Here is a 115343-nt window from a genome sequence, read left to right on the forward strand (position 1 = left end):
TGGAAGCCCACGGCGCCCTCAAAACCGTGGCCGTGAGTTTGATGAAAATTGCCAACGACATCCGCATGCTCAGCTCGGGCCCGCGCGCCGGCATTGGCGAAATTGACATCCCGGACAACGAGCCCGGCTCCAGCATCATGCCCGGCAAGGTGAACCCCACCCAGTGCGAGGCCATGACGATGGTGGCGGCTCAGGTGATGGGCAACGACGTGGCCATCACCGTGGGCGGCTCCATGGGCCACTTCGAGTTGAACGTGTTCAAGCCGGTGATGATTTACAATTTCCTGCACTCGGCCCGCCTCATCGGCGACGTGTGCGTGAGCTTCACCGACAAGTGCGCCGTGGGCATTGAGCCCATCAAGGCCAACATCAAAAAGCACGTCGATTCGTCGCTGATGCTGGTGACGGCCCTCAACCCGCACATCGGCTACTACAAAGCCGCCGAAATTGCCCAAACGGCCCACAAAAACGGCTCCACGCTGAAGGAAACCGCCCTCAAGCTGGGCTACGTGACTGAGGCCGAGTTCGACGAGTGGCTGAAGCCGGAGGAGATGGTGGGCATGTAATTGCGCCGTTTGCAGCTGAATTAATAGAACGTCATGCTGAGCGTAGCCGAAGCATCTCTACCGCGCAACTAATCAGATTTAGTATTGCGGTAGAGATGCTTGGGCTGCGCTCAGCATGACGTTCTTTTTGTCTGTTAAATGCAGCACCTTTTCCCCTTTTCCCAGCATCTTTGCCGCCTCATGGATTTCTCCGCTCCCCTCGTGCTCGAAAACAGCCGCGCCCGCCTGCGCCCGCTGGAAATTGGCGACTTTGAAGCACTCAAAACCGTGGCCTTCGATGCTGACCTGTGGAAATACACCCTCACCCGGGGCGACGATGCGGTGAGCCTGGCCGCCTACATCCGGCAGGCCCTGGAGGCCCGCGCGCAGGGGCTGCGCTACCCCTTTGCCATCATCGACCGGGAAACCGGGCAGCTGGCCGGCAGCACCAGCTACTACAACGTGGTGCCCGCCGACCAGCGCCTGAGCATTGGCTACACCTGGGTGGGCACCGAGTTCCAGCGCTCCGGCCTGAACCGGGCCTGCAAGCACCTGCTGCTGTGCCACGCTTTTGGGCAGCTGGGCTACGAGCGGGTGGAATTGGAAACGGACTCCCGCAACCACAAGTCGCGCACGGCCATGGCCCGCATGGGCGCCACCGAAGAAGGCACCCTGCGCAGCCACCGCCCCACGCAGGGCGGCATCCGGCGCGACACGGTGATTTTCAGCGTCATCCGGCCCGACTGGTCGGAGCTGCGCCAAACCACTTTCCAGCAGTACGAAACCCGTGGCTGAGCCCACTGCTCCTGACCGACTGCGGCCGCCCGACGGCCTGTGGCGCCGGCGTGTGGCCAGCTTCGGCCACGCCTTTCGGGGCGTGGGGTCGGCGCTGCGCTCGGAGGTGCATCTGCGCTTTCACGCCTTCGCGACGGCGGTGGTAATTGGGCTGGGGTTTTACTACGGCATTTCACGGTTGGAGTGGGCACTGGTGGCTATTTCGGTGGCCTGCGTGTGGTCGGCTGAGCTGATGAATACCGCCATTGAGGCCCTCACCGATTTGGCCTCGCCTGAGTACCACGTGCTGGCCGGCAAGGCCAAGGACGTGGCCGCCGGGGCCGTGCTGCTGGCCGCCATTGGGGCGCTGGTGGTGGGCGCGCTGGTGTTTGGGCCGCGGATATTCGGGCATTAACCAACGCCCCGACCTGAACCATTGCCCGCGCGCGGCGTAACCATAGCGGTTTGGCCACTGTTAGCGTCAGCCGTTTATTCCCCTTCGAGCCCATGCGCCTGATTTCCTTTGCCGCTTTGCTGTTGCTAACCGCGGCCTGCGCCTCCCAGCAGGTGAGCGTGACCAACCCCACCACACCGCCCGAAAACGGCCAGGTGAGCGGCCCGGCCACGCCAGCCCCCACCAGCACCAACACCGTAGACCCCGTGCCCGCTCGCGTGGCCGAGTCGGACACCACCGCCCGGCCGCCGTGGCTGAAGGCCCGCATTGCCGAAGTGCTGGCCGAGCGCAAGCGCAACCCCATCACCCGCATCCTGCGTTACGACTACGAGGGCCGGAAGGTGTACTACATCTCGGCGCCCTGCTGCGACCAATTCTCCAACGTGTACGACACGCGCGGCAAGCTCATCTGCCAGCCCGACGGCGGCATCACGGGCAAAGGCGACGGCAAATGCCCGGATTTTGAGAAGCGAAAAACCAACGAAAAACTGGTCTGGCAAGACCCCCGGTAGAGTTAAGAGTTAGGAGCTAGGAAGCGGCTTTATTGCTGCTTGACTTCTGGCTCTTAACTCCTAACTCTTAATTATTAACTGCTCCCATGAATACTTTAGAAAAACTCGGCGCCTTCAATGTGTGGGCCAACGATACCGTCCTTGACCGCCTCGATGAGATTGCCGCTACCGGCCAGGAAATCCCCGCGGTGGTGCTGCGCCTGTTCAGCCACGTACTCAACGCCCAAACCATCTGGATATCCCGCATCAACGGCGTGCCCAGCCCGGTGAAAGTGTGGCAGGAACACGATTTGGCGACGATTCATCGCCTGCATGAGCAGTCGTCGGAGCCGCTGCACCAGCTGATGGTGCACGCCGACGAAACCGAGTTGCAGCGCCTAATTTCGTATACCAACTCGCTGGGCAACAGCTACGACAGCATGGTGCATGACATCCTGACCCACGCCGTGGTGCACGCCAGCTACCACCGCGCCCAGGTGGCCACCCGCCTGCGCGACCACGGCTTCGAGCCCGTCAATTCCGACTTCATCACCTACTGCCGCGAACTGAGCGCGGCGGCCCAGCAAACAGTGCCCAGCTTGTAGCACGCGACGGCGAATTAATTGAATCTTTTGAAAACCCTTCCGGCCCCGGGAGGGTTTTTTAGCTTCATTCATCCGCCAACTTCCTGTTTGCCATGACCGAACTACTGGCCTCTGCCGCCCCGGTGCTATCCGCTGAGCGGCTCAATCAAGCGTATTCCTACGCTGGCTACCGCCAGCTTATCGACGAGCTGATGGCCCGCAACCAAACCACCGGCACCAACCAAACCGAGCAGATTATTCAATACGCCCGCCTGAATATCAAGCGCATGCAGCGCCTCGACAAAACCATTGAGCTGCTGCCCGAACTGCAAAAAGTCCTCAACCAGCTGGACCAGGGCTACGAGTGGCTGATAATCACGGAAGGCTGGTGCGGCGACGCCGCCCAGATTGTGCCCGTGCTGGAAGCCGTAGCCCGCGCCAGCCAGGGCAAAATCAGCACCCGCTACGTGCTGCGCGACGAAAACCTCGACCTTATGGACCGCTACCTCACCAACGGCGGCCGCTCCATCCCCAAGCTCGTGGTGCTGCACACCGACACCCTGACCGAGGCCGCCACCTGGGGCCCGCGCCCGGCGCCCGCGCAGGAGTTGTTCACGCGCCTCAAGCAGGCCGAAGTCCCTTATCAGGAGTTCGTGACGGAGCTGCACGGCTGGTATGCCAAAGACCATACAATCAGCACGCAACGCGAGTTGCTGGCGCTGCTGCAAAGCCTTTAGCAGCGAAGCAGCCGCAAGTGGTCAGCCAACCGCTTGCGGCCTGACCGCCCAATGAATCAGTGTCCACGCCCGGCAGTAAAAAGCCCCAACCTCATCAGAGGCTGGGGCTTTTTGCTATTCAATTCAGGCAATAACTATTGCACGCTCACCGAGCCGAGGTCGGTAATCTGGTCGTTCGTTACGCTCACGCCGGTGCGGGTGGCGTTACGGTAAGGCAGGACCGTCTGAAACTCCACGCGGTAGGTGCCGGCGGGTACGGCGCGAATCAGGAAGCCGCCAGCGGCATCGGCGGTGGTGCTGAGCGTATCGTTGGGCGCCGCCGAGGTGCGGATGGCCAGCACCAGCGGGCGCGCCGCGGCGGGCGTCACCACGCCGCGAATGCCGCCGGCCACGGCCGTGGTCACGGTGCGGATAACGGGCTTGAGGTTGTAGCCGCCGTTGCCTTTGGCCACGATGGACTTGGCCACGTCGAAATCGAGCACGAGTTGGTAGGTCACGTCGCGCACCAGCACGGCGTCAATTTTCAGCTTCAGGCCCGAGGTCTGGCCGCTGGGCGTTTTCAGGGGTACCACCGTGCCGTCACGCAGGGTCAGGGTGTTGTTGTTGCCGAGAATGAGGCGGATTTGCGAGATTTTACCGGCCGGGAAGTCGGCGCTGGTGAGCAGGGCCGAGTTGCCGTTGGTGTAGTCCATCACGTTGTATATGCCCGGTCGGATGAGGCCCAGGTTCTGCCAGCCTTCCTCCTTGTCGTCGTCGCTCACGTGCACCTGCACTTGCTGCACATCGAGGTTTACGGCTTTGTAGTCGCCGGGCGCGTCGGTCAGGCGCACTTCAAACTTCGACATGCCGGCCGATGAATCATCCGATTTAGAGCAGCCAGCCAGGCCCAACAGGGCGGCCGCCGCGAAGGGCAATAGACGGGTAATTTTCATAGCTATGAGCAGTTAGCGTGATAATGGGGCATGAAACGGCCCGGTCAACCAAGTGGTTGCCGGGCCGTGACTCTCAACAATATTGCCAAAACCGTCCCTTATTGGCCCCGTCCAACTACTTCGTTGAATCGGCTGGTTCTATGGGTTTGGGTTTGGGCTTGGGTTTGTTGAAGAGGCTGTTGAAGCCTTTGGAGATTTGCTCTTTGGCCTTATTGGCCGCGTCGATGCGCGCCTGTTTCTTGTCCAACTCGGCTTGGGCGGCGGCTTCCTCGGCCGTCTGGCCGGCCCGGCGGATGCTGTCTTCTTTGCTCACGGCGCGGGGCTTCACGCCCAGCAGGTCAAGGGCCTTTTGCTTGGCCACGTTCTTCACCAGCGTTTTGCCCTGGTCCTTCATGCTGCCGCTGGTGAGCTTCACCACCGGCGCCTTCACGGTGCCGCCAATGTTGAGGCCCAGCGTCACGCGGTCGGTGCCCTGAATGTTTTGCACGCCGGTGAGCTGCGTCAGCTTGCTGCTCATGGCCGAGCCCAGCTTGCCGGTGGGCACGTTCAGGGCCGTGATATAGGAGAGCACACCGGTGAGGCTATTCGAGCCGCCGATGTTCATCTTCACGTCGCCAATGGTCAGGTCGAAGGGCTGCACCACCAGGTTGCCGTTCACGATGTTGGCCTGAATTTTCTTGTCTACCACCAGCAAGGTTTTCAGCTCGGGCAGGGTGGTGAGGCTGGCAATCTTGGTCATCACCTCCGACTGGTTCACGGCCGCCCGCACGATGTCAAACAGGCCTTTGCCGCTCAGCGTGGCCAGGTTGGGCATCATATCGGGGCCCATTTCGCCGCTCACGCTGAAGTTGGTGCCGAACACGCCCTCCACCTGGCTGGCCAGCGGCACCAGCGTCTTGATGGTGTTGAAGGCCGCAAAGGCTTTCTGGAAGTTCAGGTTATCGATGTTCAGCCCGAAGTTGAATTTTGGGTGTGCCAAGTCCTTGCTGCTGTAGCTGCCCGTGGTGCCAAACGAAGCCCCCAGCGTGTTGAACTTGAGGTTTTTGAGCGTGGCCGTCTGGTCGTTCACCGTCACCACGCCTTGGGCGTTGGTCAGCTTCAGGTTGTCGTAGGTCACGTTATCCACGTGGCTGTTCAGCACGAGGTCGAAGAATTTGGGAATCTGCAGCACGCCATTGGCCGCCGCGGGCGCCTTCGCGCCGGTAGCCGTGGGCTTGGCCGATACCTCGTCCACCATCCATTCGTTCACGTTGAAATTGCGCGAGTTCACGGTCATGTTCCCTTTCAGCGACTGCCCCGGCGTGAACAAATAGCCCAGGTAATTGCTGATGGTGCCCGACGCCGCGAAATCGGAGCTACCGGCCGTGCCATTCAGGCTCTGCAGCGCAATCTGGTTGTTGTTGAAGGTGGCCGTGCCGCTGCTGATTTTCACGCCCTGCGGCAAGTCCTTGCTCTTATAAGTCACGTTGTTGGCCTTCACGGTGCCGCTGGCCACCACGTTCTGGTAGCGGCCGGCTTCCACGTCGGCCATGTTGCCTTTGGCGGCAATATCGCCGGCCACGCGGCCCGTTACGGTCATACCCTGCAAGGGGAAAATCTTGGTAATCTTGGTCAAATCCACCGTGCCGCGCACGTTGGTGTCGAACACCGGCTTGTCGATGTTGTGGGCCGTCAGACGTCCTTCCAGTGGCTCGCCCTCCAGCACCATCCTGAACTGCGGCAGGTTGATTTGGGTGTCATTCACCTGGCCGGTGGTGTTCACCACCGTGCCACTCAGGTTGATATTCTCAATCGGAGCCGGGAATTTGGCCGATTTCACGTAGCCATTGGTGAGGCGAATGGCGGCATTCACCACCGGCATCTGCGTCTTCGAGTACACGCCCTTGGCCGTGCCATCCACGAAGAACTGCCCGCGCATATTCAGGTCCTTCACCGGATACACCTTCAGGGCTTCGGCCAAATTCACGTTGGCTTTCACGCGGCCGTCCACCTTCATTGGGTTCAGGCCGTCGATGGCCACGCTGCCGTCCACCGGGTCGGGCCCGAGGTCGAGGTGGAACTGTGGGATGTCCACTTTCACGTCGTTGGTCACGCCCGTGGGGTTGTCCACTTTCATTTTCAGGTTGATGTTCTTGGCCTCGCGCGGCAGGTCGGGGTACTTAAAGCGGCCGTTGCTCACCACCAGGTTCACGCCGTAGCCCGGCAGCTGAGTAGCCGTCTGGGTGCCCTTCGCGTAGCCATCGAAGGCCACCTTGCCGCTGGTTTCAATGTTCTTAAACTTCTCCGTAAATACGCCCGGCACCAGGCTGAGCAGGGTTTTGAAATCCGTTTCCAGCGCCTTGAAGGTGATGTCGTAGGTGATGTCCGTGGCATTGGGCAGCCCGATGGCGCCCGCGAAGCTGAACGGGAAGTCATTGAGCTTAATCTTGTTGTCTTTGAACGTGTAGAGGTTCTTGTTCAAATCCATGTTCAGCGTCACGTCGGCGTCGAGCTGCTTATCGGTCACGTAGGCCACGCCGCCGTAGGTCATGTCGAGGTCGGCCGCCGTGGTTTGCGACTTCATGTCGAACACGTTGCTGGCGAAGTCGCCGCTGCCGCTGTGGTTCACGCCGCGCGCCTCCATGCGGAAGGGCAGGGTCAGGTCCTCGTAGCGCAGGTGGCCGTCGGTCAGCTTCCAGCCCTTGATGGCTAGGCTCACTTGGCTCGTGTCCTGGCCCTTGGCAGCGGCGGCCGAGTCCGAAATCACTACGTCCCAGTTGGCGCGGCCGCTTTTCAGGCGGCGCAAGCTCAGGTCGGGCCGCTCCAGCTCCACGCTGTTAATCTTGATTTCCTCGCCTTTGATAACCGTCATCACATCCAGACCCACGCGCAGGTTGGGCAGGTAGGCCAGCGTGTCGCGGCTGAACGAGTCGAGCCCAATCACACGCAGGTCCTTGATGTCCAACGTCAAATCCGGGAAAGAGTGAAACACGCTCACGCCGATGTTGGCCGGGTCGTACTGCACCTGGGCACGCACACGCTGCGCTATCTGCTTGTCGGCCAAGGCCCGCAACTTGTCTTTAAACAAAAAGGGCGCCGCCACGGCCGCAACCACCAGCACAACCAAAAAAACGACTATCCCCAACAGAATTTTCCGCATGACAGATTTTATAAGTTACTGCGAGCAAAGGTAAAACGGACAGACTACTACGTTTTTTACAATCTGTCCACTACTTAAGCACTCCTCCATTTTTTAAGCCATGGAAGGCTACCGAGCAGCTTACCACTAATTCCTCAACACCCAAAACCCAACTGCAAGTGCCATAAGCCCGCTTACGTGGCTCCGAAATGTTCTGGCCAAGCTTGCGCAATGAAGCAAACCTACTTGAAAACCGCGCACAATTCTCGCCGAAAACCCCTCAATAAAACCCAATTTTATCAATGGGAAAAGTCACAAATTATTAATGATTATTACAAATTTGATTTATGAGGTATATTTGCCTTTGCTAATCCAACCTCTTGTGATGAAACTCTTTTTTACTTCGGTCTTTTTGCTTCAAATGGCCCTGGCTTCTACCGGGCAGGCCCAGGTAACCACCCTGAGTCTGATGGGCAACGTGCAGTCCGAAGACCGGCGGGCACTGTCCGGCGCGGCGGTCACGGTTGTTCACATGCCCTCCGGCGTGCGGCATGCCGCCGCTTCCGATGGCGCTGGCCGGTTCATTATTCCCAACCTTATGGTAGGGGGGCCCTACCTGATACGCGTGGGTGAGGGCGGCTACCGCTCTCAAACCGTTGAAAACATTTTTCTGGAAGCCGGCAAAACCGCAAGTTTTACAGTAGTGCTCAGCAAGATACCGAACGAGGAAAGCAAAGGCCGAAACAACCGCCCCGACGCTACCGCAAGCAACGGCACCACGATGACGCTGGCCAATGAAGCCGTGGTGGGCGGACCAGTACTGATTACGGTGGGTCCCAACAAGCCGCAGTCGGCCGGAGCCACACTCTCGTCTCGGTCAGTGCCGGCTCCCGTGCCCGCCGGTACGGCTCCTATGCTCGCCGGTGCGGCTCCAACTGCCGCCCCAAAGGCCACACCCGGCCCGGCAGCTTCCCCAGCGGCTTATTCGGCGCCGGTGGCAGCCCCCGCGCCGGCCGCTGGGCCTGCGCCCATGTCCGCCGCCGCCACGTCCGCCGCTCCTGCTTACAAGCGCCGCTATCCGGCCCGCCGCACCGGCGCCACGCGGTCCAAAGACCCCATCGTGCCAGGCCATTTCGATGCCAAGAGCGGCAACTACATCTACGAAACGGGTCCGCTCACGACCCTGAAGCTGGCTGGAGGAAAAGTTATATCCGGCGTTGGCGTCAACTCTACCGAAAACAACCTGTATCGCTTTCTGGCTAACCCTCAGATGCAAGTCGACACGATGGACCTGACCAACGGCTGGTACAACTTCGACCGGGTGTTTTTCAACCCCGGCAAGGCGACCCTCACCACTGAATCGCAGGACCAGCTCCGCAACATCGCCACCATTCTGCAGGCTTTCCCCAATGCCCGCATCAAGCTCGGCGGCTATACCGACAGTACCGGCACTTATAAAGTAAACCGCCAGCTCAGCGAGGCCCGCGCCCGCACCGCCTGGGCCAGCCTCGTCGACATGGGCATCAGCCCGAGCCGCATCGACGCCCGCGGCTACGGCCGCAACTACGCCATCGCGCCCAACACTTCTGAAGAAGGCCGTGCCCAAAACCGCCGCCTCAGCGTGAAGGTGCTGCAAAAGTGAGTGGTCGGCGGAGGTAGCCGAGCTACGGCGGGCCGTACCTTCGCCGCGACGGCCGCACTATTTCGGGGGCTGGCCGCGTTACTCCGGTTCTTATGCCCAAGCGTTTTCCTCCGTTGTTTTTGCGCCTCAAGCACTGCCTGGCCACGGGCCTGGTGCTGGGCACGGCGCTGGGCGCGCACGGGCAAGACGTTTTTTTCTCGCAGCCCTTTGCCACGCGCCTGCACACCAATCCCGCCTTCACCGGCCTGGTGGACGATTATAGCGTGACGCTCAGCTACCGCAATCAGCTGCCGCTGGTAGCGGGCTCCTTCGTCACGGCCCAGCTGGCGGCCGACCTGCGCCTCAACCAGCCGGGCCAGCACCACGCCATCGGCCTGCTCATCAACCAGGACCGCAGCGGCGCGGTGGGCTACACCCGCCTCGAAGTGGGCGGCCTCTACGCTTATCACACCCGCATCAAGGAGAAGCTGGCCCTGAGCGGCGGCCTGCGGGCCAGCTACGGCCGCCAGCGCGTCGGATATGACAATTTCGTGTTCGGCGACCAGATTCGGGAAGACGGCAGCGTGGCCGGCCCCTCGGCCGAATCCCTGGATTTTCCGCCCGTCAACTACTTCAGCGTGGGCACCGGCGCGGTGCTTTATAATGACCAGTTCTGGCTCAGCCTCGCCGGGCAGCACCTCAACCAGCCCAGCCTGGGTTTCCGGCAGCAGAGCGAGTTGCCGCTGCTGCTGAGCATGTCGGGAGGCTACAAAATTTTCAAGGTGAAGCCCGGCCCCGGCATCGCCACCCGCGAGGTGAGTTACACGCCCGTAGCCGCTTACACCCGCCAGGGTGGTTCCCAGCGCATCGAAACCGGTGTTTACTTCACGGCCTCGCCCGTGACGCTGGGGGCCGTGTACCGCAATATTTACGTACCGGGCAGCGTTGGGGCGCAGCACTTGCTGGCCGTAGTGGTGGGAGTGCAGGCCGGCGGCCTGCGCCTGGGCTACAGCTACGACGTGGGCCTCAGCCGGCTAAGCTCCGATTTGGGCGGCGCCCACGAACTAACGCTGGCCCTGCGCGCCTTTGACCGATTGGAGAATGCCCATCGCCGCCTAAAAAGAAGAGTTTACCCGGCAGCCCCTTGCCCGGCATTTTAATATTTTGTATTATTGCGTCCTAATTGTCTTAGATAACCCCTCAGCCCCATACTCATTTTAACTTTGTTATGAAATTAACCAATTATCTACGCCTATCCGTGCTTGGCCTGGTAGTGCTGGCGAGCTGCGGGAAGAAAGGCCCGCCCACGGCCCAAAAGCCGGGCAAATATTCCTCTACGACCGGTATTGAATATAATACGGAGAAGGGCATGGCGGTTGCCAACTTCAAGAAAATCCCCGAAGGCCCGGGCCTGGTGTTCATCGAAGGCGGCCGGACCGTCCTCGGTTCGCAGGAAGAAGACGTGACCATGACGCACGACAACATCGAGCGTACGGTGACCATTGCCTCGTTCTACATGGACGAAGCCGAAGTGGCCAACATTCACTGGCTGGAATACCTACACTTCATTCGCACCGACTCGGCCGAAGAGTTTTACCGCTCGGCCCTGCCCGACACCACGGTGTGGGCCCGCGACCTGTCGTTCAACGACCCTTACGTAACTTATTACCTGCGCTATCCCGGTTTCCGCTACTTCCCCGTGGTGGGCGTGAGCTGGCTGCAGGCCGATGACTATTGCTCCTGGCGTACGGCCAAGGTGAACGAGCGTCTGGCAGCGGGCGGCGACGCCAAGCCCGGCATCGGTGGCCTGTTCGGCAAGAAAAAGAAGAAAGACGGTGCGGCCGGTGAAGGCGCTGCGGGTGCTGAAGGCACGGCCGGCACCGCTGGTGCCCTGGCGACCGGCAAGAATTCGACTTCTATCGAAAACGGCAACACACTGCCCAACTACCGCCTCCCCACCGAGGCCGAATGGGAATACGCCGCGCAAGCCCTCGTGGGCACCCAGGAAGTGGGCAACGAGAACCAGGAAGAGAAGCGCATTTACCCCTGGGATGGCAAATCGACCCGCAACGCCTACGGCAAGAAGCAGGGCCAGTTCCTGGCCAACTTCAAGCGCGGCCGCGGCGACTACGCCGGTATTGCCGGCAGCCTGAACGACGGCGCCATGATTACGGAGTACATCTACTCTTACCCGCCGAACGACTACGGCCTGTATAACATGGCCGGCAACGTGAACGAGTGGGTGCAGGACGTGTACCGCCCCCTGTCGTTCCAGGACGTGGAAGACCTGAACCCCTTCCGCCGCAACGGCGTGGGTGACCCCGCCGAGAAGTACGACAAGAAAGGCTACCAGTCGCTGATTGACGACCACGTGCGCGTATACAAAGGCGGTTCGTGGCGCGATGTGGCCTACTGGCTCTCGCCCGGCACCCGCCGCTTCATGGCCGAAGATTCTTCGACGGCAACTATCGGTTTCCGTTGCGCCATGATTAACGCCGGCTCGAACAAGTAAGCCTTCGCTTTGAATAACAAAAAGGCCGCTCCTGATGCAGGAGCGGCCTTTTTGTTTAATTTAGGTATTCTGATTTTATCTGTCCGCGCAGGCAATGGCGGCAATACTGACCTCGGCCGCGCCGGCCGCCAGCAGCACCGCGCCGCAGGCTTCGAGGGTGGCGCCGGTAGTGAGCACATCATCGACGACGAGGACGCGGCGGCCGAGGATGGCGGCCGGGTTTTCCACCTCGAACACGGTGGCCACGTTTTGCCACCGCTCGGCGCGGTTCTTTTTGGTTTGGGTGTTGGTGTTGGCGGTGCGGCGCAGGGCGGTAGGGCTGGCGGGCAGCTGCATGCCGGTGGCCAAGCCGGTGGCGAAGGCGGCGGCCTGGTTGTAGCCGCGCTTGGCGAGCTTCTTGGGGTGCAGGGGCACGGGGATGATGAGGTCGAAATCGGCGGCGAGGCCAGCGGCGTGCAGCTCGGCGCCGTAGAGCTGGCCGAGGGCGGTGCCCACATCGCGCTGGCCTTGGTACTTGAGCTCGTGGAGCAGGTGCTGCACACGGCCGTGGCGCACGAAGCGCAGGTAGCTCAGGGCGTGGCGCACGGGTAGCTTGCCCCAGAAGCGGCGGCCGAGCGGGTTCTGGTCGGGCGGGAGGCGGTGGTAGTCGGTGTAGGGCAGTTCGGCGCGGCAGCCGGTGCAGAGATGGTTTTCGCCCGTCATCAGCGGCTCCTGGCAGGCCAGGCACAGGCGCGGGTAGATGAGGCCCACGAAATCGTCCCACAGGGTGCGGAGCATGGCAGAAGGGGAGGGCGAGGTTTTGGGGAGTAATTTTGGGAGAGCAATGTAGCTAGTTTTGGCTAATGTGCTCAACCAGAACGGTTGTGCTGAACGACCAGCACGGTCATGCTGAGCGGAGCCGAAGCATCTCTACCGCTTCGTTGTTATTCTATTGCTTACTGCTGCGGTAGAGATGCTTCGACTCCGCTCAGCATGACCGTTCTATTTAATTTTCTGTAAATCCATTATGTCTCAAGTAACCGAATTCAACGAGTACCGCCAGCGGATGAACGCCACCATCATGGCGGCCGATAACAAGGTCATCAAGCGGTTTTTCAACCTCGATACCAACACCTACGCGGCCGGCGCGCTCGACGTGAAAACCAAGGAAATGCTGGGCCTGGCCTGCTCCATGGTGCTGCGCTGCGACGACTGCATTAAGTACCACGTGGGCAAGTGCTTCGAGGAAAAGCTCACCGACGAGGAGATTTACGAGGTGTTTGCCATTGCCAACATCATCGGCGGCAGCATCGTCATTCCGCATTTCCGCCGCGCGGTGGAATACTGGGAAATCCTGAAATCGGAAGCCGGCAGCGGCGCCCACGACGGCGCGGCCCTGGCCGCCCACAAGGCCGAACATGACGGCCAGCCCCACGCATGAGCGACGACCTGAACCACCCCGCGCCCGCCGCGCCGCACGAGGACGAAGCCGACTTCGACGCCCGCTGGGAAACGCTGATGCTGGAAATGGAGGCTCGCTTCGGCAAGCGCCCCGACCTTAATGCCCTGCTGCTGCTCATCGGCATTCAGGAGCTCAACCAGGGCCTGACTACTTTCACCAAGGAGCAGAAGCAGGACCTGATGCACATTGCCACCTGCCGGCTTTTCAGCCTCAGTGGGCACTATGAGAAGACGCACGTGGACGAGGACGGCTGGCCGCACTACAAGCTGCTACGGCCCGTACCATTTGCCAATCTGAAAGAGCAGGAGCGCATGCTGAAATGGCACGTGCTGGAGTATTTCAACATCGATTACATGGAGTAGCCGGAGTGCCGAAGTGGCCGCCCGCTACGCTTCGTACCGCCTTCGCTGCCAGCCCCAAAGGCCGCCTCGCACCATGTGTGGGGCGGCCTTTTTTATAGCTTCTGAGCCGATAAGCAGGAAATTAAAATCGGATTAATGCCTCATTAAAAGGGCGTTAATTCGTCTTCACCTTGGTAACAAAGCGAGGGAAACGGGCATTTAAGTCCTGAATTTTGCCGTGCAATTCCTGCGCGGCTACCTGTTCAGTTTCTTTTTTACCGTTTATCAATGGCTTCATACGCTAGTACTTTGCCGCCGCCCACGCCCTGGCAACGACTGACGCGCATGCTCGACACCGAGCGCAAAACGATTCGTCACATCATCTGGTACGCCGTGGTGGCGGGCGTCGTCAGCCTGTCGCTGCCGCTGGGCACGCAGGCGGTTTTCAACCTGGTTTCGACCGGGGCCGTGTTCGGCTCTACCTACCTGCTCATTGCCGTGGTGGTGGGCGGCGTGCTGCTGGCCAGCATCTTGCTCATCGGGCAGCTCACGATGGTGGAGGCCATCGAGCAGCGCATTTTTGCCAAGGCCGCCATTGAGTTTGCCTACCGCCTGCCGCGCATCAAGCCCGAGGCACTGGAAGGTCAGAACCCGCGCGAGTTGGTGAACCGCTTTTTCGACGTCCTCACGGTGCAGAAAGGCCTTACCAAGCTGCTGATTGACCTGGTATTTGCGGGCATGCAAATCCTGTTTGGGGTGCTGGTGCTGGCGTTTTATCATCCCATTTTCATTGCCTTAGGCTTGTTCACCATCATTGCCCTTGTGCTCATTTACGCCGTGAATTACCAGCGGGCGCTGCGCACGAGCATTGCCGAATCGGCCTACAAGTACGAGCTGGTGGACTGGCTGGAGCAGGTGGCCGAGCGCCTGCCCGACATGCGCGCCGACCATACCCAGAGCGACGACGCCCTGACCCGGGCCGACGAGCTGACGGCCAACTACCTGCACGCCCGCAACGCCCACTTTCAGGTGCTAAAGACCTTCTACGGCTACGGCACGGCCTTGCGCACCCTGCTCACGGCCAGCCTGTTGATTGCGGGCACGCTGTTCGTGGTGTCGCGCCAGATGACGCTGGGCCAGTTTGTGGCCGCCGAGGTGCTCATCGTGCAAATCAGTGCTTCGATTGAGAAGCTGATGACGGGCGTGAGCACGATTTTCGATATTCTGACCGGGGTGGAAAAAATGGCCGCCGTTACCGACCTGCCCCTCGACCCTCACCACGCCGCCATCAGTCATGCTTAACCTCTCGAACCAACACGTCGCCGAGGGGGTCTGGGAAAAAGTACCCCGCAAGTCGCGCCCCGAGCTGCTGCGCATCCGGGGCAGCCAGCGGCTGGGTCGCATCCTGCTGGTGGTGGGCGTACTGTTTTTGATTGCGCTGTTTTTGCCTTGGCGGCAGACCATTGCCGGCGCGGGCACGCTCACGGCCCTCACCCCGCAGGACCGCCCCCAGACGGTGCAGAACCAGATTGCGGGCCGCATCGAGCACTGGAACGTGCGCGAGGGCCAACTGGTGCGCAAGGGCGATACGCTCCTGACCATCTCCGAAATCAAGGACGAATACTTCGACCCCAACCTGCCCGAGCGCCTGCGCGAGCAGCTGGCCGCCAAGGAGGCTACCGTGGATGCCTACGGTGCCAAAATTGCCGCCACCGACCAGCAGATTGCCGCCCTGCGCACCACCCTGGAAGTGCAGTTGGAATCGGCCCGCAACAAGGTGGAGCAAGCCGCCAACTACCTCAACATCGACCGCGCCGACCTGGTGGCGGCCCAGAACTTCTACGAAACCACCCGCGCCCGGCTGGCCCGCTACGAGGAAGGCTACAAAAACGGCCTGTTCTCGCTCACCGACATCGAAACCCGCCGCCTCAAGCTGCAGGAAGATTTGGCCAAGGTGACGTCGGCCCGCAACAAGGTGGCCAGCAGCGAGCAGGCCCTAGCCAACGCCCGCATCGAGCTGAGCAACCTGCGCGCCAAGTACGCCCAGGACCTGGCCAAGGCCAATTCCGACCGTAGCACGGCCGTGTCGAGCCGCGCCAGCTCGAAAGGGGAGGTGGCCGCCACGCGCAATAAAATCAGCAACGTGGAGGTGCGCCGCGGCCTCTACGTAGTGCGCGCGCCCCAGACGGGCTACGTGGTGCGGGCCCTCAAAGCCGGCATCGGCGAGACCATCAAGGAGGGCGAATCCATTGCCACGCTGCAACCCGAGGCGCCCTTGCTGGCCGCCGAAATCTACGTGCGGGCCATGGACGTGCCCCTCATTCAGCGCGGGCGGCAGGTGCGGCTGCAGTTCGATGGCTGGCCGGCCATCCAGTTTTCGGGCTGGCCGTCGGCGGCGGTGGGCACGTTCGGCGGCTTCGTGTCGGTGATTGACGTGGTGAGCAGCAGCGGCGGCAAGTACCGCCTGCTGGTGCGCCCCGCCCAGCCCCAGACCGGCGACAAGCCCTGGCCCAAGCAGCTCCGCTTGGGCTCTGGCGTGCAGGGCTGGGTCATTCTGGATTCGGTGCCGGTGTGGTACGAAATCTGGCGGCAGCTTAACGGCTTCCCACCCACCCTGCAAGCCGAACCGGATGACGCGCCGGTGAAGGGGAAATAAAGCGCTGGCGTGCGCCTCACCCCGGCCACTTTCCAGTGGAGAAGGGCCGGGAGTGAAGATTCCGAAAAGAGCAGGACCGGTGTCCCCTCTCCCTGAGGAGAGGGGGTCAGGGGGTGAGGCGCCACGCCCGCGCCGCATGCTAAATTAACAAGAACGACTATCCACAAGATGTCACCTATCAATATCTTAATTATCAAGCGTTTTTCTAACCGATGGCTGCTTTGGATGCTATTCGCGGCCTTCGCTCGCCCGGCCTTGGCCCAGGACCCCAACCTGCCCGCCCGCCGCTCCGGCCTCGAACGCGCCCCGCTGCAAACCACGCAGCTCGACATCATCCGGCCCGGCGACACGGCCAAAGTGTTTTCGCTGCAAAACCTGGCCGATTTGGTGTTTGCCAACCACCCCATCGTGAAGCAGGCGGCCCTGCTGTCGGACGAAGCCCGCAGCCAGGTGCTACAGGCCCGCGGCGGCTTCGACCCCAAGCTGGCCGCCGATTTTAACCGCAAGCAGTTTGGCGGCACCGACTACTACAACGTGTGGGAAAACGAGCTGAAAATCCCCATCTGGCTGGGTGGCATCGACCTCAAAGCCCTTTACGACCGCAACGTGGGCACCTACGTGAATCCCGAGCACCGCACGCCCGTGAACGGCCTGGCCGGCGTGGGCATTTCCGTGCCCATCGGGGCGGGGCTGCTGATTGATGCTCGCCGTAGCACCCTGCGCCAAGCCAAAGCCCTGCAAAACGCCGCCGAGGCCGACCGCGTGAAGCAAATCAACGAAGTATGGCTGCAGGCCGCCAAGGACTACTGGAACTGGTACTACGCCTTCCAGCAGGCCGCCCTCATCCAGGAAGGCGTGGCGCTGGCTGACCGCCGCTTCCAGGGCGCCGCCCGCCGCGCCCAGTTGGGCGACCAGGCCCCCATCGACTCGGTGGAGGCCCAAATCACGGTGCAGGACCGCCAGGTGCAGGCCGAGCAGCTGCGCGTGGACCTGCAAAACGCCCGCCTCATGCTCTCCAACCACCTCTGGACCAAAGACGGCCAACCCACCGAGCTGCCCACCTACGCCGCCCCGCAAGCCCCCGCCCGCGACAGCGTGAGCCGCGAGGAACTGCGCCGCCTCGTTGATTTCGCGGGCACCCAGCACCCCACGCTGCGCAAGCTCGAAGCCAAGCTCCAGCAGCTGAGTATTGAGGAGCGGTACCGCCGCGAGATGCTCAAGCCCAAAGTCAACGTGAGTGGCGCGCTCATCAGCCAGGGCAATTTTTACCGCTCCGAAGTGCCGACTTACTATAATTTCGGGATGGACAACTACAAGGTGGGCGTCGATTTTGCCTTCCCGCTATTTCTACGGGCTGAGCGGGGCAAGCTGCAATACGCCCGCGTTCAGGTGCAGGAAACCACCCTGGAGCGCCAGCAAAGCCAGCGCACCATCGTGACGCAGGTGAATGCCGTGTACAACTCCCTGCAGGCCTACGAGCGCCAGCTGGCCCTGCAGGCCCAAACCATTGCCAACCAGCGGCGCCTACTGCAAGCCGAGCTGCAAAAATTCGAGCTGGGCGAAAGCACCATCTTTCTCATCAACGCCCGCGAAACCAAGCTCATCGACCTGCGCATCAAGCAGGAAAGCCTGCGCGCCAGCTACGAGAAGTCGCGTGCCGAGCTATACTACTACGCCGGCACGCAGGCCGTGGCAGTGACGCGCTAGGGGAGACGCAGAGGTTAAAAAACGAAAACGGGTAAGCAAGAACGTCATGCTTCGGCTGCGCTCAGCATGACGTTCTGCTTTTCATCCGGTTAATTTCGCAGCATGAAAATCGTTTCTTACAACGTCAACGGCCTGCGCTCGGCCATAAGCAAGGGCCTGCTGGACTGGGTGGCCGAAGCCGCACCCGACGTGCTCTGCCTGCAGGAAATCAAAGCCAGCCGTGAGGCCATGGACGTGTCGGGTTTCGAGAAGCTGGGCTACCAGGCCTACCTGCACCCCGCCCAGAAGCCGGGCTACAGCGGCGTAGCCACCTTCACGAAGGTGACGCCGAAGGCCGTCATCCACGGCTGCGGCCAGAGCTGCTACGATGATGAAGGCCGCGTGCTACGGCTCGATTTTGAGGACGTGTCGGTGCTGAACACTTACATGCCCTCGGGCACGAGCGGACCGGAGCGGCAGGCCTTCAAGATTGAGTGGCTGCATTTTTTCCGGGATTACGTGGCCCAGCTGCGAGCCGATGGCAAAACCCCGCCGCTACTCATCGGCGGCGACTTCAACTGCTGCCAGACGGCCATCGACCTGCACAACCCCAAGGCCAACCAGAACAGCCCCGGCTACACGCCCGAGGAGCGGCAGTGGTTCCAAGATTTCCTGAGTGACGGGCTGGTGGATACCTTCCGCCATCACCACGGCGAGGCCACGGGCCATTACTCCTGGTGGAGCTACCGCGCCGGCTCGCGCGGCCGCAACGTGGGCTGGCGCCTCGACCACTGGCTGGCCGATGCGGCCCTGCAACCCCGCCTGACCGGCGCAGGTCTATTGCCCGACGTTGTGCATTCGGACCACTGCCCGGCCTGGGTGGAAGTAATGTAACGCGGACTTTTAGTCCGCGAGTAAGTCGCCTTACAAGGAACTTCGGCTCGCGGACTAAGAGTCCGCGCTACATCATCCGAACCAAGCGCCGCGTCCTGATGTATCTTTCCCGACTAAGACCTGATTTATGGCGGTGATGATAGAGCAAGGCGCTGCGGCGGCCGAGTACCCCGCATTGGCGCGGGTGCGGACGGAGCTGGAGGCCTTCAAACGTAAATTTTACCTCAACCTGCTGGTGCGGGGTGGGCTGGTAGCCGGTGGGATACTGCTGAGCTTTTTCGTGGTATTCAATGGCCTCGAATACTTCCTGTACCTGCCTACGGTGGTGCGGGCAGGGTTGCTGTTCGGCTTCATCGGCCTCACCATCTACAGCTTCATTCGCTGGATTTGGACGCCGCTGGCCGCCCTCACCAACCTGCGCCGGCTGCTAAGCGACGAGCAGGCCGCCCGCCGGGTAGGGGAGCTGTTTCCCGAAGTGCAGGACCGCCTGCTGAACGCCCTGCAGCTGCAAGGTCAGGCCCGTGACAACGCCCTCATCGCCGCCAGCCTAGAGCAGCGCGCCGCCCAAATGGGTGACATTTCCTTCGCCAAAGGCATCGACATTCAGCAGCAGAGCAAGCCGCTGTGGAAGTACGCGGCCATTCCGGCGGCCGTGCTGCTGCTGTTGCTGGCCTTTTATCCCAGCTTTCTGGTGCAGGGCACGGAGCGCATCTGGCACTACAAGCGGGCGTATTCGCCGCCGGCACCGTTTCAGTTTCTGATTAAAAACCCCAAGCTGACAGCTTTCAAAGGCGAAGATTTCACACTGGATGTGGGCGTAGCAGGCAACGCCTTGCCGGCCGATGTGAGCATTGCCTTCGACGAAGGCGAGCGCAAGCTGAGCAAGGTGGCAGGCCGGGGCGACCAGTTCCGATACACCTTCGAGCAGCCGCAGGGCGACGTGACCTTCCAGTTGAAGGGCGCTGGTTTTGCCTCGCCCGAATACCAGCTCACGGTGCTGGAGCGGCCTAATCTGCGCGATTTCAAGGTCAACGTCACCTATCCCGCCTACACGGGCAAGCCGGCCGAAACTATCGAAAACGGTGGTAACCTGACGGTGCCCGAAGGCAGCACGGTGCGCTGGGAATTCGCCACGGCCGCCACTGATGAGCTGTCGCTGGTATTTCAGAACCCGGATGAGACCCTGGCCGCCACCGGCGACGACGGCACCTTCACCGCCACGAGGCGCGTCATGCGTTCGCAGCCCTACCTGCTACGCCTGAAAAACCCGGCCAGCCTCAACCGCGACCCCATTTCCTACCAGCTCACGGCCGTGCCCGACTTGGCCCCCACGCTCACGCTGGAAGCCTTTGCTGATACCGTGACGCGGCGCTATCTGGCGCTGGGCGGCACCGTGCGCGACGACTATGGTTTGACGCGCTTGTCGCTGCACTACGCTCTGCGCCGCGCCGGTCAGGGGCCGAATGCCACACCTGCCCGCCAGGGCAGCACCGCGCTGGGCCTGCCCCGCGAAAGCTCCGGCACCTACGCCTACACCTGGAACCTGAACCCGCTGAACCTGCAGCCTGGCGACCGCCTCGAATACTACGTGGAGGCCTGGGACAACGACGGCGTGCACGGCCCCAAGGCCACCCGCACCCGCCCGGCCGAGTTCCGCCTGCCCAGCCGGCGTGAGCTGAAACAGGAGCTGCAGGCTCAGGCCCAATCCGTGGCCAGCCAGATGAGCCAAGCCGCCAAGCAGAGCGAGAAGCTGGAACGCGAGCTGGCCAAAACCCAGGACAAGCTCAAAACCAAGCGCGACCTAAGCTTCCAGGACCGCAAGCAGCTGGAAAACATGCTGGACCAGAAAAACCAAATGAACCAGCAGATGGAGCAGATGCAGAAGATGTTCGAGCAGCTGCAGCAGAAGCAGGACCAGGCCAACCCTAAAAGCGAGGAGCTGGCCAAGAAAGCCGAGGAGCTGAAAAAGCTGATGGCCGACCTGCTCGACCCTGAAACCAAGAAGCTCTACGACAAACTGAAAAAGCTGCTGGAAGAGCAGAAACAGCCCGACGCCGAGATGCAAAAGCTACTCCAGCAACTCGAAAACAAGGAAGACACCCTGCAAAAGGAGCTTGACCGCGCCCTCGAAATGTTCAAGCAGATGCAGCTGGAACAGAAGGCCGAGGAAACCGCCAATAAGCTGGAGGAACTGGCCAAAGATGAGGAAAAGCTGGCCGAAAAAACTGCCCAAAACGATAAGGAGAACCCCGACAACAAGCTCTCGAACCAAGAGCAAAAGGCCAAGCAGGAGCAGCTGAAGCAGGAGCAGGCCGAAAACCAGAAGGAGTTCGAAGACCTGAAAAAGGACTTGCAGGACCTGAAGCAGATGGACAAGGAGCTCGACAACCAAAACGGCATGGACGAGCAGAAGCCCGAGCAGGAGCAGACCGACCAAGACATGCAGGAAAGCCAGCAGCAGCTCGGCAAAAACCAAAACTCTAAGGCCTCGGCCAAGCAGAAAAGCGCCGCCCAGCGCATGAAAAAGATGGCGCAGAAAATGCGCGACCAGATGAGCGAGGAAGAAAGCGACCAAGCCCAGCAGAACATCGACGACCTGCGCGACATCCTCGAAAACCTACTGACGCTCAGCTTCGACCAGGAAAACCTGATGAAGGATTTCCGCAAGGTCGACCAGTCCGACCCACGCTTCGTGCAACTGGGGCAGACCCAGCGCAAGCTGCGCGACGACGCCAAAATCATCCAGGATTCGCTGTATGCGCTGGCCAAGAAGGAGCCCAAAATCCAGAGCTTCGTGACGCGCGAAGTGGGCGAGATGAACGGCCGCATGGACGAGTCGCTCACCCACATCCAACAGCGCGACTTGGGCCGCGCCACCGCCACCGAGCAGCAGGCCATGACCAGCATGAACAACCTGGCCCTGATGCTGCAGGGCTCCTTGCAACAAATGCAGCAGGAGCAGCAGGCCGGCAAAGGCAACCCCCAGCCGGGCGACGGCAAGCCCGGCAAGGGCAAGAAAAAAGGCAAAGGCCAGGGCCAAGGGCAGGGCAGCAAGCCGGGCCCCGGCAGCATGGGCAAGATGCAGCAGCAGCTCAACGAACAGATTCAGAAGCTTTCGCAGAGCGGCAAGCAGGGCCGGGCCATGAGCGAAGAACTGGCCAAGCTGGCCGCCCAGCAGCAGATGCTACGCCAGGCCATGCAGCAGCTCGACAAGCTGCAACAGGGCCAGGGCAAGCCCGGCGGCGCCCAGCAGGGCCAAGGGGGCCAGGGCGGGCAAGGTCAGCCCGGTCAAAGCCAGAGCAAGAACGGAAAGGACGGCAAAGAAGGCGGCGACCCCACCGGCCAGAACGGCAAAGGCAAGGGCGACCAGGGCGGGGGCGGCACCGGCGAGCTCAAGAAAATGATGGAGCAAACCGAAACTGACCTCGTGAACAAGCGCCTCACCGAAGAAACCATCCTGCGCCAGCAGCAAATCCTTACCCGCCTGCTGGAAGTAGAAAAATCGGCCCGCGAGCGTGACCAGGACACCAAGCGCGAGGCCCAGGCGGCTCAGTATAAACCCCCGGTTTTTCCGCCGGCTTTCGATAAATACAAGGGTACCAAGGAACGCCAGACCGAATTACTACGTAGTACCCCCCCGAACCTAACTCCGTATTACCAGCGCGAGGTGGGTGAGTATTTCCAAAAAATCAAGTAACTGCGCCGTCCAATCCATCCAAAACGGCCGCTGTCTCGTTAACTGTTTAGCAATCTGCCGAAACCCGGTGGTGGCGCCCGGCATAAATTCTTGTGGCGCTTTGCCATTTAAACGACTATTTTTGCCGCCCGCTTAACTTGCCGCCGCTCTTCCTAGTAAACCGCCTTATGAAGCAGGTAAAAATTCAGATTCCGTCGCTCGTCGAAAACATCCGCGTGGTCGAAAGTTTCATCGATAACTCGAAGGATACCTTTCAGATTGAGGACGATATCTACGGCAACATCATGGTGGCCGTGACCGAAGCGGTGAACAACGCCATTCGCCACGGCAACAAGTTCGACAAGGACAAGAACGTCTATCTGTCGCTCTACGTGGAGCCCCAGCAGCTCAAATTCGAAATCGAAGACGAGGGCACGGGCTTTAATTATGACAACCTCGACGACCCCACGGCGCCCGAAAACCTGGAAAATCCCGGTGGCCGCGGCATCTTCCTTATCCGCCACCTGGCCGATGAGGTGGAGTTCAGTAAAGAAGGCCGCCGCGTGCTGCTGACGTTCCAGCTGGCCCCCGCGCCCGCCGACGAACCCTCGACCGCCGACCAAATTGCCGCCTAAAGCTGCCTGACGCCGCATGATGAGCACCCCGCCGGTGGGCCCGCCCCACCACGAAAGTTTCCCCCCCGGCGAGCTCCACCACGAAGCCCCCGGCATCGAATTCATGGTGGAGGACGTGCCCGAGTTCGAGCTGTCCGACGCCGAGGAGCTAATTGGCTGGATTGAGCGCGTAGCGCGGGTGCACGAGCACCGCATCGTGCAGCTCACCTACATCTTTTGCTCCGATGACTACCTGCACCGGCTTAACGTGGAGTACCTCGACCACGACACGCTGACCGACGTCATCACCTTCGATAATTCGGACGACGCCGACATTCTCGAAGGCGACATCTTCATCAGCGTGGAGCGGGTGCGCGAAAATGCCCAGGACCTCGGCATCACCTTCCGTGACGAGTTGCACCGCGTCATGATTCACGGCGTGCTGCACCTCCTCGGCTACCACGACAAAGACCTGCTGAGCCAAACGGCCATGCGCAAAAAAGAAGACGACTGCCTGTCGCTGCGCACTTTTTAGCCCGGCTGTTGTTTGATGATTGAACCACCCGACGCCCGCCTCTAGCGGGCGTTTGGCATATAGGGCTGTAGAGACGCGACACTTCGCGTCTCTTCGTTGTTTCATCTGCGCCGGTTTATTTCGTTCACGCGCCGAGACGCGAAGTGTCGCGTCTCTACATCGTTCTGTCGTCTCCTAGACAACATTTTTCCATGTCTGCTTCCCCTTCCGGCCTGCCCATCATTCGGGGCGATGCCCTGGATTTCTACCTCGCCCAGGGCTACTACCGCATGCAGCAGGAGCTGTTCACCTGCCACTTCGTGCCCTTCGGCAAGCACCTCTACACCGCCCACTGGCTGCGGCTGGACTTGAGTCGCGTGGAGTGGGGCCCGGAGCAGCGCCGGCTGCTGCGCCGCAACGCCCGGTTCGCGGCCACCGTCCGCCAGTTCCGCCTCACCGAGGAATACGAGGAGCTTTACGCCCGCTACCACGCCTCTATCACCTTCGATGCCGCCCCCACCATTGAGGCCGTGCTGCTCGGCGGCGAAGCCCACAATGCCTTCAACACCCAGGTCATCGAACTGCGAGACGGCGACCGCCTGATTGCCGCCGGCATCTTCGACCGCGGCGAGCGCACCCTGGCCGGCATCCTCAATTTCTACGACCCCGAATACCGCCAGTTCAGCCTCGGCAAGTGCCTGCTGCTGCTGAAAACCGACCACGCCCGCCGCCTAGGCCTCGATTACTATTACCCCGGCTACCTGGTGCACGGCTACCCCAAATTCGACTACAAGCTGTTTGCCTGCGCGGCGGCCACCGAGGTTTTTGATAACGTGCGGGGCTACTGGCTGCCGTTTTCCTGGGAGGTTGTCAACGCCCATTCGGCCGAATTGCTGGACGAATGGCTGCCCGAAGACCTGCGCGGCATGGTCGACAAAGTGTAAACAGTTCTGTTTAATCTGAATTTTTAAACCCGCAAGCCGTTTCACGTGAAACTGGCTGCGGGTTTTTGATTTCGTATTTTTGCACCCGATACGGCTGGAACGCTCTGCAGCGCCTTCAGCGTTGAACTGTTTCTATTTCCGCTCATTAAGGCGGCCCCTTATCCTGAATGCACCTTGGCGGGTGCTCCAATTATGTTTCAGCAAGAAGAATACGACGTCATTGTAGTGGGCGCGGGCCACGCCGGCTGCGAAGCCGCCGCCGCCGCCGCCAACCTCGGCTCGAAAGTGCTGCTGGTGACGATGAACATGAACACCATCGCCCAGATGTCGTGCAACCCAGCCATGGGCGGCGTGGCCAAGGGCCAGATTGTGCGCGAAATTGACGCGCTGGGTGGCCAGTCGGGCCTCATCACCGACCAGACCATGATTCAGTTTCGGATGCTGAATCGCTCGAAAGGCCCCGCCATGTGGAGCCCGCGTGCCCAAAGCGACCGCATGCGCTTCGCCGAAGCCTGGCGCCTGACCCTGGAAGGCATCGCCAACGTGGACTTCTGGCAGGAAGCCGTGACCGGCATCGTGGTAGAAAACGACACGGCGGTGGGCGTGAAAACGGCCCTAGGCATCGAGTTCCGGGGCAAGTCAGTGGTGCTGACGAATGGCACGTTCCTGAATGGTCTCATCCACATCGGCGAGAAGAATTTCGGCGGTGGCCGGGCGGCCGAAAAGGGCAGCCGGGGCATCACCGAGCAGTTGGTGGAGCTGGGCTTCGAGGCCGGGCGCATGAAAACCGGCACCCCGCCCCGCGTGGACGGCCGCAGCCTCGACTACTCGAAAATGGAAGCGCAGGGCGGCGACGAGGTGCCCAGCAAATTCTCCTACCTCGACACGCCGCGCCTCACCCAGCAACGTCCCTGCTACATCACCTACACCAACGAGCGGGTACACGACATCCTGCGCGAGGGCTTCGAGAAGTCGCCCATGTTCCAGGGCCGCATTAAGGGCCTGGGGCCGCGCTACTGCCCGAGCGTGGAGGACAAAATCAACCGCTTTGCCGACAAGGACCGCCACCAGATTTTTGTAGAACCGGAAGGTTGGAGCACCGTGGAATGCTACATCAACGGCTTCAGTAGCTCGCTGCCGGAGGATGTGCAGTACCGCGCCCTGCGCGAAATTGCGGGCTTTGAGAACGCCAAGATGTTCCGCCCCGGTTACGCCATCGAGTACGACTTCTTCCCGCCGACCCAGCTTGCGCTCACCCTCGAAACCAAGCTGATTGCGGGGCTGTATTTCGCGGGCCAGATTAACGGCACTACGGGCTACGAGGAAGCCGCCTGCCAGGGCCTGATGGCCGGTATCAACGCGCACAACAAGGTGCACGGCAAGGCGCCTTTCATTCTCAAAAGGAGTGAAGCCTATATCGGCGTGCTCATCGACGACCTGGTGAACAAAGGCACGGACGAGCCCTACCGTATGTTCACGAGTCGCGCCGAGCACCGCATTCTGCTGCGCCAGGATAACGCCGACCTGCGCCTCACGCCGCTGGGCCACGAGCTGGGCCTGGCTTCAGACGAGCGGCTGGAGCGCGTGCGGATGAAGGAAGCCCAGACCGCCGAAATCGGCACGCTGTTCCAGAAATTCGCCATTGAGCCGGCTGAAATCAACCCGCTCATGGTGGAGTTGGGCTCGGCCGAAATCCATGAGAAAACCCGCGCCGTGAACCTGCTGCGCCGCCCCAACGTGGAGCTAGTCGACCTGCGCCGCGCCCTGCCCGCGCTAAATGAAGCCTTGGCCGCTTACGACGCTGAGGCGTTGGAGCAGGCCATTATCAATATCAAGTACGAAACCTACCTGCAGAAGGAGCAGCAGCAGGCCGAGCGCATGCAGGAGCTGGAAAACTTCGTGATTCAGGGCCGGCTCGACTACCGCGCCATGCCGGCCCTCAGCCACGAGGCCCGCGAAAAGCTCCTCAAGATTCAGCCCGAAACCATTGGGCAGGCTTCGCGCATCAGCGGCATCTCGCCGGCCGATGTGTCGGTGCTCATGGTGTATCTGGGACGCTAGGTTGGCTTTCCGAACATCATGCTGAGCGCAGCCGAAGCATCTCTACCGCAACAGTAAATGAATTACGTTGCGCGGTAGAGATGCTTCGGCTGCGCTCAGCTTGACGTTCTTTTTTGCGCTGAAAACAGTCCGTTCCGTTCCCGCCAAAATCTTGCGAACTTTGCCGGGCTACCCCATACGCTGCGCCGCGCTTGTGCCGGCCGGCTTTGCCTTTAGAAGTATCCGTGTCCTACGAACGTTTAGATAATTGCCCGGTTTGCGGCAAAACCGAATTCCGTAACAAACTGGTGGTGGAAGACCGCACGGTAAGCCACGAAAGTTTCGCTATTGTGCAGTGCGCAGGCTGCGGCTTCCAGTTCACCAACCCGCGGCCGAACGAGGCCGAAATCGGCAAATACTACGAGTCGGATGCCTACGTGTCGCACAACAGTGCCGCCCAGGGCTTCGTGAACCAGGCTTACCGGGTGGCGCGGTTTTTCACCATGCGCCGCAAGGTGAGCTTGCTGAACAAGCTGGCCCCGCGCCGGGGCAAGATGCTGGATTACGGCTGCGGCACGGGGCATTTCCTGGCTGCCGCCAAGGCCGCACGCTGGCAGGTGGCCGGCCTGGAACCCAACGCCCGCGCCCGCGAGGAAGCCAGCCAGCGCCTCGGCCAGCCCATCGGGCAGGAGAGCTTGGCGCAGTTTCAGCCCGGCACTTTTGATGCGATTACGCTCTGGCACGTGCTGGAGCACATCCATACCCTGAATGAGACGCTGGCTCAGCTGGTGGCTTTGCTGAAGCCTGACGGCGTGCTGCTCATTGCCGTGCCCAACGTGGAAAGCCTCGACGCCCAGCACTACCGCGAGCTGTGGGCGGCCTATGACGTGCCGCGCCACCTCTACCACTTCGCGCCCAAAACCATGGCCCAGCTGCTCAAGAAGCACAAGCTGACCATCCGCCAGACGCTGCCCATGCCGCTCGATGCTTACTACGTGAGCATGCTCAGCGAGAAGCACAAGGCCGAGCGCGCCGGCGGCCTGCTCACGGTGCTCAAGGCCGGCTACAAGTCGAATGTGTACGCCGAGGAACACGAGGGCCAGTATTCGAGCTTGCTCTACGTGGCCGGGCGGCGCACCCCGGCCGGCGCCTGATGCATCGGGCGGCGCGCCGGTGGGGGAGGGGCGTGGCGCTGGCCGCGTGCCTGCTGCCGGCCGCCCACGCCCAAACGGTGCCCGCGCCGCCACCCGCGCCCATCGCTTCGCCGCGGCCCGACTCGGTAAAAACTCCGGCGCCGACCTTTGTGGCCGATACCGCCCGCACGGTTACCGTCGTTACCACCGAGCCGAGCGATGCCGTCACGCGCCGCCTGGCCTGGCGCATCGGGGCGGCCATTGTTGTTCTCACGCTTTCCACGCTGCTTCTCTATAATGTCCGTTCGCGTTGAACTGCTGGCTTTGCTGGCGCTGGTTGCCTTGCTTGAAAGCTGCGCCGCCGTGGCCCCGCCCCTGGGCGGCCCGCGCGACCGAATTGCGCCGCGCCGCATTGCCAGCTCGCCCGACAGCGCGGCCCGCAACGTGAAGCAGCAGTTCGTGCGCCTGGAGTTTTCGGAGCCCGTCATCACCAAAGAGCTGAGCAAAAACCTGCTCATCACGCCCCAGCTGGCCGAAGACAACCCCTACAAGCTGCGCGAAGACCGCAACTCCGTGACGCTGCTTTTCGACAAGCCGCTGGACCCGAACACCACCTACAGCTTCAATTTCCGCGAGGGCATCGTGGACATCACTGAAGGCCTGCCGGCCAAAAACGCGGTGGTCAACTTCAGCACCGGCGCCGTTCTCGATTCGGGCCGCGTGACGGGCACCGTCACCGACCTGCTCACCGCCAAGCCCGTGGGCGATGCCAGCATCGGCCTCTACCGCACCATCGACACGGCCGGCGTGCGCCGTGGCCGGCCCTACTACACCGCCCTCACCGACAAGGAAGGCAGATTCAGCCTGGGCTTTTTGAAGGACGGCACTTACAAAATTTACGCCATCGGCGATAAGAACAACAACGGCCGCTACGACGACGGCGAGAAAATTGCCTACCTGCCCGCGCCCATCACCATTGCTGGCCGCACCGGCCAGCCCGTGGCCCTGGTGCTCACCCAGCCCGACCGCCGCCCGCCGCTGCTCACCACCCGCACGCCCAGCCCTACGCAGCTACGCCTGGGGTTCAACGAAGCCCTGCGCACCGCCACGCTGACTTCGCTGGGCGCTGGCCCCAGGCCCGAGGCCTTGGCCGAAGCCACTCAGCTCACCGACCGGGGCCGCACCCTGGTGCTCTTCAAAACGCCGGACGTGGGCGATGGCCGCTACCTCCTCAACATGGCCGACAGCACCGGCAACGTGGGCCACGACACCCTGCAAGTGAAGTTCCCGGTGCCGCCCGCCACGGCCAAAAAAGTAGCCCTGACTGCTCTATACAACGTGGAAGGAAGCCCGCGCAAAGTGTATCCCGAGGGCCAGGTGCGCTTCCAGTTTCTGGTGCCGGTGCGCGTGGCCAGCGACAAGCCGTTCGGCACGCTCATCGAAGATTCGACCAAGCGCCGCCCCCTCCGCCTACCCGCCGACGGCACTCTCAACGCCGACCGCACCGAGCTGACCGTGCGCTTCAACAGCAAGGCCAAAACCCGGCTCGAAATCGTGCTCGACAGCACGGCCATCACCGCCGTCACGGGCCAGAACCTCCGTTTGCGGCCCCTGCGCCTGGGCATCAGCGAGCAGGATGTGTCGACCAGCCTGTCGGGCACCATCACCACAAAGGAGAAGAATTTCGAGCTGCAGCTCCTCGATTCCAAGCTGCAAGTGGTGGCCAGCCTGGCCTCGCCCAAAGGCAAATACCTTTTTTCCGACATCGCGCCCGGCACCTACCGCCTGCGCGTGCTGATTGATGCCGACGGCGACGGCCGCTGGCGCGGCGGCGACCCCAACCTGCTGCTCCCGCCCGAGCCCGTGTACCTCGACCCCAAGCTCCAGCAGGTACGGGCCGGGTTTGATATCGAGGAGCCGCTTTCGTTCTAGCTGCGCCTTTAACTATTTTTTCGAGCCCCGGCCGGGCGGTACCTCTTTGGTTGAGGGCCGCTTGGCCGGGGCTCTGGCGTTGTACCCGTTTCGTGGCAGTTTGCTGATTGGGGCTTGTGCTGGGATTATGCCCGTTTCGAAGTGCTTTTTAAGACTAGGCGAACAGATGTAGAGACGCGACACTTCGCGTCTCGGCGTTGCACTATGCACTGAAGGCACGATTCTGAAGACGCGAAGTGTCGCGTCTCTACATCCCTTCCGTGATATTGCGCCCAAGGCTTTCCCTATCGAATCCACACCTGCCGACAGGCTTTCGTGGATAGCCAAAGCTTGATTCCAGTTACTGAGGGCATTTTTAGGCAATAATCCACCGGTTTTCCACGGGCTTTTCCACAGCGTTTTGGGCTTGTGGGAAATTTCGGGGATAACCTGGGGGAAACATGGGGAGAAGCGGGGGATAAGTGGGGCACAAGTTTTTTTGGTGCTTTCAGCGCCCGCACAGGGCATTTTCCCCGTGGATAACCGTGGATAACTTCCCCAGCCCAGCAGCCCTTCCCACACCACCGTTTTTGGTGGGGATAGCAAAATGTGGAAACCCGGTGGAGATGTTGAAAATTAATCCAACCATCAGTTAATGAGTACTTTATTTTCCACAATGCCGGTGGATATTGCGTGGATAAGGCTCGTGTTTCCCCCATGTTATCCACGCTGGGGATAACCTTCAAGGCTTATCCACTTATCAACGGACCTAATGAGTGGAAACAAAAAGAGTTTTTTAGAAAAAAATTTAATTAAAAAGTAAGATTGGGGAAAAACGCGAGTCAAGCGTTTTTTGGCTCAGGGGCTTTTTCCATTTCAAGTGTTCGTTCCAGCTTGAGGGCTGAGCTTCTAAAAAGCCTGCTTCAAAAAAAAGCTGCCCCGCCGCCGGACTTTAAAAAAGGCGGCTCACGGTTTTTGCGCGAATCCGTATGGGTTATGCACAACGCCCCAACACTTGTCCCCATGCCGTTCGATTACACCCTCGATTTCCATACCGTCGACTTCCGTCAGCACCCCGAACTCTATCGCGTGGGCCGGGGCGAGCAGGGCGTGCTGCTGGTGCAGCCCTACAAGGGCGAAATTTTGCCGCACTGGCGCTTCAAAGACGCTGCCGCGGCTCGGGAGTCGTCGGAGACGATTTACGGCCTGTTTGAAGCTTATTTAAAGGCCCACGATTTTGTGGGAGCCGACATGGCCCGCAAATTCATCCAGATGGGTTTCACCCGGGCCCGGCGCTACGCCAACCACAAAGGCGGCAAGAAATACGATGGCCCCGTGCCCGACGACAAAAAAGGCCAGAGCGGCGCTCACGGCCGCGCCGAGTTGCCCCGCACCACTCACCCCGATGTGGACAAGGTGGAAGCCGCCGCCATATTCAAGCGCAAGTGGGACGAGGCCAAGGCCAACCCGGAATACATCCGACAAAAAGAAGCTTTTGTGGAAAAGTATGGCAAGTAGCCGATTAGTTGTTCGTTGCTAGTTGGCCATTGTCAGAACTTCAAATACCCTGACAACGGCCAACTAGCAACGAACAACTAATCGGCTGCCTACCTTTGCTTACTACCCTTCACCCCAACCGCATGAGCACCACGCAACCCTCCAGCATCGAGGAAAACGAAATTATACTGGGCACCGGCATGGGCCCCCTACGCTTCGGCGCCACCATGGACGAAGTGCGCACCCTGGTGGGCGAGCCCGAGGAAATCGAGGAGTCGGACGACGACGACGATTTCGAGCACCAGGCCTGGAACTACCACGAGGAAGACTACCTGCTGTCGCTCTACTTCGACCGCGAAGACGACTTCCGCCTGAGCTGCATCGAAACCGACAACCCCAGCATGCGCCTCTTCGGCGAAGCCATTTTCGGCCAGAGCCTGGAGCAGGTGAAGGCCCTGATGGCTCGCCACAACCAGCCCACCCCCGAAGTGGAAACCATGGACGAAGGCGCCGTGCGCCTGTCCTACGAAAAGTCGATGATTGACCTGTACTTTGAAGAAGGCGAGCTGCAGTTTGTCAATTTCGGCGTCTTCATCAACGACGATATGGAGGTACAGTGGCCCAAGTAGTAGCGTACTTATCCACATTTATCCGGTTTTTTACTGTGGATAAGTGGACAAGTCACTAAAAACACTAGGGTTATCCCCCAAACTTGGCCTTTTTGTAGCAAGCCCCGGCTTTGCTAAAATGCCGAGCACGAAAAAGGCTGCCCCGTTGAAGGGCAGCCTTTTTCGTGTTTTAGCGAGTAAGGTTCAGCTAGTCCAGCACCGCGCGGAACAGCAGAAAAAGCAGGCCCGAGAGTACCATCGTGACGGGCAGCGTGAGCACCCAGGCCAGGGCGATGTTGCGCACCATGCCGGGGTTGATGTTCTTCACGCCGCGGCTGGCCACCATGCTGCCCGCGATGCTGGAGGTGAGCACGTGCGTAGTGGAGGAAGGCAGGCCGAACTGCGTGCTCACGCCAATCATGGCGGCGGCCACCAGCTCGGAGCTGGCGCCCTGGGCATAACTCAGGTGCTCCTTGCCGATGCGCTCGCCGATGGTTTTCACGATGCGCTGCCAGCCAATCATGGTGCCCACGGCCAGCGAAAGGCTCACCATCAGCAGCACCCACCAGGGGGCGTAGTCGGTGAAGGTTTTCATTTGCTTGGTGGCATCGTCGTAGGTTTTGCGGTCGGCGGTGCTCAGGCTCACTTTCTCGGAGCCGAGGAGCTTTTTGGCGCGGTTGGTGAGCAGCAGCACATCGCGGCGGATTTCGAAGCGCGTTTGCTGCGGCAGCTGCTTGATGTCGGTTTTGCCTTCGAAAATCCGGTCGAGGTCGGCGGTTTCGGCTTGGATTTCGGCCAGGTTTTTTTGGTCGTCGGGGCTGAGCTCGGCGGGGTTGACGCGGCTCATTACGTACTCTACTTTGGTGAGGGACTCGCGCAGGTCGAGCGGGTTTTTGGTTTCATCGAGCGCGAAGCGGAAGGGCACGATGCCAATCAGAATCAGCATTACGAGGCCCACCCCCTTCTGCCCGTCGTTCGAGCCGTGAAAGAAGCTCACCAGCGTGCAGGTGGTGATGAGCAGCAAGCGAATCCAGAGAGGCGGGGGCTTGCGCTTGTGCGGCTCCTTGAAGATGGCCTTGCTAGGCGAAAAGCGCTTGAACAGGAACATCATGCCAATGGTGAGGGCGAAACCCAGCAGCGGGCCCACCAGCAGGGCAATGCCCGTTTCGCCGGCTTTGCTCCAGTTCACGGCCGCCCCGCGCGAACCCGGCAGCAGCGAAAACGCAATGCCCACGCCCAGAATTGACCCAATGAGGGCGTGCGAGCTCGACGCCGGAATGCCGTAGTACCAGGTGCCCACGTTCCAGATAATGGCGGCCAGAATGAGCGCGCCCACCATGGCGATACCGTGGTACACGTTCTGGTCGACCAGCGTTTCGACGGGCAGCAGGTAGATGATGCCCATGGCCACGCCAATACCGCCGGCAAATACGCCGATGAAGTTCCAGAACGCCGACCAGATAACCGCTACCCACGGCCGCAGCGCATTGGTGTAGATAACGGTGGCCACGGCATTGGCCGTGTCGTGAAAGCCATTCACGAACTCAAACGCGCAGGCGGCCAGCAGGCACAGGCCGAGAAGCAGAAGTACGTGAGGTTCTAAACCAAACATAAAAGGCGGTTTTGTGGGAAATTGATTGTAATCATGGGTCAAAGGTAGGGAGGTAGCTTACAGACGCTATGTTACCGAATTGTGACGTGAGCAGTAAGCAGCGTTGAACTGAAACGTCAAGCTGAGCGCAGCCGAAGCATCTCTACCGCAGTAGTAAACCAATCGAATGAAATACGTTGTGCGGTAGAGATGCTTCGGCTGCGCTCAGCTTGACGTTCTTTTACTTGCTTGGTAAAGTGCCGGATTTCGCGCCTTGTACGCGCAAGTTTCGGCTTCCGCCGGACCGGCCTACTTTTGTGGGTATGAACCCAGCATCTGAACCCGCGCAACTCAAGGACATTGTGGCCCACGCCAAGGAATACGGCTTCGTGTTCCAGTCATCGGAAATCTACGACGGCCTGGCCGCCGTGTACGACTACGGCCCCAACGGCGTGGAGCTGAAAAACAACCTCAAGCGCCTCTGGTGGGACGCCATGACCCAACTGCACGGCAACGTGGTAGGCATCGACGCGGCCATTTTCATGGACCCGCGCACTTGGGAAGCCAGCGGCCACATCGCCGGTTTCAACGACCCGCTCATCGATAACCTCGACAGCAAAAAGCGCTACCGCGCCGACGTGTTGCTCGAAGAAAAAGCCGCCGAATACGAAAACGCCGGCAACCCCGCCCGCGGCGCTGCCCTCACCGCCGAGATGGGCCGCCTGCTCACGGCCAACGACCTGGCCGGCGTGCGCCAGCTCATCCTCGACGAGAAAATCGTCTGCCCCATCTCGAAAACCGGCAACTGGACCGAGGTGCGCCAGTTCAACCTGATGTTCTCGACCCAAGGTTCGGCCGTGGACTCGGAAGCGCCGCCCGTGTACCTGCGCCCCGAAACGGCCCAGGGCATTTTTGTCAACTTTCTGAACGTGCAGAAATCGGCCCGCATGAAGATTCCCTTCGGCATTGCCCAAATCGGCAAAGCCTTCCGGAACGAGATTGTGGCCCGGCAGTTCATCTTCCGGATGCGGGAGTTTGAGCAGATGGAGATGCAATTCTTCGTGCGCCCCGGCACCGAAGGCGAGTGGTACGACACCTGGAAAGCCTCGCGCCGCAAGTTCCACGAGGCGCTGGGCCTGCCGGCCGCCAAGCTGCGCTACCACGACCACGACAAGCTGGCCCACTACGCCAAGGCGGCTGTGGATATCGAATACGAATTTCCTTTCGGCTTCAAGGAAATGGAGGGCATCCACTCGCGCGGCGACTTCGACCTGACCCAGCACCAGAACCTGAGCCGCAAAAAGCAGCAGTACTTCGACGCCGACATTGACCCCACCACCGGCAAGGCCTACGGCAACTACGTGCCCTTCGTGGTGGAAACTTCGGTGGGCGCCGACCGCCTGTTCCTGGCCACGCTCTGCAACGCCTACCAGGAAGAAACCATCACGGAAGGCGAGGGCGACACCCAGACCACCAAAACGCGCACCGTGCTGAAGCTGCACCCCGCCGTGGCCCCGGTGAAAGCCGCCATTTTCCCGCTGGTGCGCAAAGACGGCATGCCTGAGAAGGCCCAGGAAATCTTCGACGCGCTGAAGTTCGACTTCCGCCTCGTGCTGGAGGAGCGCGACGCCATCGGCAAGCGCTACACCCGCCAGGACCTCATCGGCACGCCCTTCTGCATCGTGGTGGATGGCCAGACGCTGGAAGACGAAACCGTGACCGTGCGCCACCGCGACTCCCGTGAGCAAACCCGCATGCCCATTTCGGAGCTGCGCAGCTACATCGGCGAGGCGGTGAGCTTCCGCCGGATTTTTGAGCAGCTATAGGCCGTACGGTAGCTAACGCCAGCGAAAAGCCCCGGTCCCGAAGAAATTCGGGGCCGGGGCTTTTTTGTGAGCAGCAATGGCGCAGTATTTGATGAACGTTTGGTGAAGAATAAATCGGGAATAATGGCCCTTAACAGGCAATCCAGCGCCGGATTGCCTGCGAAAGTCATTAGCTACCTCCTTCAATAATCCACACTCCATTTATTTTTTTACTGCATGTCCAAATCTACTTTGGTTGGGCTCCGCATCCGCGGAGCTTTGTTTTTGATGGGAATCGGCGGCCTGGCTCAGGCCGCATCCCGGCCGGCCACCGAGCCGGTAGCGGCTCATCCGCAAACGGTATCGGCCACGCAGGAGCCCGGCGGCCAATTTGTGCAAAACCGCAAGCAGTGGCCCGACCAGGTGCTTTATGCCGTGGACGTGCCCATGGGTAAGCTGTTTTTGGGCAAAAACAAGCTGACCCACGCCCTCTACGACGTGCACCAGGCCGATGAGTTTCAGCACCACGGCGCGCCCGCCAATGCCCGGCTCAAAGCCCACGCCTACTCCGTCACCTTCGACCGGGCCAACCCGAACCCGACCATCGAAACCAGCGGCAAGGTGCCCACGGAGCGCAACTATTTCCTCGGCAACGACCCCAAGCTGTGGGCCACGCACGTGCCCGCCTTCGCGGAGGTGCGCTACGGCCAGCTTTACCCCGGCACCGACCTGCGGGTGTACAGCCAGAAAAACTCGCTGGAATACGACTTTGAGCTGGCGCCCCAGGCCGACCCCGCCCGCATCCGGCTGCGCTACGATGGCGCCGACCGCCTGCGCTTGGCCGAGGATGGCGCCCTGCGCATCACCACTTCGGTGGGCGAGGTGATGGAGCAGCGCCCCTACGCCTACCAGGTGGTGAACGGCCAGCGCAAAGCCGTGCCCTGCCATTTCCAGCTGAAAGGCCAGGTGGTGACCTTTGCGCTGCCCGCGGGCTACGACCACGACCAGCCGTTGGTTATCGACCCGGTGCTGGTGTATTCCACCTACTCGGGCTCGACGGCCAGCAACTACGGCTACACGGCCACCTACGACTCGGTGGGCAATCTGTACGCGGGCGGCGTGGTATTCGCCCAGGGCTTCCCGGTGACCACCGGGGCTTATGACGTGAGTTTCTCGAGCCTTCGCGATATGGGCATTCTCAAGTTTAACCCGACTGCCGCGACGCCCGCCGCCTCGCTGCTGTATGCTACCTACATCGGGGGCACGGGCACCGACCACCCCCACAGCATGATTGTGGACCACGCCGGCAACCTGGTCATTCTGGGCTCTACGGATGCCAATTCGTTTCCTACCACCAGCGGCGCCTACGACGTTTCTCACAACGGCGGGACCGATATTGTGCTCTGCAAGCTCAACAACAGCGGCAGTACCCTAATGGCTTCCACATTCATCGGCGGCAGCGCTGGCGATGGCCAAACCATTGGCACGCTGCAAAAAAACTACGGCGACAACTACCGGGGCGACGTGCAGGTCGACGCCCAAAACAACGTGTATTTCACGTCCGTGACCCAATCCAGCACCTTTCCGGTGGTGGGGGGCTTCCAAACCACGTTTGGGGGCGCCAGCGATGCCGTGGTGGGCAAGCTGAACACCACGCTCAGCACTTTGCAGTGGAGCTCGTTTCTGGGCGGCACGGGCGATGAGTCGGGCTTTTCGCTGCAGGTCGACAGCGTGCGTAATGTGTTTGTGAGCGGCGGCAGCACCAGCACCACCCTGTCCGGCACGGTCGGCAGCGCCGGACCCAGCACCCACGGCGGCACCGAAGGCTTTGTGGCCTACATTGCGGCCAGCGGCAACACGCTGCGGCGCACGGCCTATCTGGGCACGTCGGGCTACGACCAGGCGTATTTCGTGCAAATTGACCGCGCCGGCGCCGTTTATGTCCTGGGCCAAACCGATGGCACCTACCCGGTGACTGCCGGCAAGTATTCGGTCACGAATTCGCGCCTGTTTATTCACAAGCTGAACCACGACCTGACCACCTCGCTGTTTTCGACGCGGGTGGGGGCACCGGCTACCACTGGCGTCAATTTTTCGCCCACGGCTTTTCTGGTCGATAACTGCGGCCAGCTACTGTTGTCGGCCTGGGGCGGCTCGTTCAGTCTGGGGTCCATTACGGGGGCACCCACTACGCCCGGCGCCATTCTGTCCACGCCCACGGGCGGGTCGTTCTACCTCATGCAGCTGGCCGCCGATGCCACCAGCCTGGTGTACGGGTCGTATTTCGGCACCAGCTCCCCCCACGTTGATGGCGGCACTTCGCGCTTCGACAAGCGCGGCATCATCTACCAGTCGATGTGCGTGAACGGCGGCCTCACCACCACGCCCAACGCGTATTCGGCCACCAACCGCGGCGGCTACAACAACGCGGCCTTCAAGATGGATATTCTGCAGCTGCAGGCCTCTTTTGTGCAGTCGACCACGCCTACCGGACCGAATATTCGCCGGGGCTGTGCGCCCCTGCTGGTGTATTTCCGCCCGGCCAGCCAGGCCGGCACCAACCTCAACTGGCAGTTCGGCGACGGCGGCACTTCTACCCAAACCACCGGGGTGAGCCACCTCTACAGCACGCCGGGCCGCTACGTGGTGCACCTCACGGTGCTGGACCCCAACGCTTGCCTGCAAAACCGCACCGCCACCGACACCGTCGAGGTATACGCCGTGCCCACCTTTCAGCCCAGCGCCGACCGCACCATATGCCGGGGCACCTCGACTACGCTCACGGCCGGCCCATCCGTGGCGGGCATCACCTACGCCTGGAGCCCGGCTACGGGCCTAAGCAGCGCCACTGGCGCCACCGTCACGGCCACGCCCACCGCTACCACAACATATTACCTGACAGCTACTTCGCTAGGTGGCTGCTCGGTGCGCGATACGGTGGTGGTGCGGGTGCGTCCGGACCTGCAGGTGGCCTTCACGCCGCTGGCCACGGCTACGGGCACGGCGGCCGTGCGCGCGGGCTGCGCGCCGCTGAACCTATTCTTCCGCCGCGACACGCCGCAGGCCGGCACCAGCCTGCAGTGGAACTTCGGCGACGGCACCACCTCGGCCCAGGCCGGCGTGGTGAGCCACGTCTTTGCCAACCCCGGCCGCTACGCCGTGCGCCTGACCGTGAACGACACTTCGGCCTGCCCCGTCACCCGCACCGTGACCGACACTGTGACGGTATATGCCGTGCCGACTGCTCTGGCTGGCGTCAACCGCACCATTTGCGAAGGCACCTCCACTACACTCACGGCTGGCAATGCCGGAGTGGCGGGTACCACTTTCCGGTGGGCTCCGGCCACAGGCCTGAGCAGCGCCAGCGGCGCCACCGTCACGGCCACGCCGACCGTTACTACTACCTACACGCTCACGGCCACCGGGCCCGGTGGTTGCACCAGCCAGTCGACGGTGCTGGTGCGGGTGCGCCCGGCCTTGCAGGTGGCCTTCACGCCGCTGGCCACGGCTACGGGCACGGCGGCCGTGCGCGCGGGCTGCGCGCCGCTGAACCTATTCTTCCGCCGCGACACGCCGCAGGCCGGCACCAGCCTGCAGTGGAGCTTCGGCGACGGCACCACCTCGGCCCAGGCCGGCGTGGTGAGCCACGTCTTTGCCAACCCCGGCCGCTACGCCGTGCGCCTGACCGTGAACGACACTTCGGCCTGCCCCGTCACCCGTACCGTGATTGATACGGTGACCGTGTACGCCGTGCCAGTGGCCCTGGCCGGCGCCAACCAGGCCATCTGTTTGGGAGCATCGGCGCAGCTGGCCGCTGGCAATGCCGGAGTGCCGGGCACTACGTTCCGCTGGTCGCCAGCCGCGGGCCTGAGCACCACCACCGGGGCCCGCGTCACGGCCACGCCGGTCAGCACCACCACCTACACGCTCACGGCCACCGGGCCCGGCGGTTGCACCAGCCAGTCGTCGGTGGTGGTGCAGGTGAATCCGCAGCCTGTGGCCGCGCCGGGAGCTGATGTGCGGGAGGTCTTTACGGGGACGCCCCTAGCCTTTACCAACGCCAGCACCAGCGCCACCGATTACCTATGGAGCTTCGGCGATGGGCAAACGAGCACCGCCGCCACGCCTACGCATGCCTACGAGCAGCCCGGCGATTATCAGGTGCGGCTGTTGGCCAAAGCCGGCACCACCGGCTGCACCGATGAGAAAACGCTGACCATTGTGGCTCGGAAATATGAGCTGCCCAACGTCATTACCCCCAACAATGACGGCAAAAACGACACATTCAAGCCTTTCGTGAGCTTCGCTCCGGTTGATGTGAAAATCTACAACCGTTGGGGCCGGCAGGTGTACGAAAAGACCAATTACGTGAATGGCTGGGGCGACGAAAACACCCCCAACGGCATTTACTATTTCCTGCTGAGCGGTGCCAACGGCGCGCAGTGGAAAGGCTGGCTGGAAGTCGTGCATTAGCCTTGAATTGCCGAACCGCTTCGGCGCAGAAAAGTGAAAAACCTCCCGGCCAGCGCCGGGAGGTTTTTTTGTAAATCCGCGCCCGCGCCGCCCTTGCGTAACTTTGCCTCTTAAGCAGGATTTTATGTGGGAAAAGCTCGCCGTCTTCATCATCCGTTTCCGTCTCTCGCTGGTCGCAATACTAGCCGTCATCACCGTCTTCATGGCCTACAAAGCCAAGGACGTGGAAATGACCTACGACTTCGCCCAGGTGGTGAGCGAGAAGGACCCGGACATGCTCTATTTCAAGCAGTTCAAGCGGACCTTCGGGGAAGACGGCAACGTGCTGGTTATCGGCCTGCAGGACAGCTCCATCTACAAGCTGGGTAATTTCAACGAGTTCCGGCAGCTGACCGATACCCTGGCCAAAGTGCAGGGCGTGAACGGCGTGCTCAGCGTGAGCAAGCTACTCAACATCACGAAGGACACGGCCAGCAACAGCTTTAAAGCGGCTCCCATTTTCAAGAACCCACCGCGCAGCCAAAAAGAACTCGACAGCCTGATGCGCGTGGTAAACAGCGTGGAGTTTTACAAAGGCCAGCTCATCAGCCCGAATACTGGGGCTACGCTGCTGGCCCTCACGATGGACCCGAAATTCCTGAATTCATCGAAGAGGCAGGCGGTGATGAACAACATTCTGGGCTTTGCGGCGCAGTTTGAGAAGAAAACGAGCATTAAGCTGCACTACGCCGGCCTGCCCTACGTGCGCTCCACGATGACGAGCAAGGTGGCCGGGGAGATGAAATTCTTCACCATCTTGGCCATGATTGTGACCGGGATTACGCTGCTGGTGTTCTTCCGGACGTGGTCGGCGGTGGTATTTCCGCTCATTGTGGTGGGCGTTACCGTTATCTGGTGCATCGGCTCGATTGTGCTGCTGGGCTTTAAAATCAACTTGTTGACTGGTCTGATTCCTAGCATCATTATCGTCATCGGCATTCCGAACTGCACCTACCTGCTCTCGCGCTACCACTACGACTACCGAAAATCGGGCAATCAGATGCTGGCCATGACGCGGGTCATCCGCAAAATCGGCCTCGTGACTTTGATGAACAACACGACCACCGCAGTGGGCTTCATCGTGTTTGCCTTCACGGATATCGCCATTCTCTACCAGTTTGGTCTGGTAGCGACTATTAACATTTTTGCGGCCTTCATCATCAGCTTCATCCTGATTCCGGCCGCCTTCACCTACCTGCCGCCACCCACGCCCAAGCAGCTGGAGCACCTTGATGCCGCGCCCCTCACCAAGCTGCTGGAGTTCTTCGACCACCTCGTGCTCGACCGTCGGCCCACCGTCTATATCGCCGCGTTGGTGCTGGTAGCGGGCGCCGCCATCGGCATCTCGCGCATCGAAGCCGTGTCGTACATGGTGGATGACTTGCCCAAGAAAAGCTCCGTAAACTCCGACCTGGCCTTTTTCGAAAGCCACTTCAACGGCGTAATGCCGCTGGAATTCGAAGTTGATACCCACAAGAAAAAGGGCCTATTCAAACTGAAAAACCTGGAGAAAATCGACCAGTTCGAGAAGTACCTGCGGACGCAGCCGGAACTGTCGCCGCCCGTCAGCCTCGTTACCTTCCTCAAGGCCAGCACTCAGGCATTCTACAACGGCAACCCGTCGTTTTACCGCCTGCCCGATAATTCGGAAAAGAACTTCATTCTGAGTGCCTTGGCTAACTCGGGCGGCTCCGCTGGCGGGGCGGGCATGAACAGCAAGCTGCTACATTCCTTCATGGACAGCACCAGCCAGAAGGCCCGTATCAGCCTGAAAATCGCTGACATCGGCTCCCAGAACCTGGACACGCTGATGAACACGAAAATCATCCCGGAGATGAATCGCATCTTCAAAGGCACGGGCATGGACATTCGCCCCACGGGCACGACCATTATCTTCACCAAGGGCAACGAATACGTCATTCACACCCTTCGCGACAGCCTTTTTATGGCCTTCGGGTTGGTGGGTCTGGTGGTACTCATCCTGTTCCGTTCGTTCAAAACGGTGCTTTTTGCGCTTATCCCCAATGCTGTCACGCTGATTCTCACGGCCGGCATCATGGGCTATTTCAACATCGCGCTCAAGCCCAGCACGGCCCTGATTTTCGTGATTGCGCTGGGGATTGATGGGGATAACTCCATCCATCTGCTGGCCAAATTCCGCCAGGAAATGGCGCTGAACGGCGGCCGGGTGCGCGAAGCCGTATCCGTGACGCTGAGCGAGGCGGGTACTAGCATGATATACACGAGCATCGTGTTGTTCGTGGGTTTCAGCATCTTCGCCTTCAGCGAATTTGGCGGTACCAAGGCACTGGGAATGCTAATGTCGGCGTCGCTGTTGATAACCAACTTCTCCAACCTGATACTGCTGCCTTCGCTGCTCGTGACATTTGAGCACGGCAAGGGCGACACGGATACCAACGCCCTCATCCGCCACTACGACGAGTCGTATCACGAGGAGGACGATGATGCCGACCTGAACCTGAAAGAAATGCACAAAGCCTCTGACTACGAAGGCGATTACTCGATTTAACTCAACTAGCGGACTCCTAAAGAACGTCAAATAAGGAACGTCATGCTGAGCGGAGCCGAAGCATCTCTACCGCGCAACTAATCCCGACGAGTGGGTTTACTATTGCGGTAGAGATGCTTCGGCTACGCTCAGCATGACGTTCTAAAGAATTGATAATAACCCAATTCATGAAATACCCCGAATACAAGCAGCCGCTCAACTACGGCCAGCTCGGCGAGGACATCCTCGCTTGGTGGAAGGAGCACGGCATCTTTGAAAAGAGCGTGAGCAGCCGGGAAGGCCAGCCCACGTTCGTGTTTTACGAAGGCCCCCCGTCGGCCAACGGCGCGCCCGGCATCCACCACGTGATGGCGCGCACGGTGAAGGACATTTTCGGCCGCTATCAGACGCTGCTGGGCAAGCAAGTGCCCCGCAAAGGCGGCTGGGACACCCACGGCCTGCCCATCGAGCTGCAGGTGGAGAAGGAGCTGGGCATCACGAAGGAGGACATCGGCAAGAAAATCAGCGTGGAGGACTACAACCAGCGCTGCAAGGAAACCGTCATGCGCTTCAAGGCGCAGTGGGACGACCTGACCGAGAAAATGGGCTACTGGGTCGACCTCAACGACCCCTACGTGACCTTCGAGCCGGAGTACATCGAAAGCTGCTGGGCGCTGCTCAAGAAGCTCTACGACAAAGGCTTGCTCTACAAGGGATACACCATCCAGCCGTACTCGCCGGCCGCTGGCACCGGCCTCTCGTCGCACGAGCTGAACCAGCCTGGCACCTACAAGGACGTGAAGGACACGACTGTGGTGGCGCAGTTCAAGGTGAAGCGGGATGAGAAGTCGGAGAAGCTTTTTGCCGGAATCACTGAACCTATTGGGGCTGAAGTTCCAATGGGCAGCTATGAAGTTAGAAATGCCGATGGCACCACAACCAAGACCGATACCACTGGAATTGGCTCAACAGGTGTTTACATCCTAGCTTGGACAACTACGCCTTGGACTCTGCCCGCTAATACTGGATTAGCAGTAGGCAAGAATATTCCCTACGTTGTTGTTGATACTTACAATCAATACACTAACCTGCCAGTTCGGGTGGTATTGGCGAAGGCGCTGCTGAGTAAATACTTCAGTGCGGTTATGCCACTTGACCAGATTACAGCTGGTAGCAAAGGCCCTATCGTAACCAGTGGGCCGATGGGTCAAACAGACAAAAAAGGTCTGCTTATCTGGTGGGAGGTTGTTGCCGAATTCACCGGCGCTGACCTCATCGACATCAAGTACGAGCGGCTGTTCGATTTCACGCCGTTTGAAGGCGAGGAGCGGGCTTTCCGCGTCATCAATGGCGATTTCGTGACCACGGAGGACGGCACGGGCATCGTGCACATCTCGCCCACGTTTGGCGCCGATGACTTCCGGGCCGCGCAGCTGGCCGACATCCCGGCGCTGATGGTGCCGGATGCCGAAGGCACGCTCGGCCCCATCGTGGACCGGACGGGCCGCTACGTGCCCCAAATGGGCGAATTTGCGGGCCGCTGGGTGAAAAACTACGACGGCCACGACGAAACCGGCGCCGACTATAAAACGCTGGACGAGAGCATCGTTATCAAGATGAAGGGCGACGGCACGGCCTTCAAAGTGGAGAAGTACGAGCACACCTACCCGCACTGCTGGCGCACCGACAAGCCCGTGCTCTACTACCCGCTCGATTCCTGGTTCATCAAGACCACGGCGGTGAAGGACCGGCTCATCGAGCTCAACAAAACCATCAACTGGAAGCCCGAAAGCACCGGCACCGGCCGCTTCGGCAACTGGCTGGAGAACCTGGTAGACTGGAACTTAAGCCGCTCGCGCTACTGGGGCACGCCGCTGCCCATCTGGCGCACCCAGGACCGCACGGAGGAAATCTGCATCGGCAGCATCGCCGAGCTGAAGGCGGAGATTGACAAGGCCGTGGCGGCCGAAATCATGACCCACAACCCCTACGCCAACGGCGAAAAAGTGGACCTGCACCGGCCCTACGTCGACGATATTTTCCTTGTCTCGCCCACCGGCCAGCCCATGTACCGCGAGCCCGACCTCATCGACGTGTGGTTCGACAGCGGCGCCATGCCCTACGCGCAGTGGCACTATCCGCTTGAAAACGAGGGCCAATTCCACAAGAATTTCCCCGCCGATTTCATTGCCGAAGGCGTAGACCAAACGCGCGGCTGGTTCTTCACGCTGCACGCCCTGGCCGTGATGCTGGAAGATTCGGTGGCCTTCAAAAACGTGATTGCCAACGGCTTGGTGCTCGCCAAAGACGGCCAGAAGATGAGCAAGCGCCTCGGCAACGCGGTCGACCCGTTTGCCACCATCAAGCAGTTCGGCCCAGATGCCACCCGCTGGTACCTCATCGCCAACGCGCCACCGTGGGACAACCTCAAGTTTGACCCGGCAGGAGTGACCGAAGTGCAGCGCCGCTTCTTCGGCACGCTCTTCAATACGTACTCGTTCTATGCGCTTTACGCGAATCTGGACGAGTTTCAGACCAGCGAATTCGACCGCGTGCCGCACGCCGAATTGAGCGAGCTGGACCGCTGGGTGCTGAGCAAATTGCAGTCGCTGATTGTGGAAGCGCGCGGGCACCTCGACAATTACGACCCCACGAAGGCCGCCCGCGCCATCCAGGATTTCGTGACCGACCAGCTCTCGAACTGGTACGTGCGCCTCTCGCGCCGCCGTTTCTGGAAAGGCGAACTCACTCAGGATAAGCGCGCTGCCTTCGAGACCCTGCAGGAATGCCTGGTGGTGGTGGCGCAGCTGATGTCGCCCATCGCGCCCTTCTTCGGCGAGTGGCTGTATAAGAACATGACCGACGGCATGCGCGCCGAGGCCGTGGCCAAAAACACGCCCCTGGCTCCCGAATCGGTGCACCTCACGCTGCTGGTGGAAGCCGACACGGCCCGCATCGACCCGAAGCTGGAGGAGCGCATGGAGCTGGCCCAGCGCATCAGCTCGCTGGCCCACTCGCTGCGCAAAAAGTCGGTGCTGAAGGTGCGCCAGCCCCTGCAGCGCATCCTGGTGCCGGTGCTGAACGACTCGACCAAGGAGCAAGTCGGCCTCGTGGAGGACCTGATTTGCGCCGAAATCAACGTGAAGCACATCGAATTTCTCGACGACGAGAGCGAAAGCGGCGTGCTGGTGAAGTCGGTGAAGCCCAATTTCAAGCGTCTCGGCCAGCAATACGGCCCGCGCCTGAAGGCCGTGGGCGCCCGCATTCAGCAGATGACGGCGGCCGAAATCTCGAAGCTGGAGAAGGAGGGAAGCCTCGCCGTGGAGGTCGATGGCCAGCCCATCACCCTGGCCCCCGACGATGTGGAAATCCGCACCGACGACCTGCCCGGCTGGCTCGTGGCCACCGACGGCCCCCTCACCGTGGCCCTCGACGTGACCCTGACCGACGAGCTGCGCCAGGAAGGCCTCGCCCGCGAGCTGGTGAACCGCCTCCAGAACCTGCGCAAAGACTCGGGCCTGGAAGTGCAGGACAAAATCCGCGTCACTTTGGCAGATGCACAGCCCGAGCTCACGGCCGCCGTGGCCGCGTTCGGCGACTACATCCGCACCGAAACGCAAGCCCTCACGCTCGACTTCGCGGCCGATGTGAACGGCGGCTCGGTGCTCGAATTTGATGACTACTCCGTGCCGGTGCATTTGGAAGTCGCAACTAGCTGATGCTGAAGGACTCGCCGGGAGGTGAAATCCCCGGCGAGTCCTCGGCCGCACAAACACTCAATAAGCTCGTCTTTGGTCGTACAAAACCTCAGACAATCAGTTGTAAAAGGTACAAAAGGACGGTAATAAAACAGGCCGTCGCTCCCGCCACTTTTGGCCCCGTCTGAATGCATCCAACGCTCACCACTCGCCAGCAAAACGCGGCTAAATTCTTCCTGCTGGCGCTGTTCGTCATTGCCATCGACCAACTCTCGAAGTGGGCCGTGCATACCTACATGCAGCCCGGCATGGCGGGCGAAATCCCGCTCATCGGCCACTGGGCCAAGCTGCACTACACGCTGAACCCCGGCATGGCCTTCGGCGCCGAGCTGCCCGCGCCGTATGGGAAGCTGGTGCTCAGCGGGTTTCGTCTGCTGGCCGTGTTTGGCCTGAGCTACTACATTATCCGCCTCTGCAAGCAGCGCGCCGCCGGCGGCTACATCGCCTGCATGGCCCTCATCCTCGGCGGCGCCGTGGGCAACCTGATTGACTCGGTTTTCTACGGCGTCATCTACGACAACGCGCCGTTTGGCTCGCCCACGCGCTGGTTCTACGGCCAGGTCATCGACATGCTCTACGTCGACATCTACGAAGGCTTCCTGCCCCAAAACTGGCCGCTGCTAGGAGGGAAGTACGTCTCGCTCTGGCCCATTTTCAACATCGCCGATTCCTCCATTTTCATCGGCGTAGCGTTGATTCTGCTCAATCAGAGCCGTTTTTTCAAGCAGGAAGAGCCCGTGGCTGTGACTGAGAAACACAGCGAGCCGCTGGTAGCTCCTGACTCGGAGAACCTGGGGTAGCGGCGCATCCTTGCACGAAAAGGAACGTCATGCAGAGCGCAGCGAAGCATCTCGCGTGTGGTAGTAACTCAATCGAATGGATTACTTCGGCACGCGAGATGCTTCGCTACGCTCTGCATGACGTTCTTTTGTGTTCTTTTTGCCCGCCAATCCCGCCCCCGGGCACCCTTCTAAATGCACCCAACGCTCACCACCCGCCAGCATTCTGCGGCTAAATTCTTCCTGCTGGCCCTGTTCATCATCGCCATCGACCAACTCTCGAAGTATTTGGTGCACAGCTACATGCAGCTCGGTTCGGCCGGCGAAATCCCGATTTTCGGCCAGTGGGCCAAACTCACTTACACGCTGAACCCCGGCATGGCCTTCGGGGCCGAACTGCCCGCGCCTTACGGCAAGCTGGTGCTCACCGGCTTCCGCATGCTGGCCGTGGGCGGGCTGATTTACTACATTATTCGCCTCTGCCGCCAGCGCGTGGCGGCCGGCTACATCGCCTGCATGGCCCTCATCCTCGGCGGCGCGGTCGGCAACCTGATTGACTCGATTTTTTACGGAATTATCTACAATAATGCCCCTGTAGGCTCGCCCACGCGCTGGTTTTACGGCCAGGTCATCGACATGATTTTCGTGCCGCTGTACGTGGGTTATTTCCCCAAATCCTGGCCCCTCATCGGCGGCTCGTACAGCAACGGTTTTCCCATCTTCAACATCGCCGACTCGTCCATCTTCATCGGCGTCGCCTTGATTCTGCTCAACCAAAGCCGCTTTTTCAACGAATCGCAGCCCGCAGCCGCTCCCAACGAGCCCCAGCCCCCAGTCGCTGCCGATGCTGAGAAGCTGGTGTAGTAGGGGAGAGGCCGGGGTATTGGCCGGTAATCGTAGAACGGTCATGCTGAGCGAAGTCGAAGCATCTCTACCGCTTCGCTGAGCTTTTACGCGTTATTATGGAACATCTACAAGCCTTCATCGAGTCATTTATTGCCAAGCGCTACAGAGACAAGTGGCTGCATAATGTTGCGCGTGCCAAGCCAAAGGATAACCTAGTCCGTGGCATGGATGCGCTTTACCGCGAACTAGACGAACGATATTGCGAGCAATTACCCAAGGGCAATCAGCAGCAGGAGATTTCATTCGTGCTGAAAGCTATTGCTGAATACAAACTGACGACGTGCTACGTATTGTCGTCCTACGAACCATTCAACCAGAAAACGATGCCCATTGGTGAGGCTCTGAGTGAAATCGTTGGCAGTAGCAGCACGACTATTATCTCGTTCCTGCCTGGTAAAGTGGCGTACTTTGAGGGCCACTCGATTGGTGACCGATACTTGTGCATCAAAAAGACGCCTAGCTACTAAATCAATTCCAGTATCATTTCTAGCCCCGTGCCCAACCCGCTGCTCACCGTTTCCAACCTCACCATTGACTTCTCCAGCCACCGCGGCGACGTGCGGGCCGTGGACAACGTGTCGTTTGAGCTGCACCGGGGCGAAACGCTGGCCATTGTGGGCGAGTCCGGCTCGGGCAAATCCGTGACGTCGCTGGCGCTGCTGGGGCTGATTCCTATGCCGCCCGGCCGCATTGCCAGCGGCCAGGCCATCTTCCAGTCCGAAAAGCTGGGCCAGACCGACCTGCTGAAGCTCTCCGAAACCGACCTGCGCCAGGTGCGCGGCAATGACATCGGCATGATTTTCCAGGAGCCGATGACCTCGCTGAACCCCGTGTACACCTGCGGCAGCCAAGTGGTGGAAGCCCTGCGCCTCCACACCGACCTCAATGAAGCCGCCGCCAAGGCCCGCACCATCGAGCTGTTCACCGAGGCCCAGCTTCCGCGCCCCGAAGCCATTTTCGGCAGCTACCCGCACGAAATCTCGGGCGGCCAGAAGCAGCGCGTCATGATTGCCATGGCCATGGCCTGCCGTCCGGCCCTGCTCATCGCCGACGAGCCCACCACGGCCCTCGACGTGACGGTGCAGGCCCGCATGCTGCGCCTGATTGACGACCTGCGCCGGCAGCACAACACCGCCGTGCTCTTCATCACCCACGACCTCGGCGTGGTGGCCGAAATTGCCGACCGCATTCTGGTCATGTACCGGGGCAAGGTCGTGGAACAGGGGAGGGTGCTGGATATTTTTTCAAATCCACAACATCCGTACACAAAAGGCCTTTTGGCGTGCCGTCCGCGCCTCTCGGTGGGCAAAAAACGCCTCCCCGTGGTGGCCGATTTCATGCGGGAAGACGCCAGCGGGCAACTTTTGGCCCAGACCGCGCCCGTGCTTCCGCTGCCAGATGAGGCACTTGCAGAATCTTCGCCCGAAGTGGAGGCCCAGCAGTTACACGATAAAATCGAAACCGCCAAAACGTTCCCCGTGGAACATGGCGTTTTGGGGGATGTTCCACGCCCTGCCGAGCTTACTTCGGCGCCCGTTGCCGCGCCCGTCGTGGCCGCCGCGCCCAACGATTCGGAACCTCTTCTCCAGGTTCAGAACCTCCAGGTCTACTTCCCGCTCCGCAAGGGCTTCTTCCGCCGCGCCACCGATTACGTGCGGGCCGTCGACAACGTCAGCTTCACGCTCTACCCCGGCGAAACCATCGGCCTCGTGGGCGAGTCGGGCTGCGGCAAGACCACGCTGGGCCGTGCGCTGCTCCGCCTCACGGAACCAACAGCGGGCAGCATCCTGTTTGAAGGGACCGATTTGGCGAAGCTGTCGAGCGGTGACTTGCGCCGCCGTCGGCGCGATTTGCAGCTGGTGTTCCAGGACCCCTACGCGGCCCTCAACCCGATGCTGACCGTGGGCGAGGCCATCTGGGAGCCGATGCGGGTGCACAACGTGGGCGGCACCCGCCAGCAGCAAAAGGCGAAAGTGCTGGAGCTGCTGCGCACCGTGGGGCTGCGCGATGAGCATTTCCAGCGCTACCCGCACGAGTTCAGCGGCGGGCAGCGGCAGCGCATCTGCATTGCCCGGGCGCTGGCCTTGCAGCCCAAATTGATTGTCTGCGACGAGTCGGTTTCGGCCCTCGACGTCTCGGTACAGGCGCAGGTCCTGAACCTGCTCAACGACCTCAAACGCGAGTTCGGCATCACCTATCTTTTCATCACGCACGACCTGTCCGTGGCCCGGTTTATGAGCGACCGGCTGCTGGTCATGCACCAGGGCCGCATCGTGGAAAGCGGCCCGGCGGCGGCCATCTACGCCGCTCCCCAACACGAATACACCCAAGGCCTGCTAGCCGCCATCCCAAAGGACAGCCTGGCCGACATCGAAGCCGCCGTAGCTAGCCGGGCGTAAGCCGTGCTGTAGCGTGGACTTTTAGTCCGCGCCGAAACGACACTTTGTGCTCTCAGGCTCGGAGTTAGTTTCTGGAATTTTATGTTCTAGCATTGCTGACTCGCGGACTAAAAGTCCGCGCTACTCCGCGCTTGCCTCAATACCTTGCGCCGCCAGACGCTACTTAAGCAGCGCTGACGAAGCTCCAGATTCTGGCAACTACTGCGTCAATCCCAACCCCGCGCGGACTCGCAGAGTCCACGCTACAACCTCCCGGCCCGGCCCGCGTTTCATGAAGCGGCGCGGCCCAGCCAGCCACTCATTTTTCCGCTCTCGCCGCCTGCGACCAAACCACTTTTCGGCGGCCACTTTTTACCCAAATGAATACCCCCGAAAACTCCCGGGCTCCCCGCGCCAAGCGCGAAAAGCCCGAACCCGCGGCCATCACCCAAGACCAAGTCCTGCGCGTCTTCGCCGACAACCCCACCAAAGTCCTCGCCTATCGCCAGCTCTCGCGCCGCCTCGGCGTCACGACCAAGGGCCAGCGCGAGGAGATTTTTGCCCACATCAAGGTGCTGCGCAAAAACGGCCTCATTACGCTGCTCCAAAACGACGAATACCGCCTCGCCGATGCGGACGCCGTGGCAGCGGCCTTGATGCCGTCCAGCGCCAAAAAATCAACCAAAAAAGGCGACTCGCCCATCGCCCCGCCCCGCAACCGTTCGGTGCAGGCCGAGTTCGGCCAGGACCCCATTGTGCACCGCCGCCGCTCGGCCGGCTTCGACTACGTGGACGGCGACGACCGCCCCGAGCGCGCCCCGTCGAACACCGTCATCGGCACCGTCGATTTGGCCACGCCCAACTTCGCCTTCGTGGTGCCGGAGGGCACGGGCGAGCACGACGACATCCGCGTGTTCACCGACCAGCTCAAGTTTGCCTTGCAGGGCGACGTGGTGCGGGTGCGCCTGCGCAGCGGCTCGCGCGACGGCCGGCCGATGGGCGACGTGGTAGAAGTGCTCAAACGCGTGCGCCCCGAAATCGTGGGCCGCATCCAGATTCAGGGCACGCTCGGCTTCGTGAAGCCCGACAACCGCAAGGTCTATTTCGATGTGTTTGTGCCGCCACATTTGCTGCACGAGTCGCGCAACGGCGACAAGGTGCTGGTGCGCATCAACGAGTTTCCGGAGGACAGCAGCCGGCAGCCGGTGGGCGAGGTCATCCGCAACTTCGGCGCGGCCGGCGGCAACGAGGCCGAGATAAACGCCATCATGGCCGAGTTCGGCTTGCCCTTCGAATTCCCCTCGGAAGTGGAGGAGGAATCGGAAGGCATCAGCGAGGTGATTGCGGAGGATGAAATTGCCCGCCGCCGCGACTTCCGCAACATTACCACCTTCACCATCGACCCCGCCGACGCCAAGGATTTCGATGATGCCCTGAGCATTCAGAAGCTGGAAAACGGCCATTGGGAAATCGGCGTGCACATCGCCGACGTCACCCACTACGTGCGCCCCGGCACCGAACTGGAGCGCGAGGGCAAGCACCGCGCCACCTCGGTTTACCTGGTCGACCGCGTGATTCCGATGCTGCCCGAGCGCCTCTCGAACGGCCTCTGCTCGCTGCGCCCGCACGAGGACAAGCTGACCTTTTCGGCCGTGTTCGAGCTCGATGAAAACGGCAAGCTCTACGAGTCGTGGTTCGGCAAAACCATCATTCACTCCGACCGCCGCTTCAGCTACGAGGAGGCCCAGGAGCGCATCGAAAGCAAGGAGGGCGACTACACCGAGGAGATAAATCTGATGAACGGCATCGCGCATAAGCTGTGTGCGCTGCGCTTCAAGCAGGGCGCCATCACCTTCGAAACCCAGGAGGTGAAGTTCCGGCTCGACGAAAACGGCAAGCCCCTCGGCGTGTATGTGAAGGAGCGGAAGGACGCCCACAAGATGATTGAGGAGTTCATGCTGCTGGCCAATCGCAAGGTGGCCGAGTTCGTGTTCAACCTCAAAAAGACCAAGCCGCGCTTCACCATGGTGTACCGCACCCACGACGCACCCGAGCCCGAACGCCTCCAAACCTTCGCCCTCTTCGCCCAGAAATTCGGCTACAAGCTCAAGCTCGAAAACCCGAAAAAAATCAGCACCGAACTCAACAACCTCAGTTCCGAGGTGATGGGCAAGCCCGAGCAAAACGTGCTGCAGGGCCTGGCCATTCGCACCATGAGCAAGGCCATCTACACCACCGAGCCGCTCGGCCACTTCGGCCTAGCATTCGACCATTACTCGCACTTCACCTCGCCCATCCGCCGCTACCCCGACATGATGGCCCACCGCCTACTGGAGCACTACCTCCTCGGCGGCAAGAACGTGGCCGTCGAGCCCGTGGAAGAAGAGTGCAAGCACTCCTCGGCTCGCGAAAAACTGGCGGCCAACGCCGAGCGCGCCAGCATCAAATTCAAGCAGGTCGAGTTCATGGCCGATGAAATCGGCAACGTCTTCAAGGGCGTGGTGTCGGGCCTGACGGAGCGCGGCATGTACATCGAAATCGAGGAGAACAAGTGCGAGGGCATGGTCCGCATCAGCGACATTCCCGGCGACGAGTACGAGCTCGACAAGGACAACTACCGCATCGTGGGCCGCCGCAACAAGCGCATCATCCAGTTCGGCGACGAGATGATGGTGGTCGTAAAATCCGCCAACCTGCTCGACCGCACCATCGACTTCGAGCTGGTCGACGACCGCCCCGACCATGTGAAAAAGCGCGAAGCCGACGAGCGCAAGCAGCGCGGCAGCGAGCCTCGCGGCTACCGCGACCATAGTGGCGGGAAGGGTGGAAGTAAGGGTGGCCACAAGGGCGGCAAGCGCCGCTAGCCGTCGCCTGTCATTGCGAGGGGAGCGCAGCGGACCGCAGCAATCCGTTCTCCCAATGCGACCAACATTGAGATGTGATTCTTTTGAACAAGCAACAACTTCTGACATGAGCGAGATACCAGAAGGGTGGACAGATGATATGACGGTTCCACTTCCTCCAAATCAGACAGTGGAAGCCATAGCCGATTTTGTGATTCAGCAGGCGCTTCAAGGCACTCCCGATGATGAAAACGAGAGCGAATTGATTTCTACATTCGGCTTCTCTTCGGACGATGCAGCGTTAATAAGAGACCGGGTGTTCGGTGGAATTATGCGAGCTGCGACGGGCAATGAAGCCAACCGACCTGATTCGGAAAAAGACCCTTTTGCTCACACCAGTTTTGAACTGGCCTTGCAAAACCCGGCCATAGTTGCGGGCATATATCCTCAATTCGCACCAAAGCCGAATCGGCATTGATGTAAAATCTGGTAGCTTTTTCAAATCCAACCAAGCCCCGGTTCTAACCAGAGTCGGGGCTTGTCGCTTTATCAGGCATCTGGCATTGAAAGGAAGGATTGCCGCAGTCCGCTGCGCTTCACTCGCAATGACAGATGCCCCCGTTCTTTGCACCACCTATGACCCCAGCCGACTTCCCCGCTAACATCACCGCCGCCCTGGCGCAGCTCAGCTACGGTGAGCAGCCCGATACCCTCTACGCCCCCATCCGCTACATCATGGGCCTGGGCGGCAAACGCATCCGCCCGCTGCTCACGCTGCTCGGCGCTCACCTCTTCACCGACGACCTCAGCGGCATCATCAAGCCTGCGCTGGCCACCGAAGTCTTTCACAACTTCACCCTCCTCCACGACGACCTGATGGACCAGGCACCCCTGCGCCGCGGCCAGGCCACCGTGCACGAAAAGTGGAACCCCAACGTCGCCATCCTCTCCGGCGACGTGATGCTGGTGAGGGCCTACGAGCTGTTCCTGGAGGTGCAGCCGGAGCTGCTCCCGCGCATCCTCGCCCGCTTCAGCCAGACGGCCGCCGAGGTCTGCGAAGGCCAGCAGTGGGACATGAATTTCGAGACCGAACCCCAGGTCAGCATTGCCCAATACCTGGATATGATTCGCCTGAAAACGGCCGTCCTCCTCGGCTTCTGCCTGGAACTGGGCGCCCGCCTGGCCGGCGCTTCGGAGGACGATGCCGAGCACCTGCGCCAGTTCGGCACCGACATCGGCCTGGCCTTCCAACTGCGCGACGACCTGCTCGACGTGTATGGCGACGCCGCGACCTTCGGCAAGCGCGTGGGCGGCGACATCATCTCCGATAAGAAGACTTTCCTCCTGCTATCCGCCCAGGCCCAGGCCAGCCCCGCCCAGCAAGCCATCCTGGCCCAGCACATCGGCCAGCCTGTGGCCGATGCCGAAGCCAAAGTGCAAGCCGTGCGCACCATCTACGACGAACTCGGAATTCGTCCGCAGTCGGAGGTTCTTATCAACGGCTACTTCCAGGATGCGCTACAGCATTTGGAGCGCGTAGCCGCGCCAAAAGAGCGTAAGCAGCCCCTGCATCAGCTCGCACTCCAGCTCATGGACCGCGAAAGCTAAGCCCTTTATTAACTCGTAGCACAAGCTTTCGCCAGTGCTCGTCCTCACCGTGCATAGGCGAAAGCTTGTGCTGCAATCCCATACCCTGTGTTCAATCCCATCCTCATTCTTATCGGCCTCACGGTCGCCATTTCCGTCTATGCCTGGTCGAAACAGGAGCTAATGGATTCCTGGATAATGCAGCCCTACCTCATGGCGCGTTCCTCGGGCCAGTGGTACCGGCTGCTCACCTCCGGCTTCCTGCACGCCGACTGGGCTCACCTCCTGTTCAACATGTTTGCCTTCTATTCCTTCGGCCCGGTGGTGCTCCGAGCGCTGGTCGAAGGCTACGGCCCGTTGCCCGGCATTGGCCTTTTTCTGGTGCTTTACCTCGGCGGCATCATCCTCTCCGATTTGCCTTCCTACTTCCAGCACCGCGACGACCGGGGCTACCGCAGCCTTGGCGCTTCGGGCGGCGTGGCATCGGTGCTGTTTGCCAGCATCCTGTTATTCCCAGTCAACAACAACGGCGGCGGCATCATCATCTTTCCCATTCCTTTTCCCATCCAGCCGTTCTTGTTTGGCTTCCTCTACCTCGCCTATTCCTACTACATGGCCCGCCGCCGGGCCGACAACGTGAACCACGACGCCCACTTCTACGGCGCGCTCTATGGCGTCGTGCTATTTCTTCTCCTGATGCCGGCCGCCGGACCCGCCTTTATTGAGCAAATCTCCTTGTTTATTAAGTCAAAATTCTGATTGTCAAGTAATTATAATCATAAATCTTGATTTTTATATCTATTTGAGGAACGTTGCGTAATGATGGGGCAAGTACATTCTTTCACTTTCCCTTCTCTCACAATGAACACCCTTCGCCACTTCGCTTCCCGCCTGCCCCTCACGGCCCTGTTGCTTCCGCTGATGCTGCTGGCCACTTCCTGCAGCCGCTACAACGACAACGGCAGCCTTTCCATCGCCGGCGTCATCTACCTCATCCTCGCCATTGCGGCCGTCATCAGCCTGTTGAAGCAAGACTGGAGCCTGGGCAAGAAACTCATTTGGGGCGTCGTCATCTGGTTCTTCCCCATTGGTGGTTCCATCATCTATTTCCTCTTCTCTGGTCGTAAGTAATGCCTGCGATTCGTTTCCAAACAAAAAGCCCCGACCATCCGGCCGGGGCTTTTTGTTTGGAAACGAATCGATGATTCAAACCATCTGGAAAGAACTATTGGTTGAGCAGCCTTTTCTTCTCCAGTTGTGCCACGCCCCGCAGCAACTCACCGCTGTTCGTAATCTGCGTCATCTGCCAGTGGTCGCCTTGGCGGCGCATCTTCACTTCCACCACCATGGTGGTGTCGTATTTGGGCTGAGTCACCTCCAAACCCACGAAGGCATTGTCGCCCTCCTCGCGGGTATACTTGATGCCTTTAAACTCGCTTTCCGGGCTCACCACTCGGCCGGCCAACCCCGTCAGCGAGATGTTCACCAAACGCTTCGGTGCGGCTGCCGCAGCCGCCTCCAACGAACCCGTTTCTACGTAGCGCTGTACTTCCTGCCGGGCGGCCTTGGCCAGTGCGGGCTTCAGCATGCGCATAGCGCCACCCATCATCAAGCTGCCGCCTGGGAGCAGCGACGTCAGCGCCCCCCCCTGCTGGGCCACGTCATCCACCAGGTGGCCGGTCACGCTACTCACGTCCACATACTTTTCAAAGGCTGCCATGTCATGGCTTTGCACGGCTGCCGCCGCCGATACCAGCGCCCCCTTGGGCCCATTCTTCAAGTTTTGGAAATAATAATATCCTCCCCCTACCAAGGCCAATAGCAGTACGAGTATTAACAGTCTTTTCATGTAAGCTTCGCTGTGAATGATGAGCTGCAAAAATACCCGCAATCCGCGGCTTTGCGACGATTAACGTATCCATCCGCAGCATACAATGCCCATTCGCTCATTCACCCATGTCTCCGCTAAAAACTCCCGAAATACACGGCCACCGCGGCTGTCGTGGCCTCCGTCCCGAAAATACCTTGCCCGCCTTCCTACACGCCCTGGAACTTGGCGTTGATGTACTGGAAATGGACGTGGTCATCTCTGCCGACCATCAAGTAGTGGTGTCCCATGAGCCGTGGTTCAATCCACTCTTTTGCCGCGACTCCGCTGGGCAACCCATTGCCCCCGGTAGTGCCCGGCTCCACAACCTGTTTGAGCTCGACTACGCCGCCATTCGGCAATATGATTGCGGCTCCGGGCCGCACCCCGGCTTTCCTCAACAGGTATCCCAGCCATGCTACAAGCCGCTGCTGCGTGAGGTGCTCAGCTCCATCGAAGCTGCCGCAGTGCAGCTGGGCCGTCCGCCCGTCGGCTATTCTATTGAGATAAAAAGCAGCCCCGGCGGAGACAACATCTTTCATCCGGCCCCCGAGGTATTTCTGTCGCTTGTGCTTGCCGACCTCTCCGCTGGCGGGGTCATGTCCCGTACTACGCTGCTCTGTTTCGACCAACGGATTCTACAATTGGCTCACCAGCAAAACCCGGGTTTATCGACGTGTCTTTTAGTCGAAGACCAACGCCCATGGACTACCAGCATCAACGAACTGGGATTTGTGCCCACCACCTTCGGCCCGGATTTTACCTCTGTCACAGCAGAAGCTGTTCGGCTGTTACGCAAGAATTTCTCCCATTTACGGCTGGTACCCTGGACCGTGAATGAGATTTCAGATATGTGTACAATGCTTGAACTGCGCGTCGATGGTATCACTACCGATTACCCAAACCGTGCGCTTCAGCTTTTTGCCGCATTGCCAGTATAAAAAGAGTTGCGTACCACCAGCAGCCTGTATTCTGACCCTTTATTTAAACAGCTATTTGTATAGAGTGTATCATTTTTGGTGTAACACATTTTTGTATTGTAACAAAATTAATTACACTGTAATGCTCGTTTCAATGTGTAAGGTGCGTTGTAATTTTGTTCATTTTACATTCTAAACGTAACTTTTATTATGAAACAAGTTTGTTTAATTGAATTACGTATTACATATTTGCACAAGCGTTACGCAACACCCTAAATATGCCACATCAAGGCGAAATCCTGCAGGATGCCATCAAAAACAGCGGTATTTCCATCACGCGTATCGTGGATGAGATGGGAATTACACGTCCTACTATTTACCGTAAATTCAAAGAGGAAACAGTTGATTACAGTTTCGTAAAAAGAATTGGTGATATAATTAATCACGATTTTTCAAATGACTTTACATCTGTTCAACAGTCTGCTTTGTCATTTGTAACGCCTGTACAAAAATCATCTGTTACAAATAGTGTTACAAACAATGTTACACCTCGTGTGGCGCAGATACAATCTGTTGATTCTGACCCATCCAAGCAGCTTTTAATACTTCAAGCAAAGTATATCGCGCTGCTGGAGGCATACAACGAGCTTTTGCTGAAAGTGTACGGGCCAAAGTGACAAAAATGTTCCACGTGAAACATTTTTGTTCGTCGGCTCTCTAGCCACGAAATGTGAAATAGAAATGCCAATACGTGCCCGCTTAGGTATCAAAACCAAGGTCTAGAAAAAACAGCCTAAATGCCCACCTGTATATTGGGATTGCAGACGCACCATTGTAGCCGAAAGGAGTGACGGAATAATGGAAGTCAGCAGGCGAAAATCGGTTCGCTCAAAGGAAGATTACTTCCTTAATAACCGTCTCCCCAACCTCGGCATTGATGAGCTCTGCTACCCGGGTTTTCGCCATGAGGAGTTCGTGCTTAAGAGGGGCGGAGGTGAGCCGAACAAAGAGCCGACCCTGGTTAACATAAACCTCCTTGGTTTTTAACGCGACGGCCTTTCCCATCACTCGTTCCCAGCTCGACACTACCGTTACCTCGTTGAGCTTGCCCTGCAAGCGGTAGGCTTTGACCAACGCTTCGATTCCTTCCTTGAGGGAGATGTCACCGGAACGAGAAGGAGAGGAGGGCTTTTTCACTGAGCTGTGGGGGCAAACCGAAAGCGCTATTTTGCATGCTTTCGGGCGGCCACAAAGGTACCGTCGGCAAGCTAGACTGGCGCAACAGTGCCCTGCTGAACGCGGAAGCGCAGGATGGGAATAGTGACGCGTGCCAGGGCTTGGTCGGTGCGTTCAAGATTGGTGTCGGTAAGGAAAACCTGGCCAAACGTCTCGTCGGCCACGAGCTCCAGTAAGCGGGCAATGCGCTTGTCATCGAGGCGGTCAAAGATGTCGTCGAGCAGAAGCAGGGGCTTGTGTTGTTGCTTGGCGGCGAGCATCTCAAACTGCGCCAGCTTGAGGGCAATAGCAAATGACTTTTGCTGGCCTTGGGAAGCGTGACTTTTTACCGGCATGTCTTCCATAAGGAAAACGAAATCGTCGCGGTGCGAACCAGTAGTGCTGCGTTGCAGCACGAAGTCCCGTCGCTCGTTTTGCCGGAGCAGTTGCCCAAAGTCGGCCCCTAGCAACTGGCTCTTATAAGTGAGCGTGACAACTTCTCGGCCATCTGCCAACTGCTGGTAGTGGCGCTGGAAGATGGGCACATACTCGGCCAGGAAAGCTTCACGGAGTTGCGTAAGCTGCTGGCCCAGGGGTGCCAACTGCTCATCGAGAGCCAGCAGGTAGTCGCGGTCGAAGCCATGGGAGGGCCGGTCACCTTGCTTGAGGACAGCGTTGCGCTGACGGAGCAGGGCATTGTAAGCAATGAGCATTTCGAGGAACTCGTGGTCGAGCTGAGCCATGAGGCTGTCGAAATACTTGCGGCGCTCCTCACTGCCTTGCCGAATGAGGTCGGTATCGTAGGGTGAAATGAGGACTGCAGGGTAACGGCCAATGTGGTCGGCCATGCGCTCATAGGCTTGCTTATTGTGCGTAAGCGTCTTTTTCTGGCCCTGGCGCAAACTCACCTGAATAGTTTCGGGGCTGGTGGGTAGTTCAGATGAAAAAACACCCTTAACTACAAAGAAATCAGCACCTTGCTTGATGCAGAGGGCATCTGAAGAGGTTATTGCACTCTTAGTCAGCGACAAATAGTGAATGGCGTCTAGGAGGTTGGTTTTCCCGCTACCATTGTCACCAATGAAGCAATTGAGGCCGGGGGAGAGGCGCAGGGCCGCGTCGTCGTAGTTCTTAAAAAAGAGCAACTGCAGGGAATCGAGGGTCATAAGGTTCGGTATTGCCAGCTCTTTTACGTAATTTCGCCCTCCCAACGCGAAATATTCTTTTCCTCAAACGTGCTATGGCGGATACGAAAGTAAAAGCTGCTTCTAAGAAAACGACGGCAACCAATGGCACAGCAGCCAAAGGCAACAGCAAAGCCGCTTCCACCAAAGCCCAGCCCGACCCGGTGATGCCGGGCACCGATGCGCCGACCCTGGCCGCATCGGGCACGGACCTTTCCAAGCAGGCGAAAGCCGGGACCAACTTCCCGAAGGAAACCTACTTGCAGTGGTACGAGCAGATGCAGCTCATGCGCAAGTTTGAGGACAAGGCCGGCCAGCTCTACGGCCAGCAAAAAATCAAAGGCTTCTGCCACCTCTACATCGGCCAGGAGGCCTGCGTGGCAGGCGCGGTATCGGCGCTGGAAAAGGGTGATAAGTACATTACCGCTTACCGCGACCACGCCCACCCGCTGGCGCTAGGCACCTCGCCCAATGCCGTGATGGCCGAGCTGTTTGCCAAAGCCACCGGTTGCTCGAAAGGCAAGGGCGGCTCGATGCACATGTTCGACAAGGAAGTGGGTTTCATGGGCGGCCACGGCATCGTGGGCGGCCAGGTGCCGATGGGCGCGGGCATTGCCTTCGCTGAGAAGTATAACAAGACGGGCAAGCTTTGCATTTGCTACATGGGCGACGGCGCCGTGCGCCAGGGCGCCCTGCACGAAGCCTTCAACATGGCCATGCTATGGAAGCTGCCGGTCATCTTCGTGATTGAAAACAACGGCTACGCCATGGGCACGTCGGTGCAGCGCACCTCGAACGTGACCGACCTCTACAAGATTGGTTTGAGCTACGACATGCCCTCGGAGCCGGTGAACGGCATGCGCGTGGAAGACGTGCACGCGGCCGTGGCCCGTGCCGCCGAGCGCGCCCGTGCCGGCGAAGGCCCCACGCTGCTCGAGTTCAAGACCTACCGCTACAAGGGCCACTCGATGAGCGACCCGGCCAAGTACCGCACCAAAGAAGAACTGGAAGACTACCGCCACCGCGACGCCATTGAGGGCGTACGGCACACCATCCTGAGCCAGAACATGGCCACGGAGGCCGACCTCGAAGCCATTGATGAGAAAATTAAAGGCCAGGTGCAGGAGTCGGTTGACTTTGCTGAGACTTCGCCTTTCCCCACGCCGGATGAGCTCTATAAGGACGTATACGTGCAGGCCGACTATCCCTACATTCACGACTAAACGGGCAAATCTGTCGGCTACTGGCAATTAGCTGTTAACTTTGACGGATTCCGACCATTCTGATTTTAAATAAAAGGCTAGCAGCTGAGAGCTAATAGCTAGCAGCTTCTCTTATATGTCGAAGATTCCTTACACTGGCAAAAGCCAGCAGGCCCAGCAGGGCCGCCAGGGGCAGCAAGTAACCCAGAACGTGCCGGTGGACCCGCTGGCGCCGGCCGAGAACCTTGCCCCCGAAAACCCGCTGCTGGAAGACCCGGACGCCTTGGCGGCCCGATTGGCCGAGTCGGAAGACTTCGTGCGCAACAATCGCAACGTGCTGCTGACCATTCTGGCCGTAGTAGTGCTGGCGGTGGTGGGCGGCTTCGGCTACTACACTTGGCGCAACCAGCAGGACGACAAGGCGCAGGCCATGATGTTCCGGGCGGTGAGCAACTGGGAAACCGATTCGCTGAGCAAAGCCGTGAAAGGCGATGGCAAAGCACCCGGCCTGGTGACCGTAGCCAACGAGTATGGCAGCACCAAAGCCGGCAACCTGGCCAATTTCTATGCCGGGGTGGCTTCGCTGAAGCAGGGCAAGTTCAAGGAAGCCCTCGACTATTTAGAGGATTTCAGCTCCGACGACTATCTGGTGCAGAGCCGCGCTTACGCACTGATGGGTGATGCCCAGCTGGAGCTGAACAAGCCCAAAGAAGCCGCCGACCTCTACGCCAAAGCCGCCGACCATAACGCCAACGAGTACTTCTCGCCCGGCTACCTGCTGAAGGAAGGCACCGCTCGTGAAATTGCTGGTGATAACGACGGTGCCGTTAAGGCTTACGACCGCATCATTACCGAGTACCCCACGGCCCAGGAAGTAGCCGAAGCCCGCCAGTACAAAGCCAAGCTGGACAAGTAGGCTCCTGCTGAGCCCGAATGAAAAGCACCGAATTGCGCTTCCTCACGGGTGGGGAAGCGCAATTTTTTTATTGAGTGGCGCCAAACCTTTGGGATGGCCGGCCTTTTTTAGGCACGGACGAACCAAAAAATCTATTACCCAGAACAACGACACGACATGGCAACTGCTTTGCAAAACCTGAGCGACTATGACGCTTCCACCTTTATTGACATCAGCGAAAAGCGGTTTGGGCTGGTGGTGGCCGACTGGAACCGCGAGATAACCGACATCCTGGGCGCAGGTGCTCACGAGACGCTGCTCAAGCACGGCGCCAAGGCCGAGAACATCTTCCGCAACGCCGTGCCCGGCAGCTTCGAGCTGACCTTGGGGGCCCAGTTCCTGGCCCAGCACGAGGAAATCGACGCGGTGATTTGTCTTGGGGTAGTGATTCAGGGCGAAACCAAGCACGACGACTACATTTGCCACGCCGTGGCGCAAGGCATCACGCAGGTGGGGCTGAAGTTCAACAAGCCGGTTATTTTCGGACTTGTCACGACCAATACCCTGGAGCAGGCCTGGGACCGGGCCGGCGGCAAGCACGGCAACAAGGGCGTGGAAGCCGCCGTGGCGGCCATCCAAATGCTGGGTTTTTAGCCAAACGAGGAAAAGCGCCCCAAATGGCGTAACTTTGCACCCGCAAAATGAGGCCTGCAACGGCTTTAAGCCAAGGGAGTAGGCATTTTCAAATGCTACTAAACCATTTAGCTTCCCGCAGCGTTGCCGCTACACCGTAGGTGGCAATTTCTTAATATACTTCGCAGTCTTTTTTACCCATTCGATGAACGACGACAACATTCGCTATTCCCGGGAGGACTTGAACGAGTTCGACCAGATTATTCAGGAAAAACTGACGGCGGCCCGCAAGGAGTTGTCGTTCATTAAGGAAACCCTGAACCGCAGCAACGACTCCGGCACCGATACCACGGCCTCTTCGGCCAAGGTACTGGAGGACGGCGCCGACACGGCCGAGAAAGAAAGCATGAACCAGCTGGCTTCGCGCCAGATGAAGTTCATCCAGCAGCTCGAAAACGCCCAGGTCCGCATCAAGAACGGTACCTATGGCGTGTGCATCGGCACGGGCAAGCTCATCCCCAAGGAGCGCCTGCGGGCCGTGCCCCACACCCAGCACTCGATTGAAGCCAAGATGGCGCGACGCGACTAGTCGGCCAATTTTTTGGAAGTCGGTACGGCATAGCCGGCAGTTAGAATTTTATTCGGGTTGATGACGTTGACCCGCTTCTGACTGCCGGCTACTTCGTGCCGACTCCTTTTTTTAACCTGTACCGTAGCGATACGGCACGCAAATTTTTCTCCCCATGGGCAAGAAACATTTCTCTGATAACAACAGCAACAAGGCGGACCGTCGCGGCGGCCGCCCCAACACGGGTGGCCCCGGCGGCTTCGGCAACAGCGCCGGCCGCAGCAACGAGCGCGGCGGCTACGGCGCTGACCGTGGCAACAGCCGCGGCGGTGAGCGCCCGGCCTATGGCAACGGCCGACCGGCCAGCAACGGTGCCTTTGGGCGCCCTGCTACCAATGGCGCCTTTGGCCGCCCATCGGGCGGGGCCTTTGGTGGAGGCAAGAAGTTCGAGGGCGGCGAGAAGCGCCCCTATGGCAGCAGCTACGGCGGCGGCCAGCGCGAAGGCGGCTTCGGTGGCAAGAGCTTTGGCAATGACCGGCCCTTCGAGCGCCGCGACAACCGGCCCAGCGTGGGCAAGGAGCAGCGCACCGGCACCAGCTACGGCCGCACCGCTGCCCCGCGCCCCGAGCGCGGCGGCTTTGGCGGCGACCGTGACGAGCGCCGCGGCCCAGCCGCCGAATCGCGCCCTATCCGCGAGTACCAGCCCAAAGAGAACTGGAGCGGCCAACCCTACCGCCGCGACGGCGAGAAGGCTGTGCCCCGTGGCTTGCCCGGCGAGCGCAACCGCAAGTTCCAAAAGCAAAACCCCAACGAGCCGCAGGAGTACGGCGCTCCCCGTAGCGGTGGCAGCTTTGGCCGTAGCACGCCCCGGGAGCCCGAGAATTTTGACCGCAACGCCGAGCGCGGCGAGGAGCGGGGCCCGAACCGGCCCATCCGCGCCGCCCGTCCGTTTGTGGCCGAGCCGCCCCAGCCCCGCGAGGAACGCTACGACCGCCGCGACGCCAACATCGAGCGCGCCAACGCCGACGATGCCGACTACCGCGCCGACCAGGCCGCCTTTGGCCGGAAATTTACGCCCGGCGCCTTTGGCCGCCGCGATGGTGCGCCCGGCACGGGCCGTAGCACTGGCGAACGCTCCGGTGCCTACGAAAAGCGCGGCCCCAAAGAGAAGTGGGCGCCCGCACCCGGCAGTTTTGCCGAGCGCCGCGAGGCCCTGAAAGCAGCTGAGCGCAGCGTGCGCCGCTCGGGCACCGGCTACGGCGCCAGTGTCGACAAGCCGCGTGCGGCCCGCCCAATCATTCAGGAAAACCGCGCCGACAAGCCCAAGTACGGCGAAAAGCCCGGCGAAGCGCCCGACTACAAAAACCTGAAGCACTACGAAGCCGATAAAACCCGTGGCAACAAGCGTCGCCGCGAGGAACTCGAAGACTTCGGCACCGACGAAACGCGCCTGAACCGCTACATCGCCAACGCGGGCATCTGCTCGCGCCGGGAGGCCGACACGCTGATTGCGGCCGGCGAAATCCGGGTGAACGGCGAAGTGGTGACAGAAATGGGCTACAAAGTGCAGCCCGAAGACACCGTGCAGTATGGCAAAACCAACCTCAACCGCGAGAAGTCGGTGTATGTACTGCTAAATAAGCCCAAGGACTTCATCACGACCACCGAAGACCCCGAAGGCCGCCGCACGGTGATGGACCTGGTGGCCGGCGCGTCGAAGGAGCGCATCTTCCCGGTGGGCCGCCTCGACCGCAACACTACCGGCCTGCTGCTCTTCACCAACGACGGCGAAGTGGCGCAGAAGCTCTCGCACCCCTCGCACAAGAACAAGAAAATCTACCAAGTCGAACTTAGCCAGCCGCTGACGGAGGACGACCTGCGCAAGATTTCGGAAGGCCTGGAATTGGAAGACGGCAAAGCCGTGGTGGACGATGTGGCCGTGGTGGCTGGCAACGCGCACTTCGTGGGCATCGAAATCCACATTGGTCGCAACCGCATTGTGCGCCGCATTTTCGAGCACCTCGGCTACGAAGTGGTGGCCCTGGACCGGGTGCAGTACGCCGGCCTCACCAAGAAAGACCTGCCCCGCGGCAAGTGGCGCTTCCTGAGCGAGCAGGAGGTCATTCGGATGAAGTACTTCCTGTAAGTTCTTTGTTAAGGAAAATACCTAGAACGTCATGCTGAGCGTAGTCGAAGCATCTCTACCTCAATACTAAATCCTGTCGATTGGATTAGTTGCGCGGTAGAGATGCTTCGGCTGCGCTCAGCATGACGTTCTTTTTTGTGTCTTTTAAAACTATGCACACTCTTGCCCTCGACATCGGCAACACGGCCGTGAAAGCCGGCTGCTTCGATGGCCCGGCCTTGCGTGAGATGGCCGTCGGCCTCACGCCGGCCGCCGTGCGGGAACTGGTGAAGCGCTGGCAGCCGCAACACGTCATTGTGGCTTCGGTGGCGGAGGCGGCGGTGCTGGCCGTGGAAGAGTTGCAGGATTTGGTGCCGGGCCGCGTGCTGGGTTTTGGCCCGGGCACCACGCCGGTGCCCTTGCGCAATGCCTACGCCACGCCGCACACGCTGGGCGCCGACCGGCTGGCTGCTGCCGTGGGTGCCGCCGCCCTGCGGCCGGGGCAAGACACGCTCATCATCGATGCGGGCACGGCGCTGAAGTTCGACCTTGTGACGGCCGACGGGACCTACCACGGCGGCAGCATCGGGCCCGGGCTGCAGATGCGGCTGCGGGCGCTGCACACCTTCACGGGGCGGCTGCCGCTGCTGGATTTGCCGGCCCCCGATGCAACGATTCCGCTGGTGGGCGACTCCACTACCGGGAGCCTGCTGAGCGGGGTAGTGAACGGGGCCGTGGCCGAAATCACGGGTCTGCTCGCCCAATACCACGCGCAGCACCCCGGCTTGGGCGTGCTCCTGACCGGGGGCGACGCCGCTTTTCTGGCGGCCCGGCTCCCGGCTCGTATCTTTGTTGTGCCTGAGCTGGTGCTGCTCGGCCTAAATCGGATTTTAGCTTATCATGTTGAAGAATAAAGTGATGGGGTGCAAGGGCGCAAGCCTGGCGTTGGCAGGGATGATGGTGCTTGGGGCAGCCGGCGCGCAGGCGCAGGGCCTCGGCAATTCGCCGTATTCTCGCATTGGCCTCGGTGATTTCAATGCCAACACCGGCGGCGTGCGCCAAATGGGCATGGGCGGCGTAGGCCTGGCCGCACCCAACAGCGTCAATATAAACGAGTTGAATCCGGCTTTGCTGTACTACACCGGCCGCACCACGTTTGAGGCGGGCTTCAACGGCCAGTATAAGACGGTAAAGAACGCCGCGGCTTCGAATCGCAGCGGCAATGGCAACCTGGGCTATCTGGCGCTATCGGTGCCGCTGAGTACCAAGTGGGGCGCCGCCGTGGGCCTGAAGCCGCTCAGCACGGTCGATTACGAATCAAACATTTTGCAGGATGTGACCGGCACGGCGTCGGCGCAGGTATTGAAGCAGTACAAAGGCACGGGCGCCATTTCGGAGGCCTACCTGGGCCAGGGGGTCCGCATCAGCAAAGCGCTGACGTTGGGCTTCACGGCCTCTTATGTGTTTGGAACGGTCGATGAAACGACCGGCACCACGGTCATTATCAACAATAGCACGGCCACGCTGGAGCGCTCGGTAGAGCGGCAGCACGTGCGCTATTCCGACTTTGGTTTCCGGGCCGGGGCGCACTACCGCCAGAAACTGGGCAAGGAGCTCAACATGAACCTGGGCGGGGTGTACAGCTTCGGCTACAACCTCAACGGCCAACAAACCAACACCCAGGAGCGGCAGGATGTCACTTCGGGGGCGCAGCTCATCCCGGCTACCATTGTGAGCGACACGCGCGGCAGCAGCTACGTACCGGCCCTGGCGCAGGTAGGGGTGAGCTTCGACAACGACAAAAACTGGAGCCTCAACTTGGACGTGGCCCAGCAGCAGTGGTCGAAGTTCCGGAGCTTCAACTCGACGGGACCGGCCCTGAACAACACCCTGCGCTTTGGCCTGGGCGGCGAGCTGACGCCCGACCCGGGCTCGGTGGAGCACTATTTTCAGCGCGTGTCCTACCGCGCCGGCATCAGCCTGGCGCAGATGCCCTACCAGCCGAGCGGCAAAGCCCTCTACGACCGGTCGGTGAGCTGGGGCTTTGGCTTCCCGCTGCCCACGGCCACGGCCCTGGATGCCACCACCATCAGCCTGGCCTTCACCTACGGCGTGCGCGGCAACACCGACGTGCTGAACTCGACGCTGGGCACCAGCAACGTGCAGGAAAGCTACATCCGTGGCCAGCTCGGCATCACGCTCAACAACCGCTGGTTTATCAAGCGCCGCCTGCAATAACCGGTTTTCCAACCCTACAACAGTGCACGCATTCGCAAAATTGGCAGGGGGCCTGACGGTGGTGGCCGCGGCGGCGCTGGCCGGCTGCGACAAGCAGAAGATGAGCGGCCCGCTCGCCGTATATACGGGCCCGCTGATGGAAACCACCAACGTGCTGACCCTGATTAGCGACTCGGCCAAGCTCAAGTTTCAGCTCACGGCCCCGCTGGAGCAGCAGTTCGAAAACGGCGACGTCATCTACCCCAAAGGCATGGTGGTCACGTTCTACTCGGCCGATGGCAAGAAAACCGTCATCAACACCCTCACGGCCAAATACGGCAAGGTAGACAAGGCCAAGAACCTCTACACCATGCGCGGCAAGGTGCAGGTGGTGAACGTGCTCAAAGAGCAGCGCATGGACACCGAAGAGCTGTTTTACGACAAAAATAAGCAGGTGATTTATACTGATTCGGCCATGGCGGTGCGCATGGAAACGCCCACCGAAATCCTGTCCGGCAACGGCCTGTGGGCCAAGCAGGACCTGAACCCTTACCGCATCTACCACCCCACCGGCATCATCGACAAGGTGGGCACGGGCTTGTAGACATTCGCCCCGAGGCGTTCCTTTCCTTATGAAATTTGACAAATCCCTGTTGCGCACCGTTCTCTTCGCCGTGGGCGTGGTGGCCATGGTCATCGGCATCTACCAGACGATTTATTACAACGACCTGGGCCGCAACTACTGGATTTTCATGGTCTCGATGACGTGCTGGATGCCGCTGCTTTACTGGCGACAACAGGAGCGGCTAGAGGCGAAAGTGGCCGAACAAAAAGCCAAGCTGGCCCAGCAGGCCCGCTCCAAAACGCCGGCCAAATCGACCAAAAAACGCTGCTAGAACCCTTCGGGGCTGCTAATGAACTCGCACCCAACGCATGAGCAGCGGGAACGATTGGGCGGTTTTTCGGGCTGGTTGCGGCACTTAAAATTGGGTAAAACTTTGATTCCCGGTCAAATTCTGGTTATTTTGCGCCTCTTTTGACCAACACGACTTCGATTCTTTTGACAAGTAAATGGCTTTAATTAACACGATTCGGGAAAAATCTGGCTGGGCGGTAGGCACCGTGGCCGTCGGGATGCTGCTCTTCATTGTGGGCGGCGACCTGGTGGGCGGCAAAAACCGCCTCTTCAACCGCAACGACTCTGTGGTGGGCGAAGTGGCCGGCCAAAAGGTGGAGCTCAACGACTACAACAACGCGCTGGAGCAAGCCAAGCAGGCCTTCGTGGCCCAGCAGCAGCGCCAGCCCGACGAGCAAGCCCTCGGCTACCTGCGCGACCAGGCCTGGAACCAGACCATTTACAACCTGGCTTTCCAGCCCGAGTACGACAAGCTGGGCCTGAAAGTATCGGACGACGAGCTGGTGGACATGGTGCAGGGCGACAACATCAGCCCCGGCATCAAGCAAGCTTTCACGGACCAGAAAACGGGCCAGTTCGACAAGGCGCGCCTGATTGACTACCTGAAAAACCTCGACAAGCTGCCGCCCGAAAACCAGCTGGCCTGGCACAATTTCGAAGCCAACCTGCCCATCGAGCGTCTGCGCAACAAGTACAACGCCCTGCTGAAAAACTCGGTGTACGTGACCTCGGCCGAAGCCAAGCGCTTCGACGCCAACCAGAACGCCAAGGCCACGGTGAAGTACCTGTTTGTGCCCTACGGCAGCATTTCCGACTCTGCCGTGAAGGTGACCGATGCCGAGCTGCAGGCTTACCTCGACAAGAACAAGGGCAAGTACAAGGTGGAAGACGGCCGCTCGGTGGAGTACATCAGCATTCCGGTGGTGGCGTCGAAAGAAGACAGCACCAGCGTGAAAGCCACGATTGCCGACCTGGCCACCCAGTTCGCCTCGGCCCCGGTCGATTCGCTGTTTGTGTCGGCCAACTCGGAGCAGCCCTACAACAAGGCCTTCCGCAGCCCTGCCGACCTGCCCGAAGAGCTGCGCAAGCAGCTGCCCCTGACCCAAGGCAAAATCTACGGCCCCTACGCCGAGAACGGTACCTACTCGCTGTATAAGGTGAGCGGCGTTGGCACCGGCAAGCAGGCCGCCGCCCGCGCCAGCCACATCCTCATCAAGGCCGACGGCACCACGCCCGAAGCCAAAGCCGCCGCGAAAGCCAAGGCCCAAGACATCCTGAATAAAATCAAAGCAGGCGCTGACTTCGGCGCCATGGCCCGCCAGTTCGGCACCGACGGCACCAAAGACCAGGGCGGCGACCTCGGCTGGTTCGGCCAGGGCCGCATGGTACCCGAGTTCGAGAAAGCCATTTTTGGCGCTACCAGCACCGGCCTGCTGCCGAATGTGGTGGAAACGTCGTTTGGCTACCACGTCATCAAAATCACGGCCGTGCCCACCAAGCAGACCTATCAGGTGGCCGAGGTGAAGAAAACCATCGCCCCGAGCGATGCCACCCGCGAAGCCGCCTATGCCAAAGCCCAGGAGTTGAAAGGCCAAGCCACGGACCTGGCCAGCTTCCGCGCCCTGACCACTAAGGACAAGACGCTGGTGAAGCAGGAAGCCAAGAACCTTGACCGCGGCGCCCGCAGCGTGAACAACCTGCAGAACGCCCGCGAAATGGTGCGCTGGGCTTTTGGCTTCAACCCGAACGGCTCGGAAACCAAGGTAGGCGATATCTCGGAAGTGTATGAGATGGGCGACCAGTACGTCATTGCCGCCCTCACCGACGAGCGCGCCAAAGGCACCGCCACCATCGAAAGCCTGCGCCCCGAACTGACCGCTCTGGTGCGCAACGAGAAAAAAGCCGCGCAAATCATCGGCAAGTTGGGTTCCGGCGGCACGCTGGAGGAAATGGCCGCCAAATACGGCCCCACCGCCCAGGTAGGCACCGCACCCAACGTGGTGCTGGGCCAGGGCAGCCTCGCCAACGTGGGCTTCGAGCCGCTGGCCGTGGGCAAAGCCTTCGCTTTGAAGCCGGGCCAGCACTCGGCCCCTATTCAGGGCGAGCAGGGCGTGGTGGTGGTGCAGCCGGAGAGCGTGACGCCCGCTCCGGCCCCCGCCAACCTGAAGGCGGTGCAAACGCAGCTGGCGCAGCAGCGCGCCCAGCAGCAGGACGGCAAGATTTACGAGGCCATCAAGGCCCACGCCAACGTGAAAGACAACCGCACCAAGTTTTTCTAGGTCGTCCATCCGTGAGTTTGAAAAGGGCCGTACCTTCGGGGACGGCCCTTTTTTGTTGCCGCTGGTTGGGGGCGTTGCCTGGCCACCGGGCATTGAACGAACCAACCGCAGCCCGGCGTTTAAGCCTGAGCCTGATTACTTCGACTGCTATCCCTTGCTTGCTATGCGTCCGTATTCTTTTCTAATTGCTGCTTCTTTGCTGATTGCTGCTTCTTTGCTGACGGTTGCCCCAGCGCTGGCCCAGCAGCCCACCAAAAGCTGGGTGCCCATGAGCAGCACGGCCCTGGCCCAGGACTACGCTAGTCGCGGCGAGCACGAAAAGGTGGTGTTTCTGTTTGAAAAGCTTTCGGCAGAAGAGCAGGCCAGCCTGGCCGTGTTTCCGGTGTACCTGAATTCTTTGCAAGCCCTGAAGCGCTACAAAGAGGCCGAGAAAATAGCCAAAAAAGCGGTGAAGCTGCGCCCGGAGGATGCTACGCTGGGTGTGGCGCTGGGCGGAGTGTACGCCGCCGCGGGCGACAAACCAGCGGCCGACAAGCAGTGGCAGAAAGTGCTGACGCAGCTCACTACCGCTCAGGTGGTGCCCGTGGCCACCGAGTTTGGCCGTCGCGAGCTGCCTGAATGGACAGAGCGCACCTACCTGCGCGGCCGGGCCCTGGCCAAAAACGACACCGAGTACGCGCCCCAGCTCATCCAGCTCTACACGCAAACCCAGAACCAGCCCCAGGTGCTGGCCGAAACCCTGCACCTCGTAGCCCAGGACGAGAAGCAGCTGCCTTTCGTGCGCAACATGCTGCAAAACGCCCTGCGCGAGGAAAAGGACTTCGATGCCCTGGAAAAACTGCTTCTCACCGCCACCCAGGAGCACCCCGACCAGTCGGCCTACAGCGAGCTGCTGCTGTGGCTGCAGGTGCAGCGCAAGGACTTCAGCGGGGCCTTGGTGCAGGCGCGGGCCCTGGACCGCCGCAGCCAAAGCGCCGGGGTGCAGGTGATGGGAGTGGCCGCCATCGCGCAGCAAAACAAGGATTACGAAAGCGCCATCGACGGTTTTGCGTATGTGGCCAAAGAATACCGCAGCGGCCCCTACGGCAACCTGGCCCGTCAGCGCCTGCTGCAAGCCCGCGAGGCCCAGGTGAGTACCACTTACCCCGTCGATTTGACCAAAGTACGGGCCCTGGTAACAGAATACGAGCAACTGCTGGCCGAACTGGGCCGCACGCCTGACACGGCGCCCGTGCTGCGCAACTTGGCCAACCTGTACGCTTTTCAGCTCAACGACCGGCCCAAGGCGATGACTTTGTTGCAGCAGGTCATCGACATGCCCCGGGCCAGCGACGAGGTGATTGACGAGGCGAAAGTCACGCAGGGCGACTTGTACCTGCTGAAAGGGGAGCCCTGGGAAGCCACGCTGCTGTATTCGCAGGTGGAGAAGTCGCACAAGGATTCGCCGCTGGGCTACGAGGCCAAGCTGCGCAACGCCCGCCTAAGCTACTACGCCGGCGATTTCAAGCTGGCCCAGAGCCACCTCGACATTCTGAAAGAAGCCACCACCCGCGAAATCGCCAACGACGCCATGCAGCTTTCGCTGCTGATTCAGGACAACACCGTGGAGGACACGCTGGGCCTCGGCCTGAAGGCGTATGCGGCCGTGGAGCAGCTAGTGTTCCAGAACAAAATTCCGGAAGCCATCAAGGGCCTCGATGCGCTGCTGGAAAAGTTTCCCGGCCACTCGCTCTCCGACGATACCTACTACCTCAAGGCCCAGCTGCAGCGGCGCACCGGCGACTTCCCCGGCGCCATCGCCACGCTGGAGCGCATCACCAACAACCCCAAATACGACGTGCTGAGCGACGACGCGCTGTTTCTGTTGGCCCGCATTCAGGAGGAAGATTTGAAGGACAAAGGCAAGGCCCAGGAGCTCTACAATCAGGTGATTGTGAAATACCCCGGCAGCATCTACGTGGCCGAGGCCCGCAAGCGCTTCCGCCGGCTGCGGGGCGATGGGGTGTAGGTCGTTCGCCTATTGTCTTACCTAAAAAACACGAACATCAGGGCCAGCACCAGAATGAACGTGCCGTACATCAGCACGTCAGTACCAATATACTGGCGGTATTTGCGGTAAAAGTCTTGCAGCTTGCGCATTGGGCGGGGCGGAAGGAAGAGGCCGCCCGCAAAGATAAAGCCGGCCGGGGCGGGGCCGGGTTTGGTCGTACTTTTAGGGCCATTTTGACGAAGTATCCAATGTCCATATCCGCTGGTAAGCGCTGGAATTATATCCCCGAAACCGACCCTGCCGTCGCCCACCGCTTAGCGCAGGCCTTGTTCATCGCTCCTGAAATAGCCGCCCTGCTGGTGCAGCGTGGCCTCGACACGCCCGAAGCCGCCGCCGCCTTTTTCCACCCCGACCTACGCCAGCTGCCCAGTCCGTTGCTGATGCGCGACATGGACCGCGCCGTGGCCCGCCTGGCCCGCGCCCTGCAAAGCGGCGAGAAAGTGCTGGTGCTGGGCGACTACGACGTGGACGGCATCACTTCCGTGGCCACGGTCATCAGCTACCTCACGCCCCTGTTTGGGGCCGAGCGGCTGCGCGACTACATCCCCGACCGCTACACCGAAGGCTATGGCATCTCGCAGAAAGCCATCGACTTTGCGGCTGACAACAGCTTCGCGCTAGTGGTGGCCCTCGATTGCGGCATCAAGGCCGTGGAGCAGGTGGCCTATGCCAGCAGCCGCGGCGTCGATTTCATCATCTGCGACCACCACCTGCCCGGTGAGGAGCTGCCGGCCGCCGTGGCCGTCCTCGACCCCAAGCGTGCCGACTGCCCTTATCCCTACAAAGAGCTATCGGGCTGCGGCGTGGGCTTCAAGCTGATGCAGGCGCTGGGTGAGCACCTGGGCCTGCCCCCCGAGCCGCTGCACGATTTGTTGGATTTGGTGACGGTGAGCATTGCGGCCGACATCGTGCCCATCACCGGCGAAAACCGGATTCTGGCGTCCTACGGCCTGCGCCGCTTCAACGAAGACGCTCATTTGCTGCGCCCCGGCCTGGCTGCCCTGCGCGAGCTAGCCACCCTGCGCGAGGGGCCGCTGGGCATCAGCAGCCTGATATTTGGCTTCGCGCCGCGCATCAACGCGGCCGGGCGCATGGGCGACGCCCGCCGCGCCGTGGCCATGCTGCTGGCCCCCGACCAGCAGGAGGCCCGCTACACTGCCGAAGTGGTGGACCAGATGAACCAGCAGCGCCGCGGCTCCGACCAACACACCACCCAGGAGGCCCTCGACATGATTGCGGGCAGCCCCACGCTGCAGAACGCCCGCGCCACCGTGCTCTACAAGGCCGACTGGCACCAGGGCGTGCTCGGCATCGTGGCCTCGCGCTGCCTGGACCAATACTACCGTCCCACCGTCATTCTTACGCAGCGCGACGGCAAGGCCACCGGCTCGGCCCGCTCCGTGGCCGGGTTCGACGTGCACGAGGCCCTGGAAGCCTGCGCCCCGCTGCTCGACCAGTTTGGCGGGCACCGCGCCGCCGCCGGCCTCACCCTGAAGGTGGAAAATGTGCCCGCCTTCCAGCGCCGCTTTGAGGAAGTGGTAGCCGACACCCTCACCACTGAGCACCTCGTGCGGCCCGTGGAAGTGGCCGCCGTGCTGCCCATCGGCCGCATCACCGAAGAATTCTTTGGTGAGCTGCGCCGCATGGAGCCTTTTGGTCCCGGCAACCCAAACCCGGTGTTTGCCTCGCAGCGCCTTATTGCCGTGCCCCACAGCGCCCGCGTGGTGGGCCAGGGCCACCTCAAGCTGCGCCTGGCCTCGGCCGACGCCCAGGGCCCGGCCGTGGACGCCATCGGCTTCGGCCTGGCCGACTACCTGCCCCAGATTGAGGAAGGCCACCCCTTCAGCGCCTGCTACACCGTGGAGCTGAACGAGTACCGTGGCCAGCGCAGCGTGCAGCTCCGGTTGCTGGACGTGCGCTGGGAGTAGCGGCGGCGGGGCGGGCGGTTATTCCGCGGCGGGCAGGGTTTGGAAGTAGTAGAAGGTCTTTTTGGTGGCAAGGGCCAGTGTGCGTTGGGCCGAATGCATCAAATAGCCTCCGTGCACCATGAGCCAGCGCGAGTTGGGCCGGTTGAACCCTTCGGCGTACTCCAGCAGCTCCAGGCGCGTGAGGATGTGGTCTTCGCGTCGCTCGGTCAATATTTTGCGGCCCTTGGCGTCGTAAAATGCCACCCGCTCCAGCTCCACGCCGAAGCGGTGCTTGACGGTTATCTTTTCGACAAGGCCAATGCCGGCGGGGGTGGCCACGCCTGCGTAGTCCACTTTTGCTCCTTTGTTGCTGGCATAGCCCAGCACCCGGCGATGCACGCTGCCAAAAGACCCCTGCGAGGTTTTGAAGAACGCCAGACGGCCTTCTGCTTCGCGGCGAACGTTGGCGGCCAAACGCATCAGCGTATCGTGCGCGGCAGCGTAGCGCGCCGACTGATTCGCGGCGCTTACGGGCGGGGCAGCGGGCGCTTGGGCAGCGGCGGTAGGAGCGTGGGTCAGGGAGATGCCCGTGAGCGCCAGCAGGCTCAGGAGCTTTCGGTGGGGTATTGTCATGAGAGGCGGGGTAGAAAACGGCCGCAAAGTAGGTCGAAGGGTTACTTCCGCCTCACTCGCCACACCCACCACAGCAGCGGCAGTTGCAGCGGCAGCCGGCCCCAGGCCACCCACCCGGGAATGCCCAACTGCTCGTGAATGAGCGCCATGTACACATTGGCCGGAAACACGGCCAGCAGCAGCGCCAGCAGGCCCCAGCCGGCCAGCCGCCGCGTGGACCCAAACAGCAGTCCCAGCCCGCCCAGGATTTCAAAAACGCCGCTTAGGTACACCAGCGCCAGCGGCTGGGGCAGTTGCGGGGGCATGATGGCTAGGTACGTGGCCGGATGCACAAAGTGCCAGAGGCCGGCCAGCCCGAAAAGCAGGGCCAGCGCATAGCGGCTGAAGCGGAGGAGCATGGGGCGTAAAAGTCGCACAGAAAACCTGATGAAAGCATGCGGCGTTTGTGTGGTAGGAAAGCACGGTGGCGGAGGAATCTTTTGTGGCTCAGCGGTTGTCATTGACGCCCGGCTGGCGCTTAAGCTCCACCTTGCCTAACGCCCGTTAGCAACGTACTTTTGTCCCATCAACTCATCACTCCCACCGCCCCATGCAAACCGCCACATCCTCTAGTATTTATCAGTTGACCGAAGAACAACTCGCCGTCCGCGACGCGGCCCGCGACTTTGCCCAGAGCGAACTGTGGGCCGGCGTGATTGAGCGCGACGAGCACCAGAAGTTCCCCGCCGAGCAGGTGAAGAAAATGGGTGAGCTCGGCTTCATGGGCATGATGGTGAGCCCCGAGTACGGCGGCTCCGGCCTCGACACCGTGAGCTACGTGCTGGCCATGGAGGAAATTTCGAAGGTTGATGCCTCCTGCTCGGTCATCATGAGCGTGAACAACTCGCTGGTGTGCTGGGGCCTGGAGAAATACGGTACCGAGGAGCAGAAGCGCAAGTACCTGCCCCGCCTGTGCTCCGGCGAAATCATCGGCGCCTTTGCCCTCTCGGAGCCTGAAGCCGGCTCCGACGCCACCAGCCAGCGCACCACCGCCGAAGATAAAGGCGACCACTACCTGCTGAACGGCACCAAAAACTGGATTACCAACGGCACCACCGCCTCGGTCTACCTCGTCATCGCCCAAACCCACCCCGAGCTGAAGTCGCGCGGCATCAACGTCCTCATCGTCGATAAGGACATGCCCGGCTTCATCCAGGGCCCCAAAGAGAACAAGCTCGGCATCCGCGGCTCCGACACCTGCTCGCTCATGTTCACCGACGTGAAGGTGCCCAAGGAAAATCGCATTGGCGACGACGGCTTCGGTTTCAAATTCGCCATGCAGGTGCTAGCCGGCGGCCGCATCGGCATCGCCTCGCAGGCCTTGGGCATTGCCTCCGGCTCGCTGGAGCTGAGCTTGAAGTACGCCAAGGAGCGCAAGGCTTTCGGCGTAGAAATCGCCAAGCACCAGGCCATCCAGTTTAAGCTGGCCGACATGGCCACCAACGTGGACGCCGCTCGCCTACTCTGCCTGCAAGCCGCCGCCGACAAAGATGCTGGCCAAGACTACGGCAAGTCGGGCGCCATGGCCAAGCTCTTCGCCTCGAAAGTGGCCATGGACTCGGCCGTGGAAGCCGTGCAGATACATGGCGGCTACGGCTTTGTGAAAGAGTACCACGTAGAGCGCTTCATGCGCGACGCCAAGATTACCCAGATTTACGAGGGTACTTCTGAAATTCAGAAAATTGTGATTTCGCGGGATATCCTCAAGTAAGCCCCGAATTGCCTAAAATTCAGATTCATTGCACAAAACCCAGCCACTTTTTGGCTGGGTTTTTAGTTTTTGTGAATTTCAAGGTGTTATCTTGCACTGCGATTTGTACGCATCCGTGTAAATCGTATCGCTAAAAGGCCGCATTGGCACCTCGAATTATGGAAGATTACAATAAAGTCATTGAATCGTTGGGCGTCCGCTACATCAAAGCGAAGAACCTGGTGCTGCACCAGCCCTTCACGGTGCGCAATTCCTACGACGTCGGCAATAACCTGATTCTGTTACACAAAGGCCACCTCACTTTCGGCGAAGAAGCCATGGTGGTAGAGGAAGGCGAAATGCTGTTTATTCCCGGCGGCCGGCCCACCCGCGTGGCCTACGGCGAAGACCTGAAAAACCGCGTCATCACCAACGACGACCTGATTACCAACAAAGACAAGTTTTTCCACTCCAACGACAACCTCGACCTCATCGGCGAAGCCGAGGAAAGCCACAGCTTCGTGAGCTTCGAGGCCAAGGTGTTCGACTCGGTGAATTTCTTCGCCTCACTCGACGTGCCGGCTTTCCTCATTTCGGGGCAGCCCAAGCTGGCCAACCTCGTGATTAAGGTGGTGGAAGAGAGCATTCAGGACCTGCCCGGCCGCGAGCGCCTCATCAACATCTACACCGAAAACATCGTGGTGGAAGTGGTGCGCTACGTGCTGCGCAACAACATGTTTGTGGAGCAATTGGCCACCAATAGCACCTACTTCAAAGACCCGCGCCTGATTGACCTATTCAACTACATCAAGGAAAACCTGGGCGGCGACCTGTCGAACAAGGTGCTCTCGGGCGTGGCCAACGTGAGCGAGGACTACGTGGGCCAGTATTTCAAGATGCTGACCAACATCAACCCGCAGGACTACATCGAGTACCAGCGCATGGAGCGCGCCGTGTTCCTGCTGCGCACCACCAAGAAAAGCATCCGCGACATCGGCAAGGAAGTGGGCTACAAAGACACCGCCTATTTCTGCCGCCGCTTCAAGATGATGTTCGGCATTCCGGCCGGCAAAATGCGCCGCCGCGAGTCGGCTATGAACATCTAGCCTTTCGGCGACGTCGGAACCCACAAAAAAGCCCCGCTTCATAATTGAAGCGGGGCTTTTTTGTGAGCTTATAGCAGCTTATTCGATGCTGCGAAAGCCGTCATCCTTGCTGCGGTGGCTGCTTTCCGAGGTGCGGGCACCGTGGTCGGTGGAAGCCGAGGCTCCCGTGCTGGTTTCGGGGCGGCCACTGCCCGAATGGATGCCGGTATTGCCGGAGCCGCTAGTGTAGCTGCTGCCGCTGCCGTAGCTGGCGCCGCTGCCGCCGTAGCGGCTGCCACTGTTGCCATAGGGCGAGCCGCTATCGGTGCGGCTGCTGGCCCCGGAAGCCGATTTGCGGCTCGTAGAAGCGTCGGGAGCTTGGTAGCCGTAGCTGCGGCGGCCGTAGCTGCCGGTATCGCGCTGCTTGCCGTAGTTGTAGCTGGCGCTGTCCGACGAAGACGACTTGCCTTTGCGCAGGGCCAGCCAGCCCAAGCCGGCAGCCAGAATGGCGCCGCCTACTACTTTCTGAGTGGTGCTGAGGTCATTCACGCGGGCTACGGCGCGGTTGCCGAGGTCTTTCAGGCTCTGGGGCAGCTGGTTCACGCTGTCGAGCACGCCGGAGTCTTCAATCCATTTTTTGCCGCTGTTCAGAGCCGTATCGAGCAGGGTGCCCTCCTGGGCGTTGGTCTGCTGGCCTTCGCCTTGGCGGTCCGCGCCGGCATTGGCGGTAGTCTGGCTGGTGGCATCCGGAGTAGCGGCCGTGCTTTGGGCGGTAGGGTTAGGTGCCGACTTGCGCGAAGCGGCCGAAGCGCCGCTGGCCGTAGCGGCAGGGTTTTGCGAGGTGCGGCCGGCATCGGTGGGGTTCGGCGTACCGAACTGGTCTTGCTGGTTATCCATGATAATGAGACGGGAGGGAATGTGGAAAGAAAGGAAGAAGGTGCTTCCGCCGTAGCGGACAAGCGTGGGTTTTATTCGTAATCGACGGCCGGGAAGTTGCATAAAGCAGGCTTTATTTTGGCGAGGGCCCAAATTCCATTGGCCCAAAAAAAGCCTTCCCTATTTTGTGGGAAGGCTTTCTAAATGAATTGATAGCGCAATTGTGCGCTAGGAGGGAAGGGCGTGGCGCGGCAGGGGGCGCAACACGTGCTCAGGGTTGGCCAGCACCACGCGGCGAGCTTCTTCGCGGGCTTCCACTTCATACTTGTTGAGGTAGTAGCCCACGCGGGCCGACTCGACCAGGTATTTCCAGAGGAAGGGCAGCAGGCCGTGCTCGCGGTACTGGCGCAGGTGCACGGCTTCGTGAGCCACCCATTCGGCATCGGCCAGGAAATCTTCGCGGGTGGTGCCACTCAGGTGCACCGTCTGGCCCACCACCATGGCCACGCGCGGGGCTTTCAGCACCATGCGGGCAATGCGCGCCAGGGGAGAGCCGGTCCAGGTTCGGGGAGTTTGCATAAAGCAAGATAGCGAAATAGTTGAGCCGCGCTATTACGACAAAATTCCAAGCATGGTTGCAAGGACAAAGAATATTATTGGGTGAATTTGTTGTGTTTAATAAAGAATATTTGAATTTTTTTCATAAAAATTGATGAGCTTATGAAAAGTTTGGGCTAGCTTTACCCAACGACCTATTGCAATGGGAATATGAATTTCCCGGTCCGACCTCTTTTCTACTTCTTTTCCCCCGGCCCCACACGGCTTCGCCTATCGCCTAAGAAATCTACTAGCCCGGCTCTTTTTGCGCCTCTGCCAAAACCCGGATTTGTGCCCCAACCCCTAACGACGGACAATGAAAAATACGATTCTGTATTGCCTCGCCGCTGGCTCCCTTGCTCTCTCCTTCTTCTTTGAACGCGCCCCCGATGCTTCGGCGACGGCCCGTGCCATGGCGGCACCGGTCGCGGCCGAAGCATCGCTGCTTCCGGCCCTGACGATGGAAGAGCCCACCCTGGTAGCCAACCACGGCGGCGGTACGCCGGTCGAAAAGCCCGCCGCGCCCACCGCTGCCGAACTGGCCGCCTCGCGCGACTCGCTCACCTACCACTACTACGCGCAGACTCTGGGCCTGCACCTGGCCTTCAACGAGAACAAGGACTTGCTCCGCACCGTGACCGACTGGATTGGGGCGCCTTATTCCTACGGCAGCAACTCGCGCCGCGGCACCGATTGCTCGGGCTTCGTGACCCGCGTGTTCCGTGAGGTGTACGGCATCAACCTGATTCACTCGTCGCGGGCCATGTTCAGCACCACCAAGCGCGTGGCCAAGAGCGAGATGGAAACCGGCGACCTGGTGTTTTTCCGCCGGGGCAAGGGTCCGATTTACCACGTGGGCATCTACCTGAAGGACGGCAAGTTTGCCCACTCGGCCACCAACGGCGGCGTAATGGTAAGCTCGCTGAACCAGCCTTACTACCACCGCAACTTCTACGCTGCTGGCCGCGTGCGCGCCGCTAAAGCTGCCGATGAAGCGCTGGTAGCCGCCGTAGCCGTTCCCAAGGAGGACTAGGTTTCGTTTGCTACACTGCAAGGCAATGCGCCCGGCCCCATCGGCCGGGCGTTTTTTTTGGCCCGTTCACCAAGTAATTGGCGCCGTTGGCGGGTAAATTCATCTTAGTCCCATTAAGAAAGCGGCATATTGTCATTAAACCTTAGGGAGTCTTCCGAGTCTAGGGTAAACCGTTGGCTCAGAAGGAAAAGACGGTAGGTCGGGGTAGGGGGTTTCGGTTTAAATTTTTATGCGCTTGCTTATGAATCGTAGACATTTCCTCCATCGCAACGCCGCCGTACTGAGCGCCCCGGCCACGGCCGGCTGGGCGGCGCCCGCTGCCACCACGCAGCAGGACCCGCCCGAAACCGTGAGCCGCTACGCCAACAAAGTGCTGCCCACGTTTTCGTCGCGCCTCACAAGCACCCTCACGCCTTACACCGGCACCTGGGGCGAAGCGCAGGCCGCGCACCTGCTGCGGCGCTGCCTGTTTGGGCCTACGCGCACCGAAATCCAGACGGCCGCCGCCTCCACGCTCACGGCCGTGATTAACGGTCTGCTCACGGCCTCCGCCACCGCGCCCGACCCGCCCCTGAACGTGAGCACCACCGACACCAGCGTAGCTATCGGCACCACCTGGACGGCACAGGTCTTCGACCAGAATTTTGAGGGCGTGCGGCGCACGTCGCTGCGCGACTGGTGGCTGGGCCAGCTGCTGACGCAGAACACCTCGCTGGCGGAGAAGATGACGCTGTTCTGGCACAACCACTTCGTGGTCGAGTTTGGCGACATCAACGATGCTCGCATGGGCTACGAGTACTGCCGTCTGCTGCGCCAGTATGCCCTCGGCAACGTGAAACAACTGGCCAAGGACGTGACCGTGACGCCGGCTATGCTGCGCTATCTTAATGGCAACCAAAGCATTGTGGGTGCCCCCAACGAGAACTACGGCCGCGAACTGCTGGAGCTGTTCACCGTAGGCAAGGGCCCATTGATTGCGGCCGGCAACTATACCAACTACACCGAGGCCGACGTGCAGGCCGCCGCCAAGGTCCTCACCGGCTGGCGCGACCAGGCCGCGCCGGTGGGCAGCTACTTCACGGCCAGCCGCCACGATACGACGACAAAGACGTTCTCCTCGGCCTTCGGCAACGCCACCATTGCCAGCAGCGGCGCCACCGAGTACCAGAGCCTCATCAACCTGATTTTTCAGCAGGCCGAAACGGCGCGCTTTATCGTGCGCAAGCTCTACCGCTGGTTTGTGTACTATGTGATTGATGCGCAGGTCGAAACCGACATCATTCAGCCGCTGGCCACGCTGCTTATTTCCAACAATTTTGAGGTGGTGCCGGTGCTGCGCACACTGCTCAGCTCGGAGCATTTCTTCGATGCGCAAAACCAAGGTTGCCTCATCAAGAACCCGCTCGATTTCACGGTGGGGCTGTGCCGGCAGATGCAGGTGGCGTTTCCACCGGCCACCGGCCCGGTGGCACAATACGGCATGTGGAACTACCTGAATGCGGTAACGTCACTGCAGCAGCAGGTTATCGGCGACCCGCCGAACGTGGCGGGCTGGGCGGCTTACTACCAGTCGCCGCAGTTTCACGAGTTGTGGATAAACGCCGTGACGCTGCCGCGCCGCAACCAGATTACGGACCTGCTCATCGGCTCGGGCTACACGCGCAACGGCGTCAAGATTGTGATTGACGTGCTGGCGCTCACGCAGTCGTTTCCGGCCGCCACGGCGTCGGATTGCAACCTGCTCATTGCCGAGTATGTGAAGCTGATGGTGCCCATCACGCTCACGGCCAACCAGCTGGCTTTCCTGAAAACGGCGCTGCTGCCGGGCCTGCCCGACTTTGAATGGACCGTGGAGTGGCAGCAGTACTTGGCCGCGCCCACCAACACGGCCAAGAAAGCGGCCGTCACCACCAAGCTCCAAGCTATGCTGCGCGCCCTGATGGGCCTGGCGGAATACCACCTTTCTTAAGCCGTTAGCTGACGGCTGTTAGCTGTTAGCTCTCGCAAACATCCATTCGTCAATTGAAGCTGCTGGCTAATAGCTGACAGCTAAAAGCTAACGGCTTAATTATGAAACGTCGCGAATTTCTACAGACTACGGCCGCGGCCACCGCCGGCACGGCTTTCCTGAGCGGCTTGCCGGTGGGCGCCTACGGGTACTCGCCCGAATTGGCGGCCCTTACCAATGCCACCACGCAGTCGGATAAAGTACTGGTCATCATTCAGCTGCAGGGCGGCAATGACGGCCTGAACATGATTATCCCGCTCGACCAGTACTCGGCCCTGATGGTGGCGCGGCCCAATATTGCGCTGCCCCAGAGCCAGGTGCTGCCGCTCACCACGGCCACAGGCATTCACCCGGCCATGGCCTCGCTCCAGAACCTGTACCAGAACGGCAAGCTGGGCGTGGTGCAGAGCGTGGGCTACCCCAGCCCCAACTTCTCGCACTTCCGGGCTACTGATATCTGGACGTCAGGTTCCGACTCGAACGTGACCTGGAACACCGGCTGGGCCGGCCGCTACCTCGACGGCGAGTACCCCGGCTTCCCCACCGGCTACCCCAACACCCAGAACCCCGACCCGCTGGCCATCAGCATTGGCTCGGTGGTGAGCAACTGCGTGCAGGGCCCCAGCGTGAACATGGGCATGGCCATTGCTAGCACCTCGTCTTTCTATCAATTACTGAGCGGTGGCGTGGACGCGGCCCCGAACACGCCGGCAGGCCACGAACTGACCTTCATCCGGCAGGTGGTGAGCCAGACGCAGGTGTACACCACGGCCATTCAGGCGGCGGCCGGGCGGGCCCAGAACCTCTCGCCGCTCTACCCCGCCGCCGGCCAGAACTCGCTGGCCGACCAACTCAAGATAGTGGCTCAGCTGGTAGCTGGCGGCTTGCAGACGCGCATCTACGTGTGCACGCTGGGCGGCTTCGACACGCACACGCTGCAGGTGCCCGCCACGGGCAGTACCACCACGGGCACCCACGCCACGCTGTTGGGCAAGATTGCCGAGGCCGTGAACGCCTTCCAGGACGACCTGCGGCGGCTGGCAGTGCAAGACCGGGTGGTGGGCATGACGTTCTCGGAGTTTGGCCGGCGCATCAAGGCCAATTCGGGCCTGGGCACCGACCACGGGGCCGCCGCGCCGCTGTTCGTTTTTGGCACCAAAGTCAACCCCATCGTGCACGGCGCCAACCCCACGCTGCCCGCCAACGCCGGCGTGAACGACAACATCCCGATGCTCTACGATTTCCGCAGCATCTACACCAGCATCCTGCAGGACTGGTTCCGGGTGACGCCGGCCACGCTCACGCAGCTTTTCGGGCGCAGCTTCCCCTACGTGCCCGTGCTACGGCCCGGCGCCCTGGCCACCACCAAAACCGCCGAAGTGGCCGACTTTACCGTGTACCCCAACCCCGTGGCGCGCGACGGTCGCACCACCGTGGCCTACGACAGCGCTGGCGGCCACGTGCAGGTGGTGCTGCTCGATGCACTGGGCCGCGAAGTGCGCCGGGCCGTGGACCGCGTGCTGGCCAGCGGCCCGCAATTCCTGCCCCTCGATTTGAGTGGCCTGGCCCCGGGCGCCTACTACTGCCAGGTGCGCGAAGCCCAGCGTACGGGCTCGCGCATTGTGGTGGTGGAGTAGCAGAGGGAAGGGAAGCATCAGGAAATAACTGACAATGGATTTGGATGACCGCCAAATGGTTATCCAAATCCATTGTCAGTTATTTTAAAGGAATATACTGAAAAAGGTAGACGGCAGCCGAGGTTTTGCGTAGAGGATTTTCCGGGGCAGGCGCCCCGTTTCCCTTCATTACTTCCTTCAACAATTCCTCCTTCTATGGAAGCGCAAATCGAACAACAACTCGAAAAAATTCTGCCCGAAGACCTCGCCCGCACCTTTGAGAGCGCCTACCACGTATTTCAGGGCAACCACGAGCACATGGACGACCTGCTGAAAAACGGCGGCGTGCTCCTGCGCAAAGCCACCCGAAACTTCACGCCCACCCAAATGATTCTCGGCATTGCGGCCCTGGCCGCTGTGGCCGTGGTGCTCATTAACCGAGCCGGCGACGACAACCACGAAGGCGAAGCCCACGACGTGAGCAAAGACGACAAGCGTCAGATTGGCGATAAAGACAAGGAAAAGAAATAGGTTCGACCTCGAACCCTGGAAAGCGGTACCTACCCAGGCGCCGCTTTTTTTGTGCCCAACCGGTGCTCGATTGCTCCTGCCTGCTTAACGGATGTCGACGACGACCGGCACGACCAGCCGCACGGCCACGGGCTGCCCGCGCAGCCGGCCGGCCTCGAAACGGGGCAGGCGCAGCGCCGCCGCCATCACCGCCTGGTCGACGGGAATACTGATGCTTTTGAGCATGACGGGCCGGGTCACGCGGCCGTCGGGCTCCACCACGAAGCTGACCTGGCCGTCGCCGTTGGTGACGTGTTCGGGGTAGGCGATGAGTTCCTGCAGTACTGACTGCACAGCTTCGGGGCCCGGGCGGCCGGGGAGGGCGGGCATCTGCTCAACTTGGCTATAGATTTGGTTTTCGGGCACAGGCGGCGCCGTGCCCGCGGGCGGGGCCGGCGGCCGAAACCAGATGTTGAGCGTTTGGTACACGGCCACGGGTTGGTCGTCGTAGCCCAGGGCGGGCTGCCAGCGGGGCATGGCGCGCACGAGGCGCAGGGCCTCGTCGTCGCAGCTAGGACAGAGGGAGTTCTGGACTTCGCAGGCGCCCAGGCGGCCGTCGGCCCTGAGCACCGCCCGCACGGCCACCCGGCCCTGCAAGTCGCGCTGGCGGACTTCGGCCGGCGTGGTCAGGTTCTTCGCAATGTATTGTTCCAGCGCTGCTTCGCCGCCGGGAAACTGCGCCTGGCTGGCCACCTCATTGGGCGTAAATACGTGGCGCGGGGAGAGAAACAGCACCGGTAGCGTGAGCAGGGTGGCCACGGGCTGGTTGTAGTAGCGGCCGGGCACGAGGCGCGGCAGGCGTTTCACGGCGGCCAGCGCGGCGGCGTCGCAGGCGGGGTTGAGTGACTGCACCACGGTGGCCTGCCGGCCCACGCCGCTCACGCCGATGACGACGCGCACGAACACGCGGCCCTCGGTGCGGCCCTCGCGCACCTCAGCAGGCAGCTGCACGAGCTTCTGCACGGCTTTCACCAAGGCAACGTTGCCGCCGCCGCCGGGTAGGGCGGGCATCTGCTCTACCTGGCTGAAAACCTGCGTAGTATCGACGGTGTATTGGCCGTACTGCTGCGCTGTGGCGCTGTGCGAAACAGCCGTGAAGAGCACCATTGCTACCAGCCAAAGCGGAAGCCGGCGGCTTGGCATGTGCAGAAGTGACTTTAACCAAAAAGCGGGGGAGGGCATGCCGCAAATTTATGGCAAGGCCGAGTGCCGATAAAACCGCTCGGCAAGCTAGGGAGCAGGCGTTGGCGCCGGTGGCAGTATAGGGAAGGTGATGGGCAGCCGCATTTGCACGGGCACACGCTGGCCCTGCTGCCGGCCTGGGAGCAAGCGCGGCATTTTGTTTATGGCGGCTAGTACCGCGCCATCGGGCCCGCTGCCGATGCCGGTATCGATATAACCGTCCTTGAAAAGGCCGTCGGCACCAATGGTGAAGGCCACTATCACCCGGCCTTTAGCGCTTTTGGCAACGCCGGGGTTGGTTCGCAGTATCGAGCGTTGGATGCCCTCGATGAGGGCCTTGCTGCCGCCCCCGGTGGGCAACTGCGGCATCTGCTCCACATTGGTGTAGACCTTGGAAGGCTCGGTAGAGGCGCTGGAAGTAGGCGTGCCTTGGGCGGCCACGGAAGCGGGAGCCGTCAGCACCGCGCCGCTGAGCAGCAGGAACAAAGCCGAGGCGTTCGTTTTCATCATAGTGTTTGGCAGCGGTTTACTTGGCTTGCAAGGTCCAGGCGGTGGCTACGCGCGGGTGGGACTCCTGGGCCGAGCGCAGAAACACCAATTCATCGAGCTGGCCAACGCGCCAGGTTTCCAGCATATTGTTGTAGAAGGGCGAGCCGGGGTTGCCGCTCTGCCCGCCGGGGTACACGCCGTAGGCGCGTACCTGCGGGCCCAGCGCCACCACCATGCGCCAGCTGGGGCCGTTGCGTTCCGAGGTGGCGTTTACAATGCCTGCCCCGCCGCCGCAGTCCACGTCCATCTGCCCGAAGCCGGGAAGCTGAAGCAGGTGCAGAATGTCGGTGCTTTTCTGGCTGGCCCAGCGCCACTTGGGCGAGAGCGGGCCGAACTTGCGGGTGAGCGAATCGGTGGCGAAGTGCAGGCTTTGCCGCGCCAGTTCCGGCAGTGTTTCCTTGGCCGGTGTGCGCCGGTCATCAATCCATGGTGAAGCCGGCTCCGTCAGAATCAGGTTGTTGGTGCGGTCGCGGGCGGGGTAACGATAGGCCGGGCCTTTGGGGTCGGTGGGGAAGTCGTCGTCCCAGAGCCGCTTCACCAAGTCATTGTACCACAGATTGAACACGCTGGGGCCGATGGCATCGGCGGTGTATTGGTAGCGCCAGCGGCGCATTTCGGCCAGCACCTGGCCTTCGGGCGAGTTGGCGGCGGGCGGTGCGGTGCCGGCCGCCGGCTCACTCACCAGCGCCAGCAGGCGCGGCAGCATGAGCTGGGCGTTGAGGTCGAGTACGTCGTTCTGGAGCTGGCGGAGGCTGTCGGGCGTCACCTGCGTCATGGCGGCCAGGCGCTCGTTGATGCGGTGGCCGCGCTCGTAGCTGCCGTAAGTCCAGTTCAGGTAATACGGGTAGTCGGGGCCGGCCGAAAACTGGTTGGCCGAGCTCACGAAGCCGCGCGCTGGGTTCTTCACGTGCGGATTCTGGGCCGCCGGAATCCAGCCTTGCCAGTCGTAGGCCGGGTCGGTCCCATCGAGGATGAACTTGCCCTGGTCGCGCCACTTCAGCGGAAACCGGCCGTTGGGCCAGATGGCAATATCTTTCTCATTATCCGCAAAAATGAAGTTCTGGGCTGGCGAGCCGTAGTTCATTAGCGCGGACGTGTAGTCGGCATAGGAGCGGGCCCGGTTCAGCTGGTAGAAGGTCAGCACTTCGTTGGCCCCGTCGTGGGCGGTCCAGCGCATGGCGTGGGCAATGGGCGTCTGGTTCAGGAAGGGCTTTTCGTTTTTATCGTACACCACCGGGCCGTGGTGGGTGTAGAGCACGGTGTCGAGCCGGTCGGGCTGCCCGCGCACCTTGATGCGCTCCACCACGCGGCGCACGGGTTTCCAGCGGCCGTCGTGCCAGTACTCGCGCTGGGTTTTATCCTTGAATTTCAGCTGATAAAAGTCCAGTACATCGGCCGCCACGTTGGTCACGCCCCAAGTCGCCTGCTCGTTGAAGCCGATGATGACCGTGGGCGCGCCCGGAATGGTGACGCCGTACACGTTCACGCCCGGCGCATTCAACTGAATCTGGTACCAGATGCTGGGTAGGTTGAGCTGCAGGTGCGGGTCGTTGGCCAGCAGCGGGTAGCCCGAGGTCGACTTCTCACCGCTCACCGCCCAGTTGTTGGAGCCCAGCTCGGCATCGGGCTCGTCGCGCAACTGGTTGGCCGCATAGGCTGCCTCGAACGACTTCGGCACCGGCGGCGCGGGCAGCGGCTTGAAATCCAGCGTCGTGCCCACCGGCACGATGGGGTCTTCGCGCGTGGGGTAGTCCGGAAACAGGTCCTTGGTCACGGCCGGGCCGTACTTGCGCAGGATGTTGCTCATGCGCAAGTCGTCGGTGCGCCCGCTCAAATCCCAGGCCATGTACTTGAGCAGCAGCGCGCACTTCAGCGGCTCCCAGGGCTCGGGCTGGTAGTCGAGCAGCTTGTATTCGAAGGGCAGCGACTTGGGCGTAAGCTGGCCGATGTAGGCGTTCACGCCGGCCGTGTAGGAGTCCAGCACCACGCGGGTGGTGGGGTTGGCCATCATCACCTTCAAGGAGTTAGCCGCGCCAAAGGGCAGGCCCATGCGCCGGAAAAACCGGTCGGTTTCGAGCCGGGCCGGCCCCACGATTTCGGCCAGCCGCCCGGCGGCCACGTGGGTCACAAAATCCATCTGCCAGAGCCGGTCGCGGGCCGTGAGGTAGCCCTGGGCGAAGTACAGGTCATGGTCGTTCTGGGCGAAAACGTGCGGCACGCGGCGGTCGTCGTAGCGCACGGTCACGGGCGCCTGCAGGCCGGGCAGCGCCAGCGTCTGCTGGGCCGGGAAGTCGCCGGCCGCCTCGCCGTTCTGCCAGAAGCCGCGGTAAGGGCTCAGCAGCTTGCCAAACGGCGGCACATCGCCATGTTTGGTATTCAGCGCCCAAATGAGCGCGAGGCTGGCGGCGAGGGCCAACAGAGCTTTAATCATACTAATTGTCAGTTGCTTGTTGTAGGTTGTCTGGGCCTTAAGCAAAAGCAAAGGCCAATTAACGACAATGTCGCCAATTGGCCTTCACAGATTGAGTTACAGGCAGCTTTCGAACAGCTTTTCAAGCAAGCCGCCCAACAACTGACCACTAATAACGAACAACTATAATCACCGCAGCGCCACTTCGCGCACCAACCCGCCGATGCCCCACAAGAGCAGCTGCTGGCGCATGGCTTCGGCCTCAGGCTTCTCGCCGAAGTGGCCCACGAGCACGCGGCTGCGCTGGCGGCCGTCGAGCAGTTCTTGCGCAATTTCTACTTTTAGTTCCGGAAGCAGGGCCTTGATGCGGGCCTGCACGGCCGTGGCGTTGGCCACATCCACGAAGGAGCCGGCCTGGATGCAGAAGCCCGTTGGGCAATTCACAACTTCGGCGTTGGTTACCACCTGGCCTTTGGTGAGTATGGACGCGGCGATGAGGGCGCCGTGCGCGTCCACCGAGGCCGAATCAGATACCACGGCCAGGCCAGTCGGAATCGAGTAGGTGGTGAAGGCGGCGTCGGGGTTGGGGTCGGCGGCGAAGAGAGCGGCTAGGTTTTCGGGGGTGGTGGCGGGGCCCAGGGGCGTTTCGTCGGCTACTACTTCGGCCACCACGGTGGCGGCGCCGCACTCGGTGATGCCCAGCGGGCGGGCGGCAATTTCGGAAAGGTCCAGGATGCGCTGGTGGCGGAAGGGGCCGCGGTCGGAGACGCGCACCACCACCGATTTGCCGTTTTTTACATTCGTCACCCGCAGCCGGGTGCCGAAAGGCAGGGTTTTGTGAGCGCAGGTGTACTTAAAGCGGCTGTAACGCTCGCCGCTGGTCGTTTTCCGTCCCTGAAACTGACTGCCGTACCAGGAGGCCCGGCCGCGCAGCACGGTGGTGCGGGCGCTGGGGGCGGATGCGACTGCGATTTTGCGGGTGCCACGGCTAGTGGCGTGCGCCGGAGCGCTCAGCAAAGACAGCAACAGAAAGAAGCAACTGGAAAGGACGAGTAGAGTAGAGCGACGAAATAAAATCATGCGTTTTGCAGATGGTGAGCAAAACAAACATAGGGCCACCCGCCGGGGCAATTGCTAAATTTCCCATCCGGCTACTAACGGAATTGGGTTAAAAATTGTCCTTTTTTCAGAAAACTTGCATTTAATTAATCTTCATGTTGGTTCAAAAAATAGCCGTGAAGTTGCCTCAAACTATATTTTGCCGAAACCAGCTCCATCCATTGCACAGATACAAAAATTAGATTATGCGACGGGTATAAAATTTGGGCATTGGCTGCCCGGCTATCTTCGAAACCCGGTTGCAGAAGTCCGGTTTTTTTCGTAAGAGCAGTACCGGCCCGCCGTGGCCCGAACTGTACCTTTGCCCCATGGATTTTGGCCGCCTGCCCGACCTGCGCTACGTTGATTTTCGGCTGCCGCCCGACCACCCCGAAACGGCCCGCGTGCTGGCTAAGGCCCGCCCTGCGCAGCCCGCGCCCGCCCGGCTGCACGTGGGCTGCCCCATCTGGACCAACAAGGAGTGGCTGGGCAGCTACTTTCCGGCCGGCATCAAGGAGCCCGACTACCTGCACTACTATGCCCAGCAGTTCAACAGCATCGAGCTAAATACCACGCACTACCGCATTCCGGACGCGGCAACGGTGCGGCGCTGGCGCGAGGCTGTGGGGCCGGGTTTCAAGTTTTGCCCCAAGCTGCCGCGCAGCATCAGCCACGAGCGGGAACTGTTTCAGGCCGACGATTTGGTGGTGACCACGGCGCGGGCGTTCGAGGGGCTGGGCGAGAACCTGGGCTGGGCTTTTCTGCAACTGCCGCCGCATTTCGGCCCCGAGCACCTGCCGCGGCTGGAGCGTTTTCTCCTCGATTTCCCCGAAACCGTGCCGCTGGCCGTGGAGTTGCGCCATCCGCGCTGGTACGCCGACCGCGGCTTGTCCGACGCCGTATTTGCCACCTTCGAAGCCCTGAATAAAACGCTAGTGATAACCGACGTGGCCGGCCGGCGCGATGTGCTGCCCATGCGCCTGACCACGCCCGTGGCCTTCATCCGCTTCAACGGCCACGGCCTGCACAGCACCGACTACCAGCGCGCCGATGCCTGGGCCGAACGCCTAGCCGCCTGGGTGGCCCAGGGCATCCATGATATCTACTTCTTTATTCACCAGAAGGACGTGCGCCACGCCCCGGTGTTTGCCCAATACCTGCTGGAAAAGGTGCGTTTGCTCACGGGAATCGTGGTGCCGCCGCCGTTCATCATTCCGCAGCCGGTGCAGGGGAATCTGTTTGGGTTTTGAGAGGGGCTTTCCTATTCGCCTGTCATCCTGAGCGTAGCGAAGGACCTTATCACACCCGAACAAATCGTTCGACCGTGACAAGGTCCTTCGCTGCGCTCAGGATGACAGGTGATTAGAGGTTACAAAACCGGCTGGGTTTGCAGCAACGGGCCCAGCACCTGCCACACGTTCTCGGCCAGAAATTTCTGGCCGGCGGGGTTGGGGTGCACGCCGTCGGGCAGGTTGAGCTCACGGCGGCCGAGCACGCCTTGCAGCAGAAAAGGCACAAAGGCCAGGCTGTTTTTATCGGCTAAGGCGCGAAACAGGGCTTTGAACTCGGTGGCGTAGTGGGCTAGGCGGTGGCCACCGAGGGGGCCGAGGTCGAAGGGGAATTCCAGGCCGGCCAGCACAATCTGGGCCTGCGGGTACTGCCGCCGCACGGCGTCAATAATGAACTGCAGGTTCTGGGTGGTTTCGCGCACCGGGATGCCGCGGATGCCATCGTTGGCCCCGAGGGCCAGCACAAACACGTCGACCGGGTGCCGGGCCAGCACCGAGGCCAGGCGCTGCCGCCCGCCGGCGCTGGTTTCGCCGCTCACGCCGTAGTTATAGGCTTTATAAGAAAGGTTTTGCTCGTCGAGGCGCTGCTGGAGCAACGCGGGAAAGCTTTCGGAAGCGCGCAGGCCGTGGCCCGCGGTGAGGCTGTCGCCAAAGAAGATGATGTTTTTCATACCGTGCTTTTTAACAGCACGGAGGCCGTTTTCGTGCCCGGCAGGAGGGTAGTTTGGAAAGGTGAAAAGAACGTCATGCAGAGCGCAGCGAAGCATCTTTACCGCACAACGTAATCAATTGGATTAGTGACTGCGGGCAAGATGCTTCGCTGCGCTCTGCATGACGTTCTAACGAAGCGTTAGGCGCCCAAGCCTACTCCACCACTTCCAGTATGGTGCGGAACGACACGTACTTACCCGCGAAATGCTTTTCCATATCGGCCCGCAGGGCCGGGGCGCAGATGTTCTGGTAGTCTTCAAGTTGCTCCAGGCCAATGCAGTAGTACTGCGCGGCGTAGGTGATGCCGCCTTCTTCCTCGTTGAGCAGGCGCAGGAGCTGGCTTTTCAGGAAAAAGCCTGTTTCCATCACCTCGGGCATGTGGGTGGTGCGCATGTAGTCCAGCCATTCCTCGGCGGCGCTGGGCTCGATGCTGCTGGTGACGTTGTAGAGAATCATGGGTGAATTGGTGAATGGTTGAATGGGCAGATGGTTGAATTGATGAGCGCAGGCAGGAGCAATGGGTCGGTACCTACGCGGCCATTCGTCCATTTAACAATCTGCCCATTCAGCCATTCACCCATCAAAATCAGACGCGCATGGCGTCGAACTGAAAATCGGTGATACGGGCCTGTATGTCTTTAGGCGAAAGCTTTTCCGAAGCAGCGGCCTGAGCCAGGGCAGGCAACTCCGCGTCGCCGGCCAGGCGCAGGCTCAGGATTTGGCTGAGGCTGAGCTGCTTTTCAAGGAGCGCGAAGCGTTGGCCGCTTACTTCAAAATACCGCTGCCGTACTTCGAGCCGGCAGATACGGTCTTGCAATTGCAGGGCGTAGTGCTGGCGCAGCATCACGAGCACGCCCAATCCGATGACGGCTAGCGCGGCCACTGTGAACCAGAGCCGGGCAATTTGGTCGTCGTCGCCGGCCACTTTGGTATAGCGCAGCACGGCATAGCCGGCCATGAGCAGGGCCAGCGGCAGCAGCACAAAATGGTGCCACGGGTAGTACATGGTGGTGTTTTTGGTGGGCGTGGCCATGCGGAATGGAGCGTTTGAGGCGGGCGAAAGTAGGGGAGAAGGGCGGAAAGCCGGACAATAAAAAACTCCAGCCGGAGCCGGAGTCTTTCAGTAGATACGACGCGGAAGGGGCGCGGTTACTTCATTTCCTTGGCGCGCTGCTTTTCGGCTTTGGCCATGTCGCGGGCGGCGCGCTCCTGCTTCTTGGCCTCGGAGGCGGCGGCGCGCTGCTCTTTGAGCTGAGATTTCTGGGCTTTTTCCTGCTTGCGCTGCTCGCGGAGCTGGCTTTTCAGGTCACTCTGCTGGTTGGCGTTGTCCTTGAGCTGATTGCGGGTGTCGCGGGCGGCCTGGTCGGAGTTGCTGGTTTGCTGCTTCTGGGCCTCGTAGGTGGCCTTGGCATCGGCGGCGCGTTGCTGCTGCTGTTCGGGGGTGAGAGGCGTGGCCATGGCCGGGTCGGGGGTGGCCGGCGTGGTTTGGGCGCTGGCAACGGTGGCGGTGGCCAGGGCGGCGAAGAGGGCTGCGCCGAAAAGGAGATTTTTCATGGGAAGGGGTTAGCGCTGGCCAACGGCCGGCTGCTTCCTCAAACGCAGGCCCCGGGTGGAAGTTGGTTTTTATTGATTTTCAAGTATTTTATTCTTCCACGTAGTTCAGGTCCTTGCCGTAGCTCTCGGGCAGGGTGCTCACGGCCCAAAATGCCACCACCAGCGTGAGCCCGCCCAGCACGGCCGCACCCGGAATGAAGCCTAGCGCGCCGCTCAAAGCCTTGAAGGCGGGCACCAGGCCCACCACGGCGCCGCGCGCGAAGTTGGGCGCGGTGGTGGCCACGGTGGCCCGCAGGTTGGTACCAAATTGCTCGGCCGCCACCGTCACAAACAGCGCCCAGAAGCCCACCGATACGCCCAGCACAAAGCACACGGTATAGAACGTGGCGGGCGAGGCGCCCTTCACCCCAAACAAATACACGGCCACCAGCGTGGCACAGAAGCCCAGAAACACCTTCAGTGCCTTGTTGCGCGAGTGCCAGAGCTGGCTGAGTGCGCCGCTGGCAAAGTCGCCAAACACCAGCCCGAAGTAGCACCAAAACACCGCCAGCCCGGCCTCTACCTCGCCCGTGAGGCCCAACGCCTTGCCAAACTCCGGCGCCAGCGTGACGAGGATGCCCACCACAAACCACAGCGGCACCCCAATCAGGAGCACGCGCAGGTACTTGCCCAGCCGCTCGGCGTCGGTGAAGAGGCTGAGGAAATTGCCGCGCGCCACTTCCGCCTGGGCCTGCACCTGCTGGAACATGCCCGACTCGAACACGCTCACGCGCAGCACCAGCAGGGCCAGGCCCAGCCCGCCGCCCACGAAGTAGGCGTTGCGCCAGCCAAATTTGTCGCCCACCCAGTAGCCCAGCATGGCGCCGCTCACGCCCACGGTGGCCACTATCATGGTGCCGTAGCCGCGCTTTTCCTTGGGCAGGCTTTCGCTCACAAGGGTGATGCCGGCGCCCAGCTCGCCGGCCAGCCCCACGCCGGCAATGAGCCGCAGCCAGGCGTATTGGTCGATAGAGGTGACGAAGCCGTTGGCGATGTTGGCCAGCGAATAGAGCAGAATCGAGCCGAAAAGCACCGAAAGGCGCCCGCGCTTGTCGCCCAAAATGCCCCAAAGCAGGCCGCCAAGCAGCATCCCGCCCATCTGCATGTTGATAAGAAACAGGCCCTGGTTAGTCATTTCGGGCGTGCCCGGCGTCACGCCCAGCTCGGTGAGGCTTTTGACGCGGACGATGCTGAAGAGAATCAGGTCGTAGATGTCGACGAAGTAGCCGAGGGCGGCCACGATGACGACGGCACTAAACAGGGTGGCTTTTGGGATGGGGTGAGACGGTTGCATGGCGAAATGTACTGCCGGCCACAAGAACGTCATGCTGAGCGCAGCCGAAGCATCTCTACTGCGCAACTAAATCAAGTTTAGTTGTGCAGTAGAGATGCTTCGGCTGCGCTCAGCATGACGTTACTAGAAACAGTTAGGCGTGGGCAGTAACCGCTGCTTCCGGCAGCGCGCAGCCGCTGTGGCAGCCGCCGGGCGTGGGGCCGTCTTCCACCTGCACGGTGGTATGGTGGATGTGAAATTCGCTTTCTAGGCCCTTCGATAGCGCGGCCAGCCAGGCGGCATCGGCGCCGCCGGGGCGCACGAGGTGGGCCATGAGGGCCGCGTCGTGGCCCGAGCTGCTGAGGCTCCAGATGTGCAGGTCGTGCACGGACTGGACTTCGGGCTGCTGCAACAAATAAGCGCGCACGGCTTCGGGGTCGATGCCGTCGGGCACGGCTTGGAGGCCCAGGCGGAGGCTATCGCGCAGCAGGCCCCAGGAGCTGTAGGCGATGATGCCGAGAATGATGAAGCCGATGACGGGGTCGAGCCAAACCCAACCGGTGAGTAACACGAGGCCGCCGCCGGCTACCACGCCCACGCTCACCAGCGCATCGGTGAGCATGTGCAGGTAGGCGCCGCGCACGTTCACGTCGCCCTTCTGCCCGCTGCGAAAGAGCAGGGCGGTAACACCATTGACCAAAATACCGATGCCGGCCAGCGCCATCACCCAGCGGCCGTTCACGGGCTCGGGGTGGCGCAGGTGGTCGATGGTTTCCCAGAGGATGAAGCCCAGCGCGGCGTAGAGCAGGGCCGTGTTGAGCAGCGCGGCCTGAATGGTGGCCCCGCGGTAGCCGAATGTATAGCGCTGCGTAGCCGGCCGGCCCGCCAGCCAGGCGGCGCCCCAGGCCAAGGCCAGGCTGAGGACGTCGCTCAGGTTGTGGCCGGCGTCGGAGAGCAGGGCAGCTGAGTTGGCCCAAAAGCCGCCAATGGTTTCGGCCACCACAAAGGCCAGGTTGAGGCCAATGCCAATGGCGAAGGCGGCACTGAAGGCGCCGCCGGGCGGTGGCGCAGCGTGCTGGTGGCCGGCATGGTCGGAATGGTTGTGGGGCATTTGTGGCTAAACGATGAATCGAAAACAGGGTTCGGCGGCTACTGCACCACCACCCAGCGGCTGAGGGTGCCCGTGGCGCACTCCACTTGAAGCACATACACACCCGGGCGCAACGGCCCGGTAGCGAGGCTGAGTTCCGCCGTGGGCGGCATCGGCTGGGCAAGTACCGGCTGGGTGAGCACCGGCCGGCCCAACACATCAAGCAGCACCAGCCGCTGGGGCCGGGCTGCAGCTTCTAGCCGAACGTGCAGCTGGTCGTGCGCGGGGTTGGGATATAAGACCAAGGCTTCGGCCGCCGCTGCCGAATGGCTAGCTAGCGCCCCGGGGGCCAGCAGGCGGGCCAGGCCGGAGCGCCGTTGCCCGGCTATGCGCGGGAAGGCGCCGGCTACCAGCAGGTTGCCGTTAGGCTGGGCCACCAAGGCATACACGGTCGAAAAGGGAGGGCTAAACTGCGCCGGGTCGAGGTAGTCGGGGTCGGGCGAGCCGTTGGGCAGTAGGCCGCGCAGGGCAAAAGCCCCGGTCGCACCGCCAATGATGACCTTGCCCGTGGGCAGCGCCACCACGGCGTTGAGCGGAGTGGCGGGCATCACATTGGGCAGCGGCGAAGTGAAAGTAGGGTCCAGGGTGCCGTCGTTGAGGAAGCGCGCCACGCTGGCCCGCGTTTGGTTGCCCACGCTGATGAAGGCACCGGCCAGCACAAACCCGTTGGCCGTGTTGGCCATCGAAAGCCCGATGCCGGCCACGGTCTGGTTGGCGGGCACCGTGGTAAAGGCGGGGTCGAGGCTACCGTTGGGCAGCAGGCGCCGCACCAGTTCCAGGAAGGAGCCGTACATGTTGCCGGCCACCAGCAGCTTGCCCGACGGCTGCAGCAGCAGGGCATTCACCTGGCCCGAATACGGCACGGCCGGCACAAAGCTGGCATCGGGCTGGCCGCTGGGCAGCACCCGCAGCACGTTAGGTACCGCGCTGCCGCCCGCTCCCGCCGCCACGAAGTAGCCGCCCAGCACAATGTTGCCATCGGGCTGCACCAGCACCGCCCGCACCTGGGGCGTAAGGCTAGAGCTGGGGGCGCGCATGTTGGGGTTGAAAGTGGCATCGAGCGCGCCGGTGGTTGAGAGCCGGGCCACACCCGTGCGGGACTGCCCGCCCACGCTCGTGAACTCGCCCACGGCCAGCACGCGGCCCTGCGCATCGGCAGCCAGGGCCAGAATCTGTCCGCCCGCAAACGCTGGCGCTACAAACGTGGTGTCCACCCGGCCGTCGGGCCACAGCCGCACGAGATTGGCCACGGCCCGGTTGTTAAACATGGCGAAGTCGCCGGCCACCAGCAGGCGGCCGTCGGCCTGCTCCACCAGCGCCCGCATGGTGGCCGGCTGCTGGGTGGCCGTGAAGGCCACCGTGGGCTCAAATGCCGGGTCCAGGGTTTGGGCCAGCAGGGGGCAATAGACTGCGGCGGCCAGCACCAACACCAGCAGCATCCGCAACGGAGTAGAAAATGACATGGATTAAGAGGAGCGAGGAAGATGCCTAAATATAAGGCGCCCCCCCGGCCCCGCCCAGCTCAGGCAGAAAGGCGCGTCAGTACTTCGTCAATCAGGCCGTATTCCTTCGCCTCATCTGCCCGCATCCAGTAGTCACGGTCCGAGTCGTCGTGGATTTGCTGGTAGGTTTTGCCGGTGCGCTCGGCGTAGATTTGGTACAGCTCCTGGCGCAGCTTCACCACCTCGCGGGCCGTGATTTCGATATCGGCCGACGGCCCTTGCACCCCGCCGCTGGGCTGGTGAATCATGACGCGGGCGTGGGGCAGGGCCGAGCGTTTGCCGATGGCGCCGCCGCAGAGCAGGAAGGCGCCCATGCTGGCCGCCAACCCGGTGCAAATGGTGGCCACATCGGGCTGCACGTACTGCATGGTGTCATAAATGCCGAAGCCGGCGTACACGGAGCCGCCCGGCGAGTTGATGTAAAGTAGGATGTCCTTGCGGGCATCGGCCGATTCCAGAAAAAGCAGCTGGGCGTTGATGATGTTGGCGATGTTGTCATCGACGGCCTGGCCGAGGAAGATAATGCGGTCCATCATCAAGCGCGAAAACACGTCGATTTCGCGGAAATTATGCGGCCGCTCCTCGATGACGGAACGGGTCATGTTGGTAATGTAAGGCCGGGCCCGGCCTTCGGCGTGGGCCGTGTATTGGTCTACGCGCAGGCCGTTGAGGCCCTGGCCGTGGACGGCAAATTTTCGAAATTCTTGTTTGTTCAACATGAGAATAAGAGATGATTGAGCGAAAAAAAGAGGCATGAGCAGCCCAGCCCCGCCGGAAATAGCGGAGGGCATTGCAGGCCCAGACGAGGGTTTTCATTCGATAATAGCCTGATTCAGCGGCTGGCTACCACGGCTTCAGCTGCTGCCAGAGCCGGGCCCATGGGTTGGTCGGCAGCCCATACAGCCGCTCATGAATCGTGCGGAGCTCCCGCCGCAGCTGGCGCCGCCCGGCCAGGCGCAGGCCCTGGTACAGCCGCTGCTGGGCGTCCGTGTCGGCCGCCAGCTCGCCATCGAGCAAGTGGCGCAACTGCCAGTCCTCGGCCGACAGCGCGGCGGGGCCATTCAGCAACTGCTCTTCAATCAGGCGCAGGCGTTCGAGCTCGGTTCGCATGGCTAGTATTCAATGGTTTCGGCTCGAAAGACCGCGCGCACCGACTCGCGCAGCCGCTCCAAGCATTTGAACTTCTGCACCGTAGCCGAGCGCACGGAGCGGTAGTCGTGGTCGGCCGCAATCTGCGTCAGGGGCTGCTGGAAGTAGTAGAAGGCCAGCAGCAGGCTTTTGCAGCGGACGCCCAGCCGCTCCACGTAGTCGAGCACGGCGAAGCTGGTTTCCTCGGTTTCGGGTGCGGCTTCGGCGGCCAGCGGGCCGGGGTCGTCGGGCAGGGCCTCGTGGGGCAGGCGGGCGCGGCGGCGCAGCTCATGCCGCCACAGGTTGCGGCTGATGCCCATAAGGTAGGTACTGGGCGCGGCCGTGAGCGTTAGGGTTTCGCCTACTGCCTGCTCGTAGAAAACGACCAGGGCATCCTGGAATACGTCCTGCGCGTCCTCGGCCGAGCCGCCGTGACGCAGAACGTGACGGCTTACCGAAGGGAAAGCCCGGCGGTAAAGCTGCGTGAGCGCCTGCTCCCGGTGGATGAGCAAGGCGTGGCGGAGGGAGGCGGCGGGCGAAGTATCGGATGGAGCAGTCATGACGGAAGACGTGGTACCAATTAATCCATTTCCGGCCCAACTATCACCGGGGTACTTAAAAAAAGATGGCCTGCATCCACAAAAGACGCAAGCCACCAAAATAGTGCGGGCAATGGCCGCGTGGCCAACGATATACGGCCACCCAAACGCGGCTATTCAATCACCACGCGGCGGGTAACCGGCCCCCCCGCATAGTCCACCCGCAGCAAGTAGGTGCCGGGCGACAAATGGCTGGTGGTTAGTCGCATTTCGGGGTTCACAACCGCCTGCGTAAGCACTGGCCGGCCGAGCGCATCGAGCAGCGTCACGGCGCGGGGGCTGGCCGTGGCATCAAGCTGAAGCATAAGCTCGGCGTGCGCCGGGTTGGGATAGGCGGCCAGGACGGCGGCCGAACGGGTAGCCACCACGGCCAGCGGCTGCGCCGCCTTGTACGATACGAAGCTCAGCTGCTGGGTGAGGGGAGCGTTAAAGTAGAAAAAACTTCCCCCCACCATGACGCGGCCACTGCTGGTGCACAGCACCGCTGACACCGCGCCGGCTCCCGACGCGGGCACAAACCCGGGGTCTGGCGTACCACTCAGCAGCAACTGATAGAGCCCGATGGTGGGGGCTGCGGACGCGCCGTAGTTCAGAAAAAAACCGCCCACGAGCAGCCGTCCATCCGGTTGATAGGCCAGGTTTTTTGCCCAGAAAACACTGCGGTCTAATGGGTCCGTGAACGTGCTGTCGCGCCGGCCGTTGGCCAACAGGCGGATGATGGAAGCCCGCTGCCCCGCGACGGCCCCCGGCATTTGCCCACACAGCGTGATGCGGCCGTTGGGTTGCAGCACCACATCGGTGGTGAGGCCGCTGCCGTAGTTGCGCACCGCGGTGGGCACAAAGCTGGGGTCGAACTGGCCAGTGGCTTGCACCCGCACCGCCGTGGGGCCGTCCAGTAGCAGCACCCGGCCGTCGGGCTGCACCAGCGCTTGCGACGCGTTGGTGAGGCGCAGGCTTTGCGATACCACAAAAGAAGGGTCGAAATCACCGTTGGCCAGGAAACGGGCCGCGTCCAGGTAGGCGAATGAATACGCAAATGGCCCGGTCATGACAAACCGGCCATCGGCCTGTACCGCCAGCCCCGCCACCGAGTAATTGGGCAGGTAGGAGCGAAACAACGGGTCGAGCTGCCCGGCTGGATTGAGCCGCAGCACCCCGCCCCGGCTCACCCCGTTTACCGTCGAAAACCCACTCACCAACAGCTGATTGTTGGGAGGCTGCACGAGTACCCGGTCCAGCGCATCGGTGAGCGGCACCCGGTTGCTGAAGGCCGTATCGACCTCGGCCAGGCCCGGCCGCAGGCGGGCCAGGTTGGGCGAAGGGTAGCCGTTCACCAGGTCGAAGCGGCCGGCCAGCACCACGCCCAGGCCGGGGTGTTCCGCCATGCGCCGCACGGCCCCCGGCTCGTAAAGCTGCGGCCGAAAAGCCGGGTCGAGCGGCCCGGCCGGCTGCATCCGATACAGGCTGCCGGGGCTGGTGCGCGTCCGGTGCAGAAACCGGCCGCCCAGCACCAGCGCGCCGGCCGTGTCGAGGGTGGCTACCCGCAGCTGCACGGGCCATTGGGCAAAGCCGGTGAAAGCCGGGTCGGGCTGGCCGGAGGCCAGCAGGCGCACCGCCGTGGCCGTGGCCGGCGTGGTGGGCAGCACCAGCAGGTTGCCGTTGCGCAAGAGGTGCACGCGGCGGCCGTCGCCGGTTTTCACGAAACCGTAAGTAGCGGGCGCCTGAAAGGCAGGGTCGAGGCTGCCGGTGGGCAGCAGCTGGTGCAAGCCGCCCGCCCGGCCCTGCACCGTGAGCGTGGGCCGGCCCGCCACGAGAATCTGGCCGCCGGGCCGCAACAGAATTTCCTGCACATCGCCGCCGCTGGTCACGTTGGCCTGAAACGTGAGGTCGCGCTGGCCATTGGGCAGCAGCCGAATCAGAGCCGGCGCGGGCGACACGAAGTAGCCGCCCACCAAAATTTTGCCATCGGGCTGCACGGCCAGGGCCGTCACGTAGTCGCTGGTTCGCCCCCCCAGCACGGCCGAAAACCCGGTGTCCAGCGTACCGTTGGCATTCAGCCGGATGAGCAGGCTCACCCCGGAAGCCGTATTGCCGCTGCCCGCCAACAAGATTTTGCCGTCGGGCTGAATGGCCATGATGCGCAGCGTGGGCACAAAAAAAGTGGCCGGCATCTGAAACGAGTAGTCGAACGCGCCGTTGGCCAGCAGGCGGATGACCGTGGCCGAAAGCTGCGGCGCCAGGGTCGAGGCTACGGCGCCGGGGCTGGCCAGCAGCAGCCGGCCATCGGGGTAAAAGCGGGCTAAGGCCGGCAGCGTTTCCGATGCCCCGTTTGTGTCAATAACCCCCGCATGTTGGTGGAAAGCCGCATCAACCTGACCCCGCGCATCGAAAACAGTCAATTTGCCCAACAACTGGCCATCGGTGTAAGCCTGCTGGCCGATTACCGCGACCTTGCCTTGGGGTGAGGTGTCGGCCGATTGCAATTCCGAATACTGCTGAACGTCAACGGCAAAGGTAGAATCAGGCCGTTGGGCCTGGCTATTAAAAGCCAGCCAGGCCCAGGCCCAGCTCAGCAGCACTGCGCGGTAGATAAATTTCATTGGAGAATGTATTTTCTCCAAAGGTACCTACTTGAACGCCAGCGGTACCACCAGCCGCACACTCACGTTGCGCCCTTGGTTGAACACGCCGGTGCGCCCGTTTGAGGCGTTGTAGTCGGCGTATTTCAGGCGGCTGAGGTGGCTTTGGTAGCCCACGTCGAACAGGTTGTTGGCCGTGACGAAGAGCGAGAAGAGCGTGCGACCCTGGGCGTCGGCCACGTCGGTGCCCAGGCCGGCGTTGAATAAGGTGTAGCCCGGCGTGGCCGTTTCGGTATCAAACGCCGAGAAGTAGCGGTTCTGGGCGAAGGTGCGCTCCATCTGGAACCGCGCGTAGGGGTTGGTGATGCGCTTGCCTTGGCGGCGGAAGTTGGCCCGCAGCTCCGACTGCAGCCGGTCGGCCGGGATGAAGGGCAGGTATTGCTGGTTGGCTTCCACGTTCAGCTGCCGGGCGCGCACCATCGAGAACGAGTTTTCGAAGTGCAGCCAGTCGAGCGGGTGGGGGTGAAAGTCGAGGCTCACCTCGCCGCCGTAGAGGCGGGCCTGGCCCTGCTCGTACTTATAGGCGCCGGTGCCGTTGCGCAACGAGTCGGCCCCGCTGGCGGTCAGCAATCGACGCGTGAAAATGTAGTTGCTGATGCTGTTTTCGAACGCATCGACGCTGAAGCGCACGTGGTCCGTCACGTAGCTCACGCCGGCATCTACCTGCAGGCTGGTTTCGGCGGCCAGGTTTTCGTTGCCGATTTCGTAGCGAATAGTGCCCTCGTGCTGGCCATTCGAGCCCAGCTCGGCAATGTTGGGCGCCCGGAAGCCGCGGGCCAGGTTGGCCTTCACCGTCAGGCGCTCGCTCAGGCTATATGCCAGTCCCAGGCTGCCGCTGTAGTTGTGAAAGTTGCTCGAAAAGCCCGGAAACTTGGTTTCGGCCGTGGGGGCGGTACTGGGCCGCTCGTTGGCGTCGAGCAGCAGGCGGTCGGCCGAAATCTGGCGCACGTCATACCGCAGCCCACCGCTGATATCGAGCGCGCCGATGGTTTTCTTGGCCACCCCAAACACGCCGCCCTCGTTCACGCGGTAAGCCGGAATCAGAAATTCCACGCCCAGGTTGCGGTTTTGCTGGTGCAGGCCGGTGCTGCCCAGGGTCAGGTTCCAGCCATTTTTTTCGGGCAGGAAGTAGCGCAGCGCGTAGTCCACGGTGCGCAACTGGAAGTAGAGCGAGGTTTCCGCCGGGTCGAGCACGTTGCCGTACTCGCGCCGCAGGTTTTGCTGGTAGCTCACCTGCAGCGTCAGGCGCCCGCCCTGGTCGCCCAGAATGAAATTGTTGTCGGTGCCGATGCGCAGGTGGTTGATTTGCTGCTGGGGCACGGCCAGCCCGTAACCGCGCAGGTCGGCGTCGGTCACGGGCACGCTCCGCGTCGAGTCGCCGCTGGGCACGTCCTTGGTGAAGCGGCCGCTGGCATCGCGGGCGCCTTCGGTCAGCCCCAGTCGCTGGTTGAAGCTGCTGAACGTGAGGTGCGAATAGCCCCAGCTCTTGTTCACGCCCACGTAGCCGTTGGCGTCCCACTCATTGAAGCCGGAGTTGTACACGCGGCTGTCGTAGCGGTTCTGGTAGTCGCCGGCCACTTTGCGGGTGCCGCGCACCAGCCAGTTCAGGCCGTTGAGGTTGCCCGCGTTCAGCAGGGAGTAGCCTTGCTGGTGGTTGTTGGTCTGGTAGCTGCCCGTGGCCGCCCCCATGATGCGGCCCTCGGCCACCGGGTCGGGCGCCACAAAGTTGATGACGCCGGCCATGGCATCGGACCCGTACAGCAGCGAGCCCGGCCCCTTGATAATCTCGGCCCGGTCCACGCTAAACTCGTCAATCTCAATGCCGTGCTCGTCGCCCCACTGCTGGCCTTCCTGCTTCGAGCCGTTGTTGAGCGTCACCACGCGGTTGTAGCCCAGCCCGCGCACAACAGGCTTGCTGATGGCCGCGCCGGTGGTAATCTGGGCCACGCCGGGCGTGTGGGCAATGGCATCCACTAGGTTAGAGGCCGAGGTTTGATTCAGCCGCGTGCGGTCGACTACCGACGTGGGCACCGGGGAGCGCCGCAACTGCGTGGCCTGCGACACACCCGTGACCACCACCTGGCCGATTTCAGTGGCCGCCGCCGTCAACTTGATTTCCAGCGGCTGGCTGGCGCCCGTGTCTACAGTTTGCGTCACGGTGTTATAACCCAACGAGCGCACCTGCATGGTGAAGCGCCCGCGCGGCAGGTTGGCAAACGAAAAGCTGCCATCGGGCCCGGTGGCGGCGCCCTGTTTCAAATCATCAAACAACACGGTGGAGCCTGGCAGGACCTCCCCGGTGGCAGCATCCAGCACGCGGCCGGTGAGGGGCGGCGCCACGGTCCGGCCGCGGGTGGCCGCCGGGGCGGGACCCGCAGCATTCTGCCCATTTTGGGCAAAGGCTGGGGTGATTGAGCTACCGAGTAAGCCCAACAGAGTGAGCGCAGTGGGGCGGATTTCTAAGAAATTAGATTTCAATAAGAATGCAAACATGAAACAAAAAGGAAGGCCGCGCCAAGGCGGCATAAGCGCAGGCGCCGGCCCCCGGACCGCGGCGCAGTCGGGGCAGGGCGTAGCTTAAAATCAACAGAAGCCGGGGTGCCGCTTAGGCGGCGGGCGGCCCGCGCAGTTGGGCGGGCCGCCGCGCAATCCAGGGCGCCGTGGCCACGGTGGGCACGGGCGCGGTGGCAAAGCACGGACGGGCCACCGGCAGCGGCATCACCACGGGCGCACTCGGCAGAAAGGGCACATTATAAAGCTCTTCGACCGGGCAATGCTTGTGCTGCTTGCCGATGAGGGCTTTGCCCTTGTGACGGAAGGCCAGCGCGTGGGCCGGCTCGTCGGTGGTGTGCTCGTGGGGGTGCAAGGCCAGAATCCACGCCTCGGGCAGCAGCGTCCGCACCAGGCAGAGCAGCAGCAGGAAGGCGAGGTGGGAACGTAGGGCTTGCACGGTGCAAAGATGGGCGGAAACAACAAAAGCTGCCCGCAGAAAAAAAAGTTGCCGAAATTTGGACCTCAGTAAATCCGAAGTACCGGTCTATTACGTACGGCCCTCGGTTCCCAAATTGGAACCGCTTGTTCCCAAGTTTTTTCGTGATTATTACCTCCATCCCGGACCTGTCGCTGCAGTACGACGAAGCCTTGAGCGTGTTGCGCGTGGAATGGGCGGCGGGCGAGGACATGCGCTCTTTCCGCAACAGCGCCGAGCAGCTGCTGAAGCTGGTGAATCAGCACAGCATTCGCAATATGTTGCTGGAAATGAACACGTTTCCGGATATTTCGGTGTATGACCAGGTGTGGCTCGGTGTGAGCTGGATGCCCGTGCTGGTGAAGCTGCCCCTCGAACGCGTGGTGCTGGCCATCAACCGCCGACGCGTCCACAACCAATTGGCCATCGATTCGCTGATTGCCTTGTTTCGGCCGTTTATCAAGTTCGACATCCAGTTTTTCTCTACGGCCACGCCCGGCCTGCATTGGCTCAGCGACTACTCGGACCGCATGCCCGGCCTGTTGGCCGAGTGGGACGCCGTGCACGGCCCAGCCGCTTCCAGCCATTTGGCTAAGCAGCCTCATCGGTCACAGCCCTAGGCTCAGCGAGTTAATGCTGCGGTTTAGCTAATAGCTGACTGCCAGCGCAGTGCGTTGTCGTAGCTTTCGGTTGCTATGATACTTCCGCTGTCGCACAACTTTCAAGTCCAGCACGACCCCGAACTTCGCCTGATGCGTTTTCAGTGGGTGGGTGGGCCCAATTCCCGGGGTTTGCGCGCGGGCATGCGCTACAGCCGCGACTTGGTAGAGAAGCTGCATCCCCATTTTGTATTGGTTGATTTCGCGGGCATGCCGCCCGTGGAGATGCGCGACGAGCTGTGGATGTCGCTGCACTGGTTTCCGCGCGTGTCGCGCCGGCCGCTGCGCGGCGTGGCCGTTATGTATCCGCCCACCCAGCTGCACAACCAGATGGCCGTAGAGGCCATGCTTTGGGTAGGTCGGCGTTTCATGCAATACCAGTTGCAGGTGTTTAAAAGCGTGCCGGCCGCCTACGACTGGTTCACCGGTGGGGATACCGCCGCCGGGCTACGGCTGGAGGCCGAATGGGAAGCCGCAAAGGCGCCGCTCCTGCTGTCAATCTGACAGCGCCTTAACCCTTGGAACGCCCTTTGAAAGCTACGCGAACCGTGGCCGGTGGCTCTGTGCCCGGCCATTCCGTCTGACTTTCATTTTTTCTGATAGCCTAATTTATCATGCAAGAAACCGGCTCCATCTCCATCCACACCGAGAACATCTTCCCGATTATTAAGAAGTTCTTGTATTCCGACCACGAGATTTTCCTGCGGGAACTGGTCAGCAACGCCGTTGATGCCACCCAGAAGCTGAAAAGCCTGGCCCAACTGGGCGAGTACCAGGGTGACTTGGGCGAGCTGAAAGTGCGCGTGACCGTGGACAAGGCAGCCCGCAAAATCACGATTTCCGACCACGGCCTGGGCATGACGGCCGAGGAAATCAAGAAATACATCAACCAGATTGCCTTCTCTGGCGCCACCGAGTTTGTGGAGCAGTACAAGGAGAAGGACGCCAACGCCAAAGACCAGATTATCGGGCAGTTTGGCCTGGGATTCTACTCGGCCTTCATGGTGGCGAAGGAGGTCGAAATCTGGTCGAAGTCGTACAAGGACGACACCCTGACGGCCCACTGGATTTGCGACGGCAGCACGCAGTTCACCCTCGACGAGCCCACCGGCGAGCACGCCAAGGCCGAGCGCGGCACCGACGTGGTGCTGCATGTGGCCGAAGACTCGGACGAGTTTCTGGAGGAGGCCCGTCTGCGCACCATCCTCACCAAGTACTGCAAGTTCCTGCCCATTCCGATTGAGTTCGAGGGCGAGGTTATCAACCAAACGACCCCAATTTGGACCAAGCAGCCCTCGGAACTGACCGACGAGGACTACAAGAAATTCTACCAGGAGCTGTACCCCATGAGCATGGACGAGCCCCTGTTCTGGATTCATCTGAACGTGGACTACCCGTTCAATCTCACTGGTATTCTGTACTTCCCGAAAGTGAAGGACGAGCTGCAGTTCTCGCGCAACAAGATTCAGCTCTACTCGCGCCAGGTGTTCATCACCGACGAGGTAAAGGACGTGGTGCCCGAGTTCCTGATGCTGCTGCACGGCGTCATCGACTCGCCCGATATTCCGCTAAACGTGTCGCGCAGCTTCCTGCAGGCCGACGCGGCGGTGCGCAAAATCAACACCTACATCACCAAGAAGGTGGCCGATAAGCTGAGCAGCCTGTTCAAGCAGGACCGCGCCGGCTACGAGGAGAAGTGGGGCGACATCGGCCTGTTTGTGAAGTACGGCATGCTCTCGGATGAGAAGTTTTACGAGAAGGCCAAGGACTTCGTGCTGCTCAAGAATGTGGATGGCAAGCTGTTCACCATCAACGAGTACACCGAGCACATCCAGGCCAACCAACAGGACAAGAACGGTAACACCGTGGTGCTCTACACCAACGACGCCGAGGCGCAGCACAGCTTCGTGGCGGCTGCTCAGGAGCGCGGCTACGATGTGCTGAACTTCGACCACATCCTCGACCCGCACTTCGTGGGCCAGTTGGAGCAGAAGCTGGAGAAAACCAGCTTCAAGCGCGTCGACGCCGACACGCTGAGCAAGCTCATCGAGAAGGACGACACCACCGAAAGCGTGCTGACCGAGGACGACACCAAGAAGCTGGAAGAAACCTTCACCACGGCCATTGCCAACCCGGCCATGCACGTGAAAGTGGCCGCCCTCAGCCCGCAGGACGCCCCGGTGGTCATCACCCAAAACGAGTTTATGCGCCGCATGAAGGACATGCAGCGCACCGGCGGCGGGGGCGGCATGCAGATGTTCGGCGCCTTCCCCGAGTCGTACGACGTGACCGTGAACGCCAACCATCCGTTGGTAACCAAGGTGCTGGCCGACGGCGGCGACAAGCTCGCCAAGCAGGCGTTTGATTTGGCGCTGCTGGCCCAGGGCCTGCTGAAAGGCGAGGCCCTGACGGCCTTCGTGAAGCGCAGCACCGAGCTGTTGTAAGCGTGCGTTGAAATGTAGTGTAGAAGCCCCGTTGCCTACCCGGCGACGGGGCTTTTCGTTTGGTGTACTTGGCCGTGCGTAGTTTGCTGGCGAAAGGCGATACAGTCATTCATCAGCATACCTTGTCCTTTTGCTATGAGAATTTTTTGCGTCATTGCCTTGCTGACGGTTTTGCCATTATCGGGTATCAAAGCGCAGTTTGCTGAAGAAGAATCAGCGGTTTCGATGGGAGTGGTGGCAGTAAAAGACGGGAAACTGTCGGCAGAAGTGATATCGGGCGGCATCCGCGCCTTCAAAGGCATTCCTTATGCGGCGGCGCCGGTGGGCGAGTTGCGATGGCAGGCCCCGCAACCCGCAATTCCGTGGAAGCACGTGCGGTCGGCCACCAAGTTTGGCCCCCGCGCCATGCAGCAGCCCATTTTTGGCGATATGAATTTCCGCTCCAACGGCGTGAGCGAAGATTGCCTATACCTGAATGTGTGGACGGCCGCGAAATCACCGCAGGAGCGGCGGCCGGTGCTGGTGTATTTCTACGGCGGCGGCTTCATGGCCGGCGATGGCTCCGAGCCGCGCTACGACGGCGAAAGCATGGCCCGCCAGGGCATCGTGGCCGTCACGGTGAATTACCGGCTGGGGGTGTTCGGCTTCCTGGCCCACCCGGAGCTCACCAAAGAATCGCCTAACCATGCCTCGGGCAACTACGGCTTGCTCGACCAAGCCGCCGCGCTGAAATGGGTGAAGACCAACATTGCCGCTTTCGGTGGCGACCCGCAGCACGTCACCATCGGTGGCGAGTCGGCCGGTTCCTTCTCGGTCAGTGCCCAGATGGTCTCGCCGCTGGCGAAGGATTTGATGGTGGGCGCCATTGGCGAAAGCGGCTCGCTGCTAGGCTTGCAGCCGCTGCCCACGCTGGCCCAGGCCGAGCAAACCGGTACGGCCTTCGCTGCCTCAGTGGGGGCCAGTTCGCTGGCCGCCTTACGGGCCCTGCCGGCCCAGCAGCTGTTGGAAGCCGCGGGCAAGCCGGGCGCCCCGCGCTTTTCGGCCATTGTGGATGGCTACTTTCTGCCCCGGTCGCCGGCCGAGATTTACGCGGCTAGCCAGCAGGCCAAAGTGCCGCTGTTGGTGGGCTGGAATTCGCAGGAAATGGGCCACCAGGCACTGCTGGGCCAGGCGCCGCCCACGGCCGACAACTTCCGCGCCGCCGTGCAGAAGCTCTACGCCAACCGCCTCGCCGAGGTCCTGCGGCTCTACCCCGCCGCTACTGATGCCGAAGCGGAGCAGTCGGCCACCGACCTGGCCAGCGACCGGTTCATCGGCTACAGCACCTGGAAATGGGCCGATGTGCAAACCCAAACCGGCGGCAAGCCCGTGTACCGCTACCTCTACGCCCGCCCCCGCCCGGCCATGACGCCCGGTATGGGCAATGCTACCACCGGCCTGGCCGGCGGCGTGGTGAAGGGCGATGCCGCCGCGCCACCCGCGCCGCCCGCCCGCGGGGCCGTGCATTCGGCCGAGATAGAATACGCGCTGGGCAACCTGGCCGCCAATAAGGTTTTTGCCTGGACGGCTGATGATTACCAAGTGTCGAAAACCATGCAGGCATATTTCGCCAACTTCATCAAAACCGGCAACCCCAACGGTGCGGGCCTGCCCGCCTGGCCCGCTGCTACCGCCGGTGCCGGTGGGCAAGTGCTGCGCTTAGACGTACAAACGCGCGTCGAGCCCGACCAAACCCGGCCGCGCTACCTGTTTCTGGAGCAGAAGTAGCCGGTCTTACTTCACGTTCCGCGCCACCACAAACATCCGGTCGCCAAACCGGCCCGTCAGCTTGTTGAGGTAGTAGGTGGGGTACTGGCCCGCCAGCTTGCTCACCTTTTCCATCACGCTGCCGCCGAGGCGAATGTTCTTGGGCGGCTTCACCGGGTTCAGCAGCTCCACCACTTCAAAACCCTGCTTCTTCAGCATTTTGGTAATGGTGGTGGGCGTGAACTCGAACAGGTGGTAGGGCGGAATGTCCATCTTGCGCTCCTTGCCCAGCGCGCCATAGGCCGCGAAGCCCAGCCGCACGGCGGGCAGGTTGAGGGTGGCCGGCAGGGCCAACACCAGCAACCCACCCGGCTCCAGCATGCGGTGGAACTTGGCCAGCGTGGCGCTGGGCGAAAGCAGGTGCTCCAGCACATCACCCATGTAGGCGAGGTCGAACTGGTTTTCGTGGAAGTCCTCGGTGGTTTCGATGTTGCCCGTCACCACGGGCAGGTGCAGCTCGCGGCGGGCAAAGTCGGCGGCGTGCTCCGATATTTCCAGGCCGTGGGCTTCCCAGCCCAGCCGTTCGAGGCTTTTGAGGGTGTAGCCGGGGCCGCAGCCTACGTCGAGGTAGCGGAACTTGCGGCCGGGATACTTGGCCAGGATGTAGTTGGTGAACTTGTCGGGCCGAACCTGGTTTAGAGCATCCTGCTTCTGGCCTTCCTCGATAAACACGACCTCCTGCTGGGTCCGGTCGTAGTTGGGGCGCTCGGTGAAGTAGTCCTTGCCGTAGAGCCGTTCCAGCTGCGCGGGCGTGGGCTGCGGGTCCAGAAACATCAGGGCGCAGCTGCGGCACTGGGTGCCCTGCAGCCGCTGGCCTTCAAATTCGTAATAGAAAGGCAGCTTCTTAAAATCAGTGCTGCCGCACAAGTCGCAGGTACGCATGGAAGTAGCGCGAACTTTGTAGTTCGCGTTGCCGCACGGTCATTTTCGTAACAACAACGCGAGGACGCGAACTACAAAGTTCGCGCTACTTCGCCCAACATTCACATGCTCGACGTTCTCATCATCGGGGCCGGCCCCGTGGGCCTCGCCTGCGCCCTCGAATGCCAGCGCAAGGGCCTCAGCTCCACCATCGTGGAGAAAGGCGCGCTGGTCAATTCCATCGTGGGCTACCCCACCAACATGGAGTTCTTCTCCACCCCCGACCTGCTCGAAATCGGCGGCTACCCTTTCCCCACGGCCCACTATAAGCCCCTGCGCGAAGACGCTCTCGACTACTACCAGCGCGTGGCCCGAAGCGAAAAGCTCGACATCCGCCTGCACGAAAAAGTGCTGAAGCTCGACGGCGAGCAGGGCGATTTCACCGTCAGCACCGACAAAGGCGAAATCCGGACCCGAAACGTCGTTGTGGCCACTGGTTTCTACGACCTGCCCAATCTGCTGGGCGTGCCCGGTGAAGACCTGCCGCACGTAAGTCATTATTACAAAGAGCCCTATCAGCACGTGCTGCAGCACGTCGTCGTCATCGGGGCCAAAAATTCCTCGGCCAAAGCCGCCCTGCAGATGACCCGCGCCGGTGCCAAAGTCACGCTCATCGCGCGCGGCCCGGAGGTGAGCAATTCCGTCAAATACTGGATTCGTCCCGACCTCGTCAACCGCATTGCCGAGGGCCGCATCACCGCGCATTTCAACACCGCCGTCACCGCCATCCGGCCCGAGGCTATCGAAGTCCTCACGCCCGACGGCCCGCTCACCATCCCCACCGATTTCGTGTACGCCCTCACCGGCTATCTCCCCGACGAGGCCCTGCTCAGCCGCCTCGGCGTGCAGCCCAACCCCGCCGACGAGGCCCGCGCCCCGCTCTTCGACCCCGCCACCCACGAAACCACCCGGCCCGGCCTGTTCGTGGCCGGTACCGTGTGCGGCGGCCGCGCCACCAGCCGCTGGTTCATTGAGAATGGCCGGCACCACGCGCAGCTCATCGCCGCGTACCTGGCCAAGTAAGGCTTTCCAAATAGCTCAACAAAAAAGGCCTTCCCGCGCGGGAAGGCCTTTTTTATTGCCTGCGAAACGGCTGCTTATGGGAACAGCACGCCGCGGTAGTCGTTGGGGGCTACCGTCGGCACATTCGAGCCGTAGTAGGCGTTGATGTTGCGGATGAACTCGTTGGCCACCACGGCGTAGCCGCGGGGCGTGGGGTGCACGCCATCGAGGCTGAAAATGTTGCCCGAGGCAAACGTAGCCGTGTTGTTCACCGCGTTGGTCACGATGCCCTGGGCCGCAACGCTGTTGAAGAACGTGAACATATCGGCCAGCGCCAGCTTGTTCTGCCGGGCCGTTTTGGCGATGATGGCGTTAAGCTGGTTGGTGCGGTTCAGCACGGTGGTGATTTCGGCCGCGTCCAGCACGTACTGGTTCGGAATCGGGTTATTGGGCAACGAACCGGCGCCGGTGGCAACCACGCCCTGCGCGGTCAGCGTCAGCAAATCGGCCGAGGTAGCCAGGCGCACTACCGGCGCTGCCGCCGTGCCCGTGGTGATGAAGACGCCCGGCGAAGCCGCGTTGGCTGCTTTGAAGGCGGCGGCTACTGCCGTCACCGTCACCGTGTTGAAGTACGGAATGGCCGTCACGTTGGGGATGGTGGCGCACACGCCCTTCACCGTGCCGTTCTTGGAAATAGCGTTAATGATGTTGCGGTAGCCCTTGCCGAAGCTGGTGGTGTCCGTCAGCCCGCTGAAGGGGTTGGTGGGCGAAGCCACGGCGCCGGCCACGGCGTAGGTCAGCACGTCGTTGCTGCCCATCCAGCACGAGAAGAACGTGGGCGTCTTCTGCCCAATGTAGGTCACGTAGTCTTTCGTGGTGCGGTCGGCCGCCGGCAGCAGGCGCTGGTAGAAGTTGTTAATGGAGCCATACTGCGCGGCCGCACCCCGCGTAGTAGCATCCACCACGGCGTTGCCAGTGGAAGAAGCGGTTTTGTCGGCGCTCAGCACCGAGATGCCGGGCACGCCCAAGTTGTCGGGCTGCGCGCCGGTGTAGGCTTCCAGCTCGTTGGGAAGCAGCGGGTTATTGCTGGTGTAGGCCACCTGCTCGCCCAGAAAGTTGTTGGCGGCCGAAGGCTGAATGGGCGCGGCCACACCGTTCACCAACTGCAGCTTGATGTAGCCCGAACCGTCCTTTTTAGCAGCCGAGAAAGCGGGCTGCACGAAGCTGGCGGGGCCTTTGCCGGTTTTGGCAAACTGCTGGGCCAGAATGGCGGGGTACGAAACGGCCTGCACCTCGTTGTAGAGGCCGCCGTCGGAGTAGCCCGCGGTGAGGGAGTTGCCCACGGCCACGTAGCTGCTGAAATTCAGCTGGCCGGCGTCGGCGGCGGGGCGGTTGTCGTCCAGCTGGGGCTGGCAGCTGCCCAGCGTCAGGCCCAGCAGGGCCAGGGCGGGCAAAGAATGTTTAGCGGAAAAAGTCATGGTTGTGCGTCAGTCAGGAAGCCGGTGGGAATTAGAATTTAACGTACAGCCCCACGCCGGGAACGGCGATGGTCGTTTTGTAGGTGCCGGCCACGCGGTCGGTGGTGCCGTTGTTCAGCAGGTCGCTCTGGCTCTGGCTACGCTTGAGGAAGTCCTCAAATAGGAACGAGGCATCGATGCCGAAGCGCTTGCCGAACTCGTAGGAAGCGCCGGCCGTCAGGCCAATGCGGTCGGCATCGGGCGTTTCGGGGCTGATGTAGCCGTCCTTCACGGCCGCCATGTCATAGAAGCCGCCGGCGCGCACCGTCAGGCCTTCGGTCACCTTGTACTGGCCGCCGAGACGGAACGCCAGCGCGTCCTGGTAGTAGCGCTTGGCCGACGACGTGGTGCTGCCGCCCAGCAGGCCGGGCGTGCCCACCACGGCGGGCGTGGTGGCGGTAGCGGCGCGGTCGCCGTAGCCGTTGTTGCCGCTGAAGGTGAAGTCCAGCGTCCGGTAGGCGCTCCAGAACACCAGGTTGGCGTCGGCCGAAATCGTCAGCTTGTCGTTGGGCATGATGGCCACGCCCACGCTGGCGGTGGCCGGCAGGGGCAGGGTGGCCGAGAAGTTGGTGGCCGTGAAGTTGCCGCCGGTCGAGTAAATCACGTCGCGCAGGCGCACGTCGCCGTTCTCAATCTTGGCGTCCACCTGCGAGCGGTAGCTCACGCCCACGCTCACCTTGTCGCTGGGCTTGAAGTAGATACCGGCGTTGTAGCCGAAGCTCTGCTTGGCCTTGCCGTTGAGGGTGACGTGGGGCGTGGGGGCGCCGGTCTGGGCCGTGAGGGGCACGTCTTTCTGCAAGTCCACGTCGCCGTAGGCCAGCATCACCAGGCCCGCGCCGATGCTCAGCTGCGGCGTGATGGCGTAGGAAGCCGTAACCTGGGCAAAGATGGAGCGCAGGTTGATGTCGGTCAGGCTGTAGCGGCCTTCCCAGTTCTTGTTGTAGTGCAGCTCGCTGCCGAAGGGCGTGTAGGCGCCGATGCCGATTTTCCACTTGCCTTCCTTCGGGCCGAAGCCGGCGTAGAAGTTGAAGGGCGTCACGAGCTTGTTGTCGAGCGTGCTTTGGCCGCCGCCGCTTTCGGGGATGAAGGCGTTGCGGGCCAGGGCGGCGTTGACGCCCACCTGCACGCCGTTGTCGCGCACCATGGCCAGGGCGCCGGGGTTGTAGAACATGGCGGCCTGGTCCAGCGTCAGGGCTACTCCGACGCCGCCCATGCCGATGTTTTTCTGCCCGCCGAGGTTCACCTGAAAGCCGCTGGCCGATGCTGCCGACGCGCTGACCAGCAGCGTGCCCCCCGCAAGGAGTAGTGTTTTAACCGTCATATAAAGTAAAGATTTGGGGTGGGTGTGGTTATGGGGGTTAAAAGTAGCGGAAAAAATCAACCCAAATGTTAGGCTTGCCGAATATTTTGTGGGTTTCAATCGTTTGGAACCAATTATTCTTCCCTTCGTCCCAGCCCGTACCTTTGCCCGCATGATTCTTCGCGCCGACCACCTGGTTAAAAAATACAAAGCCCGCACCGTCGTCAACGACATGTCGGTGACCGTGGAGCAGGGCGAAATCGTGGGCCTGCTTGGGCCCAACGGCGCCGGCAAAACCACCTGCTTCTACATGATGGTGGGCATGGTGAAGCCCAACTCCGGCCGCATCTTCCTGGATACCACCGAAATCACCACCATGCCCATCTACCAGCGGGCGCGGCTGGGCGTGGGCTATCTGGCCCAGGAAGCCAGCGTGTTTCGCGACCTGAGCGTGGAGGAAAACATCATGGCTGTGCTCGAAATGACCAGCATGAAGAAGGACGCCCGCCAAGCCAAGGTGGAGGAAATGCTCGAAGAGTTCAGCCTGACCCACGTGCGCAAAAACCTGGGCAAGGTGCTGAGCGGCGGCGAGCGGCGGCGCACCGAAATTGCCCGCGCCCTGGCCGTCGACCCCAAGTTCGTGCTCCTCGACGAGCCCTTCGCCGGCGTCGACCCCATTGCCACCGAAGAAATCCAGGGCATCGTGGCCAAGCTCAAGCACCGCGGCATCGGCGTGCTCATCACCGACCACGACGTGAACTCCACCCTCAGCATCGTTGACCGCGCCTACCTTTTGTTCGAAGGCAAGCTGCTGAAAGCCGGCACCGCCGAAGAGCTGGCCAGCGACGAAACCGTGCGCCGCGTGTATCTGGGCAAGAATTTCGAGCTCAAGCGCAACGTGTAGAAAAGGGTAGAGAACGAGCGAAAGAATGTCATGCTGAGCGCAGCCGAAGCATCTCTACCGCCGGAGTAATCCAATCGAAAGGATTTACTATTGTGGTAGAGATGCTTCGGCTGCGCTCAGCATGACGGTCCTCTCGCTTTCCCAAATCACACCCTAACGCATGCTCGACCAGCTCCTCGCCCG

General features: G+C 61.3%; 97 protein-coding genes (2 of these 97 only partly in view). 66 read left to right on the forward strand and 31 right to left on the reverse strand.

Going from position 1 to position 115343, the window contains the following annotated elements; all coding sequences use genetic code 11:
* From fumC to Q4S41_RS04455, 6 genes are all read left to right on the forward strand, one after another.
* Positions 1–566, forward strand: partial view of a class II fumarate hydratase gene (fumC, locus tag Q4S41_RS04430; protein ID WP_305029903.1) — the final stretch only. The gene continues 829 nt to the left of window position 1, outside the view; 566 of the gene's 1395 nt are visible here — the last part of the coding sequence; its start codon lies off the left edge, out of view; it ends in the stop codon at positions 564–566.
* 180 nt (positions 567–746) lie between these two features.
* Positions 747–1340 carry a GNAT family N-acetyltransferase gene (locus Q4S41_RS04435; RefSeq protein WP_305029904.1) on the forward strand — a complete coding sequence of 198 codons (594 nt, stop codon included), beginning with the start codon at positions 747–749 and terminating at the stop codon, positions 1338–1340.
* Complete coding sequence (locus tag Q4S41_RS04440) at positions 1333–1734, forward strand: diacylglycerol kinase family protein (RefSeq protein WP_305029905.1); 402 nt, start codon at positions 1333–1335, stop codon at positions 1732–1734. Before Q4S41_RS04435 ends, Q4S41_RS04440 begins: the two co-directional genes overlap by 8 nt.
* 92 nt (positions 1735–1826) lie before the next feature.
* The gene (locus Q4S41_RS04445) at positions 1827–2285 is read left to right on the forward strand and encodes a DUF6970 domain-containing protein (protein WP_305029906.1); all 459 of its coding nucleotides are present in this window, start codon (positions 1827–1829) and stop codon (positions 2283–2285) included.
* An 86-nt stretch (positions 2286–2371) separates the two neighbouring features.
* Complete coding sequence (locus Q4S41_RS04450) at positions 2372–2869, forward strand: DinB family protein (RefSeq protein WP_305029907.1); 498 nt, start codon at positions 2372–2374, stop codon at positions 2867–2869.
* 92 nt (positions 2870–2961) lie between these two features.
* Positions 2962–3585, forward strand: coding sequence for a thioredoxin family protein (locus tag Q4S41_RS04455; RefSeq protein ID WP_305029908.1), 624 nt, complete (start codon positions 2962–2964; stop codon positions 3583–3585).
* 134 nt (positions 3586–3719) lie between these two features.
* On the opposite strand, the gene Q4S41_RS04460 is transcribed toward Q4S41_RS04455, so the two are convergent.
* Both Q4S41_RS04460 and Q4S41_RS04465 read right to left on the reverse strand, forming a co-directional pair.
* Entirely contained in the window at positions 3720–4517 is a 798-nt protein-coding gene (locus tag Q4S41_RS04460) for a DUF4382 domain-containing protein (protein ID WP_305029909.1), read from the reverse strand.
* 115 nt (positions 4518–4632) lie between these two features.
* Positions 4633–7656: an AsmA family protein gene (locus tag Q4S41_RS04465; RefSeq protein WP_305029910.1), complete on the reverse strand. Its 3024-nt coding sequence runs from the start codon at positions 7654–7656 to the stop codon at positions 4633–4635.
* 364 nt (positions 7657–8020) lie between these two features.
* On the opposite strand from Q4S41_RS04465, the gene Q4S41_RS04470 reads away from it, so the two are divergent.
* The 3 genes from Q4S41_RS04470 (at position 8021) to Q4S41_RS04480 (ending at position 11768) form a co-directional block, all read left to right on the forward strand.
* A complete protein-coding gene (locus tag Q4S41_RS04470) occupies positions 8021–9277 on the forward strand; it encodes an OmpA family protein (RefSeq protein ID WP_305029911.1) in 1257 nt (418 codons plus the stop codon).
* 92 nt (positions 9278–9369) lie between these two features.
* The gene (locus Q4S41_RS04475) at positions 9370–10416 is read left to right on the forward strand and encodes a PorP/SprF family type IX secretion system membrane protein (protein ID WP_305029912.1); all 1047 of its coding nucleotides are present in this window, start codon (positions 9370–9372) and stop codon (positions 10414–10416) included.
* A 68-nt stretch (positions 10417–10484) separates the two neighbouring features.
* On the forward strand, positions 10485–11768 hold the full coding sequence (locus Q4S41_RS04480; RefSeq protein WP_305029913.1) for an SUMF1/EgtB/PvdO family nonheme iron enzyme: 1284 nt from the start codon (positions 10485–10487) through the stop codon (positions 11766–11768).
* Between the two features lie 75 nt (positions 11769–11843).
* Here the strand turns inward: Q4S41_RS04480 and Q4S41_RS04485 are convergent, their stop codons facing one another.
* Positions 11844–12545, reverse strand: coding sequence for a ComF family protein (locus tag Q4S41_RS04485; RefSeq protein WP_305029914.1), 702 nt, complete (start codon positions 12543–12545; stop codon positions 11844–11846).
* Positions 12546–12774: 229 nt separating this feature from the next.
* On the opposite strand from Q4S41_RS04485, the gene Q4S41_RS04490 reads away from it, so the two are divergent.
* The 16 genes from Q4S41_RS04490 to Q4S41_RS04565 all read left to right on the forward strand — a co-directional run bounded on the left by Q4S41_RS04490 (position 12775) and on the right by Q4S41_RS04565 (position 31744).
* On the forward strand, positions 12775–13188 hold the full coding sequence (locus Q4S41_RS04490; protein ID WP_305029915.1) for a carboxymuconolactone decarboxylase family protein: 414 nt from the start codon (positions 12775–12777) through the stop codon (positions 13186–13188).
* Complete coding sequence (locus Q4S41_RS04495) at positions 13185–13571, forward strand: hypothetical protein (RefSeq protein WP_305029916.1); 387 nt, start codon at positions 13185–13187, stop codon at positions 13569–13571. The genes Q4S41_RS04490 and Q4S41_RS04495 overlap by 4 nt, the downstream gene beginning before the upstream one ends.
* A gap of 267 nt (positions 13572–13838) precedes the next feature.
* Positions 13839–14852 carry an ABC transporter ATP-binding protein gene (locus Q4S41_RS04500; protein WP_305029917.1) on the forward strand — a complete coding sequence of 338 codons (1014 nt, stop codon included), beginning with the start codon at positions 13839–13841 and terminating at the stop codon, positions 14850–14852.
* Positions 14845–16206, forward strand: coding sequence for an HlyD family secretion protein (locus Q4S41_RS04505; RefSeq protein ID WP_305029918.1), 1362 nt, complete (start codon positions 14845–14847; stop codon positions 16204–16206). The genes Q4S41_RS04500 and Q4S41_RS04505 overlap by 8 nt, the downstream gene beginning before the upstream one ends.
* Positions 16207–16431: 225 nt before the next feature.
* Positions 16432–17913, forward strand: coding sequence for a TolC family protein (locus Q4S41_RS04510; RefSeq protein WP_305029919.1), 1482 nt, complete (start codon positions 16432–16434; stop codon positions 17911–17913).
* 102 nt (positions 17914–18015) lie between these two features.
* Positions 18016–18786 carry an exodeoxyribonuclease III gene (locus Q4S41_RS04515; protein WP_305029920.1) on the forward strand — a complete coding sequence of 257 codons (771 nt, stop codon included), beginning with the start codon at positions 18016–18018 and terminating at the stop codon, positions 18784–18786.
* A gap of 136 nt (positions 18787–18922) precedes the next feature.
* Complete coding sequence (locus Q4S41_RS04520) at positions 18923–22483, forward strand: DUF4175 family protein (protein WP_305029921.1); 3561 nt, start codon at positions 18923–18925, stop codon at positions 22481–22483.
* A gap of 167 nt (positions 22484–22650) precedes the next feature.
* Entirely contained in the window at positions 22651–23097 is a 447-nt protein-coding gene (locus Q4S41_RS04525) for an ATP-binding protein (protein WP_305013533.1), read from the forward strand.
* A gap of 16 nt (positions 23098–23113) precedes the next feature.
* A complete protein-coding gene (gene ybeY / locus Q4S41_RS04530) occupies positions 23114–23611 on the forward strand; it encodes an rRNA maturation RNase YbeY (RefSeq protein ID WP_369811242.1) in 498 nt (165 codons plus the stop codon).
* Between the two features lie 191 nt (positions 23612–23802).
* Positions 23803–24534 carry a GNAT family N-acetyltransferase gene (locus Q4S41_RS04535; protein WP_305029922.1) on the forward strand — a complete coding sequence of 244 codons (732 nt, stop codon included), beginning with the start codon at positions 23803–23805 and terminating at the stop codon, positions 24532–24534.
* A 192-nt stretch (positions 24535–24726) separates the two neighbouring features.
* The gene (gene mnmG, locus Q4S41_RS04540; protein ID WP_305029923.1) at positions 24727–26595 is read left to right on the forward strand and encodes a tRNA uridine-5-carboxymethylaminomethyl(34) synthesis enzyme MnmG; all 1869 of its coding nucleotides are present in this window, start codon (positions 24727–24729) and stop codon (positions 26593–26595) included.
* Between the two features lie 224 nt (positions 26596–26819).
* The gene (locus Q4S41_RS04545) at positions 26820–27728 is read left to right on the forward strand and encodes a class I SAM-dependent methyltransferase (RefSeq protein WP_305029924.1); all 909 of its coding nucleotides are present in this window, start codon (positions 26820–26822) and stop codon (positions 27726–27728) included.
* A complete protein-coding gene (locus Q4S41_RS04550) occupies positions 27728–28021 on the forward strand; it encodes a hypothetical protein (RefSeq protein WP_305029925.1) in 294 nt (97 codons plus the stop codon). Before Q4S41_RS04545 ends, Q4S41_RS04550 begins: the two co-directional genes overlap by 1 nt.
* On the forward strand, positions 28005–29639 hold the full coding sequence (locus Q4S41_RS04555) for an Ig-like domain-containing protein (protein ID WP_305029926.1): 1635 nt from the start codon (positions 28005–28007) through the stop codon (positions 29637–29639). Before Q4S41_RS04550 ends, Q4S41_RS04555 begins: the two co-directional genes overlap by 17 nt.
* Before the next feature lie 1002 nt (positions 29640–30641).
* Positions 30642–31136, forward strand: a complete 495-nt coding sequence (locus tag Q4S41_RS04560; protein ID WP_305029927.1) for a DUF4385 domain-containing protein — start codon at positions 30642–30644, stop codon at positions 31134–31136.
* 122 nt (positions 31137–31258) lie between these two features.
* Positions 31259–31744, forward strand: coding sequence for a hypothetical protein (locus Q4S41_RS04565; protein WP_305029928.1), 486 nt, complete (start codon positions 31259–31261; stop codon positions 31742–31744).
* Between the two features lie 187 nt (positions 31745–31931).
* On the opposite strand, the gene Q4S41_RS04570 is transcribed toward Q4S41_RS04565, so the two are convergent.
* The gene (locus Q4S41_RS04570) at positions 31932–33335 is read right to left on the reverse strand and encodes an inorganic phosphate transporter (RefSeq protein WP_305029929.1); all 1404 of its coding nucleotides are present in this window, start codon (positions 33333–33335) and stop codon (positions 31932–31934) included.
* A 302-nt stretch (positions 33336–33637) separates the two neighbouring features.
* Here Q4S41_RS04570 and Q4S41_RS04575 point away from each other — a divergent pair, with 302 nt between their 5' ends.
* The 13 genes from Q4S41_RS04575 (at position 33638) to Q4S41_RS04635 (ending at position 55522) form a co-directional block, all read left to right on the forward strand.
* On the forward strand, positions 33638–35140 hold the full coding sequence (locus Q4S41_RS04575) for a glycine--tRNA ligase (RefSeq protein WP_305029930.1): 1503 nt from the start codon (positions 33638–33640) through the stop codon (positions 35138–35140).
* A gap of 216 nt (positions 35141–35356) precedes the next feature.
* Positions 35357–39592, forward strand: a complete 4236-nt coding sequence (locus Q4S41_RS04580; protein WP_305029931.1) for a DUF7948 domain-containing protein — start codon at positions 35357–35359, stop codon at positions 39590–39592.
* A 124-nt stretch (positions 39593–39716) separates the two neighbouring features.
* Positions 39717–42161, forward strand: a complete 2445-nt coding sequence (locus Q4S41_RS04585; protein ID WP_305029932.1) for an efflux RND transporter permease subunit — start codon at positions 39717–39719, stop codon at positions 42159–42161.
* Between the two features lie 167 nt (positions 42162–42328).
* Positions 42329–45859 carry an isoleucine--tRNA ligase gene (gene ileS, locus Q4S41_RS04590; RefSeq protein WP_305029933.1) on the forward strand — a complete coding sequence of 1177 codons (3531 nt, stop codon included), beginning with the start codon at positions 42329–42331 and terminating at the stop codon, positions 45857–45859.
* 167 nt (positions 45860–46026) lie between these two features.
* Positions 46027–46698: a lipoprotein signal peptidase gene (locus tag Q4S41_RS04595; protein ID WP_305029934.1), complete on the forward strand. Its 672-nt coding sequence runs from the start codon at positions 46027–46029 to the stop codon at positions 46696–46698.
* 174 nt (positions 46699–46872) lie between these two features.
* Entirely contained in the window at positions 46873–47541 is a 669-nt protein-coding gene (locus Q4S41_RS04600) for a lipoprotein signal peptidase (RefSeq protein ID WP_305029935.1), read from the forward strand.
* A 98-nt stretch (positions 47542–47639) separates the two neighbouring features.
* Positions 47640–48050, forward strand: a complete 411-nt coding sequence (locus Q4S41_RS04605; protein ID WP_305029936.1) for a hypothetical protein — start codon at positions 47640–47642, stop codon at positions 48048–48050.
* A gap of 27 nt (positions 48051–48077) precedes the next feature.
* Positions 48078–49982, forward strand: a complete 1905-nt coding sequence (locus Q4S41_RS04610; RefSeq protein WP_305029937.1) for an ABC transporter ATP-binding protein — start codon at positions 48078–48080, stop codon at positions 49980–49982.
* A gap of 359 nt (positions 49983–50341) precedes the next feature.
* Entirely contained in the window at positions 50342–52825 is a 2484-nt protein-coding gene (gene rnr / locus Q4S41_RS04615) for a ribonuclease R (RefSeq protein WP_305029938.1), read from the forward strand.
* 55 nt (positions 52826–52880) lie between these two features.
* Positions 52881–53282: a hypothetical protein gene (locus Q4S41_RS04620; protein WP_305029939.1), complete on the forward strand. Its 402-nt coding sequence runs from the start codon at positions 52881–52883 to the stop codon at positions 53280–53282.
* A 158-nt stretch (positions 53283–53440) separates the two neighbouring features.
* Positions 53441–54412 carry a polyprenyl synthetase family protein gene (locus Q4S41_RS04625; protein WP_305029940.1) on the forward strand — a complete coding sequence of 324 codons (972 nt, stop codon included), beginning with the start codon at positions 53441–53443 and terminating at the stop codon, positions 54410–54412.
* Positions 54413–54499: 87 nt separating this feature from the next.
* Positions 54500–55150 carry a rhomboid family intramembrane serine protease gene (locus tag Q4S41_RS04630; protein WP_305029941.1) on the forward strand — a complete coding sequence of 217 codons (651 nt, stop codon included), beginning with the start codon at positions 54500–54502 and terminating at the stop codon, positions 55148–55150.
* 102 nt (positions 55151–55252) lie between these two features.
* Positions 55253–55522 carry a PLD nuclease N-terminal domain-containing protein gene (locus Q4S41_RS04635; protein ID WP_305029942.1) on the forward strand — a complete coding sequence of 90 codons (270 nt, stop codon included), beginning with the start codon at positions 55253–55255 and terminating at the stop codon, positions 55520–55522.
* Positions 55523–55616: 94 nt separating this feature from the next.
* Here the strand turns inward: Q4S41_RS04635 and Q4S41_RS04640 are convergent, their stop codons facing one another.
* A complete protein-coding gene (locus Q4S41_RS04640) occupies positions 55617–56240 on the reverse strand; it encodes a hypothetical protein (protein ID WP_305029943.1) in 624 nt (207 codons plus the stop codon).
* Between the two features lie 107 nt (positions 56241–56347).
* Here Q4S41_RS04640 and Q4S41_RS04645 point away from each other — a divergent pair, with 107 nt between their 5' ends.
* Both Q4S41_RS04645 and Q4S41_RS04650 read left to right on the forward strand, forming a co-directional pair.
* Positions 56348–57199 (forward strand): glycerophosphodiester phosphodiesterase family protein, encoded by an 852-nt coding sequence (locus Q4S41_RS04645; protein ID WP_305029944.1) that lies wholly within the window; start codon positions 56348–56350, stop codon positions 57197–57199.
* Between the two features lie 257 nt (positions 57200–57456).
* Positions 57457–57855: a helix-turn-helix domain-containing protein gene (locus Q4S41_RS04650; protein WP_305029945.1), complete on the forward strand. Its 399-nt coding sequence runs from the start codon at positions 57457–57459 to the stop codon at positions 57853–57855.
* A 211-nt stretch (positions 57856–58066) separates the two neighbouring features.
* Here the strand turns inward: Q4S41_RS04650 and Q4S41_RS04655 are convergent, their stop codons facing one another.
* Both Q4S41_RS04655 and recF read right to left on the reverse strand, forming a co-directional pair.
* Positions 58067–58375, reverse strand: coding sequence for a DUF721 domain-containing protein (locus Q4S41_RS04655; protein WP_305029946.1), 309 nt, complete (start codon positions 58373–58375; stop codon positions 58067–58069).
* A 71-nt stretch (positions 58376–58446) separates the two neighbouring features.
* A complete protein-coding gene (gene recF / locus Q4S41_RS04660) occupies positions 58447–59559 on the reverse strand; it encodes a DNA replication/repair protein RecF (protein ID WP_305029947.1) in 1113 nt (370 codons plus the stop codon).
* A 74-nt stretch (positions 59560–59633) separates the two neighbouring features.
* Between recF and pdhA the strand changes: the two genes are divergently transcribed.
* The 12 genes from pdhA (at position 59634) to recJ (ending at position 74390) form a co-directional block, all read left to right on the forward strand.
* Positions 59634–60800, forward strand: coding sequence for a pyruvate dehydrogenase (acetyl-transferring) E1 component subunit alpha (gene pdhA / locus Q4S41_RS04665; protein ID WP_305029948.1), 1167 nt, complete (start codon positions 59634–59636; stop codon positions 60798–60800).
* A gap of 115 nt (positions 60801–60915) precedes the next feature.
* A complete protein-coding gene (locus Q4S41_RS04670; RefSeq protein ID WP_305029949.1) occupies positions 60916–61695 on the forward strand; it encodes a tetratricopeptide repeat protein in 780 nt (259 codons plus the stop codon).
* Positions 61696–61851: 156 nt separating this feature from the next.
* Entirely contained in the window at positions 61852–62328 is a 477-nt protein-coding gene (gene ribH, locus Q4S41_RS04675; RefSeq protein ID WP_305029950.1) for a 6,7-dimethyl-8-ribityllumazine synthase, read from the forward strand.
* 184 nt (positions 62329–62512) lie between these two features.
* Entirely contained in the window at positions 62513–62896 is a 384-nt protein-coding gene (locus Q4S41_RS04680) for a TraR/DksA family transcriptional regulator (protein WP_190926318.1), read from the forward strand.
* A gap of 154 nt (positions 62897–63050) precedes the next feature.
* Complete coding sequence (locus Q4S41_RS04685) at positions 63051–65021, forward strand: pseudouridine synthase (RefSeq protein ID WP_305029951.1); 1971 nt, start codon at positions 63051–63053, stop codon at positions 65019–65021.
* Between the two features lie 152 nt (positions 65022–65173).
* Positions 65174–65914 (forward strand): type III pantothenate kinase, encoded by a 741-nt coding sequence (locus Q4S41_RS04690; protein WP_305029952.1) that lies wholly within the window; start codon positions 65174–65176, stop codon positions 65912–65914.
* Positions 65901–67238 carry a hypothetical protein gene (locus Q4S41_RS04695; RefSeq protein ID WP_305029953.1) on the forward strand — a complete coding sequence of 446 codons (1338 nt, stop codon included), beginning with the start codon at positions 65901–65903 and terminating at the stop codon, positions 67236–67238. Before Q4S41_RS04690 ends, Q4S41_RS04695 begins: the two co-directional genes overlap by 14 nt.
* 22 nt (positions 67239–67260) lie before the next feature.
* Positions 67261–67821 (forward strand): LPS export ABC transporter periplasmic protein LptC, encoded by a 561-nt coding sequence (gene lptC / locus Q4S41_RS04700; RefSeq protein WP_305029954.1) that lies wholly within the window; start codon positions 67261–67263, stop codon positions 67819–67821.
* 28 nt (positions 67822–67849) lie between these two features.
* Complete coding sequence (locus Q4S41_RS04705) at positions 67850–68113, forward strand: hypothetical protein (RefSeq protein ID WP_305029955.1); 264 nt, start codon at positions 67850–67852, stop codon at positions 68111–68113.
* Positions 68114–68288: 175 nt separating this feature from the next.
* Positions 68289–70412: a peptidylprolyl isomerase gene (locus Q4S41_RS04710; protein WP_305029956.1), complete on the forward strand. Its 2124-nt coding sequence runs from the start codon at positions 68289–68291 to the stop codon at positions 70410–70412.
* Between the two features lie 163 nt (positions 70413–70575).
* Positions 70576–72420: a tetratricopeptide repeat protein gene (locus Q4S41_RS04715; protein WP_305029957.1), complete on the forward strand. Its 1845-nt coding sequence runs from the start codon at positions 70576–70578 to the stop codon at positions 72418–72420.
* A gap of 230 nt (positions 72421–72650) precedes the next feature.
* Positions 72651–74390: a single-stranded-DNA-specific exonuclease RecJ gene (gene recJ, locus Q4S41_RS04720; protein WP_305029958.1), complete on the forward strand. Its 1740-nt coding sequence runs from the start codon at positions 72651–72653 to the stop codon at positions 74388–74390.
* Positions 74391–74408: 18 nt separating this feature from the next.
* On the opposite strand, the gene Q4S41_RS04725 is transcribed toward recJ, so the two are convergent.
* Entirely contained in the window at positions 74409–75002 is a 594-nt protein-coding gene (locus Q4S41_RS04725; RefSeq protein WP_305029959.1) for a hypothetical protein, read from the reverse strand.
* Between the two features lie 41 nt (positions 75003–75043).
* Positions 75044–75400 (reverse strand): DoxX family membrane protein, encoded by a 357-nt coding sequence (locus Q4S41_RS04730; protein WP_305029960.1) that lies wholly within the window; start codon positions 75398–75400, stop codon positions 75044–75046.
* A 191-nt stretch (positions 75401–75591) separates the two neighbouring features.
* On the opposite strand from Q4S41_RS04730, the gene Q4S41_RS04735 reads away from it, so the two are divergent.
* Together Q4S41_RS04735 and Q4S41_RS04740 are read left to right on the forward strand one after the other, a co-directional pair.
* Positions 75592–76752: an acyl-CoA dehydrogenase gene (locus Q4S41_RS04735; protein ID WP_305029961.1), complete on the forward strand. Its 1161-nt coding sequence runs from the start codon at positions 75592–75594 to the stop codon at positions 76750–76752.
* Between the two features lie 158 nt (positions 76753–76910).
* The gene (locus Q4S41_RS04740) at positions 76911–77837 is read left to right on the forward strand and encodes a helix-turn-helix domain-containing protein (RefSeq protein ID WP_305029962.1); all 927 of its coding nucleotides are present in this window, start codon (positions 76911–76913) and stop codon (positions 77835–77837) included.
* 78 nt (positions 77838–77915) lie between these two features.
* Here Q4S41_RS04740 and Q4S41_RS04745 read toward each other — a convergent pair whose 3' ends face one another.
* Positions 77916–78713: a hypothetical protein gene (locus Q4S41_RS04745; RefSeq protein ID WP_305029963.1), complete on the reverse strand. Its 798-nt coding sequence runs from the start codon at positions 78711–78713 to the stop codon at positions 77916–77918.
* Between the two features lie 207 nt (positions 78714–78920).
* A complete protein-coding gene (locus Q4S41_RS04750; RefSeq protein WP_305029964.1) occupies positions 78921–79271 on the reverse strand; it encodes a DUF4157 domain-containing protein in 351 nt (116 codons plus the stop codon).
* Positions 79272–79605: 334 nt separating this feature from the next.
* On the opposite strand from Q4S41_RS04750, the gene Q4S41_RS04755 reads away from it, so the two are divergent.
* From Q4S41_RS04755 to Q4S41_RS04770, 4 genes are all read left to right on the forward strand, one after another.
* Complete coding sequence (locus tag Q4S41_RS04755) at positions 79606–80322, forward strand: C40 family peptidase (protein WP_305029965.1); 717 nt, start codon at positions 79606–79608, stop codon at positions 80320–80322.
* A gap of 241 nt (positions 80323–80563) precedes the next feature.
* Complete coding sequence (locus tag Q4S41_RS04760) at positions 80564–82291, forward strand: DUF1800 domain-containing protein (protein ID WP_305029966.1); 1728 nt, start codon at positions 80564–80566, stop codon at positions 82289–82291.
* Positions 82292–82392: 101 nt separating this feature from the next.
* Positions 82393–83967, forward strand: coding sequence for a DUF1501 domain-containing protein (locus Q4S41_RS04765; protein WP_305029967.1), 1575 nt, complete (start codon positions 82393–82395; stop codon positions 83965–83967).
* 195 nt (positions 83968–84162) lie between these two features.
* Positions 84163–84477 (forward strand): hypothetical protein, encoded by a 315-nt coding sequence (locus tag Q4S41_RS04770; protein WP_305029968.1) that lies wholly within the window; start codon positions 84163–84165, stop codon positions 84475–84477.
* Positions 84478–84561: 84 nt separating this feature from the next.
* Here the strand turns inward: Q4S41_RS04770 and Q4S41_RS04775 are convergent, their stop codons facing one another.
* The 4 genes from Q4S41_RS04775 to Q4S41_RS04790 all read right to left on the reverse strand — a co-directional run bounded on the left by Q4S41_RS04775 (position 84562) and on the right by Q4S41_RS04790 (position 89737).
* Complete coding sequence (locus Q4S41_RS04775; RefSeq protein WP_305029969.1) at positions 84562–85623, reverse strand: energy transducer TonB; 1062 nt, start codon at positions 85621–85623, stop codon at positions 84562–84564.
* A 123-nt stretch (positions 85624–85746) separates the two neighbouring features.
* Positions 85747–86208 carry an energy transducer TonB gene (locus Q4S41_RS04780; RefSeq protein ID WP_305029970.1) on the reverse strand — a complete coding sequence of 154 codons (462 nt, stop codon included), beginning with the start codon at positions 86206–86208 and terminating at the stop codon, positions 85747–85749.
* Positions 86209–86224: 16 nt separating this feature from the next.
* The gene (locus Q4S41_RS04785) at positions 86225–88678 is read right to left on the reverse strand and encodes a penicillin acylase family protein (protein WP_305029971.1); all 2454 of its coding nucleotides are present in this window, start codon (positions 88676–88678) and stop codon (positions 86225–86227) included.
* 168 nt (positions 88679–88846) lie between these two features.
* A complete protein-coding gene (locus tag Q4S41_RS04790) occupies positions 88847–89737 on the reverse strand; it encodes a septal ring lytic transglycosylase RlpA family protein (protein ID WP_305029972.1) in 891 nt (296 codons plus the stop codon).
* A 347-nt stretch (positions 89738–90084) separates the two neighbouring features.
* On the opposite strand from Q4S41_RS04790, the gene Q4S41_RS04795 reads away from it, so the two are divergent.
* The gene (locus tag Q4S41_RS04795) at positions 90085–91005 is read left to right on the forward strand and encodes a DUF72 domain-containing protein (protein ID WP_305029973.1); all 921 of its coding nucleotides are present in this window, start codon (positions 90085–90087) and stop codon (positions 91003–91005) included.
* Positions 91006–91124: 119 nt separating this feature from the next.
* Here the strand turns inward: Q4S41_RS04795 and Q4S41_RS04800 are convergent, their stop codons facing one another.
* The 13 genes from Q4S41_RS04800 to Q4S41_RS04860 all read right to left on the reverse strand — a co-directional run bounded on the left by Q4S41_RS04800 (position 91125) and on the right by Q4S41_RS04860 (position 104589).
* On the reverse strand, positions 91125–91715 hold the full coding sequence (locus tag Q4S41_RS04800; RefSeq protein WP_305029974.1) for an arylesterase: 591 nt from the start codon (positions 91713–91715) through the stop codon (positions 91125–91127).
* A 193-nt stretch (positions 91716–91908) separates the two neighbouring features.
* A complete protein-coding gene (locus Q4S41_RS04805) occupies positions 91909–92211 on the reverse strand; it encodes a DUF4286 family protein (RefSeq protein ID WP_305029975.1) in 303 nt (100 codons plus the stop codon).
* Between the two features lie 130 nt (positions 92212–92341).
* Positions 92342–92788 (reverse strand): DUF6526 family protein, encoded by a 447-nt coding sequence (locus Q4S41_RS04810; RefSeq protein ID WP_305029976.1) that lies wholly within the window; start codon positions 92786–92788, stop codon positions 92342–92344.
* A gap of 116 nt (positions 92789–92904) precedes the next feature.
* Positions 92905–93309, reverse strand: coding sequence for a hypothetical protein (locus tag Q4S41_RS04815; RefSeq protein ID WP_305029977.1), 405 nt, complete (start codon positions 93307–93309; stop codon positions 92905–92907).
* An 88-nt stretch (positions 93310–93397) separates the two neighbouring features.
* Positions 93398–94642, reverse strand: coding sequence for an MFS transporter (locus Q4S41_RS04820; protein WP_305029978.1), 1245 nt, complete (start codon positions 94640–94642; stop codon positions 93398–93400).
* A gap of 133 nt (positions 94643–94775) precedes the next feature.
* Positions 94776–95732 carry a cation diffusion facilitator family transporter gene (locus Q4S41_RS04825; RefSeq protein WP_305029979.1) on the reverse strand — a complete coding sequence of 319 codons (957 nt, stop codon included), beginning with the start codon at positions 95730–95732 and terminating at the stop codon, positions 94776–94778.
* Positions 95733–95770: 38 nt separating this feature from the next.
* On the reverse strand, positions 95771–97234 hold the full coding sequence (locus Q4S41_RS04830) for a T9SS type A sorting domain-containing protein (RefSeq protein WP_305029980.1): 1464 nt from the start codon (positions 97232–97234) through the stop codon (positions 95771–95773).
* Between the two features lie 59 nt (positions 97235–97293).
* Positions 97294–97992 (reverse strand): ClpP family protease, encoded by a 699-nt coding sequence (locus Q4S41_RS04835; protein ID WP_305029981.1) that lies wholly within the window; start codon positions 97990–97992, stop codon positions 97294–97296.
* Positions 97993–98116: 124 nt separating this feature from the next.
* The gene (locus tag Q4S41_RS04840; protein ID WP_305029982.1) at positions 98117–98383 is read right to left on the reverse strand and encodes a hypothetical protein; all 267 of its coding nucleotides are present in this window, start codon (positions 98381–98383) and stop codon (positions 98117–98119) included.
* Positions 98384–98385: 2 nt separating this feature from the next.
* Complete coding sequence (locus tag Q4S41_RS04845; RefSeq protein ID WP_305029983.1) at positions 98386–98961, reverse strand: RNA polymerase sigma factor; 576 nt, start codon at positions 98959–98961, stop codon at positions 98386–98388.
* 152 nt (positions 98962–99113) lie between these two features.
* The gene (locus tag Q4S41_RS04850) at positions 99114–101600 is read right to left on the reverse strand and encodes a T9SS type A sorting domain-containing protein (RefSeq protein ID WP_305029984.1); all 2487 of its coding nucleotides are present in this window, start codon (positions 101598–101600) and stop codon (positions 99114–99116) included.
* Between the two features lie 27 nt (positions 101601–101627).
* Positions 101628–104072 carry a TonB-dependent receptor gene (locus tag Q4S41_RS04855; protein WP_305029985.1) on the reverse strand — a complete coding sequence of 815 codons (2445 nt, stop codon included), beginning with the start codon at positions 104070–104072 and terminating at the stop codon, positions 101628–101630.
* Between the two features lie 172 nt (positions 104073–104244).
* Positions 104245–104589, reverse strand: coding sequence for a hypothetical protein (locus tag Q4S41_RS04860; protein WP_305029986.1), 345 nt, complete (start codon positions 104587–104589; stop codon positions 104245–104247).
* Positions 104590–104732: 143 nt separating this feature from the next.
* Here Q4S41_RS04860 and Q4S41_RS04865 point away from each other — a divergent pair, with 143 nt between their 5' ends.
* The 4 genes from Q4S41_RS04865 (at position 104733) to Q4S41_RS04880 (ending at position 109477) form a co-directional block, all read left to right on the forward strand.
* Positions 104733–105227: a hypothetical protein gene (locus Q4S41_RS04865; protein WP_305029987.1), complete on the forward strand. Its 495-nt coding sequence runs from the start codon at positions 104733–104735 to the stop codon at positions 105225–105227.
* Between the two features lie 75 nt (positions 105228–105302).
* Complete coding sequence (locus Q4S41_RS04870; protein ID WP_305029988.1) at positions 105303–105770, forward strand: hypothetical protein; 468 nt, start codon at positions 105303–105305, stop codon at positions 105768–105770.
* Between the two features lie 110 nt (positions 105771–105880).
* Positions 105881–107710: a molecular chaperone HtpG gene (htpG, locus tag Q4S41_RS04875; protein WP_305029989.1), complete on the forward strand. Its 1830-nt coding sequence runs from the start codon at positions 105881–105883 to the stop codon at positions 107708–107710.
* A 135-nt stretch (positions 107711–107845) separates the two neighbouring features.
* Positions 107846–109477, forward strand: coding sequence for a carboxylesterase/lipase family protein (locus Q4S41_RS04880; protein ID WP_305029990.1), 1632 nt, complete (start codon positions 107846–107848; stop codon positions 109475–109477).
* A 6-nt stretch (positions 109478–109483) separates the two neighbouring features.
* Here Q4S41_RS04880 and Q4S41_RS04885 read toward each other — a convergent pair whose 3' ends face one another.
* On the reverse strand, positions 109484–110398 hold the full coding sequence (locus Q4S41_RS04885; protein ID WP_305029991.1) for a class I SAM-dependent methyltransferase: 915 nt from the start codon (positions 110396–110398) through the stop codon (positions 109484–109486).
* 105 nt (positions 110399–110503) lie between these two features.
* On the opposite strand from Q4S41_RS04885, the gene Q4S41_RS04890 reads away from it, so the two are divergent.
* Entirely contained in the window at positions 110504–111460 is a 957-nt protein-coding gene (locus Q4S41_RS04890; protein ID WP_305029992.1) for a YpdA family putative bacillithiol disulfide reductase, read from the forward strand.
* A 74-nt stretch (positions 111461–111534) separates the two neighbouring features.
* On the opposite strand, the gene Q4S41_RS04895 is transcribed toward Q4S41_RS04890, so the two are convergent.
* Together Q4S41_RS04895 and Q4S41_RS04900 are read right to left on the reverse strand one after the other, a co-directional pair.
* Positions 111535–112917, reverse strand: a complete 1383-nt coding sequence (locus Q4S41_RS04895; RefSeq protein ID WP_305029993.1) for an SGNH/GDSL hydrolase family protein — start codon at positions 112915–112917, stop codon at positions 111535–111537.
* 31 nt (positions 112918–112948) lie between these two features.
* A complete protein-coding gene (locus Q4S41_RS04900; RefSeq protein WP_305029994.1) occupies positions 112949–114277 on the reverse strand; it encodes an OmpP1/FadL family transporter in 1329 nt (442 codons plus the stop codon).
* Positions 114278–114428: 151 nt separating this feature from the next.
* Between Q4S41_RS04900 and lptB the strand changes: the two genes are divergently transcribed.
* Both lptB and Q4S41_RS04910 read left to right on the forward strand, forming a co-directional pair.
* Positions 114429–115160: an LPS export ABC transporter ATP-binding protein gene (gene lptB, locus Q4S41_RS04905; RefSeq protein ID WP_305029995.1), complete on the forward strand. Its 732-nt coding sequence runs from the start codon at positions 114429–114431 to the stop codon at positions 115158–115160.
* 160 nt (positions 115161–115320) lie between these two features.
* Positions 115321–115343 carry the beginning of a GH3 auxin-responsive promoter family protein gene (locus Q4S41_RS04910; RefSeq protein WP_305029996.1) on the forward strand. The gene runs 1531 nt beyond the window's last position, so only the first 23 of its 1554 coding nucleotides appear in the window; the start codon lies at positions 115321–115323; the stop codon falls past the right edge of the window.

Origin of the sequence: Hymenobacter convexus (assembly GCF_030580955.1) — a bacterium.
Lineage (GTDB): Bacteria > Bacteroidota > Bacteroidia > Cytophagales > Hymenobacteraceae > Hymenobacter.

What these genes read in the sequence shown, in the direction of transcription:
- Q4S41_RS04560 (WP_305029927.1), top strand. Translation starts at nt 30,642, where the DNA reads ATGCCGTTCGATTACACCCTCGATTTCCATACCGTCGACTTCCGTCAG.
- Q4S41_RS04455 (WP_305029908.1), top strand. Translation starts at nt 2,962, where the DNA reads ATGACCGAACTACTGGCCTCTGCCGCCCCGGTGCTATCCGCTGAGCGG.
- Q4S41_RS04785 (WP_305029971.1), bottom strand. Translation starts at nt 88,678, where the DNA reads ATGATTAAAGCTCTGTTGGCCCTCGCCGCCAGCCTCGCGCTCATTTGG.
- Q4S41_RS04620 (WP_305029939.1), top strand. Translation starts at nt 52,881, where the DNA reads ATGCGACCAACATTGAGATGTGATTCTTTTGAACAAGCAACAACTTCT.
- Q4S41_RS04740 (WP_305029962.1), top strand. Translation starts at nt 76,911, where the DNA reads ATGGAAGATTACAATAAAGTCATTGAATCGTTGGGCGTCCGCTACATC.
- Q4S41_RS04480 (WP_305029913.1), top strand. Translation starts at nt 10,485, where the DNA reads ATGAAATTAACCAATTATCTACGCCTATCCGTGCTTGGCCTGGTAGTG.
- Q4S41_RS04900 (WP_305029994.1), bottom strand. Translation starts at nt 114,277, where the DNA reads ATGACGGTTAAAACACTACTCCTTGCGGGGGGCACGCTGCTGGTCAGC.
- Q4S41_RS04600 (WP_305029935.1), top strand. Translation starts at nt 46,873, where the DNA reads ATGCACCCAACGCTCACCACCCGCCAGCATTCTGCGGCTAAATTCTTC.
- Q4S41_RS04465 (WP_305029910.1), bottom strand. Translation starts at nt 7,656, where the DNA reads ATGCGGAAAATTCTGTTGGGGATAGTCGTTTTTTTGGTTGTGCTGGTG.
- Q4S41_RS04650 (WP_305029945.1), top strand. Translation starts at nt 57,457, where the DNA reads ATGCCACATCAAGGCGAAATCCTGCAGGATGCCATCAAAAACAGCGGT.
- Q4S41_RS04755 (WP_305029965.1), top strand. Translation starts at nt 79,606, where the DNA reads ATGAAAAATACGATTCTGTATTGCCTCGCCGCTGGCTCCCTTGCTCTC.
- Q4S41_RS04595 (WP_305029934.1), top strand. Translation starts at nt 46,027, where the DNA reads ATGCATCCAACGCTCACCACTCGCCAGCAAAACGCGGCTAAATTCTTC.
- Q4S41_RS04585 (WP_305029932.1), top strand. Translation starts at nt 39,717, where the DNA reads ATGTGGGAAAAGCTCGCCGTCTTCATCATCCGTTTCCGTCTCTCGCTG.
- Q4S41_RS04485 (WP_305029914.1), bottom strand. Translation starts at nt 12,545, where the DNA reads ATGCTCCGCACCCTGTGGGACGATTTCGTGGGCCTCATCTACCCGCGC.
- Q4S41_RS04890 (WP_305029992.1), top strand. Translation starts at nt 110,504, where the DNA reads ATGCTCGACGTTCTCATCATCGGGGCCGGCCCCGTGGGCCTCGCCTGC.
- Q4S41_RS04575 (WP_305029930.1), top strand. Translation starts at nt 33,638, where the DNA reads ATGAACCCAGCATCTGAACCCGCGCAACTCAAGGACATTGTGGCCCAC.
- Q4S41_RS04510 (WP_305029919.1), top strand. Translation starts at nt 16,432, where the DNA reads ATGCTATTCGCGGCCTTCGCTCGCCCGGCCTTGGCCCAGGACCCCAAC.
- Q4S41_RS04550 (WP_305029925.1), top strand. Translation starts at nt 27,728, where the DNA reads ATGCATCGGGCGGCGCGCCGGTGGGGGAGGGGCGTGGCGCTGGCCGCG.
- Q4S41_RS04645 (WP_305029944.1), top strand. Translation starts at nt 56,348, where the DNA reads ATGTCTCCGCTAAAAACTCCCGAAATACACGGCCACCGCGGCTGTCGT.
- Q4S41_RS04825 (WP_305029979.1), bottom strand. Translation starts at nt 95,732, where the DNA reads ATGCCCCACAACCATTCCGACCATGCCGGCCACCAGCACGCTGCGCCA.
- Q4S41_RS04790 (WP_305029972.1), bottom strand. Translation starts at nt 89,737, where the DNA reads ATGATTTTATTTCGTCGCTCTACTCTACTCGTCCTTTCCAGTTGCTTC.
- Q4S41_RS04525 (WP_305013533.1), top strand. Translation starts at nt 22,651, where the DNA reads ATGAAGCAGGTAAAAATTCAGATTCCGTCGCTCGTCGAAAACATCCGC.
- Q4S41_RS04840 (WP_305029982.1), bottom strand. Translation starts at nt 98,383, where the DNA reads ATGCGAACCGAGCTCGAACGCCTGCGCCTGATTGAAGAGCAGTTGCTG.
- Q4S41_RS04895 (WP_305029993.1), bottom strand. Translation starts at nt 112,917, where the DNA reads ATGACTTTTTCCGCTAAACATTCTTTGCCCGCCCTGGCCCTGCTGGGC.
- Q4S41_RS04795 (WP_305029973.1), top strand. Translation starts at nt 90,085, where the DNA reads ATGGATTTTGGCCGCCTGCCCGACCTGCGCTACGTTGATTTTCGGCTG.
- Q4S41_RS04830 (WP_305029980.1), bottom strand. Translation starts at nt 97,234, where the DNA reads ATGTCATTTTCTACTCCGTTGCGGATGCTGCTGGTGTTGGTGCTGGCC.
- Q4S41_RS04555 (WP_305029926.1), top strand. Translation starts at nt 28,005, where the DNA reads ATGTCCGTTCGCGTTGAACTGCTGGCTTTGCTGGCGCTGGTTGCCTTG.
- Q4S41_RS04800 (WP_305029974.1), bottom strand. Translation starts at nt 91,715, where the DNA reads ATGAAAAACATCATCTTCTTTGGCGACAGCCTCACCGCGGGCCACGGC.
- rnr (WP_305029938.1), top strand. Translation starts at nt 50,342, where the DNA reads ATGAATACCCCCGAAAACTCCCGGGCTCCCCGCGCCAAGCGCGAAAAG.
- Q4S41_RS04805 (WP_305029975.1), bottom strand. Translation starts at nt 92,211, where the DNA reads ATGATTCTCTACAACGTCACCAGCAGCATCGAGCCCAGCGCCGCCGAG.
- Q4S41_RS04685 (WP_305029951.1), top strand. Translation starts at nt 63,051, where the DNA reads ATGGGCAAGAAACATTTCTCTGATAACAACAGCAACAAGGCGGACCGT.
- Q4S41_RS04715 (WP_305029957.1), top strand. Translation starts at nt 70,576, where the DNA reads ATGCGTCCGTATTCTTTTCTAATTGCTGCTTCTTTGCTGATTGCTGCT.
- lptB (WP_305029995.1), top strand. Translation starts at nt 114,429, where the DNA reads ATGATTCTTCGCGCCGACCACCTGGTTAAAAAATACAAAGCCCGCACC.
- ileS (WP_305029933.1), top strand. Translation starts at nt 42,329, where the DNA reads ATGAAATACCCCGAATACAAGCAGCCGCTCAACTACGGCCAGCTCGGC.
- Q4S41_RS04870 (WP_305029988.1), top strand. Translation starts at nt 105,303, where the DNA reads ATGATACTTCCGCTGTCGCACAACTTTCAAGTCCAGCACGACCCCGAA.
- Q4S41_RS04705 (WP_305029955.1), top strand. Translation starts at nt 67,850, where the DNA reads ATGAAATTTGACAAATCCCTGTTGCGCACCGTTCTCTTCGCCGTGGGC.
- Q4S41_RS04760 (WP_305029966.1), top strand. Translation starts at nt 80,564, where the DNA reads ATGAATCGTAGACATTTCCTCCATCGCAACGCCGCCGTACTGAGCGCC.
- Q4S41_RS04850 (WP_305029984.1), bottom strand. Translation starts at nt 101,600, where the DNA reads ATGAAATTTATCTACCGCGCAGTGCTGCTGAGCTGGGCCTGGGCCTGG.
- Q4S41_RS04500 (WP_305029917.1), top strand. Translation starts at nt 13,839, where the DNA reads ATGGCTTCATACGCTAGTACTTTGCCGCCGCCCACGCCCTGGCAACGA.
- Q4S41_RS04535 (WP_305029922.1), top strand. Translation starts at nt 23,803, where the DNA reads ATGTCTGCTTCCCCTTCCGGCCTGCCCATCATTCGGGGCGATGCCCTG.
- Q4S41_RS04570 (WP_305029929.1), bottom strand. Translation starts at nt 33,335, where the DNA reads ATGTTTGGTTTAGAACCTCACGTACTTCTGCTTCTCGGCCTGTGCCTG.
- ribH (WP_305029950.1), top strand. Translation starts at nt 61,852, where the DNA reads ATGGCAACTGCTTTGCAAAACCTGAGCGACTATGACGCTTCCACCTTT.
- Q4S41_RS04460 (WP_305029909.1), bottom strand. Translation starts at nt 4,517, where the DNA reads ATGAAAATTACCCGTCTATTGCCCTTCGCGGCGGCCGCCCTGTTGGGC.
- Q4S41_RS04820 (WP_305029978.1), bottom strand. Translation starts at nt 94,642, where the DNA reads ATGCAACCGTCTCACCCCATCCCAAAAGCCACCCTGTTTAGTGCCGTC.
- Q4S41_RS04725 (WP_305029959.1), bottom strand. Translation starts at nt 75,002, where the DNA reads ATGACAATACCCCACCGAAAGCTCCTGAGCCTGCTGGCGCTCACGGGC.
- Q4S41_RS04880 (WP_305029990.1), top strand. Translation starts at nt 107,846, where the DNA reads ATGAGAATTTTTTGCGTCATTGCCTTGCTGACGGTTTTGCCATTATCG.
- Q4S41_RS04835 (WP_305029981.1), bottom strand. Translation starts at nt 97,992, where the DNA reads ATGTTGAACAAACAAGAATTTCGAAAATTTGCCGTCCACGGCCAGGGC.
- Q4S41_RS04885 (WP_305029991.1), bottom strand. Translation starts at nt 110,398, where the DNA reads ATGCGTACCTGCGACTTGTGCGGCAGCACTGATTTTAAGAAGCTGCCT.
- Q4S41_RS04515 (WP_305029920.1), top strand. Translation starts at nt 18,016, where the DNA reads ATGAAAATCGTTTCTTACAACGTCAACGGCCTGCGCTCGGCCATAAGC.
- Q4S41_RS04735 (WP_305029961.1), top strand. Translation starts at nt 75,592, where the DNA reads ATGCAAACCGCCACATCCTCTAGTATTTATCAGTTGACCGAAGAACAA.
- Q4S41_RS04625 (WP_305029940.1), top strand. Translation starts at nt 53,441, where the DNA reads ATGACCCCAGCCGACTTCCCCGCTAACATCACCGCCGCCCTGGCGCAG.
- Q4S41_RS04605 (WP_305029936.1), top strand. Translation starts at nt 47,640, where the DNA reads ATGGAACATCTACAAGCCTTCATCGAGTCATTTATTGCCAAGCGCTAC.
- Q4S41_RS04635 (WP_305029942.1), top strand. Translation starts at nt 55,253, where the DNA reads ATGAACACCCTTCGCCACTTCGCTTCCCGCCTGCCCCTCACGGCCCTG.
- Q4S41_RS04770 (WP_305029968.1), top strand. Translation starts at nt 84,163, where the DNA reads ATGGAAGCGCAAATCGAACAACAACTCGAAAAAATTCTGCCCGAAGAC.
- Q4S41_RS04775 (WP_305029969.1), bottom strand. Translation starts at nt 85,623, where the DNA reads ATGGTGCTCTTCACGGCTGTTTCGCACAGCGCCACAGCGCAGCAGTAC.
- Q4S41_RS04640 (WP_305029943.1), bottom strand. Translation starts at nt 56,240, where the DNA reads ATGAAAAGACTGTTAATACTCGTACTGCTATTGGCCTTGGTAGGGGGA.
- mnmG (WP_305029923.1), top strand. Translation starts at nt 24,727, where the DNA reads ATGTTTCAGCAAGAAGAATACGACGTCATTGTAGTGGGCGCGGGCCAC.
- Q4S41_RS04745 (WP_305029963.1), bottom strand. Translation starts at nt 78,713, where the DNA reads ATGGATAACCAGCAAGACCAGTTCGGTACGCCGAACCCCACCGATGCC.
- Q4S41_RS04670 (WP_305029949.1), top strand. Translation starts at nt 60,916, where the DNA reads ATGTCGAAGATTCCTTACACTGGCAAAAGCCAGCAGGCCCAGCAGGGC.
- Q4S41_RS04730 (WP_305029960.1), bottom strand. Translation starts at nt 75,400, where the DNA reads ATGCTCCTCCGCTTCAGCCGCTATGCGCTGGCCCTGCTTTTCGGGCTG.
- Q4S41_RS04475 (WP_305029912.1), top strand. Translation starts at nt 9,370, where the DNA reads ATGCCCAAGCGTTTTCCTCCGTTGTTTTTGCGCCTCAAGCACTGCCTG.
- recF (WP_305029947.1), bottom strand. Translation starts at nt 59,559, where the DNA reads ATGACCCTCGATTCCCTGCAGTTGCTCTTTTTTAAGAACTACGACGAC.
- Q4S41_RS04845 (WP_305029983.1), bottom strand. Translation starts at nt 98,961, where the DNA reads ATGACTGCTCCATCCGATACTTCGCCCGCCGCCTCCCTCCGCCACGCC.
- Q4S41_RS04495 (WP_305029916.1), top strand. Translation starts at nt 13,185, where the DNA reads ATGAGCGACGACCTGAACCACCCCGCGCCCGCCGCGCCGCACGAGGAC.
- pdhA (WP_305029948.1), top strand. Translation starts at nt 59,634, where the DNA reads ATGGCGGATACGAAAGTAAAAGCTGCTTCTAAGAAAACGACGGCAACC.
- Q4S41_RS04520 (WP_305029921.1), top strand. Translation starts at nt 18,923, where the DNA reads ATGATAGAGCAAGGCGCTGCGGCGGCCGAGTACCCCGCATTGGCGCGG.
- Q4S41_RS04710 (WP_305029956.1), top strand. Translation starts at nt 68,289, where the DNA reads ATGGCTTTAATTAACACGATTCGGGAAAAATCTGGCTGGGCGGTAGGC.
- ybeY (WP_369811242.1), top strand. Translation starts at nt 23,114, where the DNA reads ATGATGAGCACCCCGCCGGTGGGCCCGCCCCACCACGAAAGTTTCCCC.
- Q4S41_RS04505 (WP_305029918.1), top strand. Translation starts at nt 14,845, where the DNA reads ATGCTTAACCTCTCGAACCAACACGTCGCCGAGGGGGTCTGGGAAAAA.
- Q4S41_RS04490 (WP_305029915.1), top strand. Translation starts at nt 12,775, where the DNA reads ATGTCTCAAGTAACCGAATTCAACGAGTACCGCCAGCGGATGAACGCC.
- Q4S41_RS04690 (WP_305029952.1), top strand. Translation starts at nt 65,174, where the DNA reads ATGCACACTCTTGCCCTCGACATCGGCAACACGGCCGTGAAAGCCGGC.
- Q4S41_RS04580 (WP_305029931.1), top strand. Translation starts at nt 35,357, where the DNA reads ATGTCCAAATCTACTTTGGTTGGGCTCCGCATCCGCGGAGCTTTGTTT.
- Q4S41_RS04450 (WP_305029907.1), top strand. Translation starts at nt 2,372, where the DNA reads ATGAATACTTTAGAAAAACTCGGCGCCTTCAATGTGTGGGCCAACGAT.
- Q4S41_RS04445 (WP_305029906.1), top strand. Translation starts at nt 1,827, where the DNA reads ATGCGCCTGATTTCCTTTGCCGCTTTGCTGTTGCTAACCGCGGCCTGC.
- Q4S41_RS04815 (WP_305029977.1), bottom strand. Translation starts at nt 93,309, where the DNA reads ATGAAAAATCTCCTTTTCGGCGCAGCCCTCTTCGCCGCCCTGGCCACC.
- Q4S41_RS04680 (WP_190926318.1), top strand. Translation starts at nt 62,513, where the DNA reads ATGAACGACGACAACATTCGCTATTCCCGGGAGGACTTGAACGAGTTC.
- Q4S41_RS04565 (WP_305029928.1), top strand. Translation starts at nt 31,259, where the DNA reads ATGAGCACCACGCAACCCTCCAGCATCGAGGAAAACGAAATTATACTG.
- Q4S41_RS04765 (WP_305029967.1), top strand. Translation starts at nt 82,393, where the DNA reads ATGAAACGTCGCGAATTTCTACAGACTACGGCCGCGGCCACCGCCGGC.
- htpG (WP_305029989.1), top strand. Translation starts at nt 105,881, where the DNA reads ATGCAAGAAACCGGCTCCATCTCCATCCACACCGAGAACATCTTCCCG.
- Q4S41_RS04810 (WP_305029976.1), bottom strand. Translation starts at nt 92,788, where the DNA reads ATGGCCACGCCCACCAAAAACACCACCATGTACTACCCGTGGCACCAT.
- Q4S41_RS04435 (WP_305029904.1), top strand. Translation starts at nt 747, where the DNA reads ATGGATTTCTCCGCTCCCCTCGTGCTCGAAAACAGCCGCGCCCGCCTG.
- Q4S41_RS04695 (WP_305029953.1), top strand. Translation starts at nt 65,901, where the DNA reads ATGTTGAAGAATAAAGTGATGGGGTGCAAGGGCGCAAGCCTGGCGTTG.
- Q4S41_RS04470 (WP_305029911.1), top strand. Translation starts at nt 8,021, where the DNA reads ATGAAACTCTTTTTTACTTCGGTCTTTTTGCTTCAAATGGCCCTGGCT.
- Q4S41_RS04780 (WP_305029970.1), bottom strand. Translation starts at nt 86,208, where the DNA reads ATGATGAAAACGAACGCCTCGGCTTTGTTCCTGCTGCTCAGCGGCGCG.
- recJ (WP_305029958.1), top strand. Translation starts at nt 72,651, where the DNA reads ATGTCCATATCCGCTGGTAAGCGCTGGAATTATATCCCCGAAACCGAC.
- Q4S41_RS04750 (WP_305029964.1), bottom strand. Translation starts at nt 79,271, where the DNA reads ATGCAAACTCCCCGAACCTGGACCGGCTCTCCCCTGGCGCGCATTGCC.